General features: G+C 64.2%; 103 protein-coding genes and 1 riboswitch (1 of these 104 running past the window's edge). Of the genes, 38 read left to right on the forward strand and 65 right to left on the reverse strand.

Features of this window, described 5'->3' with window-relative positions; all coding sequences use genetic code 11:
* Positions 1-212, reverse strand: a 212-nt coding sequence (locus tag C7401_RS23710; RefSeq protein WP_258397203.1) for an isocitrate/isopropylmalate family dehydrogenase, incomplete at its 3' end; no start/stop codon positions are given.
* Positions 213-724: 512 nt separating this feature from the next.
* On the opposite strand from C7401_RS23710, the gene C7401_RS23715 reads away from it, so the two are divergent.
* Positions 725-1,288 (forward strand): YSC84-related protein, encoded by a 564-nt coding sequence (locus C7401_RS23715; RefSeq protein ID WP_112173859.1) that lies wholly within the window; start codon positions 725-727, stop codon positions 1,286-1,288.
* 84 nt (positions 1,289-1,372) lie between these two features.
* On the opposite strand, the gene C7401_RS23720 is transcribed toward C7401_RS23715, so the two are convergent.
* Positions 1,373-2,143, reverse strand: a complete 771-nt coding sequence (locus tag C7401_RS23720; RefSeq protein ID WP_112173860.1) for a DUF3047 domain-containing protein — start codon at positions 2,141-2,143, stop codon at positions 1,373-1,375.
* A gap of 267 nt (positions 2,144-2,410) precedes the next feature.
* The gene (locus C7401_RS23725; RefSeq protein ID WP_112173861.1) at positions 2,411-2,860 is read right to left on the reverse strand and encodes a winged helix-turn-helix transcriptional regulator; all 450 of its coding nucleotides are present in this window, start codon (positions 2,858-2,860) and stop codon (positions 2,411-2,413) included.
* A 175-nt stretch (positions 2,861-3,035) separates the two neighbouring features.
* Here C7401_RS23725 and C7401_RS46115 point away from each other — a divergent pair, with 175 nt between their 5' ends.
* Positions 3,036-3,311 (forward strand): NAD(P)-binding domain-containing protein, encoded by a 276-nt coding sequence (locus C7401_RS46115; RefSeq protein ID WP_373864455.1) that lies wholly within the window; start codon positions 3,036-3,038, stop codon positions 3,309-3,311.
* Here C7401_RS46115 and C7401_RS23735 read toward each other — a convergent pair.
* The gene (locus C7401_RS23735) at positions 3,255-3,995 is read right to left on the reverse strand and encodes a TetR/AcrR family transcriptional regulator (protein WP_112173862.1); all 741 of its coding nucleotides are present in this window, start codon (positions 3,993-3,995) and stop codon (positions 3,255-3,257) included. The two genes, C7401_RS46115 and C7401_RS23735, sit on opposite strands and share 57 nt — an antisense overlap.
* 181 nt (positions 3,996-4,176) lie before the next feature.
* Here C7401_RS23735 and C7401_RS23740 point away from each other — a divergent pair, with 181 nt between their 5' ends.
* A complete protein-coding gene (locus C7401_RS23740; protein ID WP_112173863.1) occupies positions 4,177-5,919 on the forward strand; it encodes a CocE/NonD family hydrolase in 1,743 nt (580 codons plus the stop codon).
* Between the two features lie 72 nt (positions 5,920-5,991).
* Here the strand turns inward: C7401_RS23740 and C7401_RS23745 are convergent, their stop codons facing one another.
* The 3 genes from C7401_RS23745 to C7401_RS23755 all read right to left on the reverse strand — a co-directional run bounded on the left by C7401_RS23745 (position 5,992) and on the right by C7401_RS23755 (position 10,044).
* Positions 5,992-6,561, reverse strand: coding sequence for a YdeI/OmpD-associated family protein (locus C7401_RS23745; protein ID WP_112173864.1), 570 nt, complete (start codon positions 6,559-6,561; stop codon positions 5,992-5,994).
* Between the two features lie 358 nt (positions 6,562-6,919).
* Positions 6,920-9,454 carry a penicillin acylase family protein gene (locus C7401_RS23750; RefSeq protein WP_112173865.1) on the reverse strand — a complete coding sequence of 845 codons (2,535 nt, stop codon included), beginning with the start codon at positions 9,452-9,454 and terminating at the stop codon, positions 6,920-6,922.
* Between the two features lie 401 nt (positions 9,455-9,855).
* Positions 9,856-10,044: a hypothetical protein gene (locus C7401_RS23755; protein ID WP_112174031.1), complete on the reverse strand. Its 189-nt coding sequence runs from the start codon at positions 10,042-10,044 to the stop codon at positions 9,856-9,858.
* Positions 10,045-10,382: 338 nt separating this feature from the next.
* Between C7401_RS23755 and C7401_RS23760 the strand changes: the two genes are divergently transcribed.
* The gene (locus C7401_RS23760; RefSeq protein WP_112173866.1) at positions 10,383-11,744 is read left to right on the forward strand and encodes an MFS transporter; all 1,362 of its coding nucleotides are present in this window, start codon (positions 10,383-10,385) and stop codon (positions 11,742-11,744) included.
* A 19-nt stretch (positions 11,745-11,763) separates the two neighbouring features.
* On the opposite strand, the gene C7401_RS23765 is transcribed toward C7401_RS23760, so the two are convergent.
* A complete protein-coding gene (locus C7401_RS23765; RefSeq protein ID WP_112173867.1) occupies positions 11,764-12,756 on the reverse strand; it encodes a LysR family transcriptional regulator in 993 nt (330 codons plus the stop codon).
* Positions 12,757-12,897: 141 nt separating this feature from the next.
* Between C7401_RS23765 and C7401_RS23770 the strand changes: the two genes are divergently transcribed.
* Positions 12,898-14,745: a sulfatase family protein gene (locus C7401_RS23770; RefSeq protein ID WP_112173868.1), complete on the forward strand. Its 1,848-nt coding sequence runs from the start codon at positions 12,898-12,900 to the stop codon at positions 14,743-14,745.
* Between the two features lie 28 nt (positions 14,746-14,773).
* Here the strand turns inward: C7401_RS23770 and C7401_RS23775 are convergent, their stop codons facing one another.
* Together C7401_RS23775 and C7401_RS23780 are read right to left on the reverse strand one after the other, a co-directional pair.
* Positions 14,774-15,430: a methionine ABC transporter permease gene (locus C7401_RS23775; RefSeq protein WP_112173869.1), complete on the reverse strand. Its 657-nt coding sequence runs from the start codon at positions 15,428-15,430 to the stop codon at positions 14,774-14,776.
* A gap of 20 nt (positions 15,431-15,450) precedes the next feature.
* Positions 15,451-16,266, reverse strand: coding sequence for a MetQ/NlpA family ABC transporter substrate-binding protein (locus C7401_RS23780; protein ID WP_112173870.1), 816 nt, complete (start codon positions 16,264-16,266; stop codon positions 15,451-15,453).
* A gap of 380 nt (positions 16,267-16,646) precedes the next feature.
* Between C7401_RS23780 and C7401_RS23785 the strand changes: the two genes are divergently transcribed.
* Complete coding sequence (locus C7401_RS23785) at positions 16,647-16,883, forward strand: hypothetical protein (protein ID WP_112173871.1); 237 nt, start codon at positions 16,647-16,649, stop codon at positions 16,881-16,883.
* Positions 16,884-16,921: 38 nt separating this feature from the next.
* On the opposite strand, the gene C7401_RS23790 is transcribed toward C7401_RS23785, so the two are convergent.
* Together C7401_RS23790 and C7401_RS23795 are read right to left on the reverse strand one after the other, a co-directional pair.
* On the reverse strand, positions 16,922-18,238 hold the full coding sequence (locus tag C7401_RS23790) for an MFS transporter (RefSeq protein WP_112173872.1): 1,317 nt from the start codon (positions 18,236-18,238) through the stop codon (positions 16,922-16,924).
* Positions 18,239-18,277: 39 nt separating this feature from the next.
* Positions 18,278-19,432: a M20 aminoacylase family protein gene (locus C7401_RS23795; RefSeq protein WP_258397204.1), complete on the reverse strand. Its 1,155-nt coding sequence runs from the start codon at positions 19,430-19,432 to the stop codon at positions 18,278-18,280.
* A gap of 165 nt (positions 19,433-19,597) precedes the next feature.
* On the opposite strand from C7401_RS23795, the gene C7401_RS23800 reads away from it, so the two are divergent.
* Positions 19,598-20,209, forward strand: coding sequence for a MarR family winged helix-turn-helix transcriptional regulator (locus C7401_RS23800; RefSeq protein WP_258397205.1), 612 nt, complete (start codon positions 19,598-19,600; stop codon positions 20,207-20,209).
* Between the two features lie 12 nt (positions 20,210-20,221).
* Here C7401_RS23800 and C7401_RS23805 read toward each other — a convergent pair whose 3' ends face one another.
* Positions 20,222-21,082 carry a LysR family transcriptional regulator gene (locus C7401_RS23805; RefSeq protein ID WP_112173874.1) on the reverse strand — a complete coding sequence of 287 codons (861 nt, stop codon included), beginning with the start codon at positions 21,080-21,082 and terminating at the stop codon, positions 20,222-20,224.
* Positions 21,083-21,212: 130 nt separating this feature from the next.
* Here C7401_RS23805 and C7401_RS23810 point away from each other — a divergent pair, with 130 nt between their 5' ends.
* Together C7401_RS23810 and C7401_RS23815 are read left to right on the forward strand one after the other, a co-directional pair.
* Positions 21,213-22,613 carry a DHA2 family efflux MFS transporter permease subunit gene (locus C7401_RS23810; RefSeq protein ID WP_112173875.1) on the forward strand — a complete coding sequence of 467 codons (1,401 nt, stop codon included), beginning with the start codon at positions 21,213-21,215 and terminating at the stop codon, positions 22,611-22,613.
* Between the two features lie 188 nt (positions 22,614-22,801).
* Positions 22,802-23,851 (forward strand): PDDEXK nuclease domain-containing protein, encoded by a 1,050-nt coding sequence (locus C7401_RS23815; RefSeq protein WP_112173876.1) that lies wholly within the window; start codon positions 22,802-22,804, stop codon positions 23,849-23,851.
* A gap of 136 nt (positions 23,852-23,987) precedes the next feature.
* On the opposite strand, the gene C7401_RS23820 is transcribed toward C7401_RS23815, so the two are convergent.
* The 3 genes from C7401_RS23820 to C7401_RS23830 all read right to left on the reverse strand — a co-directional run bounded on the left by C7401_RS23820 (position 23,988) and on the right by C7401_RS23830 (position 27,653).
* Entirely contained in the window at positions 23,988-24,926 is a 939-nt protein-coding gene (locus tag C7401_RS23820; RefSeq protein WP_112173877.1) for a LysR family transcriptional regulator, read from the reverse strand.
* A 348-nt stretch (positions 24,927-25,274) separates the two neighbouring features.
* Complete coding sequence (locus C7401_RS23825) at positions 25,275-26,663, reverse strand: MFS transporter (protein ID WP_112173878.1); 1,389 nt, start codon at positions 26,661-26,663, stop codon at positions 25,275-25,277.
* 573 nt (positions 26,664-27,236) lie between these two features.
* Positions 27,237-27,653, reverse strand: coding sequence for a GlcG/HbpS family heme-binding protein (locus C7401_RS23830; RefSeq protein ID WP_258397206.1), 417 nt, complete (start codon positions 27,651-27,653; stop codon positions 27,237-27,239).
* Positions 27,654-27,986: 333 nt separating this feature from the next.
* Positions 27,987-28,154: riboswitch (FMN riboswitch) on the forward strand.
* A 75-nt stretch (positions 28,155-28,229) separates the two neighbouring features.
* Between C7401_RS23830 and C7401_RS23835 the strand changes: the two genes are divergently transcribed.
* The 3 genes from C7401_RS23835 (at position 28,230) to C7401_RS23845 (ending at position 30,427) form a co-directional block, all read left to right on the forward strand.
* Positions 28,230-28,727, forward strand: coding sequence for a 6,7-dimethyl-8-ribityllumazine synthase (locus C7401_RS23835; RefSeq protein WP_112173880.1), 498 nt, complete (start codon positions 28,230-28,232; stop codon positions 28,725-28,727).
* A 326-nt stretch (positions 28,728-29,053) separates the two neighbouring features.
* Positions 29,054-29,452, forward strand: a complete 399-nt coding sequence (locus C7401_RS23840) for a DUF1488 family protein (RefSeq protein WP_112173881.1) — start codon at positions 29,054-29,056, stop codon at positions 29,450-29,452.
* 555 nt (positions 29,453-30,007) lie between these two features.
* A complete protein-coding gene (locus C7401_RS23845) occupies positions 30,008-30,427 on the forward strand; it encodes a hypothetical protein (RefSeq protein WP_112173882.1) in 420 nt (139 codons plus the stop codon).
* Positions 30,428-30,846: 419 nt separating this feature from the next.
* On the opposite strand, the gene C7401_RS23850 is transcribed toward C7401_RS23845, so the two are convergent.
* Positions 30,847-31,440 carry a cysteine hydrolase family protein gene (locus tag C7401_RS23850; protein WP_112173883.1) on the reverse strand — a complete coding sequence of 198 codons (594 nt, stop codon included), beginning with the start codon at positions 31,438-31,440 and terminating at the stop codon, positions 30,847-30,849.
* Positions 31,441-31,739: 299 nt separating this feature from the next.
* Between C7401_RS23850 and C7401_RS23855 the strand changes: the two genes are divergently transcribed.
* Positions 31,740-32,129 carry a DUF1488 family protein gene (locus tag C7401_RS23855; RefSeq protein WP_112173884.1) on the forward strand — a complete coding sequence of 130 codons (390 nt, stop codon included), beginning with the start codon at positions 31,740-31,742 and terminating at the stop codon, positions 32,127-32,129.
* Positions 32,130-32,152: 23 nt separating this feature from the next.
* Here the strand turns inward: C7401_RS23855 and C7401_RS23860 are convergent, their stop codons facing one another.
* Entirely contained in the window at positions 32,153-33,637 is a 1,485-nt protein-coding gene (locus C7401_RS23860) for a carbohydrate porin (RefSeq protein WP_112173885.1), read from the reverse strand.
* A gap of 97 nt (positions 33,638-33,734) precedes the next feature.
* Complete coding sequence (locus C7401_RS23865; RefSeq protein WP_112173886.1) at positions 33,735-34,007, reverse strand: hypothetical protein; 273 nt, start codon at positions 34,005-34,007, stop codon at positions 33,735-33,737.
* A 924-nt stretch (positions 34,008-34,931) separates the two neighbouring features.
* Between C7401_RS23865 and C7401_RS45060 the strand changes: the two genes are divergently transcribed.
* The 3 genes from C7401_RS45060 to C7401_RS23880 all read left to right on the forward strand — a co-directional run bounded on the left by C7401_RS45060 (position 34,932) and on the right by C7401_RS23880 (position 37,794).
* Complete coding sequence (locus C7401_RS45060) at positions 34,932-35,096, forward strand: hypothetical protein (protein ID WP_181565668.1); 165 nt, start codon at positions 34,932-34,934, stop codon at positions 35,094-35,096.
* 230 nt (positions 35,097-35,326) lie between these two features.
* Positions 35,327-36,673, forward strand: a complete 1,347-nt coding sequence (locus C7401_RS23875) for an ABC transporter ATP-binding protein (RefSeq protein WP_112173888.1) — start codon at positions 35,327-35,329, stop codon at positions 36,671-36,673.
* A 188-nt stretch (positions 36,674-36,861) separates the two neighbouring features.
* Complete coding sequence (locus C7401_RS23880; protein WP_112173889.1) at positions 36,862-37,794, forward strand: hypothetical protein; 933 nt, start codon at positions 36,862-36,864, stop codon at positions 37,792-37,794.
* 27 nt (positions 37,795-37,821) lie between these two features.
* Here the strand turns inward: C7401_RS23880 and C7401_RS23885 are convergent, their stop codons facing one another.
* The 7 genes from C7401_RS23885 to C7401_RS23915 all read right to left on the reverse strand — a co-directional run bounded on the left by C7401_RS23885 (position 37,822) and on the right by C7401_RS23915 (position 47,994).
* Complete coding sequence (locus tag C7401_RS23885) at positions 37,822-38,538, reverse strand: aspartate/glutamate racemase family protein (protein ID WP_112173890.1); 717 nt, start codon at positions 38,536-38,538, stop codon at positions 37,822-37,824.
* Between the two features lie 135 nt (positions 38,539-38,673).
* Positions 38,674-40,140, reverse strand: a complete 1,467-nt coding sequence (locus tag C7401_RS23890) for a M20 family metallopeptidase (RefSeq protein ID WP_112174033.1) — start codon at positions 40,138-40,140, stop codon at positions 38,674-38,676.
* 49 nt (positions 40,141-40,189) lie between these two features.
* On the reverse strand, positions 40,190-42,835 hold the full coding sequence (locus C7401_RS23895; RefSeq protein WP_146757982.1) for a LuxR C-terminal-related transcriptional regulator: 2,646 nt from the start codon (positions 42,833-42,835) through the stop codon (positions 40,190-40,192).
* Between the two features lie 49 nt (positions 42,836-42,884).
* On the reverse strand, positions 42,885-43,826 hold the full coding sequence (locus tag C7401_RS23900; protein ID WP_112173892.1) for a hypothetical protein: 942 nt from the start codon (positions 43,824-43,826) through the stop codon (positions 42,885-42,887).
* A gap of 152 nt (positions 43,827-43,978) precedes the next feature.
* Positions 43,979-45,088: an S-methyl thiohydantoin desulfurase family protein gene (locus C7401_RS23905; protein WP_112173893.1), complete on the reverse strand. Its 1,110-nt coding sequence runs from the start codon at positions 45,086-45,088 to the stop codon at positions 43,979-43,981.
* Positions 45,089-45,128: 40 nt separating this feature from the next.
* Positions 45,129-46,667 carry a hydantoinase/oxoprolinase N-terminal domain-containing protein gene (locus tag C7401_RS23910; protein WP_112173894.1) on the reverse strand — a complete coding sequence of 513 codons (1,539 nt, stop codon included), beginning with the start codon at positions 46,665-46,667 and terminating at the stop codon, positions 45,129-45,131.
* 61 nt (positions 46,668-46,728) lie between these two features.
* Positions 46,729-47,994, reverse strand: coding sequence for a cytosine permease (locus C7401_RS23915; protein ID WP_112173895.1), 1,266 nt, complete (start codon positions 47,992-47,994; stop codon positions 46,729-46,731).
* A 476-nt stretch (positions 47,995-48,470) separates the two neighbouring features.
* Here C7401_RS23915 and C7401_RS23920 point away from each other — a divergent pair, with 476 nt between their 5' ends.
* Positions 48,471-48,800, forward strand: a complete 330-nt coding sequence (locus tag C7401_RS23920; RefSeq protein ID WP_112173896.1) for a BON domain-containing protein — start codon at positions 48,471-48,473, stop codon at positions 48,798-48,800.
* A gap of 56 nt (positions 48,801-48,856) precedes the next feature.
* Here C7401_RS23920 and C7401_RS23925 read toward each other — a convergent pair whose 3' ends face one another.
* The 6 genes from C7401_RS23925 to C7401_RS23950 all read right to left on the reverse strand — a co-directional run bounded on the left by C7401_RS23925 (position 48,857) and on the right by C7401_RS23950 (position 55,851).
* Positions 48,857-49,648: an SDR family NAD(P)-dependent oxidoreductase gene (locus C7401_RS23925; RefSeq protein ID WP_112173897.1), complete on the reverse strand. Its 792-nt coding sequence runs from the start codon at positions 49,646-49,648 to the stop codon at positions 48,857-48,859.
* A gap of 77 nt (positions 49,649-49,725) precedes the next feature.
* Positions 49,726-50,583, reverse strand: a complete 858-nt coding sequence (locus C7401_RS23930; protein ID WP_112173898.1) for an SIS domain-containing protein — start codon at positions 50,581-50,583, stop codon at positions 49,726-49,728.
* 84 nt (positions 50,584-50,667) lie between these two features.
* Positions 50,668-51,678, reverse strand: a complete 1,011-nt coding sequence (locus C7401_RS23935; protein ID WP_112173899.1) for an ABC transporter permease — start codon at positions 51,676-51,678, stop codon at positions 50,668-50,670.
* A gap of 42 nt (positions 51,679-51,720) precedes the next feature.
* The gene (locus C7401_RS23940) at positions 51,721-53,277 is read right to left on the reverse strand and encodes a sugar ABC transporter ATP-binding protein (RefSeq protein WP_112173900.1); all 1,557 of its coding nucleotides are present in this window, start codon (positions 53,275-53,277) and stop codon (positions 51,721-51,723) included.
* Between the two features lie 96 nt (positions 53,278-53,373).
* Entirely contained in the window at positions 53,374-54,351 is a 978-nt protein-coding gene (locus tag C7401_RS23945; protein WP_112173901.1) for a sugar ABC transporter substrate-binding protein, read from the reverse strand.
* Between the two features lie 75 nt (positions 54,352-54,426).
* The gene (locus C7401_RS23950; RefSeq protein WP_112173902.1) at positions 54,427-55,851 is read right to left on the reverse strand and encodes an FAD-binding oxidoreductase; all 1,425 of its coding nucleotides are present in this window, start codon (positions 55,849-55,851) and stop codon (positions 54,427-54,429) included.
* A 210-nt stretch (positions 55,852-56,061) separates the two neighbouring features.
* Between C7401_RS23950 and C7401_RS23955 the strand changes: the two genes are divergently transcribed.
* The 8 genes from C7401_RS23955 (at position 56,062) to C7401_RS23990 (ending at position 63,610) form a co-directional block, all read left to right on the forward strand.
* Positions 56,062-56,706 carry a glucose-6-phosphate isomerase gene (locus C7401_RS23955; RefSeq protein ID WP_112174034.1) on the forward strand — a complete coding sequence of 215 codons (645 nt, stop codon included), beginning with the start codon at positions 56,062-56,064 and terminating at the stop codon, positions 56,704-56,706.
* Positions 56,703-57,671, forward strand: a complete 969-nt coding sequence (locus C7401_RS23960; protein WP_112173903.1) for a shikimate dehydrogenase family protein — start codon at positions 56,703-56,705, stop codon at positions 57,669-57,671. The genes C7401_RS23955 and C7401_RS23960 overlap by 4 nt, the downstream gene beginning before the upstream one ends.
* A 64-nt stretch (positions 57,672-57,735) precedes the next feature.
* Positions 57,736-58,509, forward strand: a complete 774-nt coding sequence (locus C7401_RS23965) for an SDR family NAD(P)-dependent oxidoreductase (RefSeq protein WP_112173904.1) — start codon at positions 57,736-57,738, stop codon at positions 58,507-58,509.
* A 2-nt stretch (positions 58,510-58,511) separates the two neighbouring features.
* Positions 58,512-59,426, forward strand: coding sequence for an MBL fold metallo-hydrolase (locus C7401_RS23970; protein ID WP_220092845.1), 915 nt, complete (start codon positions 58,512-58,514; stop codon positions 59,424-59,426).
* 62 nt (positions 59,427-59,488) lie between these two features.
* Positions 59,489-61,006 carry a xylulokinase gene (locus C7401_RS23975; protein WP_112173905.1) on the forward strand — a complete coding sequence of 506 codons (1,518 nt, stop codon included), beginning with the start codon at positions 59,489-59,491 and terminating at the stop codon, positions 61,004-61,006.
* Complete coding sequence (locus tag C7401_RS23980) at positions 61,003-61,674, forward strand: HAD family hydrolase (RefSeq protein ID WP_112173906.1); 672 nt, start codon at positions 61,003-61,005, stop codon at positions 61,672-61,674. Before C7401_RS23975 ends, C7401_RS23980 begins: the two co-directional genes overlap by 4 nt.
* Before the next feature lie 38 nt (positions 61,675-61,712).
* Complete coding sequence (locus C7401_RS23985; protein WP_112173907.1) at positions 61,713-62,819, forward strand: glycerol dehydrogenase; 1,107 nt, start codon at positions 61,713-61,715, stop codon at positions 62,817-62,819.
* A gap of 2 nt (positions 62,820-62,821) precedes the next feature.
* Positions 62,822-63,610: an SDR family NAD(P)-dependent oxidoreductase gene (locus C7401_RS23990; RefSeq protein ID WP_112173908.1), complete on the forward strand. Its 789-nt coding sequence runs from the start codon at positions 62,822-62,824 to the stop codon at positions 63,608-63,610.
* 43 nt (positions 63,611-63,653) lie between these two features.
* On the opposite strand, the gene C7401_RS23995 is transcribed toward C7401_RS23990, so the two are convergent.
* From C7401_RS23995 to C7401_RS24060, 14 genes are all read right to left on the reverse strand, one after another.
* Positions 63,654-63,926 carry a hypothetical protein gene (locus tag C7401_RS23995; RefSeq protein ID WP_258397207.1) on the reverse strand — a complete coding sequence of 91 codons (273 nt, stop codon included), beginning with the start codon at positions 63,924-63,926 and terminating at the stop codon, positions 63,654-63,656.
* A gap of 42 nt (positions 63,927-63,968) precedes the next feature.
* Positions 63,969-64,916, reverse strand: coding sequence for an ABC transporter substrate-binding protein (locus tag C7401_RS24000; protein ID WP_112173909.1), 948 nt, complete (start codon positions 64,914-64,916; stop codon positions 63,969-63,971).
* A gap of 92 nt (positions 64,917-65,008) precedes the next feature.
* Complete coding sequence (locus C7401_RS24005) at positions 65,009-66,028, reverse strand: ABC transporter permease subunit (RefSeq protein WP_112173910.1); 1,020 nt, start codon at positions 66,026-66,028, stop codon at positions 65,009-65,011.
* Positions 66,029-66,121: 93 nt separating this feature from the next.
* Positions 66,122-67,705 (reverse strand): sugar ABC transporter ATP-binding protein, encoded by a 1,584-nt coding sequence (locus C7401_RS24010; RefSeq protein ID WP_258397208.1) that lies wholly within the window; start codon positions 67,703-67,705, stop codon positions 66,122-66,124.
* Between the two features lie 401 nt (positions 67,706-68,106).
* Complete coding sequence (locus C7401_RS24015) at positions 68,107-68,934, reverse strand: ABC transporter permease (RefSeq protein ID WP_112173911.1); 828 nt, start codon at positions 68,932-68,934, stop codon at positions 68,107-68,109.
* Positions 68,931-70,256, reverse strand: coding sequence for an ABC transporter permease (locus C7401_RS24020; protein ID WP_112173912.1), 1,326 nt, complete (start codon positions 70,254-70,256; stop codon positions 68,931-68,933). The genes C7401_RS24015 and C7401_RS24020 overlap by 4 nt, the downstream gene beginning before the upstream one ends.
* Positions 70,257-70,269: 13 nt before the next feature.
* The gene (locus C7401_RS24025; RefSeq protein WP_112174037.1) at positions 70,270-71,313 is read right to left on the reverse strand and encodes an ABC transporter substrate-binding protein; all 1,044 of its coding nucleotides are present in this window, start codon (positions 71,311-71,313) and stop codon (positions 70,270-70,272) included.
* A 31-nt stretch (positions 71,314-71,344) separates the two neighbouring features.
* The gene (locus C7401_RS24030; protein ID WP_112173913.1) at positions 71,345-72,451 is read right to left on the reverse strand and encodes an ABC transporter ATP-binding protein; all 1,107 of its coding nucleotides are present in this window, start codon (positions 72,449-72,451) and stop codon (positions 71,345-71,347) included.
* 43 nt (positions 72,452-72,494) lie between these two features.
* A complete protein-coding gene (gene leuB / locus C7401_RS24035) occupies positions 72,495-73,559 on the reverse strand; it encodes a 3-isopropylmalate dehydrogenase (RefSeq protein WP_112173914.1) in 1,065 nt (354 codons plus the stop codon).
* A gap of 66 nt (positions 73,560-73,625) precedes the next feature.
* Positions 73,626-74,225: a 3-isopropylmalate dehydratase small subunit gene (leuD, locus tag C7401_RS24040; RefSeq protein ID WP_112173915.1), complete on the reverse strand. Its 600-nt coding sequence runs from the start codon at positions 74,223-74,225 to the stop codon at positions 73,626-73,628.
* Complete coding sequence (leuC, locus tag C7401_RS24045; RefSeq protein WP_258397209.1) at positions 74,203-75,642, reverse strand: 3-isopropylmalate dehydratase large subunit; 1,440 nt, start codon at positions 75,640-75,642, stop codon at positions 74,203-74,205. The genes leuD and leuC overlap by 23 nt, the downstream gene beginning before the upstream one ends.
* A gap of 144 nt (positions 75,643-75,786) precedes the next feature.
* Complete coding sequence (locus tag C7401_RS24050) at positions 75,787-76,749, reverse strand: LysR family transcriptional regulator (RefSeq protein ID WP_112173917.1); 963 nt, start codon at positions 76,747-76,749, stop codon at positions 75,787-75,789.
* A gap of 137 nt (positions 76,750-76,886) precedes the next feature.
* On the reverse strand, positions 76,887-78,074 hold the full coding sequence (locus C7401_RS24055) for a M20 aminoacylase family protein (RefSeq protein ID WP_112173918.1): 1,188 nt from the start codon (positions 78,072-78,074) through the stop codon (positions 76,887-76,889).
* Between the two features lie 11 nt (positions 78,075-78,085).
* Positions 78,086-79,432, reverse strand: a complete 1,347-nt coding sequence (locus C7401_RS24060) for a DUF3100 domain-containing protein (protein WP_112173919.1) — start codon at positions 79,430-79,432, stop codon at positions 78,086-78,088.
* A gap of 164 nt (positions 79,433-79,596) precedes the next feature.
* Here C7401_RS24060 and C7401_RS24065 point away from each other — a divergent pair, with 164 nt between their 5' ends.
* A complete protein-coding gene (locus C7401_RS24065) occupies positions 79,597-80,505 on the forward strand; it encodes a LysR family transcriptional regulator (protein ID WP_112173920.1) in 909 nt (302 codons plus the stop codon).
* Between the two features lie 164 nt (positions 80,506-80,669).
* Entirely contained in the window at positions 80,670-81,860 is a 1,191-nt protein-coding gene (locus C7401_RS24070) for a porin (protein WP_112173921.1), read from the forward strand.
* A gap of 55 nt (positions 81,861-81,915) precedes the next feature.
* On the opposite strand, the gene C7401_RS24075 is transcribed toward C7401_RS24070, so the two are convergent.
* The gene (locus C7401_RS24075) at positions 81,916-82,203 is read right to left on the reverse strand and encodes a DUF4148 domain-containing protein (RefSeq protein ID WP_112173922.1); all 288 of its coding nucleotides are present in this window, start codon (positions 82,201-82,203) and stop codon (positions 81,916-81,918) included.
* A gap of 399 nt (positions 82,204-82,602) precedes the next feature.
* Between C7401_RS24075 and C7401_RS24080 the strand changes: the two genes are divergently transcribed.
* The 4 genes from C7401_RS24080 to C7401_RS24090 all read left to right on the forward strand — a co-directional run bounded on the left by C7401_RS24080 (position 82,603) and on the right by C7401_RS24090 (position 88,062).
* Positions 82,603-85,029: a membrane-bound PQQ-dependent dehydrogenase, glucose/quinate/shikimate family gene (locus tag C7401_RS24080; protein ID WP_112173923.1), complete on the forward strand. Its 2,427-nt coding sequence runs from the start codon at positions 82,603-82,605 to the stop codon at positions 85,027-85,029.
* 242 nt (positions 85,030-85,271) lie between these two features.
* Positions 85,272-86,294 carry a porin gene (locus C7401_RS24085; protein WP_112173924.1) on the forward strand — a complete coding sequence of 341 codons (1,023 nt, stop codon included), beginning with the start codon at positions 85,272-85,274 and terminating at the stop codon, positions 86,292-86,294.
* A gap of 175 nt (positions 86,295-86,469) precedes the next feature.
* Entirely contained in the window at positions 86,470-86,637 is a 168-nt protein-coding gene (locus C7401_RS45065; RefSeq protein ID WP_165842042.1) for a hypothetical protein, read from the forward strand.
* Positions 86,638-86,823: 186 nt separating this feature from the next.
* Complete coding sequence (locus tag C7401_RS24090; RefSeq protein ID WP_112173925.1) at positions 86,824-88,062, forward strand: FAD-dependent oxidoreductase; 1,239 nt, start codon at positions 86,824-86,826, stop codon at positions 88,060-88,062.
* A 163-nt stretch (positions 88,063-88,225) separates the two neighbouring features.
* Here the strand turns inward: C7401_RS24090 and C7401_RS24095 are convergent, their stop codons facing one another.
* Positions 88,226-89,722: a M81 family metallopeptidase gene (locus C7401_RS24095; RefSeq protein ID WP_112173926.1), complete on the reverse strand. Its 1,497-nt coding sequence runs from the start codon at positions 89,720-89,722 to the stop codon at positions 88,226-88,228.
* A gap of 13 nt (positions 89,723-89,735) precedes the next feature.
* Entirely contained in the window at positions 89,736-90,515 is a 780-nt protein-coding gene (locus C7401_RS24100) for a polysaccharide deacetylase family protein (RefSeq protein WP_258397210.1), read from the reverse strand.
* A gap of 393 nt (positions 90,516-90,908) precedes the next feature.
* Here C7401_RS24100 and C7401_RS24105 point away from each other — a divergent pair, with 393 nt between their 5' ends.
* From C7401_RS24105 to C7401_RS24120, 4 genes are all read left to right on the forward strand, one after another.
* A complete protein-coding gene (locus tag C7401_RS24105; RefSeq protein WP_146757984.1) occupies positions 90,909-91,913 on the forward strand; it encodes an AraC family transcriptional regulator in 1,005 nt (334 codons plus the stop codon).
* A gap of 315 nt (positions 91,914-92,228) precedes the next feature.
* Entirely contained in the window at positions 92,229-93,629 is a 1,401-nt protein-coding gene (locus tag C7401_RS24110) for a M20/M25/M40 family metallo-hydrolase (protein ID WP_112173929.1), read from the forward strand.
* 55 nt (positions 93,630-93,684) lie between these two features.
* Positions 93,685-95,040, forward strand: a complete 1,356-nt coding sequence (locus C7401_RS24115) for an MFS transporter (RefSeq protein WP_165842044.1) — start codon at positions 93,685-93,687, stop codon at positions 95,038-95,040.
* A 68-nt stretch (positions 95,041-95,108) separates the two neighbouring features.
* Positions 95,109-96,212 (forward strand): porin, encoded by a 1,104-nt coding sequence (locus C7401_RS24120; RefSeq protein WP_112173931.1) that lies wholly within the window; start codon positions 95,109-95,111, stop codon positions 96,210-96,212.
* 234 nt (positions 96,213-96,446) lie between these two features.
* Here C7401_RS24120 and C7401_RS24125 read toward each other — a convergent pair whose 3' ends face one another.
* Positions 96,447-97,346, reverse strand: coding sequence for an AraC family transcriptional regulator (locus tag C7401_RS24125; RefSeq protein WP_112173932.1), 900 nt, complete (start codon positions 97,344-97,346; stop codon positions 96,447-96,449).
* 189 nt (positions 97,347-97,535) lie between these two features.
* Here C7401_RS24125 and C7401_RS24130 point away from each other — a divergent pair, with 189 nt between their 5' ends.
* Positions 97,536-98,489 carry an aldo/keto reductase gene (locus tag C7401_RS24130; protein WP_112173933.1) on the forward strand — a complete coding sequence of 318 codons (954 nt, stop codon included), beginning with the start codon at positions 97,536-97,538 and terminating at the stop codon, positions 98,487-98,489.
* A gap of 81 nt (positions 98,490-98,570) precedes the next feature.
* Here the strand turns inward: C7401_RS24130 and C7401_RS24135 are convergent, their stop codons facing one another.
* From C7401_RS24135 to C7401_RS24190, 12 genes are all read right to left on the reverse strand, one after another.
* Positions 98,571-99,743 carry a thiolase family protein gene (locus tag C7401_RS24135; protein ID WP_112173934.1) on the reverse strand — a complete coding sequence of 391 codons (1,173 nt, stop codon included), beginning with the start codon at positions 99,741-99,743 and terminating at the stop codon, positions 98,571-98,573.
* On the reverse strand, positions 99,743-100,153 hold the full coding sequence (locus C7401_RS24140) for a Zn-ribbon domain-containing OB-fold protein (protein ID WP_112173935.1): 411 nt from the start codon (positions 100,151-100,153) through the stop codon (positions 99,743-99,745). The genes C7401_RS24135 and C7401_RS24140 overlap by 1 nt, the downstream gene beginning before the upstream one ends.
* A gap of 24 nt (positions 100,154-100,177) precedes the next feature.
* Positions 100,178-101,305 carry an acyl-CoA dehydrogenase family protein gene (locus C7401_RS24145; protein ID WP_112173936.1) on the reverse strand — a complete coding sequence of 376 codons (1,128 nt, stop codon included), beginning with the start codon at positions 101,303-101,305 and terminating at the stop codon, positions 100,178-100,180.
* A 7-nt stretch (positions 101,306-101,312) separates the two neighbouring features.
* On the reverse strand, positions 101,313-102,506 hold the full coding sequence (locus C7401_RS24150) for an acyl-CoA dehydrogenase family protein (protein ID WP_112173937.1): 1,194 nt from the start codon (positions 102,504-102,506) through the stop codon (positions 101,313-101,315).
* A gap of 58 nt (positions 102,507-102,564) precedes the next feature.
* Positions 102,565-104,247, reverse strand: coding sequence for a cation/acetate symporter ActP (gene actP / locus C7401_RS24155; RefSeq protein WP_112173938.1), 1,683 nt, complete (start codon positions 104,245-104,247; stop codon positions 102,565-102,567).
* Positions 104,247-104,555 (reverse strand): DUF485 domain-containing protein, encoded by a 309-nt coding sequence (locus C7401_RS24160; RefSeq protein ID WP_112173939.1) that lies wholly within the window; start codon positions 104,553-104,555, stop codon positions 104,247-104,249. Before C7401_RS24160 ends, actP begins: the two co-directional genes overlap by 1 nt.
* A 115-nt stretch (positions 104,556-104,670) precedes the next feature.
* Positions 104,671-105,660, reverse strand: a complete 990-nt coding sequence (locus C7401_RS24165) for an acyl-CoA dehydrogenase family protein (RefSeq protein WP_112173940.1) — start codon at positions 105,658-105,660, stop codon at positions 104,671-104,673.
* A 12-nt stretch (positions 105,661-105,672) separates the two neighbouring features.
* Positions 105,673-106,830 carry an acyl-CoA dehydrogenase family protein gene (locus C7401_RS24170; RefSeq protein WP_112173941.1) on the reverse strand — a complete coding sequence of 386 codons (1,158 nt, stop codon included), beginning with the start codon at positions 106,828-106,830 and terminating at the stop codon, positions 105,673-105,675.
* Positions 106,831-106,832: 2 nt separating this feature from the next.
* Positions 106,833-107,630 (reverse strand): SDR family NAD(P)-dependent oxidoreductase, encoded by a 798-nt coding sequence (locus C7401_RS24175; protein ID WP_112173942.1) that lies wholly within the window; start codon positions 107,628-107,630, stop codon positions 106,833-106,835.
* Positions 107,615-108,406: an enoyl-CoA hydratase/isomerase family protein gene (locus C7401_RS24180; protein ID WP_112173943.1), complete on the reverse strand. Its 792-nt coding sequence runs from the start codon at positions 108,404-108,406 to the stop codon at positions 107,615-107,617. Before C7401_RS24180 ends, C7401_RS24175 begins: the two co-directional genes overlap by 16 nt.
* A 7-nt stretch (positions 108,407-108,413) precedes the next feature.
* Positions 108,414-108,878 carry a MaoC family dehydratase gene (locus C7401_RS24185; RefSeq protein ID WP_112173944.1) on the reverse strand — a complete coding sequence of 155 codons (465 nt, stop codon included), beginning with the start codon at positions 108,876-108,878 and terminating at the stop codon, positions 108,414-108,416.
* A 16-nt stretch (positions 108,879-108,894) separates the two neighbouring features.
* Positions 108,895-110,118, reverse strand: coding sequence for a CaiB/BaiF CoA transferase family protein (locus C7401_RS24190; RefSeq protein ID WP_112173945.1), 1,224 nt, complete (start codon positions 110,116-110,118; stop codon positions 108,895-108,897).
* A gap of 164 nt (positions 110,119-110,282) precedes the next feature.
* Between C7401_RS24190 and C7401_RS24195 the strand changes: the two genes are divergently transcribed.
* On the forward strand, positions 110,283-111,077 hold the full coding sequence (locus tag C7401_RS24195; RefSeq protein ID WP_112173946.1) for a crotonase/enoyl-CoA hydratase family protein: 795 nt from the start codon (positions 110,283-110,285) through the stop codon (positions 111,075-111,077).
* 41 nt (positions 111,078-111,118) lie between these two features.
* Complete coding sequence (locus C7401_RS24200) at positions 111,119-112,033, forward strand: LysR family transcriptional regulator (protein WP_224040996.1); 915 nt, start codon at positions 111,119-111,121, stop codon at positions 112,031-112,033.
* A 122-nt stretch (positions 112,034-112,155) separates the two neighbouring features.
* Here the strand turns inward: C7401_RS24200 and C7401_RS24205 are convergent, their stop codons facing one another.
* The 3 genes in view from C7401_RS24205 to C7401_RS24215 are tightly spaced (at most 51 nt apart) and all read right to left on the reverse strand, a layout consistent with a single transcriptional unit that may run on beyond the window.
* Positions 112,156-112,485, reverse strand: coding sequence for a BON domain-containing protein (locus tag C7401_RS24205; protein WP_112173948.1), 330 nt, complete (start codon positions 112,483-112,485; stop codon positions 112,156-112,158).
* Positions 112,486-112,536: 51 nt separating this feature from the next.
* Positions 112,537-113,373, reverse strand: coding sequence for an avidin/streptavidin family protein (locus C7401_RS24210; RefSeq protein ID WP_112173949.1), 837 nt, complete (start codon positions 113,371-113,373; stop codon positions 112,537-112,539).
* On the reverse strand, positions 113,370-114,740 hold the 3' portion of the coding sequence (locus C7401_RS24215) for an MFS transporter (RefSeq protein ID WP_112173950.1). It continues 51 nt past the right edge of the window; 1,371 of the gene's 1,422 nt are visible here — the last part of the coding sequence; its start codon lies beyond the right edge, outside the window — the gene reads right to left on this strand; its stop codon occupies positions 113,370-113,372. Before C7401_RS24215 ends, C7401_RS24210 begins: the two co-directional genes overlap by 4 nt.

The following is a 114,740-nucleotide window of genomic DNA, read 5'->3' on the forward strand; positions in this document are numbered from 1 at the left end:
ATGGCGTCCTTGTCGCGAATGGCGTCGAGGCCGTCGGCGGGCATCATCACGCCGTGCTGGCGGTAGTAGTCGGCGCCCCAGTCGAAATCCTCGAATTCGAAGGCGAATTGATCGCCGTGTTTGCCCAGCACTTCGAGCACCTGCTTGCCCGCGGGCACGACTTCCTTGCCGATGCCGTCGCCAGGGATCGTTGCGATGCGATAGGTCTTCATGTCTCCGTCCTCATATGTAGTCAGTGGATGGCACTTTACCCCTACCGGGAGTCCAGGAATCGGGCCGATATTCAAAGCATCTTTAACTTTGAGTCACAAGTGGCTCGCCCGCACGGACTGCCCGCTGCGCCGGTTCGCGACTGCACTCATTTCACGCCTTTGTCGAGATGAGTCAGCACGAAGCCGGACACCGTTTGTCCGGGCGGCATAAGCGTGTCGGGTGCTTCGACGATGGCCGATTGCGCCTTCTTGTGCCGTCTGCAACGTCGATCATATCGTTTGGTCTACGAACGATAGGCTCGGGAGAATGGCGTAGCCAACTCGCGTCAGGTCAGTGCATGCGTATCACCCGGAGCGGGGCGATGGCTAGCACCAGGTCGGCTATATCAGCATCCCCGTCACGGACGGTGACGCTGCAACGGATCGAGGATGTCGTAGCGGGGTAAATTGGTTATACACTGCAAATGCATCACGGCAGTGCTTGAATGCGCCCAATCCTTGGAGAACATATCATGCTCAAACGTCTGATGTTGATGCTCACGATCCTGCTGTTTTTGCCTGTTTCTGCTGCCTGGGCCGACGAATATTCGGACGCACTCAACCTGTTCAAGAACGCGGGAGAAAGCGGCAGTCTTCTACAGAGTGCCTACGCCTACGCTGTGTTTCCGAAGATCGGCAAGGGAGGGGTCGGTATCGGCGGCGCCCGTGGGAAGGGCCGCGTCTATGAGCAAGGGAAACATATCGGCGATGCGACGATGACTCAGCTCACTGTGGGTTTGCAACTAGGCGGTCAGGTGTACAGTGAACTCATCCTGTTCGAAGATGCACGCGCGCTCAAGGAATTCACCGGTGGCAACTTCGAATTCGGCGCGGATGCCAATGCGATCGCGATCACCGCGGCGGCGGGTGCACAGGCAGGCACGACGGGCACGTCTGCTAACGTCAGCGGTGGCAAGAAAGACGCCAAAACTGCTGGGTCCTATCGAAAAGGCATGGCCGTATTCACAGTGGCCAAGGGTGGGCTGATGTACGAGGCAAGCGTCGGCGGCCAGAAATTCTCTTACAAGCCACGGTGATTTTCGCCGAGCGTGAACGTGGACGCCGACACGGCCATGCCCATGGGCATCATGAAGCTGGACTCGCGTGGAGGCTCCTATGAATCATGGCCCAGGCAGAAAATGGATGTCTCCATACCACGCGCGTGTCGTCGTGCCGGTGTTGTCGGTGTCGGTCAGCAGGCCGTAGCCGATGATCCGTCCTGGCGGTTCGTGAAAGACTTTCTCATAGTCCTGCACGACGTTGCGACGGAGCGTTTGCCACTGGCCGGCATCGCCGGGCTGGCCGGACACGACGATCATCTGAACGCGGCCCGTGTGAGGGTTGGCAATCACACTGCCTGGCGCGGCCGAGGTTGACCAGATGTACATGAGCGTTGCGTAGGGCAGGTCCTGGCCGCCCAGGCGCCTTGCCATTGCCATGCTCGTGCGATCGAAAATCGAAAGTTTGCTCACGTCGCCATCAAATGTGAAGACCAGTCGCGCCGGTGCGTCTTCCTTCGAACCGACGCGATTGTCCGCGCCCTCTATGGGCTTTTCCGCTTTCCAGCGCCATGCCACGACGGGTGTCTGCGCGAGATCGATATTGCCTTCATGCATCAGCGCGGAAGCGGAACGATCGGCGTCTGCCTGAAGGACAGTTTTGTTGCCGTCGTGAACCAGGGTGTATTGGGTCATCGCCTTGCCGTGTACGACCGGCAGGTTCTTCCACCCTGCGGGCAGTGGTCCGCCCGGCTCGAGCGTGGAAAAGGCAATACCCGGTGTTTCGTCCTGCGCTGGCAGGGTAAGTGGCGACAGCAACAAAGCAACGCACGCAGCGATGCGGATTGGCCTGGCTGTTTGTTTCCACGCTCGCGTGATCGGGGTACGGTGCATGACGGGTCCCGGCTGTCTCCTGGCGTGCATTCATTGTAGCGGGTGTAGCTGACGACAGCCCGGCCCGGAAGCGGCGCGCCCGACGTTGTGCGACCGCGGAACCATGAACTTCCGTGGTCGACCCGAAGGAGCTGCCGGGGTTGGTGAAACATTAATGGTAGCTTCCAGGACCGTTTCGGACATCGGCCTCGCTATTCGCAGCACTTTGTAGCCGTTGGCGTGCGCATATCATTCGCGCGACGTGCCGGCGCGTCCTTGCCGTCATGCTCAGTTGCTATCAGGAAAGATACAGCCGCCGCTGCGGACCAGCGCCTTCACCTCTTCGCTCACCTGCATGGGGCTTCGACTTAGTCGAGCAAGGAACTCCTTGCTGCGCCGCACATACGACTTCGAGTCGTGCTTCGCGCTCCAAAGGACTATGTTAAGGACGATGGGAATGAGGTCCAGTCCCTTCTCGGTCAGAGTGTAGAAGTCCTTGCGCCTGTCGTCGGGGCTGGGCGCCCTCGAGAGAATTCCTTGCTCATCAAGAAAGGCAAGGCGGGAAGCAAGGACGTTGGTCGCAATTCCCTCTTCCGATTTCAGGAACTCGCCGTACGTCTTCTTGCCAGCAAAAACGATGTCCCGAATGATCAAGAGCGACCACCGGTCGCCGAAGATTTCCACGCCGTAGTTCACCGCGCAATGGGACCGAACGTCTTCTTTGCTCTTCGTATTCATGGCTACATCTTAACATCGCTTGTATGTTGCAAGTAAAATTCCGCCTTTTACTTGTATTTTGAAAGTAATGTGATTGGCATGGTTTGTACGTTAAGCGCGGTCATGGGGTCACGCCGGCACCCCATGAATGATCAACCTCATGTCAGCAAGCAAATTCGCAATGTAAATCGGGTTTATCGGTGCCGGGACTATCGCCCAAACCCTCGCCAGGCACGTCTTGGCGCACGATCATCAGGTTATAGTTAGCAATTCGCGAGGGCCTGAGTCGCTCGCCACCCTTGTGGCGGAGTTGGGTTCCGGCGCTGCCGCCGGAACGGCGATGAGCAGTGTGTGCACAGAAACGTGCAGTATTGCCAGGCGACGTCCTATGGCTTTTTGCCGATCGCTTCACCTGCTATGCCCCAGCCTTCTTTCGCGTGCGTCTTCGACGAACGGCTTCGACCGCCTGTGAAGGCTTGCCGGCGCGGTGCGCGTTGGCAAGCGCTTCAAGCCCCGCAATAACGAACTCTACGTAATCATCGACAATCGCCTCGTGATCGCTGCCTGCCGCGGGAAGTACGGCCGACTGTATTTTCCTGGGCGCAATCATCATTGCGATACAGGGCAATACGGTGAACAGCACTGCACGTTGAACGGCGGCATCGTTCGGCTTCAGACCCAGCACGTCGCTGACGATGCCGAGCATGAAGGCCGCTTTCGGCCGCACAGCCTGCTCGACGAACGCGGGAATGGCCGCCGACGGCGAGAGGACTTCGCGCAATATCAGCAAAAATCCCCATGGCCTTTTCGTGCTGGTCGATAGGCTCACGAGGCGCGTAAGCACGGTGCGAAGCCTGTCCTGCGGATCGCTGATTCCGTCTACAAGTGCGGCGAGTTCGTCCAGTCCCACGACCTGCCGGTGCGCTTCGATAAGGGCCGCTTCATAAAGCGCTTCCCGACTGCCGAAGTGGTAATTGACCGACGCCATAGGGGTGCCAGCCGTCTCACATATCGCCTTACTGGTGGATTCGGCAAATCCGCGTTCGGCGAAGATGCGTCCCGCGACATCGAGCAAATGCTGCCGCGTCGCGGCGCCGTCTGGCCGTGACGCCCGACCTTTTCGCGTGTCCGGGGTCCTGCCTGAATTCGTTGGCATGGTCAACGTACCTTACGGGAATTAGTTTGAATTTGAATTTGAATTCGGATATGCTCCATTCTACTTCATCATCGCCCGCTGCGTGGACAGACGGGCACGATGCAGTCGATTCCAGCTGTCACTTTTGGGCAGGCCTTGGCTATGACGGTGACGACCGGATCATTCTCGATGGAGCCGCACCATGTCACGAGCAGTCTCCGGGACGGAACCCGGCCAGCGTCAACTCAACGGGCCCCAGACAACGGGCCGCCACTACAGGAATCTTTCTCGTCCGGTGTTCGAGATGGGCTCGGAATTCGACGTGGTCGTGCGCATGCGCGATGGCGTTGAGCTGCGCGCGGACATCCGCAGGCCCGCAGCACCCGGCCGATACCCGGTGCTGGTTTCGGCATCGCCTTATCCGCGTCAGATCCAGAACCTCGGGGCGCCGCTGGGCTTTCTGGAAGCGGGCGCCAGCGACTTTTTCGTGCCGCGAGGCTACGTACACGTCATTGCAAACGTGCGCGGCACGGGTGGCTCTGGCGGAACGTTCGGGTTTTTCGACGCGCAGGAACGGCGAGACATGCACGATCTCGTCCAATGGGCCGGCGAGCAGTCGTGGTCCGACGGTAACGTCGGCATGGTGGGAATCAGCTACTTTGCGATGACCCAGCTGGAGGCGGCGGTGGAACAGCCCGCCCATCTAAAGGCCATCTTTCCTGTCGCGGCGAGTATCGACCTCTACGAAGCGGCCGTACACAACGGACTGGCGAGCACGAGTTTTCTGACGCCGTACCTGTCGATGATCGGTGCGACGTCGGCACACGTCAGCGACTTCTACCGCAATCGGTTCGTCGAAGTTTTGGGGCGCTTCCTGAAGACACCTGTCATTCACAAACGGTTCGAGACGATCAATGGCGAGGCGGCAATCGCGGCCCTGAAGGGCTTGCTCACACTGCATCACGATCCGCATCCCTGGGACGATCTATGGCGGGCTTGCGTTGTTGAACACCAGACGCGCGACGACTGGTGGGAGGAGCGCAGCCTGCTGCCGCTGCTGGAGCGCGTCCAGGTACCCGTTTATCTGGGCTGCGACTGGGACAATGTCCCCATGCATCTTCCATCGACGTTCAGGGCCTGGCACGCGCTCAGGAACAGCCCGGAAGTCCGCGTGGCGATGCTGGGCGAACATGGCCTCGCCTGGCCGTGGGAAAGCCTCCACGTTGAAGCGCTTGCGTGGTTCGACCACTGGCTGAAAAAGCGCGACACGGGCATTCTTGAAGGCGACCCGATCCGCTACTGGATGGCTGGCGCCGAAGAATGGCGGACGTCGGACACCTGGCCGCCGGCACGAACGGAACTGCGACGGTTTGCACTCTGCGCGGACGGCACGCTTGCGAGCGAGGAGGGCACACCGGGGGTGCGGCGACTGATCGCTTTCGGCCAGGGATTGAATCGTCAAGCTCCGAGTCCGGCCGATCCCGCATCAAGTCTGATCTGGACTAGCGCCCCGTTGGAACACGATGTCGACGTAACAGGCGATGCGGAGATCGAGCTTGATGCGAGCTGCACGGCGCCGGACACCGCGTGGATTGTACTTTTACAGGACGTCGATCCGTCGGGCAAGGCACAGAACGTGACGGCCGGATTTTTGCGCGCAAGCCTGCGTGAAATCGATGAGCAGCAAAGTCATGCGGGTTCTCCTGTGCTGCCCTGCAAGCGTTTTGAAGCTGTGCCGGTCGGTACGGTTGTCAGGTATCGGATTCCGCTCGTTGTCACGGCTCGCCGGTTTCGTGCCGGTCACCGTATCCAGCTTCTCATGACAAGCGACGACCAGAATCCCGACTTCCCGGCACCGCTCAATTTCCGGCATGCGAGCGTGGGTAGCAATACGGTTAACACGATTGAATCTTCGTCCTGCCTGTTGCTCTCCATTTGCGGCTGAGATTGGCCGCTCGCGGCTTCCCTTGAGCGCGCCATCGTGCGGCGATTCTCGTCGGCTTTCGAACTTCCTGCTCTAAGGATGAATGGTTTCGCCGCGATTGAGCATGCCGATGAACTCCTCGATCTTGCGCGCACGCGTTGCGGCCTTTTTGGCATTCTGTATCCGAAACAGGACGGCATAGCGGTTTCGGCCGTTCAGCGTCGCAAAGAACGCGCTGGCCTTGGGATTGGCATCCAGTGCGGCCTGAAGGTCGTCCGGCACGACTGAGTTGCTGGCGGACGTATAGGCAGCTTCCCAGCGGCCATCCTCTTTGGCTTTCTCGATTTCTCGCATGCCCGAAGGCAGCATTCTGCCTGCGGCGATCAGCGCTTCGGCCCGGTCTCTGTTGAGCCTGGACCAGAGACTTTTTGCAGAGCGTCGAGTGAAGCGTTGCAGCCAGCATTCGTCGCTTTCAGTCTGTTTTTGACCGTCGATCCAGCCATGACAAAGGGCACTTTCCAGCGCCTGTTCGTAAGTCAAGGTTGGCTGCCCGGCGCCCTTTTTGGCAAGGCGCAGCCATATCCCGGCCGAGGTGTCGCCGTTTTGCGTCAACCAGTTTTCCCATTCATTCTGGTCGAGGAATGTCAGACGAGGCTCAGTCATGGAGGATCCGAATGGTTGCATTTCGGCAGCGAGGTTTTTGCGTTCACGGAACCTTCGCAGATTAACCATTTGCGCAGATTTGGGAATAGCCAGTTTATCGGCACTTCAGTGCGTATCCGTCGCAGGGAAGATGACGGTCTTTCCTGGCGGCGCATCCTGTGACCGGTTTCCCAATACGGATTCAACCGGTGGATGCAACACGCTAGAAGCTGTGCAAGCCGTAGGGGGCGTTGCGACTGCCATCGACGACATGTCTCCGCTTTTATCGCGCAACTAACCGTCCTCGTCGCCCGCCTCCCGACAACGCCGGTTCCCGGCGTGTAACCCCGGCTGGCAACGTTTGTCGAGGCGCTTTGAGCTAGCGAGGTTTCTGAACGACCAAAGCGCCATTTAAAAGTGATGCCTGATGCGCACCCGCCCCGTTGAGCTTCAGCGTATGGACGGCGGGACCGGGCAGGAACGGCGCCGCATCGCCGTGCACCCACGTTTCATGTCCCGCGAGGAAATACGGCGACAGCGGGTTGCCCGACTGTCCGCCGGGCATCTCGAAGATGCCGTCCTGCTCATGCCCCGGCGACACCGCGAACCGCTCCGATGCACCGAACGCCGGTGACTGCACGCGCGGCATATTGATGTCGCCCGGCAGCGGATCGCTCGGCGTGCTGAGCCAACCGCGCACCCACGGTAGCCACGACGGCACCATCCGCGCGAACGGATGCGCGATCGCGGAGCGGTTGCGCTCGCCCCAGCGCGCATCTTCCAGCCTCGTGCCCTTCGGCAATTGCGCAATCGAGCGGTCGATCCGGTCCAGCACAAACGCGCGCCAGTCCGCGTAGCCCTCGGGTACCCACGCGTGCTGCTCGGCGAGTGTCTCCATGGTCGCCTCGTAACGCGAGTTCGCCGCGCGATAGCCGAGTTCGGGGGCGAACGCGCTCATCTCCTTGTCGAGCGCACCGAACCAGGCGTCGTACAGCGAGTAATAGAACGCGCGCAGCAGCCGGTAGCCGACCGCGCTCACATCCGCGCGGCCATTCCAGGTTTCGACAAGCCGGCGGAATGCCGCGCGTTCGGGATGGCCGTCGAGAGCGCTCGCGTCGAGCGCGTCGAGGGCAATGCGTCGCCAGGGTTCGATCCACAACGCCCGGTCGTCGGTCTGCGTCGCCAGCATGTCGCGCTCGGTCGCATGCGGCAACGCGAGCAGATCGTCGCGAATCTGCGTCGCACGTGCGCCGAGATCGGCGCCTGCGTCGCCGATGCGGGCCGCCTCGTCCGCTGGCAAGGTCCGGTTGTTCGCGCTCCAGATGCGGCCCGCTGGCGGATCGATGCGCGACGGATACGCTTCGGGCGGCAGATACCCCTGCCAGCCGCGATAGGTGTCGGAGCGCAACGGGAGGCTGGCGAGCGTCGTCGCATTTGCGCTATTCGCATCGGCAAAGCGCGGCAGGGGCCCGGCGAGCGTCCAGCCGATATGGCCTTGTGCATCGGCCGCCATGAAGTTCTGCGTTGGCACGCCGGAGGTCTGCGCGGTGCGCAACGCGTCGGCGACGTTCGACACGCTTTCGAGCTGCATGAGGTTCACATTGATCGCCTGTGGATCCTGCGCAACCCAATGCACCGCATACGCATGGGGGCCGGCAACGATCCGGGGGCCCCAGCGCGTTTGCACGACAGGAAGATCGACGCTCGCGCCGCCGTTCACGTCGATGCGCTCATGGATCACCTGCGCGCGCTGCCAGCCGCCGTCGGGCACGCCATAACGCAGCGGATCGGCCGGGTCGCGTACCAGTTCGACGAGATCGATGAACCGCCCGTAGCTGTTCGTGAACCCCCAGGCAATATGGCCGTTGCTGCCTGCCACGACGAGTGGCGTGCCTGGCAGGCTCACGCCGGTGATGCGCCGCGTGCCGCCATCCGGCGCGCGATAGATCAGCGATAACCGGTACCAGATATTCGGCAGCGACAGGCCAAGATGCATGTCGCTCGCGAGCAGCGCGCGCCCGTCCACGCCGTGCGCACCGTCGACCGCGAATCCATTGCTGCCGACCATCGAGTTGACGGCGGCCCCCGTGCCGATGAATTCGGGCACGCCGCTCGATAACGCGGTGGCCTCCGGGGCGATGTCCGCCGCGGACCGTGCTGCGGACAGCCACGGCGGCGGTGCGGGCAGGGTGGCGGGCGACGGCGCGACGGTGTGCATCCCGTCGAGCGGAGCGTCCCAGCGGCTCGTCGCGGGCAGCAGGAACGCGAGCAGATCCGCGGGCACTCGCTCGCGCAGCGCCGCGCGCGACAGCACGTGCGTCACCTGGCCGTACTGAAGGTCGAAGTACATGGCATAGACGGCGAGCAACGTGTCCTCAGCGCGCCACGGGACCGGTTGCGTTCGCAGCAGCCAGTATTCGAACGGCCGCGCGCGAAGCGAGCGCAGGCCGTCGTTGACACCCGCCGCATAGCGTTCGATCAGTTGCCGCTGGTCCGCGGGCAACGCGGCGAGCGTCGCCCGCGCGTGCTCACGAAAACGCCAGGGGCGGTCACGCCGGTCCAGTGGCAACGCAGCGGGCCCGATGAGCGCGGCCATCTCGCCGGCGGCGACCCGGCGCAGCAAATCCATCTGAAAGAAGCGGTCCTGTGCGTGAACGAATCCGGTCGCATACGCGACGTCGTCACGCGTGCTGCCTTGTACCGTCGGCACGCCGAGCGCGTCGCGCGCGATCGTCACCGTTGCGGATACCGGCGCGTCGCGCGTGCCGTCGAGCGGCGGCAGGCTGGCTCGCAGCGTCAACCCGGCTGCTGCCACCAACGCGGCCACCGCGATGACGACGACGCACAGCAGAATCAGCGGCCACGCGCGGCGCCGCTTTTGGGGGAAAGGGTCGAACGGATCGTCATGGATCATGGAGGCGGTCGTCCAAAGCCTGCTGCAACGGCAATCTGATCGCCGAAATGGCTGACGACGATAGCACGATCGTGTGTAGGGCAATATGTGCGGACGTTACCGGAGCCGAACGATGAGCATCGTCGCGCTCCGGAGGGGATGGGCTTTTTTCCCGCCAGTTGCGTGGAGAATATCGTGGATTGATGCCTTGACCCGTGTGATCCAGATAGCGTCACGTCATGGCGTCATGAACCGCCAGGGTGGACCTGAGACCGCTTTCAGCAGTTTTCGGCCACCGTGTTCCAGAAGCCCGGCTCGTCGCGGTAGGCGTTTTCCATCGCGATGCATTTCCGGTAAGCAGATGCAGAACGCCAGGCTCCGCCGGCGCCCGCTGTCACCGAGCGCCAGCAGCAAACTCCGTGTCAGTGTCTGGTCACGCTGACGGTCACGATTTCGTATCCGGGGTCGGCGTTCTCATTTGCCGCCTTTTCCGCTTCCTCATAGGAGAGAAAGGACTTGGCCCCTTCAATTGCCGGTGCCATGCCAATGTCGCCGTCCTCTGCACAGCAGAGGAACTGCTCACCGGTTTTCACCACGTAGACGGTCGTCATGTCTTCCTCCATGGTTTGCGCGGGAGTTTCCAGTCTAGCAGGCCGCATGCGGCGAGACAGCCATGCTTTGATCCTATGAAGTGCAGCAAAACACGCGCCTTGTCGTGATGTCGATGCTGAATGTCAAGCTGCGGAGAAGCTTGGGCTTCCCTATACGTATGCGACGTACGCGACCCGTCCGCGAATCGTCTTCCCGATCCAGCTATATAAAAAACCATATGGAAGATATGAATTTGTCATTTTACCTGGCATATCTCCCTGTCGTTTAATGGGCTCCGTCACATCGACCCATAACGCCGTGGCGCAACGCCCAAGGCGGAAAAAGACAGGAGACAACGATGACAATCTCACGCACCGTCGACGTGACGGCCTTCATCGATCGGCATCGCGTCTCGCGGTTTCAGTTGCTGATTGTCACCCTATGCTTCCTGATCGTTGCCATTGATGGCTTCGATACCGCCGCGATCGGCTTCATCGCCCCTGTGCTGCACACGCAGTGGCAACTGCAACCGTCGCAACTTGCGCCATTGTTCGGCGCGGGGCTTGCAGGCCTGATGGTCGGTGCGCTCGTGTTCGGCCCGTTTGGCGATCGGGTGGGGCGCAAGCGGCTCTTGCTCGTCTGCGTATGCGCATTCGGTTTGGCGAGTGTCATGTCGGCGTTCGCGCCGTCGATCGGCGTGCTGATCGCGCTGCGCTTTTTGACCGGTCTCGGCCTGGGTGGCGCGATGCCGAACGCGATCACGCTCACTTCGGAGTACTGCCCGTCGGCGCGCCGCTCCTTTCTCGTCACGACGATGTTCTGCGGCTTCACGATCGGCTCCGCGCTCGGTGGATTCGCGGCCGCCGCGCTCATCGAGCATTACGGCTGGCGCTCGGTGCTGTTCGTGGGCGGCATCGTACCGATCGCGATCGTGCCGCTGCTCGCGTGGCGGCTGCCGGAATCGGTGCGCTATCTCGCCGGTCGCGGTGGACATGGCGAGCGCATCGTGCGCACGCTCGCGCGCATCGCCCCCGATACCAACCTCGAAGGCGCGACGTTCACGGCGTCCGGCGCGAAATCGGGCGGTTCGCCGGTGGGTCGACTGTTCCGTCCCGAACTGCTGCGCGGCACGCTGCTCATGTGGCTGGCCTTCTTCATGAGTCTGCTCGTGATCTACCTGCTGTCGAGCTGGCTGCCCACGTTGCTGCGCACGACCGGCGCCTCGCTGCGCACGGCGGCGCTCGTCACGGCGATGTTCCAGGTTGGCGGCACGCTTGGCGCGATCGTGCTTGGCTGGCTCATGGACCGGCTCAACCCCTGCTATGTGCTCGGTGCTAGCTACGCAGCGGCCGGCGTGTTCACGGCCGCCATCGGCTCGCTCGCCGCTACGCCCTGGCTCGCGGCGCTCGCCGTCTTTCTCGCCGGTTTTTGCGTGTCGGGCTCGCAGGTCGGCGCCAATGCGCTCACCGCGGCGTTCTATCCGACCGACTGCCGCGCAACGGGCGTGAGCTGGGCCAACGGCGTGGGCCGCCTGGGCTCGGTGGTCGGCTCGGTCGCGGGCGGCGCGATGCTCTCGATGGGGCTGTCGTTGCCGTTGGTCTTCGCGATCGTTGGCGTGCCTGCGGTCGTTGCGGGCATGGCGATGATGGCTTTCGGACGCTGGCGCACGCAGGCCGCGCCCGTGGCGCCGCAAGACGAATGGGTGCTGAGCGGCGACTGAACGCGGCGCGCGAAACGTGTCATTTCGCCTGTGCTGCCGCCTGCAACGCGGCCAGCACCACGGACACCGCCGAGCTTTGCGGCTGCGCCGTCAACGCACCGATGCGCTGCACCGCCGTCGACACCTTCAGCGGCAGTTGCCGCAACTCGCCATTCAAATCGGTCTCGCCGCGCCGCAAGCGCGTGGAGACGAACAGGCACGGCACGCGTCGCGCCACCGCGCAGTTGGTCAGATGCGAGGTCGACTCCATCAACACGTGCGGTGAGGCGACGCCCGCCGTCGCGAACTCGACTTCGAGCGCGGTGCGCATGGGCGAGCCCATCGACGGCATGATCCACGGCCAGGCGGCCGCGTCGCGCCAGGTGACGCGAGTGTGCCGGTGCAACGGATGCTCCTTCGGCGCGACGACCAGAATCTCGTCGCTGTATAGCTCGGTGACGGTGAAGCCGGCGGTCAGCACGGCCGGTTCTAGCCGGCAAACGACCATGTCGAGTTCGCGCCGCTGTATCAGCGGCAGCAGGTAGTCGAGCGTGCTTTCCGAGTAGTTGATCTGCTGGGTGGGCGCGTGCGTGGCCAGATACTCGATCACACCAGGCAGCAGGCGTGTGGCGATGTACGGCAGCATGCCGATCTTCAGTGGCAGGCGCGTGCCGCGTTTCAAGGCATCGAACGCGGGCTGCACGGTGTGCAGGTCGGTGAGGATGCGCGCGACGCATTCGAGCATCGCCTCGCCATAGGCCGTGGGCGCGACCCGCCGCGAGGTGCGCTCGAACAGCGGCAGGCCTAGCGTGTCTTCCAGCTCGCGCAGCCATTTCGACAGCGCCGGCTGCGTGATGGACGCTTCTTCGGCCGTGCGCGCGAAGCTGCGATAGCGCCCGAGCCAGTCCAGCGTCTCCAGGTCACGGATGCGCAGCCGGCGCAACACGTGCGGCAAATGTTCGATACGGCCACGGTCGGCGCCGGGCGATGCCACGTCGGGAAGCAATACGGGCGGTCTTTTCGTGGCGGCCATCGTGCGCTCTCATTCATTACCACCGGGTTATGGATCAACACTCATCTTTCATCGAATCGTATCGCACATTGCGCCACAATGAATCGCACATCCGGGCCGAACGGGTGCGAACAGTAGATAAAAAATCGTGGAGACAATCGTATGAACGAGCAGAAGAAAGCGGATGCCCCGAAACCGTCCCGGCTTGCGAGCGACGGCAGGCGGCACTTCCTGAAAGTGGCGGGCGCGGGCGCGGCGATTGCGGCCACGGGTCTCGCGCGACCGGCAGAGGCTGCCGTGTCACAACCGGACAGCGCTTCGCAAGCACCGCAAAAAGGGCCGACGAGCGCGCCGGAAAGCGCCCCGCCTGGCTACAACATCCTGTTCATCCTCACCGACCAGGAGCGTTACTTCGACGCCTGGCCGTTTCCCGTGCCGGGGCGCGAAGCGTTGCGGCGCGACGGCATCACGTTCACTCGCCACCAGATCGCTTCCTGCGTGTGCTCGCCATCGCGCTCGACCATCTATACGGGCCAGCATACACAGCACACAGGCGTGCTGGACAACGCGGGCGTGCCCTGGCAAACCGATATGTCGACCGACATCCGCACGATCGGCCACATGATGCGCGACGCCGGCTACTACGCGGCGTACCTTGGCAAATGGCACCTGAGCGGCAGCCTGCACGAGACGAACAGTCCGTACAGCGCGCCGGTGGCCGACTACCATCAAAAGATCAAGGAATACGGGTTCGACGATTACTTCGGCGTGGGCGACCTGATCGGCGAGGTGCGTGGCGGCTACAACTACGACGGCATCACGACCGAGTCGGCCGTGAGCTGGATGCGCACGCGCGCCCCGCACCTGGCCCAGGAGGGCAAGCCGTGGTTTCTGGCCGTCAACCTCGTCAATCCGCACGACGTGATGTTCGTGAACACCGATCCGCCTGGATCGGAATTGCAGCGCGCGAATGCGATGATCCTCGGCAACGCGCCGCCGCCTTCAGACGCGCTCTACCAGCAGGGCTGGAGCCAGGTTCCGCTGGCGGCGTCGCGCCGCCAGCCGTATGACGAGCCCGGCCGCCCGCGCGCGCACGGCATGTACAACGATGCGCACGTGAACCTCGTCGGCCGTTTCCCGTTCACCGACGAGCGGGTCCGGATCTATCAGGATAACTACTTTAATTGCATCCGCGACTGCGACACCCATGTCGTGCGGCTCCTGGAGACGCTTCAGACGCTCGGGCTCGACGAGCGGACGATTGTCGTCATGTCGGCGGATCACGGCGATCATGTCGGCGCTCATCAGCTTGTCGACAAGGGCGCGACGACCTATGCGCCGCAGAACCACGTACCGCTCGTGATTCGCCATCCGGCCTATCCGGGCGGCAAGCGATGCGAGGCCTTGACCTCGCATATCGACATCACACCCACGCTGCTCGGGCTGACCGGGCTCGACGCGGCGCGCCAGCAGTCCATTGGCGGCGATGCGCTGAAAGGACACGACCTCACGGGCATGCTTGCGCGCCCGGAGCAGGCGCGCGTTGACTCGGTCCGCGAGACCGCGCTCTTTAACTACGCCATGCTGCTGTACTACGACAGCGAATGGATGCTCAAGGAGTTCAAGACGCTGCACGAGAAAGGCGTGCCCGAAGACGAGATCCGCCGCCGCGCGCTCGCGCAACAGCCTGACTTCCGCCTGCGCGGAACGATTCGCAGCGTGTTCGACGGGCGTTATCGCTTTAGCCGCTACTTCTCGCCGATGGCGTTCAATCGTCCCACGACGCTCGAAGCGTTGTTCGAGAAGAACGACGTCGAGGTCTATGACCTTGCGCGCGATCCCGGCGAGATGCATAACCTGGCTCTCGACAGAAAGCGCAACGGCGAATTGTTGCTCGCGCTGAACGACAAGCTGAACGAAACGATGGATCGCGAGGTCGGCGAAGATAGTCCCGACGTGATGCCGATCCGCAACGGCAAGGTGCAGTTGCAGATACGGGAGTCGATCTAGCCGGGGCTGGCGTCGTTTCGATCCGGCATCAGTGCCTGCGATCCAGCCGCCGGGTGAAAAACTCGCCCGCCAGCTGGATGACTGAAACGAGCGCGATCAGGATGAAGATCACGACGATCATCACCTGGGTTTCGTAGCGCTCGTAGCCATAGCGAATCGCCATGTCGCCAAGGCCGCCGCCGCCCACGGCGCCAGCCATCGCCGACATGTCGATCATCGCGATCGCGGTTACCGTCACGCCGCCGAGAATGCCGGGCAACGATTCGGGCAACAGCACGTGGCGTACGATCTGGAGGCGTTTGCAGCCCATCGCGCGCGCGGCCTCGATCAGCCCCGGCTCGACGCCGCTGAGATTGACCTGAACGACGCGTGCAAAGAACGGAATCAGGTTCGCGCTCAAGGGCACAACGGCGGCCCATGCGCCGAGCGTCGTCCCGACGATGAAGCGCGTGACGGGCAGCAGCGCGACCAGCAGGATGATGAAAGGGATCGCGCGAAACATGTTGATCGCGGTGGAGAGCGTCTTGTGCAGCAAGGGCCGCGGATACAGCCCGCCTGGCGCGCTCAGCGTGAGCACGATCGCGAGCAGCATGCCCGCGACGATCGCGATCACCATGGACGCGCCCACCATGAGCAGGGTCTGGAGCAGGGCCCGGACGTAGCGGTCAGCCAGGGTCGGCGACATAAGCTTTCACCTCGGAAGCATCAGAACGCGGGAATCACGGAACCGTTGAAGTGCGTCTGGATAAAGTGCCTGACTTCCTCGGACTGGTACGCCTTGACGAGCTTCGGTACCCACGGCGCGTTGCGGTCCTGCTCGCGCACGGCGATGATGTTCACGTACGGGTTGTGCTCTTTGCGCTCGACCGCGATGCCGTCGCGCGTGGCGTAAAGTCCCGCCTCGGACGCCACGTTGTTGACGATGGCGGCGGCATCGACGTCGGGCAGCGAGCGCGCCTGGACGAGCGGGTCGGCCTCGACGAAATTGAGTTTGCGCGGGTTGGCGCGCACGTCCTGAAGCGAAACCGTGCCCGTGTAGGGATCGACACCGTCGCGCAACGTGATGAGTTTGTGATCGCGCAGGATCACGAGCGCGCGCGTCTGGTTGCTCGGATCGGCAGGAATACTAACCGTTGCACCGGCAGGCAGTGCTTCGAGCGACTTGTACTTCTTCGAGTAGAAGCCGATGGGCGAAATATAGGTGTCGCCCACGGCCACGAGCTTGTACCCGCGCGACTTGACCTGATCGCGCAGATACGGGATGTGCTGGAAGGAATTGGCGTTCAGATCGCCATTGTTGAGCGCCTCATTCGGGCTCGCGGTGCCGCTGATCACGATGGCCTCCACGTCGAGCCCGTCTTTTTTCGCGACCTGCGTGACGACCTCCCAGATCTGTTCATCCACGCCGCCGGCCACGCCCACCTTGAGCGGCGTCGGCGTGCCGGCAGCGAAGGCGGGGCCGCTGGCAAACGGCAGCACGAGGGCGAGGGCGGTGAGAATGCGCAGGGTTGGTCGAATCATGAAGAGGTCTCCGGGATGAAAGGATGAGCTGACATGCCGGGCGATTATAGGAATGCGGAACCGCGCCGCACTACGAATGGATTGTCGAATGCTAATGACGCTTGGAGCACCGTGCATCTGAGTGAAGCGGGGATGCGGGCAGCGTGTGGGGCGGCTGGCAAGCAATAGGGCGGCAACCTGGGGCCGGGCAGCTTCTACGCAGCCGTCATGCGGCCAGAGGTCATGAGGTGCCGGACAGGATAGCGTACCGGAGCGTGAGGCAGGACATGCGCCCGCGCAGTCGCCGGACGGTGGCGGGCATAACCCGTGCGGGATGCGTGAATCGCCTGGAACGGAATCCAACGGAGTCCGGCGATCCACACTTCCACGGAGCCCTCACCATGAAAAAGCGGATCCTTTCCCTTGCCATCGCTGTGGCCATTCCAGCGTCCTTTGCTACCCCGGCGCACGCTGAGGGCTGCCTGAAAGGCGCGGCCGTTGGCGGCGTCGCGGGCCACGTCGCGGGCAAGCACGGCACGGCCGGCGCGGCCGCCGGGTGCGCAGTCGGACATCACGAAGCCGCAAAGAAGCAGAAGGCCGCGAGTGACGTGGCCGCAAGCAGGCCGGCGAGCCAATAGTCGCTCAGGGCCGGCTACGCACGATGCCTGAGGTTGCCTCAGGTCGCGAAGCCGGTCGCGGCGCGGCGCGCGGTTGACGGCAACGTCAGCACCCCGATCAGGCCGATGACCACGCTCACCTGCACGTAATAGATCGGTGCGAGATTGCTGCCGGTCACATGCACGAGCCACGTATTCACGAACGGCGCGAGGCCGCCGAAAATCAGCACGGCCAGGTTGTAAGTGACGGCGGCGCCGGTCGAACGCACGCTGACGGGGAACACCTCGGTCAGCACGATCGGCGTGGGGCCCCAGAAGAAGCTCATGAAGAACGACACGCCGATCTGCACCGTGAGCAACGCGCCGAACGTCGGTGCGTCGACGAGTTGTTTGAACAGCACGTACGAGGCGATGCTGTAGGCGACGATGGCCGGCAGCAGCACCGCCTTGCGGCCGATACGATCCGACAGGTAGCCCGCGAGCGGGCAGAACACGAGGATGACCAGCGTGCCGATGAAGGTGCTCAGGTTGACGTCGGAGGCCGACATGCCCAGTTGCTTCTTCGCGAAGATCGGCAGGAAAAACACGAACACGTAGGCCGACACGGTGCCGACCACCGACATGCCGAGCGTGCCGAGCATCGCGCGCGGATAGTCGCGGAATACGGTGCGCAGCGGCGTCTTCACGCGCTCCACCTTGCCGCTTCGCACTTCGTTCGCGTAGGCGAGGAATTCCGGCGATTCGTCGACGGTCGAGCGGATCAGCCAGCCGACCGGCCCGATCAGGATGCCGAGCAGGAACGGCAGACGCCAGCCCCACGATTCCAGCGCTTGCGGCGCGAGATTGACGGTCAGCAGATACGCGACCAGCGCACCGAGCGAAAACGCCAGCGCCTGCGAGCACATCTGGAAACTGCCGAAAAAGCCGCGCCGGTTCGCGGGGGCGAATTCGACCAGCATCGTCGTCGCGCCGCTGAATTCACCACCCACCGAGAAGCCCTGGATCAAGCGCGCGAGCACCATCAGGATCGGCGCGGCAATGCCGATCGCCGCGTGGGTCGGCAGGATGCCGATCATGCCGGTGCCGATCGACATCAGCACGATCGTGAGTGACAGCGCTTTCTTGCGGCCCACGCGGTCGCCATACAGGCCGAGCAGCACGCCCCCGAGCGGGCGCACCGCGAAGCCGACGCCGAATGTGGCGAGCGTCAGCAGCATCGACGCGAATTCGTTGCCGCCCGGAAAATACAGCTTCGCGATTATCACGGCGAAGAGGCCGTAAATCGCGAAGTCGAACCATTCGAATGCATTGCCGAGTACGGATGCGATTACGACTTTGCGCACCATCGCCGGCGACGGCGTCGGTTTGGCGTTCATGGCGGTCCCTTCTGATCGATTGCGTGGAATGGCGTCGGCTTAGCCGAGCCGTTGCCGAACGATTTCGATGAACACGGCCGCGCCGGTGGGGGCGGTGTCGTCGTCGAAATCGAATTCGGGGTGATGGCAGGTGAGCCCGTTGTGGCCGAGGAAAAAATACGAGCCCGGACGCTGCTGCAACATGAACGCGAAGTCTTCCGAGGCCATCAGCGGCGCGACGTCGACGACCACGTTGTCCGCGCCGAGCACGCGCTCGGCCGCGCGGCGCACCGTTTCGGTTTCGGCGGGCGTATTGAGCGTGGGCGGCGAAGTTTGAAGGTGCTCGAAGCTCACTTCGCAGCCATACATCATCGCCGCGCCTTCGCAGATCGCGCGCAGCCGCGCGAGCGACGTTTCCTGTGCCTTGACCGAGAGCGTGCGCACCGTGCCTTCGAGCACCGCGCTGTCGGGAATCACGTTGATCGCGGTGCCCGAGAGGAACTTGCAGATGCTGACCACCGCGGTATCGAGCGGATCGATGTTGCGGCTCACGATGCTCTGGATCGACTGCACGAGCGTGGTGCCGACGATCAGCGGATCGATCGACTTGTGCGGCATCGCCGCATGACTGCCGATGCCCTTGATGCTGATGCGAAAGAGGTCGCAGGCCGACAGGATCGCGCCATTGCGCACGCCGATCTTGCCGGCTGGCAACTGGTTGTTGTTATGCAGTGCGTAGATTTCGTCGCAGTGGAAGCGCTCGAACAGGCCGTCGTCGATCATCGCCGAGCCGCCGCGCAGCGTTTCCTCGGCCGGTTGAAAGATCAGATGAACGGTGCCGCGAAAGTCGCGATGCGCGGCAAGATATTTCGCCACGCCGAGCAGGATCGCCGTGTGGCCGTCGTGGCCGCAGCCGTGGAATACGTTGTCGTGGGTCGAGCGGTGCGCGGGCGTGCCTTTTTCGCTCATCGGCAGCGCGTCCATGTCGGCGCGCAGACCGATCGACGGACCCTCGCCACGCGTGCCGCGAATCGTGCCGACCACGCCTGTGCCGCCAACACCGGTCTGCAAGTCGATCGCCCAGTCGGCGAGCCGCTGCGCCACCAGACCGGCGGTGCGATGCTCGTGAAAACCCAGCTCCGGATGCTGGTGAATGTCCCTGCGCCACGCGCGCATGTGTTCGCCCAGGTCGTTCAGTTCGCTTTCCGTCTGCATGGCGCCAGTTCCTTTTGCCCGTTCTGCCAGGTGAGTGTGCGGTCCGTCCATGCGCTGCACGGCGGGCCGGTCAGATTCCAGTCCGGTTCCAAGAATAATTCAATAGTTGCATTATTCAACTAATGACATTCCCTGAGATCGCCGGACGCCCGGCGCGTGTGGGCTATGATGATGGATGACAGAGCGGCCGCGCGCGGCGCGCTTCCAACAAGTGAAGGTTTGGGAACAGGACGGCAGCACATGCGAGCAGGAACGCCACCGGCGGGGCATAAAGGGAAACCGGACGACCGCGGCCAGGACGAGGACCAGGCAAAACACGACGACGGCGGCGCCAACGGGGCAGCACTTTATCTGACCTTCAAGCTGGATCTGATCAAAAGCGAGATGATCAGCCGCGCGAACGCCGAGTACCGGCCCGCGTTCGGGCTCGACGTGCGCTCGCTGCGCGTGCTGAGGATGATTTGCGACGCGCCTGGGATCACCGCGAGCGTGCTGAAGGAGCAGACGCTAATCGAGAAGACGATGCTCTCGAAGCTGGTCGCGGACCTGATCGAGCGTAAGCTGGTGCGGCGCTCCATTCATCCCGACGACGCGCGCCATTTCCAGCTGTGGCCGACCGCGGCCGGCAAGCGGACGCGCGTTTCCAGCGACGAACTCGGCCAGTCGCTGGAAACGGAGATCCTGTCGATGCTGAGCGCCGAGGAGCGCAGCCAGTTGAACAGTATCGTCGACAAGCTGGTCGACGAGTTTCGCAAGGCGGCGAAGGGGCAGGCCTGAGCGGCCGCCGCGCTATTCGCCGATCCAGGACCCGCGCAGGTCACTGTCATGCAGCAATTGCAGCAGCGTTTGGGCCGGACGGCTGAGGCGTTTCGCGGCGAGCGCGATGAATTCGACATCCGGGAGCGTGGGCAGGCTCGACGCATTGACAGGCGGCGCAAGACCGCGCGCCGCGAGATACTGCGATCGCACCGTAATGCCGAGCCCGCCGCGCGCTGCCGCCACGCAGCCCGCATGACTGCTGCTCGTGCAGACCATCTGCCAGCGGAAATCGGTTTGGGCGAGGGCGTCGAGGACGACCGCGCGCGTCACGCTCGGTTCGGCGACAAGGACGAGCGGCAGCGGCTGCGTGAGGTCCACGACCGTGCCGGTGGGCGCGAGCCACTCGAGCCTGCTGGTGAACAGGACCGCACCGCGTTTGTCGCCGACCCGTCGTTTGCCGACCATGAGATCGATCGTCCCGGCATCCAGCAACTCATAGAGTTCGCCTGTCATGCCAATGTTGATTTCCAGTTCCACATCGGGATGCGCGTTGCGAAAGGCCGTCAACACCGTCGGCAGCGGACCGAGCGCAACGTCGTCCGACGAGCCCAGACGAACCCGACCCTTCAGGCGCGGCGCGCGAAACTGGGCCTGCGCGCGGTCGATCGCATGCAGGATCACGCTGGCGTGGGCGAGCATGGCCTCGCCGTCCGGCGTGATCGAAAGCGAATGCGTGTCGCGCACGAACAGCCGTCTGCCGATCGTCTGTTCGAGGCGGCGGATATGCTCGCTGACGCTCGACTGGGTCAGGCCGAGCTGACGCCCCGCCTCGGTGAAACTGTGGCAGGTCGCGACCGTGACGAACGTCCGGAGCCAGATGGGATTGAGCATCCGGGCATTGTTATCGGAAACGCCGATGACAGTCAACGTCGTCAGTGGGGTTCCCGATTTACGGCGATGACAATACGATGACGGCATTCCCCCAAAGTTTGTCCGCGCGCGCTGCGCGCCCGAAGTTTCAATGAGCAAGGATTCCAGTCACACCGCATTGCTGTGGATCGTCGCCGCCGGCTTTTTCATGCAGGCGCTCGACACGACGATCGTCAACACCGCGCTGCCGTCCATCGCGCATAGCCTTGGCGTGCGGCCACTCGAGATGCAACCGGTGATCGTCGCCTATACGCTGACGATGGCGATGCTCACGCCCGCATCGGGCTGGCTCGCAGACCGCTTCGGCACACGCCGTGTCTACTTCACCGCCATCCTGATCTTCGTGCTCGGCTCGCTGTGCTGCGCGAACGCCCATTCGCTGGGCCAGCTCGTCGTCGCGCGCGTGCTACAGGGCATTGGCGGATCGATGCTGTTGCCGATCGGGCGACTCGCCGTGCTGCGCGCCGTGAGCGGCGAGGCCTACGTCTCGGCGCTCGCGCTCATTTCCGTCTCCGGTCAGGTTGGCCCGATCGTTGGACCGACGCTTGGCGGCTGGTTTGTTCAGTCCTTCTCGTGGCATTGGATTTTCCTGATCAACGTGCCGATTGGCGCGATCGGACTGTTCGCAGTCCTGCGCTATCTGCCGCGCGCGACGGGGGTGAGGGCGCCTGCGTTCGACGTCGCCGGTGGCGCGCTCGTGTCGCTGTGCATGATCGCGTTTTCGCTGGCCGTGGAAGTGCCGGTCCAATCGCATCGCGCCGCGTGGTCCGCGGGGCTCTTCGTGCTCGGGCTCGCGAGCGCGCTCGCTTACGTGCCGTACGCCCGGCGGCGCCAGAATCCGCTCTTCAAGCTGGCGCTGTTCCGCGAGCCGAACTTCAGCGTCGGTCTGATCGGTAATCTGCTCTGCCGCATCGGCTCCAGCGCGGTGCCGTTCCTCGTCCCGCTGCTGATGCAGCTCGAACTCGGCTATACGCCGCTGCGATCCGGCATCATGATGCTGCCCGCCGCCGTTGCGGGCGCCCTTGCCAAGCGCTGGATCGCGCCGCTGATTCGACGCTTTGGCTACGACACCTTCCTGCTCGTGAATACGCTGATCGTGGGTGCATCGATCGTGGCATTCGCATTGATATCGCACGACACGCCCGTGATCGTCGAGATCGCGGTGCTGGCGATTTTCGGCGCGGCCAACTCGATGCAGTTCGCGGCGATGAACAGCGTCACGCTCAAGGGGCTTTCGCACGAGGATGCGGGCAGCGGCAACAGCTTGTTCTCGATGGTGCAGATGCTGGCGATGGGCCTCGGCGTGTCGGTTGGCGGCGCACTTGTCAGCGTGGTCGCCGATCAATGGGGATCGGTGGCGCTCGGCTTTCGCGTGAGCTTCGCCGTGGTTGGCGCGATCACGCTGGCGTCGGCGCTGATTTTCCGGCGCATCGAGGAAACGCCCGCCGCAGTCTCGACGCCGGTAAAAGCCGCGGCTGCGGGCGGGCGGTGATCGGACGGGCGACACGCCTGGACGGTAATGCGCTTTATTTTACATAATACTAATTAGCGCATTTTTATCGGGGTCGGGTGTTATAATTTTGCCACCCGAATTCCACGCCCAGGCTTGCGAGCCGCACGGCGCCAACCGGATAATCGAGCCTCGACGGTCCGACAACAGGTGCGCAACGCCTGCAATGCATGACAGATGACCTGAAAAACCTCGTCGCGAGCGACGACTACCGCCATTGGCTGCTCGAATTGAAGCAGCGCGTCGAGCGTGCCCGTCAGCGGGCGGCCGCGAGCGTGAACCGCGAACTGATCAAGCTGTACTGGCAGATCGGCAGCGATATTCTCCAGCGGCAGCAGACCCAGGGATGGGGAGCCGGCGTCGTCGACCAGCTCGCGCGCGACCTGAAAGCCGCGTTTCCGGACATGCGGGGTTTCTCGCCGCGCAACCTCAAATACATGCGCGCGCTCGCCCAGGCGTGGCCGGACCCGGAATTTGTGCAGCAGCCTGCTGCACAATTGCCCTGGTTCCACCTGTGCACCTTGCTCGACAAGGTCAAGAACCCCGTTCAACGCGACTGGTACGCCGCCAAGGCGCTGGAGCACGGCTGGTCGAGAGCCGTGCTCGTCGCGCAGGTCGAGACGGACGCCTGCGGCCGCGCGGGCAATGCCATCACGAATTTTGCCGAACGCCTGCCCCCGCCGCAATCCGACCTTGCCCGCGAGGCGCTGAAGGACCCGTACGTCTTCGATTTCCTCGTGTTGGCCGAAAACGCCCAGGAGCGCGATATCGAACGCGAATTGACCCGGCACATCACGCAATTTCTGCTCGAACTGGGCGCGGGGTTCGCGTTCGTGGGGCGCCAGTACCGGCTGGAGGTCGGCGGCGACGAATTCTTCATCGACCTGCTCTTCTATCACCTGAAGCTGCGCTGCTATGTGGTCGTCGAACTGAAAACGACGCCGTTCAAGCCCGAATACGCGGGCCAGTTGAACTTCTATCTTTCCGCCGTCGATGCGCAGGTCAAGGCGCCGGAAGACCAGCCGACCATCGGCCTGCTGCTGTGCAAGGAGAAAAACCGGCTCGTGGCTGAATATGCGTTGCGCGGTGTGGCCAAACCGATGGGCGTGGCCGAGTACCAGCTCATGCGCGAGGTGCCGCCTTCGCTGGAAACCGGCCTGCCGACGATCGACCAGATCGAGGCCGAACTGCGCCCGGATCTTCCGGATGCCGCGTCATAGGCCTTTGTCTTGCAGCCGTCCTGGCGTGCAAATGCGCTAAATCGCGCGCATTTGCTTGCCGAAAGCTCGCGCGAACAACCCCGTGCTCATGAATTAAAGCCTGGCGATCCTATCTATTTGGGCGCCGCGCCACGATTCAAAGCGCCAACGCGTCGCCGTAAGCCGAAAAGCGCAACTCCTTGCCCGACACGTGCGCCGCGATGAAGTCCAGAAACAGGCGGATTTTCGCGGGAATCATGGGCGTGTCGAGAATGGTGGCGTACATGCCGTCATCGAACGACGTGTTGCTCACCTGGTATTGCGGCATGAGCCGTACGAGCCGCCCGCTGGCGATATCGTGGTGCACGGTGTAATCCTCGAGCAGCGCAATGCCTTCGCCGAGCCGCGCAAATTCCAGCAATGCGACGCCGTTGTTGCTCACATGTCGCGGGTTGACGGCCACCTCTGCCACCGCCTCCTCCTGCTTGAAGCGCCAGATGTAATTGTCGCCTGGCAGCGTGTACGCAAGACACTCGTGCGTAGCGATCTGGTCAGGTGTTTCGGGTGGCGTACGCGCGGCCAGATAGCCGGGCGAAGCCACGAGATAACGCTCGCTCTTGAAGAGAATGCGCCGCTTGAGTCCGGCTTCCACCGGGGGCGCAATGCGAAAGTCGATGTCGATCTGCTGGCGGCGCAAATCGGCTTTCGATTCGCCAAGAATTAATTCAACGTGAATGTCCGGATACTGGCGGCGAAATTTCGTGATCAGCGGCGGCAGCACGCCAAGACCAAACATCATGCGCGAGTGCACGCGCAACATGCCCATGGGCGCGGCGCTGATGGCCGTGATGTTGCTCTGTGCCTCGCTGATGCTCCAGAGTATGCCCTCCAGATGCCTTGCGTATTCCTGCCCTGCTTCGGTCAGCACGACCTGACGCGTGGAGCGCAGCAGCAGCTTGACATTCAGTTCGTTCTCGAACTCGGTGATCATGCGGGAGACGGAGGTGGCCGAAACGCCAAACGTGCGTGCCGTCTCCGAAAAACTCTCCGTTCGTGAAATAGAGAGAAAAAACTCCATCGCACGAAGCCGGTCCATGATTCCTCCAGTTTTTGCAGTTCAGAACGCATCTTTTACGTTATGCCTGATAATAACATGGCGAATCTGGAATTCCTCGGCCATCAGGGGTTTGTATTATGTGTATTAATTCGTCATCCGAATCGTCTGTCTAGCCGGGATGCGGCTGGGTACCGCCGTGGCATCTCTCAAAACGTCGAGGCTGTTGAGTCGTTCCTCATTGCGTCGCGCGAGACGAAACGGGCACCAACGCGCGGTGCGCCGTGTGCCCGTTAGACCATACAGTCGATGCGTTGATGTGCCGCGCACGCATTGGCGCGGCTACATGAGGTTTCGCGCAGGCAGGATTTCGCCGTGGCGGCGCGGTGCTCAGTGATGCGAGGCCGCTGGCGTGCCCGCCACGAGTTCGTTGCGGCGCAGATGCGGCGCGTGACGGCCGACCACGAGCAACGCGCCGGCCGCGATCAGCGAAGGCACGGCGAGTGTGCCGAAAATGGCCGAGAATTCCCAGTTCAGGCTCAGCAGGAACGCGCCGCCGAACGTACCCGCCACGGCGCCGAGACGCCCGATCGCCAGCATCCATGCACAGCCCGTCACGCGGCTCGAGGTCGGATAGAACTGCGTGGCGAGCGTGGACATCGAAGACGCCGCGCCCGAAAGCGTGACGCCGGTGACGACGATCAGCAACGTGAGCCCCGCGTCGTGCGCCACATTGCGCCCGATGATAAAGACCACGAGCGCGGTGAGCGCGTAGAACAGCGCGATCACGCGCACCGGGCTCATGCGGTCCATCAGCCAGCCCGTGAGGAGAATGCCCACGCACGCACCGAGGTGGAAGTAAGCGGACGTGGCCGCGTATTGCGGCAGCGAGAAGCCCGAGCCCTTGAGCAGCGTCGGCATCCAGTTGTTGATGAGGTACAGCACCACGAGGCACATGAAGTACGCCAGCCACAGCATGGTCGTGCCCACCACGTATTTGCGCGAGAGAAGTTCGAGCACGGGCGAGCGCCTGGCCTGTTCGCGCGGCGCGTGCGCCTCGCTCACGAACACACAGCCGTCAAGGCGCGCCTTGGGCGCGAGACGACGCAGCGCGCGGGCGATGCGCTCCGCGGGCTTGCCGCGCGCCACCATGAATTTCACCGATTCCGGCAGGAAGGCGAGCAGCAGGCACGCGAGCACGAGCGGCGCGATGCCGCCCACGAGCAGCACGCTGCGCCAGCCGAACGCGGGAATCAGCCAACCCGAGAGCAGGCCGCCCACAGTGTTGCCGGCAGCGAACCCCACCAGCATGCCGTTGACCGCGAGGCCGCGAATGCGCGACGGCACGAATTCGGCCATCAGCGTCGCCGTGTTGGGAATCGCCGCGCCAAGGCCCACGCCGGTGAGAAAACGCATGATGGTGAGTGACTCCATCGACGTGGCGAAGGCCGCCGCCGTGCTCCACACGCCGAAGAACGCCACCGAGCCCACCAGCACGCTGCGGCGGCCGATACGGTCGGCGATCGGGCTCACCAGCAGCGCCCCCACGCCGATGCCGATGAGCGTGGCGCTCAAAACGGGGCCGAGCGAGGCGCGCGGCACATGCCAGTCCTGGGCGAGCGTGGGCGCGATGAGGCCCATTACGCCGGTATCGAGGCCATCGAGCGCGATGGTGAGAAAGCACAGCACGAACAGCATGCAGTGGAAGAGCGAAAAGCGCTGATCGTCGATGAAGGCCTGGACGTCAACGGTGCGTCCCATGTCGCGTGCAAGACTCATCGTGCGCCCTCCATCACGCAGCCCGCGCAACGCGCGACGCGCAACCGGGAAAGACACTGATTGCCGCTACTGATCCTCTTCATACCGTCTTGTCTCCATTGAGTCATATTCGCGCGCGTCGCTTCTCGAAGCGGGCAATGCACAGCCAGACTACGAGCGCTTTGGCCCGTTTTTGTTCCGCGTCGTGCTCGCCTTTTATCCGGCGGCGCATTTTGCGTTGTTTTTATCGATGTTGCCAGCCATCGATTCGCACACCGTTGCTCGTGCATCGATCCGGGTGATCGTGCTTTGAACGCCATGCGTTGCGGGAATCTCTCGCGGTACGATTATATGGAGGGCGTGCGGCGCCGATTTCTGCGAAATCAGAAGAGGTGTACTGCAAAATTCGACATATTCGCGTGCGTGGCAGGCGGATTTAAGGGAAAACCCGCTTGAATGGGGTTTAGGCGACGTGTCTTGAGTTACGGCAGCCCCACGCCGCATACCAGCCCCAAGAGCAATAATTCCCTTGCGACCCCAAGTGTCGTGTCGCCGGCTGACCCATAACGGCCATGCACGATAGCCGGCCCTCCTCTACTTGATCGTGTCGGCGGCAGCCTTGCACACGGCGGCATCCTGATCGCCCGTGCCGCCGCTACATCCCACCGCGCCGACCACCTTGCCCCCTTCTATGAGCGGAAACCCTCCGGGCGACGCCACCAGCCCGGCGTCCAGCGTGCCCACATACGCGTGTCCGCTTTCGTACTGGTTGTAAAAGACCCGGGTTTCCCGCCGAAATCGCGCTGACGTGCGCGCCTTGTTCTGCGAGACCTCGATCGAGGCGTACTGCGCGCCGTCCATCCGCTCGAACGCGAGCAGCTCGCCATGCGTGTCGACCACGGCGATATTCATTTTCCAGTCGTGTTTCTTCGCTTCGGACTCCGCAATCGCGAGCAATTTTTTCGCGGTGTCCAGGCTGATCGCGGTGCCATAGGGGATGTCGAACGGCATCTTCTCCGGTGTCCCGCCTGCCGAAGGCTGTGAGGCCGAAGTTTGCGCCGCCGCTGTCGTTGCAACGGCATTGGCCGCGACAAGGCAGGCTGCACACGTAATTCGAACGAGACTTTGCATCGCACCACCTCCCGCTGTGTTGGCCGCAGGCACGTGCATTGAGCCGTTGGCGGAACGCTTTGCACGATGGCCCGGCTGGTTCGAAACGTAGCGCGATGAGTGCCGGTGTGCAAGGACGATCCTTCGCCCGGCGCCTCGTGCCGATTTCCCCCTTGGGAATGTGGCTATGCACAAAATGACGTTTCGTGCTACCGTACAGCCCGTTCGTCAAGAACACGTTCTCGGGGCGGGGTGCAATTCCCCACCGGCGGTAATCGTCCTTAACCACGACGTAGCCCGCGAGCGCTCCGTTATCGCAGGCGGCAATCAGCGATGGCGCAGGTCAGCAGACCCGGTTGGATTCCGGGGCCGACGGTATAGTCCGGATGAAAGAGAACAGGTCGGCTTGCGGCTATTCGCGTCGTGCGAAGGCCGCGGCCGTCCTTCGCCCTGTTCACACAAAACAGGCTGAAGTCCATGAACATTTCCACCACCCTCGAATCGCAAGCCGTCGCAGCATCCTCCCATCGTCCGCGCATTGCTTTCATCCAGGCCTGCTGGCACCGTGACATCGTCGACCAGTGCAAGACCTCGTTTTTGCAGTCGATTCAGAAGTACGGCTACACCGCTGAAGACGTCGACCTGTACGAAGTGCCGGGCGCCTTCGAAATTCCGTTGCACGCGAAACGACTTGCGCAAAGCGGTCAATACGCTGGCATCGTGGCGGCTGGGCTCGTGGTCGACGGCGGTATCTATCGCCATGACTTCGTCGCGACGGCTGTCATCAACGCCCTCATGCAGGTCCAGCTCGAAACCGGTACGCCGGTGTTCTCGGCCGTGCTGACGCCGCATCACTTCCACGCCGGCGAAGAACACGTTGGCTTCTTCCGCGAGCACTTTGTCGTGAAGGGGGCTGAAGCCGCGCACGCCTGTGCCGACACCGTGAGCAAGCTCGCCGCCTTGCCCGTGCGATAAATCACGCGTTACGACGGTTGCGCACGCAACCACTGGCGACGGCGAATGGAAGATGCGGCGTCGCCTTGGCATCTCATGACATGAGTGTGCCGCTGTCGACGCTGAATGCCCAACGTTGCGGATGAAGCTTTACTGCCCTGCTCCGGTCATTTCAGCGGCGGCACACGATTTCAATAGTGATTTCGATTCAAGGTGCTGCTGCACGAAGAGGCGTTTGAGCACTGCGGCGCAAAGCCGTGAGTTGAAGCGCGGGCACTGCAATGTTCGTTTAGCCAGGTACATGGGTTGCTGATGCACAGGCGCCTGACCTCCTGGAGCGATGCCAAATGATCATTCGATTTCCCCGCACTCAAGCGTTCTACTGCGCCGGAGGCACGATCCGTTTCGACGCCGAAGTGGACGGCGCACAAGTCACATGCGAAATATCGCCTGAGGCTCTTGAAGAACACTTCCGTGCGCGCCCCGGACAAGCCGGCCTGTTGAGCGCCTTCGCAGCGCATCGCGACGAGATCGAGTCAATCGCAAGACACACGCTGCCCCATCGGTTGTCCGCCGGTCGCTGCCAACTCTTTCTACGCGATTTCATGTGCCGGACAACACACGCCGGCGCAATCATGAGTCTGCACCGGGACATGGCGAAAATCGCACGCCCCGTGGCATCTGAAACGAGTGCGACTCATTCAACCGCGAGCATTGCGGCGCTCGACGAACTCGAAGCGAGCTAACGCCCTGAACGGCGCGGCGTTGCCGGTTTCCACAGGCACGACGCGAGCAAGCCAACCCGTGCGTTCAATGCCGCGTGAACCCGGCAACCGCTTGCACCGAGGGTCATGCAGTTTGCCAATAGCGTTGTATAGGCCGGGCAATAGCGATGCAATGACGCCGAAGTAATGTTGACGCGCAGGGCTTCATGGCATGGCTGCGCGTTGCAACTCTTGCCGGGATAGATGGCGTTAATGCGGTAAGGTCGACTGTCGTGAACCTCACGCATCCGTGTTTCTTCCGATCGAGAAAATTGAACCTCAACAACGATTAGAACTTCTTACAATTTCGTCGACGAATCACGCTTGACCCACCGGTATACGCTGCTTACGATCGACCTGCGGACCTTGCTCTGCTGTTCTTCATCTAAAAGTTGAGTCGGTATGGCTGTTGCACTGTTCATGCTGGATTGTGCTGTTTAGCTGCGCAGCCTCGTTGTCAGACCGATGCCAGTGAGCCGTGCGGATTTTTGCGGCGCTGGTTGCAAAGCCCGGTTTGTTGGCATTAGGGGGCTCGTTATGTCTTACCGCCGCTGGACCTCTCCTTCCGAGACCGCGGAATGGCTCATCCTCGTCGGCGCGGCTTTCGCGGTGCTGGGCGGATGGATTCCCTGGATGGGCCACGCACCTTACTACTTCGTCGCCGGGGTTGCACTGATCGGCTCGGGCACCCTGATGCTCTGGAGCCGATCGGCAGGGCTCTGGTGGTACTTCCTCATGTTCGTCGCGGCCCTGATCTGGTCGGTCTTCAAAGTCGGGCTGAATGGCTGGAGTCTTTTGCAGCGACTCTTTGTGCTCGGCCTGCTCGGCATCGGAATCAGCATCACGTTCGTTACCAGCCAATCGGCAATCGGCCGGCCGCTGCGCGTTGCGGCGATCGTCATGGCGATCGTGTACGGCCTGGCGATAGGCAGCATGTTCTTGTCCGCCGTCTTCTGACCGGACCGGCAATAACCCGCAGAAGAACTTACGCGGCGCCCGTGCAATAACGACGCTCTTCAAGCTCGTCAGTTGATCGGTCGAATGACCGATCGAGTGTCAACATATGCCGATCGCCAAAGGCATTGATCAATTGGCGCACGGCATTCGACCGCAAGCTTCCGGGCAGCCTGTCATGCACCAGTCGTCCGCCGCCAAGCCGCGCTCGTTGCGCGCTGGCCGCTTGCCGTCGTGCGCAAGGGGCCATGTCGCTTCGCTCGCGCACTCGGTTGCGCATGCAATGAGGCATACGGCGGCCCGCTCGTGGCCGAGCGAGGTGAGAGTCGCCTCCAGGACGCTGCCGTCGATACACCGCGCAGCGTGGATTGGCTGATGCGACGGGTTCGTCGAAGCGTCCCCCGCAGCGGGCGAACTTCACCTCACGCGGACAACGCGTCGACCACATGCTGCGAGTGCAGGACCTGCGCGTGTGGCGCAATCACCTTGTCGAGCAAAAGATCGTGCAATTCGCTATCCGGATCGGCGCAACAATCACGCGCGACGACCAACCGGTAGTCGAGGTCAAACGCCTGACGCACCGTGGACAGCACGACGCCACCCGTCGTGATGCCCGCAAGCACCAGCGTTTCCACACCATTCGAGCCCAATAGCGTTTGCAGGTCCGTTCCGCTGAATGCGCCTATGCGCTGCTTGATCACGACCGGCTCATCGTGCAACGGCGCGACAGCGGGATGGATCGCCGTTTCCGGCTGGCCTCGCAAAAAGAGGCCGTTCTGCTTCACGAACGAAAAGAGCGCGTTACGCGGGCTGACCTCCGGATGGCCGGTGCGAAAGGCGACCATCACGTAGACGATGGGCATGCGGGCCGCGCGCGCCGCCGCGATCATGCGTGCGGTGCCGGCCAGCACGGCCTCGCGCTGCGCCTGCGCAACGTAGTTCTCCAGCAGCACGTTCTGGTAGTCCAGCACGAGCAACGCGGATTTCGCCGGATCGAGATGAAAAGGCTCGGACATGGTCATGTATCCATCAAAGTGGGCCGCCGCTGTCGCGTGAGAGCGCGGACTCGTTGTCGAATCGCGCTGATGACAGCGGACAGCGGGCGTTAGTTATGAAGATATTAACGGCGGCGCAAGTGTGCGGTAGCGCACAGTGTTGTGAGCAAACTGAAAGGCGAGCGCCCTATCACTTCGGTCAGCGAGGGCCTTCTGCGCAAAGCATGACAGTCTTCGAACTCCCCGATCAAGAATGCCACAACGGCTGCAAAGGGAGTCGGAACAGAAAAATCATGCTTCGCTCGTGAGGAAGATCAGTCATGTTCATTCACTTTTCCGACACGGCCGCGACATGCTCCCCCAAGGGATCCGTCGTCTTCGTCGCGATGGTCGACGCGACCGAGGTGAATTGCGAAGTCTCGCCCGAGGCGCTCGCGGACCATTTCGGCGCCAAACGCATGGACCCGCCGTGTCTGCTGGCCGCATTCGAAGCTCATCGGCGGGAAATCCTGGCAACGGCGGCGGCAATGCTTCCGCACCGGCTTTCGGGGCGGCGCTGCCTGCTGTTTTCACGGGACTTCTCGTCCACGCTCACGCCTGGACCGCACATCATGCTGGAGGCCCGATCGCCGGCTCATCCGGGGCCCGTCAGCCTCCCTTGCGAGCCGGCATCGCTGCGTGCGAACGCGCGTTCAAGAGCGTCGCCGTAAGCCCGTAGCAACAGGAAGCGCACTTAGAACTGGATCGTCGTGCGCACCCCCAGAACCGCCTCGTCGCCAATGCGGCGTGACGGATTCTGCGGATCGGGAATCCCGCCGGCGGGCCGGAAAAAGTACTGAAAATCCGCCTGCCATTGCCACCAAGGCGCGACCTGGTACTGGTAGGTCGCCTCCAGAACGGTCTCGGCGCTGCGCGACGGATAGCCCGGCGTGGCAACCGCCTGGGCGCTCGCATAGTCCTGCGCGTGCGAGCCGATGTGCGCGTAACCTACGGCCAGGCCCGCTACGTCGTTGTCGCGCCCCTTGAACGGTGCCTTGAGCGTCACGCCCGCGTTGATCCCGAGGTCCACCAGGTTACGGTCGCCGGGTGCGCCCATCACGCGCGCGAACACGCCTACCGACTGCGGGCTGTCCGCGGCCGGGCGCCATACCATCTGGTCAGCCACGGCGTAGATGCTGTAGTTGCCCCGATGTGTGATCGGGCCGCCCACGCCCGTCATGCCCGTTGCGGGATCGGCGAAGCGGTTGCTGTTGTACCAGAAGCCGAGCTTGTAGGTGCCGGGCAGACCATTTGATTTGGCATCCGAATTATTGGCCGGCGGCTGGTTGATGGCATACTGAATTTCGCCGATAACCAGCGTGCCATTGCCCAGATTGAAATTCGTGCCGCTCGCGTTGAGCTTTTGCGGGTCGCCCTCACCAGGCGCGGGGTTGCCGTCGAATACGCCGCCTAGCACGGTAATCGCGTCGGTGGGCGTGGCGCGCACGCGCACGCCAAGCGACGAAAGCGGATAAGCCGGGCCGCCCGCGGGCAGATCGACGGAGGGCAAGGCCGACCAGCCGAACGTCGCGTTCATGAACACGTTCGCGTACTGGCTGATCATGAATTCCTGATCGAGGCTCTGCTGCCCGACCTTCACGTCGACCTTGCCGCCGGGCAGCGTCTGCTGGTACCACAGCTCCCACAAGCGGGTCGAGGCGTCGGCTTCGATGCCGCTCGCGCTTTGCAGCGTTTGCAGGTTGCGCGTGCTCAGGCTCGTGCCGTGAATCTGAAAACCGGAGACGTTGAAAATGCCGCCCGGCAGGCCGAACGCCTTCTGCGTGTCCATGCCCAGGCTGAACTCCGTGAGCCCCTGGTAAGCGCCGCCGCGCTGCGTGCCCCCGCTCAGGTTGCCCATGTACTCGCTGGTTTCCTGCAAGCCGAACGTGACGCCATACTGACCGAGCCAGGGGCGCAGGCCGCCCATGTCGCCAAAGAGGTTCGAGCGCTCCCAGAGGCCGGTGGGTGCGGCGCTCGCCTGATCGGCAGCCGGTGCTTGCTGCGCCGCTTCACCGGATGGCGCAGCCGGTTGAGCGGGTGCGCTTTCGCCGCCGGTCTGAGCGCTGGCCTGGGCGCCGGTTTGCGCATAGGCGGCGGGCACGACGCCCAGCGAGAGAACGGCGCTCAACGTAATCGAGCCGCCGGAACCGGGCAGCCTGCTCTTGAGGATCTTTTTCATAGTATTTGTGGGGCTGGGGTAAGTTGCGGGCGGGTCCGCTTTCTACGCAGAGCGTGCCTGCGAAGCTTGATGAAACTGTGTCCGGCGCGCAGGTTTTCTACGCGAAGCGCACGGGCGGCCGTAAGGGGCGCTCCAGTTGCGAGGCGCACGCGCACAGCAGCGAAACCAGCGCGGCCGCGGCTACGGTCGCACCGAGAAGTGCGTAACCGGTGGGCGTGAGCGGATGCCCCGCGTGAACGGTGCGCAGCGCACCGCGTGCCGCCAGGTGCGCGGTTCGATGGACGAAGTGCAGTGAGCGGCGGCGCGCACCGGCAGTCGTTGCCTCGTGCACACGCAGTTGAAAAACAAGAAAGAGAAAGGCGAACATCATCCCTCCGCGTTGGCCGCTCTGAGGGCGGACGAAATGCGAAAGCGCAGCCATGCCTGCAAGCCAGCTTGCAAATGGACACATGGCAATCGAATAGAGGGAGCGTGCTGCTGAGAGACCGGCCGCAAGAACAAGGACCGTCAATAACGAAGCGCGCTAACCCGGCGTAAGCGAGTTAGCGGCGAAGGAGTGAACCTGTGGCGGCTATCTCGCGGTTGTGCTGCCGGCGCTGGCCGGCATCGGACTTCCACTACCTGAACATGCGTCCACGGACGACTCCTTTGCTGTGACGGGGCGGATTGTATTGGGCACGCGGACAGAAACGCAAGTAAAAAAAGCATAAACGCGATGCGGGTCAGCAACAGCCCCGTATGCCGCGATTTCTTTCAATCGCGTTTCCCCAAGCCTTCAGAAGCGAATCTCTGCTCTGCTTAGCAATTCTGGTTGACTTTCCGATTTTTCCGCGACTAGAATTCGCCCGTCTTCTCAAAGGGGCCGATGCCTTGGACAGTAGCTGTAGTCGATCTTCAAACGTTCTCGCTGCCTGACCGGCAGGACACACGCTCCCCTTCCCGAGCCGCCGTCCTGCCAGCAGGCAGACGGTGCGCGCCGTAGCCGTATCCTTCGTGCACCCCGAACCATAACGCCATGCCGACGCGGGCTTCGCACGCGCTCGTTCTGGCAATACCTTGCGAGTGCTTGCGCTCGCGGACGACGTGCGTCCGCACCCCGCCAACGCCGGGTGTGGGCGCGCGCCCGGCACGAACAGGAGTCCCCATGCCCGACAGTGACAGTTGCCCTCCCCGCTTGCCTTCAGGCTTGCCCGAGGAAAGCACGTAGGCCCGCGCAGCCGCGCTGAACGCACGGCCGCCGAACGTCTGCGGGCTCTCCATTCGCCCGAACCCACCAGACGTCCGGAGAAACATCATGATTTTCGGTCTGCTTTTGTCGCACCTGCCTCACGTCAATGAAGCGCGCCCGCACTACGAGGCGCTGCTCTCGCTCGAACCGGGCCGCCGCCGTTCAGTGAAAAGCGGGTTGAAAAACCCGCTGAAAAGCCTGTGGCGGCGGATCAAGTCGCGGATTTCTTAAGTTCTGCAAAACTCCGGTCACGAAGAGTCGCCATCGTTGAAAAAGCGTTGGTGCTCCCTGAGCGTGGCCGCGAGTTGACCATTCCCTTTCACATGTTTTTCGATTCGCCTTGTTCGTCACGCTTTCAACCGCACGCCATGGTGTGCGCGGTACGCGTATGCCGAGTCCCGCCCGTGCCTCGCTTCACGCTGAATGAAGACTGAATGGAAACTGAATTGAGACTGAATCCCATGCAAAACCCCAACACGTTCAACGCCGCGCTCAACCCCGACCTGCTCCAGCCGCCTTCGCGCGCCCGCCCCGAAGTGCTCAGCGTCCAGCACGTGTGCCGCGGTTTCAACAAGAACCAGGGCGAGCAGCTCGTGCTCGACGATGTGAACGTCACGTTGCGCGAAGGCGAGATCGTCGGCTTGCTGGGCCGCTCGGGCTCCGGCAAGTCCACGCTCCTGCGCATCATCGCGGGCCTGATTGCGCCCACCAGCGGCGACGTGAGCTACCTGGGCCGCCCGCTGCGCGGCCCGGCCGAAGGCGTCGCGATGGTGTTTCAGACTTTCGCGCTCTTTCCCTGGCTGACTGTTCTGCAAAATGTCGAGGCCGGTCTGGAGGCGATCGGCGTCGGTCCGCAGCAGCGGCGAGCGCGGGCGCTGGCGGCCATCGACCTGATCGGTCTGGACGGCTTCGAAAACGCCTACCCGCGCGAGCTTTCCGGCGGCATGCGCCAGCGTGTGGGCTTCGCGCGCGCGCTCGTGGTCGACCCCACGCTCATGCTCATGGACGAGCCCTTCTCCGCGCTCGACGTGCTCACGGCCGAAACGTTGCGCACGGACCTGCTCGACCTCTGGACGCAAGGCCGCCTGCCCATCAAGTCGGTGCTGATCGTCACGCACAATATCGAGGAGGCGGTTTTCATGTGCGACCGCATTCTCGTGCTCTCGTCGAATCCGGGCCGCGTGGTCGCCGAAATCCCGGTGCCGTTCAAGCATCCGCGCAATCGCCTCGACCCGGTGTTCCGTGCGCTCGTGGACGACATCTACGCCAAGATGACCGCGCGCCAGCCGGGCGCGGCGGCCAAGCCCGAACTGGAGCCGGGCAGCCGGCTGCCGGGCGTGTCGATCAACCTGATGGCCGGCCTGATCGAGACACTGGCCGCCGAGCCGTACAACGGCCGCGCGGACATGCCGGATATCGCGCGCACGCTGCAACTGGAAGTCGACGACCTGTTCCCGGTTGCCGAAATGCTTCAGCACCTGGGCTTCGCGGAAGTCAGCGAGGGCGACGTGGTCCTCACGCACGCAGGCAAGACCTTCGCGGAATTCAGCACCCAGGAGCGCAAGCTGATGTTTTCCGAGCATTTGCTGCGCCATGCGCCGCTCGCCGCGCGCATCAAGACGGTGCTCGACGAGCGGCCCAACCATCGCGCGCCGCGCGTACGGTTCGAGCAGGAACTCGAGGATCTGCTTTCGGACGACGCCGCCACGCAAACGCTCGACTCCGTGATCGCATGGGGCCGTTATGCCGAGATCTTTTCGTATAACGACAAAACGGGAATCTTCAGTTTCGCGGACGTGGAGTCCTGAGTGCGCCGATCATGGTGGCGGCCGTGCTGGCCGTCACCGCGCGGAATGCCATCCCCGAATCGGGCACCGACGGCGATTACCGCTGTACAAGCCACGCCGCCGCCTGCAAGAATGCGGAAGCAACAGGAGTGCCGGAACCCCATCCGCCTCTGTTGCGCCGCAACCAGAACCCATGCAGGAGGCGGACCATGAGCAGGCTTTTCGAAGCCCTGGCGGGCAGTCTATGCGCGCGAGCGTGGCGCGCCGTCGTGATGACGGCGCTGTTCTGTTTCCTGGGCCAGAGCGCCTTCGCGCAAACGGACGACCGGGCAGCGAGCCTGCGCGAGAAGTATCAGAGCCTCACGCAGCAACTCGCGCATAACCCGTTTCAGCGGCCGCTGTACCTCGAATCGCAGGAGTTGCCGTCGGCGCTCAAGGGCGACATTTACGGCGTGGTCAGCTTTCCCTTCGCGGTGGTCAGCCGCTCGCTCAGCGACCCGGTTCAAGGCCCGGCCAACTGGTGCGACGTGTTGATCCTGCACCTGAACATCAAGTACTGCCATGCATCGGCCGGGCCGAACGGTACGGTTCTCGCCGTGAATATCGGCAAGAAAACCGAGGAATCGCTTTCCTCGTCGTACCGCGTGCAATTCAACTATCACCAGGCGGCGAGCACGGCCGATTATTTTCGCGTGGAGCTTTCCGCCGCCACGGGTCCGCTGAGCACGAAGGACTATCAGATCGTGCTGGAGGCGATACCCGTGGGCGAGAACCGCACCTTTATCCATCTCACCTACGCCTATGGTTACGGCACGGCGGGACGCCTGGCAATGAAGGGCTATCTGGCGACGATCGGCAGCAACAAGGTCGGCTTTTCCTCGACGCAGGATACGTCGACGGGCGAGACGCAATACATCGGCGGCGTGCGGGGGCTGGTGGAGCGCAACACCATGCGCTATTACCTCGCCATCGAGGCTTATCTCGGCGCGCTTGCCAGCCCGTCCAACGCTCGCCTCGACAAACGCCTCGCCGACTGGTTCGACGCGACCGAGCAGTATCCGCGGCAATTGCACGAAGTCAGCCGCGCCGATTACCTGCAAATGAAACACAACGAGTATCAGCGGCAGCAGACCGCGCAGTAGTTCATGCGGCGGCCCGCGAGGCGGGCGTCAATGCGGGTTCAGCGGGGGCATGTAGGTCGTGCGGCTTGGCCGCAGGCCCATGCGATGCGCGCTTTCGAGCCACGTGATCGCGGCCGCGGTGGGATCGACCACGGGCACATGGACATGGGTCGCTTCCAGCAGCGCCGCTTGCAGGTCTTGCGCCACCCCGAGCATGCCCGTGCAGCCGAGCACGATGACGTCGGCTTCATTGCGTGTGACGACCGCATCCTTGGCCTGCTCCAGCAGTGCGGCGAGGAGCTTGCGGCGATCCGTGAGCTGCTGGACCGGAATGTTGACGACCCTGGGCGGGGCGATCCGGCTCTCGATGCCATAGCTGCGTGAAAGCGCGCGCAGCATCGGCAAGACCTCCGGCAGCACCGTGATGAAGGCAATGCGCTCGCCAAGACCGAGCGCCGTCAACACCGCCGGCTCGAAACCGCCCACGACCAGCATATCGGCGATCTCGCGCGCGGCCGGCACCGCCGGATCGGCAAAGCAAGTGACGAAGATGGCGTCGACCTTGTCGGCGGCGGCCTGCTTGACCTGGGCGAGAATGCCGGGGCCGTTCATCACGTCGTCGTACTCCGACTCGATGCTGGTGCTGCCGCTGTGAAGGCTCACCGCATCGATCGTGGTGGTGGGCAGCGCCCAATGCCTCGCTTCGTTGAGCACCTCGGGAATCAGCGCGTCGCCGCGAATGGGCAAAATGATGCGAATCTTCATAGGTCACCTTCCTGTCGTGGAATGAAAACGAAATGGCCGGCCTCCTCGCATGAATGAATATATTTCGTATAACGAAATAAAGGCAAAGAAGATTACCGGTTCGATCACCGTGCAGCCGGCCCTACCTGTACAACACTACGCTTGACACACCCTCTCATCGATCGCAAATGCGCGAGCGATGACTTCCGACACCACCGCCGTCAACTTCCTCGCATACGGCACATGCAGGAACTCGTTGGGCCCGTGCGCGTTCGACTGCGGCCCGAGCACGCCGCACACCATGAATTGCGCCTTGGGAAAGCCCGTTTGCAGCAGATTCATCAGCGGTATCGTGCCCCCCTGCCCCATACAGGCCGCATCGGCGCCAAAATGCGCGCGCGACGCCGCGTTCAACGCGGTTTCAAGCCAGCCGCTGGTTTCGGGGGCATTCCATCCGTTCGCCATGCCCGCGACCGGCCTGAACGTCACCTTCGCGTTGTAGGGCGGGTCCAGTTCGAGCAGTGTCTTGAGCGAGCCGACAGCCTGCGCGGCGTCGACGAGCGGCGGCAAACGCAGCGAAAGCCTGAAGGCCGTGCGCGGGCGCAATACGTTGCCCGCATCGGCAAGCGCGGGCAGCCCCTCGGCTCCCGTCACCGCGAGCGACGGCCGCCAGGTCGAATCGAGCAAGGCCTCTTGCGGGTCCGCCGTGGTCGGCAACACCTTGCGGCCGTCCTGGCCGCACGCCCAGGGCAAGGTCTTCCAGACTGCGTCGCCAAGAATGTGCGCGGCGGCTTGCGCCTCGCGCAGTCGCGCAGGCGGGATCGGGCAATGAAACCGCGCGGGCAGCAGGCGCCCCGTCGATGCGTCCTCCAGCCGCTCGAACAGTTGGCGCATCACGCGAAAACTCGATGCGGCAATCCCGCCGTACGCGCCCGAGTGAATCCCTTCGTCCAGCACCTCGACTTCGAGGTCGCCCATCACGGCGCCGCGCAACGACGTGGTGAGCCACAGTTGATCGTAATTGCCCGCGCCGGAGTCGAGACATACCACGAGACCCACCTGGCCCAGCCGGGCGCGCAACGCCTCGACATAGGGCAGCAAGTCGTAGCTTCCCGACTCTTCGCACGTTTCTATCAGTCCCACGCAGCGGGGGCGCTCCACGCCCTGCGCGTCGAGCGCGGCAAGCGCCGTCACGCTTGCGTAGATCGCATAGCCATCGTCGGCGCCGCCACGTCCGTAGAGCCGCCCGTCGATCAGCTTTGGCGTCCACGGCCCGAGATCGCGACGCCAGCCGTCGAACTCGGGCTGCTTGTCGAGATGCCCGTAAAGCAGCACGGTTTCCGCGCTGCCCGAGCGGGTGGCCGGCGCGTCGAACCAGATCAGCGGCGTGCGGCCCGGCAGGCGCACCACCTCCACTTTCAGGCCTTTGACAGGCTGACGTTCGGCCCATTGCACGGCGTCGGCCACCACGCGTTCGAGATAGCCGTTGCGCGCCCATTGCGGGTCGAACGCGGGACTCTTCGCGGGCACGCCGATATAGTCGATGAGCGCAGGAACGATTTCGTCGTCCCAGCGTTGCGCGATGTAATCGCGCAACGCCGTTGCGTCGATCTTGCGCGGCATTTCGTTGATTGCGACATCCTCAGCCATCTCGTCTCCTCAGTGGCGTCCTTCAGGTGGCGTGCGTGGCGACCTGCAAAGCCTCGATCGCAGCCGCACGCGTATTGACATTGAGCTTCGAAAACATCGTCTTCAGATGCTGCTTGACCGTCTCGGGCGAGACCCCCAGCGCGCGGCTGATCTCCTTGGTCGTCTGCCCCTGCGCGAGCCAGTACATCACGTCGCGTTCGCGCGGCGTGAGGCGCTCGTCGCGGTCGATGCGCGAACGCAGTGCGTCGAGGTAGTGCGCCTGAATGCGCGCGCGCAGCGCGTGCTGCGCGGCGGTTTCGTCCGCTAACGCGCGGTTCACGAACGTCAGGTCCGGACAGTCCTCGATAAACGGCTGGCTCATGCCGCCCTCGGCCGCAATCGAAACCGCCGCCGTCCATGCCTCGAAAGCCGCGTGATCGGCGCCGGCGGCCTTCATGGCGCATGCGCGCAACAACCGCGCCACCACGATGCCGGGCCGCTCCTCCATTTGCTCCGCGAGCGCATGCAGCCGGTCGGCCGCCGCGCGCGCGACATCGATGCGCCCCTGCGCGAGCGCGCTGCGGATCGTTGCGCGCCCAATCATTTCGACGTCGTCCCACGGCAGCGCCCGCGGCTCGCACGCCGTGTTCCAGAGCGCCGCGAGATCGATGCGGGCTTCGAGCGCGCGCATCGCTTCGTGTTGCCCGGCGTCGGCGAGCCAGGCGAGCCGCAAGCATGCCGACTGCACGCCGAGGTGCGGCAGCGTCTCCAGCGCGGCGAGCCGGTCCGCCGCATCGAGACGCGCGAGAGCCGCTTGCGCTTCGCCCTGCGCGAAATGGCAGCGCGCGCGTTCGACGTAGAGCGCACAGATGACTTCGAGCACCAGCCCGGCCGAATTTGCCGGGATGCCGTCGAGAATGCGCGCCGCAACCTCGACCTGTCCCGTGAGATACGCGATGCGCGCGCGCATCGCCGCGACGCGATGAGAAAACGAATCCTGCCCGAAGCGCGCGACGGCAAGATGCGGATCGCTCACTTCAGTGAGGATGCGCTGCGCCTCATCCAGATGCCCCGACCCCATGCATTCGCGCGCACGATTGAGGCGCACCCACGCGAGGTTGTAATCGTGCTCGGGGCTGCGATACATCGTTTCGATCCTGGCGATGTAGCGCGCGGCGTCCGAGAGCGGCCCATAGCGGTGGATGAACATCACCTGGAGCGGAATCAGGATGCCGAGCAGGCGCCAGTCTTCGCAAAAGCGCGTCATCGCCAGCCGGGTCACGCGGTCGAGATCGGCCCACGGGGACATCACCAGTTCGTGCTCGGCGCGATGGACCAGCACCATCGACTCGACGAGCGCGAGATCGAGTTGCAGGTCGGTGTCGCCCGCAAGCCGGGCAGAGGGCGAACCGGGCAAACCGGGCGGCGGCTCGCGCAATTCGGCCTGCAAGCGTTCGAGATCCCAGCACGCCTCGCTCGCGTTGTTTTCCACGAGCAGGATGCCGATATGCAGCAGCCGCAGGCGCGGATGGCGATGCCGCACGTCGGCGGGCAAACGCGAAAGCAGCAGGCGTGCGCGCCCGACGCCCGCGTCGGCCATGAGGCGCGCGCCACCGCGCGCTTCGAGCAGGCGCGCCGCCGCCTCGGGTTGCTGGGCCGCCACGGCGTGATCGACGGCGGCGAGCAGGTCGTGGCGCGCGGCATAGGCCGCCGAGGCGCGCATGTGGCGCGCGTTGACCACCGCGTCGCCGTCCTGAAGCGCGCGCCGCAGCAGGTGATCTCGCAGCCAGGGCACCACATGGATGGAAAGCGGCGACGTTCCCGCCCGGATCATCGGCGAAAGCGCGGCAAGCCGCGTAATGTGGTGCCCGCTGTCGGCCCGCTCGCGCACGGCGTCGGCAATGTCGGCGCGCACCTCGGCGAGCATGGCCGTCTCGATGAGGAAGGCGCGATCGGCAGGTTCGAGCCGCTCGACAACCTGGGTCGCGAGCCAGGCGTCGCCTTCCACCTGCGCGCCGCCGCCCTGCACATCCTGACGCCGCGCGAACTGCATCGCGACCGGCCAGCCCTCGCAGTTGGCCAGCCAGGCGGCAAGCGGCGCACCGCATCCCGCTTGCCGGTGAAAGCGCGCGGCTTCATCGGCGCTGAAGCACAGCAGCGCGGGATCGAGCACGCGCCAGTGACCTCCCAGCCAGCGTTGCGACTGGAAGGCGTCGGGTGCCCGGCGTCCCGCGAGATACAGCGTCAGCCCTTCCGGCAGTGTTTGCGCCAGGGCCGTCAACTGCTCGTCGGCATCGGTTCCCGCGAGATGTTCGTCGTTGTCGATGAAAAGCGCGATCTCGCCCGCGCGCGCGCGCGCCGCCTCCAGCAACGCGTCGAGCTTCGCCGGCGCGCGCGCTCCGATCAGGCCGGCGTGGCGCAGCGCCTCGCCCAGCAGCGCGCGCAAGTCCCCGGCCTTTCGATCGCCTTCCTGGCAGTTGAGCCACACCGTGACGACGCCAGACTCGCGCAACTGTCCGGCTCGTTGCGCGCACAACGTTGTCTTGCCGAATCCGGCAGGCGCCCGCACGACGATCACGCGCGCGCCGGCGGGCGCCGCTTCGCTCAATTGCCGCAGCAGACGCTCGCGCGCCAGCGCATCGTCGATGCGGACGTCGGGTTCGAAACGGGTGGACGGGTCCGGACGCATGCGGCGCTCCACAATCACTCTCCTGCGGCGTAATCAAGGGCGGCGAGGATCAGAAGTTCTTCACGAGCGAGAAGTTCACGCTCACGCTGCGCGGCACGCCCTGATGGTGATAGTCCACGTCGAGCGTGCCGGAAATGAAGCAGCTTTGCGCGGCGAAGCCGAGGTAGGTAAACGTCGGACCAATCATCCCTTCCGTCGCGCGTTGATAATCCGATCCGCCAATATTGTAGATATTGTAAACATGGTGTATGCCCGCCAACAGGTTGGGAATGAACTGATAACCGGCGGCGATATCGAACAGCGAAAGCGAAAGCCCGCCACGCATGCGCACGCCGTCGCCGGAGGGCAATTGCGTGAGGTTGTAGTTATGAAAGAGATACACGCCGGCAATGGGCGCCACCGTGGCGTGCCAGCGGCCATAGCCGAAATAGTTGTTCACGCTCGCGCTGATCGACCACTGGTTCGCGCCCGCGCCAAATCCGCTCGTCTTGTTCGATCCATTCGGCGCGTTGAAGATCAGCATGGGGCTGATCCACCAGCTGCGAAATGCGTCGGTTCCGAACGAGTTGTCCGCCGACTCGACCACGTGATAGTAGTATTCCAGGCCCAGCTCCGGCGTGGACACCCCGAATGCGGCGTCGTCCGAACCTTTTGCCGTGGTCTGCACGCCCGAATAGAAGCCCAGCCACGTTTCGAACTGGTCGCGCGTCGTTCCCGTGAAACCTCTTTTCGAAAAGTACGCGAACTCGGTAAACATCTTGCCCGTGTTGATGTTCGGTGCGCTATGCGAGTAGGTGGGAAACAGCAGCACGCCGAACGTGCCGGGAATACCCGGCTGCGAGAAGCCGATGAAGTTGCCCGCGCACGCGGCGCCCGACCAGGCCGCGGCCGTGCAGGCAAGCGCGCCGAGCGCCGCCAGGCTCGCGCGTGCTCGTGTGTACCTGACTTTCGATGCGGCGCGCGCACGCAGTGCGCAAGGACGCCGGGCCAAGCTTCCAGTTTGACGACCAGTTGCTGCCATACAGATCTCCTCACACAGGTTCCCGTGGTCCGCGCGAAGCTCGCGCGGCCACCGTGGGCACCCTTGCCGCCGCTTAGGGTTCTTTATGCTGCGCAGGGCACGGGCGCTTGTTCACACCTCTCTCACGCTTCGGTGAGCGCGGCCTCTTGCGCCGCGCTGGCGAGCGTCTCGAGCGCAACGTAGTCGGTGTCGTAGCCGAAGTAGCGCGGCCCCGCGAGATCGAGACCGGCGGGCGTGCGCCACGACGGGTGGCTCGGCAAGCCCATGAGCGTCACGCGCAGCCCGTAGCGCATCGCTTCGCTCGTGATCGGCTCGGCCGTTTCGGTGTCGAGCGTGCAAATGAGGTCGGGCGTCATGCAGGCAATGCGGCCGTCCACGCGAGCGAGCAGGAACTCGTTCTGGAGTTCGAGTTGCGCCGTGCGGCCCGCGAACCGGTCGAGGCCCGCGATCGTGACGACGCCGCGCTGCCAGCCGCCTTCAAGGCGACGCACGATGTCGGTCACCTTGCCCTCGAAGAGGCGCACGCCGCCGAGCGCGCCGAGCAGTGCGCCCACCGCGTCGGCGCCGTCGCGCCGCGCGTCGAGCACCACCTGGCCCGCGCGTTGCAACGCGCGCAGCGAACCGCGAATCACGGCGCGTTTGGCTTGCGCGCCGGTCATCGGATAGAGCGCGCAGGCACACGCGCCGCCCATTTCGACGAGAATCGAGCGCGTGGTGCGCTCCGCGAAATGGTTGTTGCCGGTCTGGATCAGCACGACATTCGACCGGTCGTCGACGACGGCCATCGGCGTCGCGCCAATGCCCTGCATCGTGCAGGTCGACATCTGGAGTTCGGGAAACGCGCGGCCCATCGTGTCGCCGTCGATCAGCGGAATGCCGACACGGCTTGCCACCGAAAACGGGATCGTCGAATTGAAGCCGCCCGCCTCCATGCACAAGGTGGCGTCGGCCTTGCGCCCGAGGTGCTTTTCCAACGCGTGCAGCGCGAGGATGAGCGGCTCGACGCTCGGCAGTTTTTCCGTCATCACCACCGGCGCGCCCGCGCCGGCCACAGGCACGACGAGCGCGTCGTCGTCGAGCGTCATCACGTCGATCAGGTCAACCGGGCCCGATTCGCGCATCAGGCGCTGGCCGAGCAGTTTCCCGAGATACGGATCGCCGCCGCCGCCCGTTCCGTAAATGGCGCTTCCAAGGGCAATGGCCTCAAGCTGGTCGGCGTCTATTTTCCACATAATTCGTTCTCCATATTGATGCGTGCTTTTTTTAAAGTGCTCACAAACGCAGGTCGCCTACCATCTTCACGCGAATGCGCGTGGCCTTGCCGGGCAGATAGGCAAGCGGTGTTTCTTCCACGTTCAGCGTATCGATGCTCTCCGGCACGCCGCCTTCCTCGATGACCTTCTTGCGGCAGCGCGCCTGCGCGTCGGCAATCGCGTCTTCGCGGCCCATCTCCTCCAGCCGGTAGACGTGATCGATTTCGCAGCCGATCTGGGCGATCGCCGCGCCCACCGCGTTTGCCACGTTGAACGAAGGCGGGCGCAGCGTCGGCAGCCCGTCCACGTCGCCGTCCAGCAACACGCTGCCGCCGCCGACCAGCAGCACCGGCACGGGTGTGTCGGAAATGCGCATGCGGTCCACGGCGGCGGCGACCATCTCGTGCATGCGCTGCGTGCAGGCGCGAACGTCCTCTGCGCCGAGATGCGCCACGCGTTGCCTGTCGCCGAACCCGGCAATGCCCGCGGCCACGGCGATGTCGCTCGCGGTCAGCGTATCGCCGCCGAACACGAGCGCCTTCTCGTAGAGTTGATAGCCGACGCTGCGCGGACCGATCGCACACGCCGAGGTGTCGACGAGCGAGCCTCCGCCCAGCCCGATGCAGTGCACGTCGGGCATGCGGAAGTTGGTGCGCACGCCGCCCAGTTCCACCGCCACGCCGGCCATGCGTGGAAAGCCCTTTTGCAGCATGCCCACGTCGGAAGTCGTGCCGCCGATATCGACCACGATGGCGTCCGATTGACCGGAGAGGAACGCCGCGCCGCGCATCGAATTGGTCGGGCCCGAGGCGACGGTGAGAATCGGATAGTCGGCGATGCGCTCGGCGGCGATCAGCGTGCCGTCGTTCTGCGTGAGAAAGAACGGCGCGCTCACGCCCGTTGCGCGCAGCGCGTCGCTGAACGCGCGGCTGATGCGGCCGCCGAGATCCACGAGCGCCGCGTTCAGGATCGTCGCGTTCTCGCGTTCGAGCAGCCCGAGGTTGCCAAGCGACGACGACAACGTGATATGCGCGTGCGGCAGGCGCTCACGCACGAGCTGCGCCGCTCGCTCCTCCTGGCCCGGTGCGAGCGGCGAGAACACGCCGGAAATCGCGATGTGATCGATGTTCGCCTGCGCGCATTCCTCGGCAAAGCGCCGGATCGAGGCGACGTCGAGAGGCGAAATTTCCCGGCCGTCGAACTCATGACCGCCCGCCGTCAGGCGCACGAGCGGATTGAGCGTTTCGACCAGATCGGCGGGCCAGCCGGAAAACGGCGGGATATCCGCGCTCGACGGCAGGCACAGCCGCAGCACGCCGACGCGCGATAGCTCGCGCCGCTCGATCACGGCGTTGGTGAAATGGGTCGTGCCGATCATCACGGCGCCGAGCGCCGAAGGCGCGACATCGGCTTCGCGCAAGACGCGCGAGAGCGCGTCGAGCACCCCGCTCGTCACGTCGCGCGTGGTGGCGGTCTTGATGCCGAGAACGACTTCACGCCCGCGCAGCAGCACCGCGTCGGTGTTGGTGCCGCCTACGTCGATTCCTGCTCGGTACATATGTTCCTCGTTTTGTTGGGTGAAGTGCGGGTTGAGTCGGCGGCCGAAGGCCGCCGCAAATTCAGCTCTGCGATTGCGTATTCACGGGCAGGCGTCGCGCCACGAGACGGCGCAGCACGGCATAAGCCACGATCGACAGCAACAGCGAATCCAGCGCGGGAATCGTCGTCACGCTCATCTGCTGCGCCTGCATCCAGGCGGCGATGCCCGTGGCGAGCCCCCAGGCGCCGAGCGCCTCGACGCGCCAGCCCGGCGTGGCCTCGGTGAGCTTGCCGGCGCCGAGATAGAAGTTCGCGAGATATACGCCGGCGATAGGCGGCACGGCCACGGAGAGCACGATGAGGAACGGCACCATCTTGTCGCCCACGCCGAGCACGCCGAGCAGCGTGCCGATCACACCGGCGGCGAGCGCCAGTCCCCAGCGCGGACGCTTCGGCGCGACGGTCACGAGCACGAGCGACGCGGCGTAGAGGTTGTAGGCGTTCGTGACCCACGCCGAAAGCAGGATGATGAGCAGACACGGCAGGCCCATGCCCAGCAGCTTCATGATTTCGACGAGATCGGCCGCGCCGGTCACGATGCTCGGAATGCCGGAAAGATTGAGCACGAGCGGAAAGCCCACGCCGTACGCAATGCACACGCCGAGCGCGCCTTGCAAGGGCGTGCGGGCAAACCGGCACACGTCCGGTGCGAGCACGGCGCCCACGATCAGGCCGCCCACGACGAAGGAAATGCCGGAGCCGACCGAAAGGCTGTCGGCGCCCGCGAAGTCCAGCGCGTTCGCGGCGTGCGGCATATGCAGCGCGAACCAGAAGGTGGCGAAAAGCAGGCCCAGCTTGAGCGGCGTCGTGACGAGCGAGAGCAGGTCCAGCGCGCGAAAGCCCACTGCGGCCGTTGCCGTCATCAGCGCGCAGCCAATCAGCGCCCACGCGGTGACGGGAATGTGCGGCAACAGCGCAGCGGCGCTTGGCTGCATCGCGCGGCCGAACAGCATCGCGATCACGGCGAACCACCCGAACATCGAAATGGCGAGGACCGCGTTGGCGAGCGCGCCGCCGCGCGTGCCGAACGCCTGGACGATGAGCATGTAGCTCGACAGACGCGAGCGCGCGCCGGCCACGGCCGCGAGCGAAGCCACGGCGGCCAGCAACAGGCCGCCGCACCAGCTCGCCGTGATGGCGTGCCGCGTGCCGAGCGAATGCGCGAGCTGCGCGCCCATCGCGAACGCCGGCAACGTAATCACGACGCCCATCAGGATCAGTGCGATGCGAACGCCGCCGACGGTTTCTTCCGCCGAAACGGGACTTGCCGAGGAATCGAGAGTCACGGGGTGTCTCCATGAGCTGCACGCGTGGCGTGCGCTGGGCTTTTAAGGGGCTGTACCGCTTGGGATGCGCTCGTTCCTGCACATCTGCGTCGATCTTAAGCATCGACGCGAGCGGACAATAATGACGATTGGGGGGGGTAAGGGGAGAAAAATGGGGGATTGGGCGAGCAGGATGCGACCCCGCCGCGTGACGGTGAGCGCCGGTGAGTTTCTGTGTGCATCGATCGTTGCGCGCGCCACGATCGGCCGAAGTGAATCGCGCTTGACGATTTCCCGACTTGTCTGCCTATACTATTGGCGACTTTTCGGTGAGCGCGCTGCGACCTGACGCCAGCGACGCCGGGCAATTTCTGATCGAGCGGAATAGCTCATTCCGATTTTATTATGGATACCTGATTAATATGACGTGAACGATTTTCCGCAAGCCACACGCTGTCCGATGTTCCAATCAACGTAATGACAAAGGAGAATAACCCGTGAATCAAGCCATGATCCGAGCCTGCCTCGTGGCGCTCGCCATTGGAGGGGCGAGCGGCGCCTGGGCGCAAGGCGTACCGCTCTCCCCCGACTCCGCCTCCGCGCTGGTGGCGTCGAACAAGGCCGACAAGAAGCTCGCGGAGGACGTGAGAAGCGCCGTATCCGGCGCGAGCGTGGACACTTCGCGCGTGAAGATTGTCGTGCGGCACGGCGCCGTGACCCTGCGTGGCTCGGTGCCGGATCGCGATCAGATCCAGGCGGCTTCGGAAGCGGCGGCGCAGGTGGAAGGTGTCGCCAGCGTCAAGAACAAGCTCAAGAGCCGGCAGTAGCGCGCGGGTTCCACGCGCCGGGGCCGGCGCGTGGCGCGGGCGGCGCGTCCCGAACCTCAAACCGTCTTCAGCATCCCGCCATCGACGAAATACGTCGAGCCGACGCTATAGCTCGCCCGCTCCGAACACAGAAACACGATGAAATCCGCAAGCTCCGCGGGCGTGGCGAACCGGCGGATGGGCGCGTGCTCGTTGGCGACCTGTTGCAGATGCCCTTCCCAGTCGCCGCCCGTGTCCGCCGTCAACTGCTTCGCGGTCTTCACCCAGTCGGGCGTCAGCACGAGCCCCGGATTGATGGTGTTGACGCGGATATTGTCCTTGATGACCTCGTTGGCGAGATTCTTCGAGAACATCATCAGCGCGGCCTTGGTCACGTTGTAGATCGGCTCGTAACCGAGCGGCTGCACCGCGCAAATCGACGCGTTGTGCAGGATCGCGCCGCCGCCGCGCTCGCGCATGGTCGGCACGAAGGCGCGCGCGAGGCGCACGGCCGCCATGACGTGCAGCTCCCAGTACGCCTGCCACTTCTCGTCGGGCGCGTCCATGATCGTTTCGTTGCTGCCGGTGCCCGCGTTGTTGAAGAGGATGTCCGCGCCGCCGAACGCGTCCTTCGTGGCGTCGACGAGTTGTGCGACGCCTGCCGCGCTCGCCACATCGCACGCCACCGCGAGCGCGTGCACGCCGTGACGGGCCGCGAGGTCCGCGGCGGCCGCTTCCAGGCGTTCCTGCTGCCGCGCCGCGAGCACGAGTTGCACGCCTTCTCCGGCCAGCGCATCGGCCACGGCGAGGCCGATGCCCACGCTCGCGCCCGTCACCACGGCCACCTTGCCGCGCAGTTTCAGATCCATCGAATGTCTCCTGTATCGGGCAGTCCGTGCCGCCGCATGAGTCTTCTTATGACTTGCCGAACCGCGCGCGCGAGCGTTCAGATCACGCCCGAGGAGCGCATGTCGGCGAGATGGCGCTTCATGTCCTGGACGTCGAGCGCATGCGCCTCGCCCTTCTTCAATGCCACGCTGGTCGACAGGATGTCCACGATCACGAGCGCGGCGAGCCGCGAGGTCGTCGGCGTGTACACGTCGGTGTTCTCCAGCGTTTCGGCCACCACGGCCACGTCGCAGTAGCGCGTGAGCGGCCCGTGCGAGCCCGTGATCACCACCACGCTCGCGCCGCGCTCCTTCGCCGTGCGCGCCACTTCGATGAGCGAGCGCGTCGAGCCCGTGTTCGAGATCGCCACCACGGCGTCGCCGGGCTTGAGCATCGAGGCCGCGATGAACTGCTGGTGCGAATCCTGGTGCGCGATGCAGGGCACGCCAAAGAGCGGAAACTTCTGCTGCGCGTCGAGCGCCACGATGCCCGAGGCGCCAAAGCCGAAGAACTCGATGCGCTGCGCCACCGCGAGCAGGTCCACCGCGCGCCCGATCGCCTCGAAGTCGAGTTTCTTGCGCGCCCAGTCCAGGCTCGTGATGGTGTAGTCGAAGATCTTGGTGGCCACCGTCTCGGGCGTGTCGGCGCCCGAGAGCACCGAGTGCGTGGCGGGCGCCCCGAGCGCGAGGCTCTGCACCGCGCGGATCTTGAACTCCTTGAAGCCGCTGCAACCGATGGTCGCGCAAAAGCGCAGCACCGTGGGCTCGCTCACCTGCGCAAGCCGCGCGAGCTCGGACAGGCTCAGGTCCGCGATCGTGTGCACGTTGGCGAGAATGTAATCGGCGACTTGCCGGCTCCCGCGCCGCAGGTTCGGCCGGGCGCGGTCAATCACTTCAAGAATGTTGTAATCGGGCACGCGTAATTTCCTTCGTCGACAGGCTGGCGCAACGCCATGGCCGCATGGCGGCCCCCTGCGGCCGTCATGCGGTTACGACGCAGTTTAGCGGAAGAGCCAGCGGCGCCAGAAATTCGGCCCCTGCTGCATGAGGACCGCCGCGACGATGATCGCGCCCATCACGACCTGCTGGTGATAGCCCGGCACGCTCGCGAGATTCATGATGTTGCCGATCACGCCGAGAATCAGCACGCCCATGAGCGTATTGAGCACGCCGCCCTTGCCGCCCGCGAGGCTCGCGCCGCCGATCACCACGGCGGCGATCACGGTGAGCTCGTCTCCCACGCCCACGGTCGGCGCGCCCACGCTCGCGCGCGAGGTGGAGATGATGCCCGCCATGGCCGCCAGCACGCCCGAGCACACGTAGGTGCCGAGCACGTGGCGCGCCACCGGCACGCCCGAAAGCCGCACCGCTTCTTCGTTCGAGCCGATCGCGCGCACCACGCGCCCGGCGCGCATGCGCCCGAGCGCAACGCCGCCCAGCACGAACACGATCAGCATCACGAGCGTCGGGCCGGGAATGCCCAGGTAGCTGTGGCGGCCGAAGTCGAGCAGCGCCTGGCCCGCGTCGTCGACGAGAATGGGCGAGCCGTTCGAGACGATCATGGCAAGGCCGCGCGCGACCGTCATCATGGCGAGCGTGACGACGAACGGCGTGAGGCGGCAGAACGCCACGAGCACGCCCGAGACGAGCCCGCACAGGCCGCCGGTCACGAGCGTGGCGGCCAGCGCGAAGGCAAGGCCATGCTCGGGAATGAGCAGCGCCGAGAGCACGCTGCCGAGCGCGGCGACCGAGCCCACCGAAAGATCGATGCCGCCCGTGAGCACGACCAGCAGCATGCCGACCGACATGATGCCGACGCCCGCCACCTGGCGCGAGATGTTCGAGAGATTGGCGACGGAGAAGAAGTCGTCCGAGATGAACGAGGCGGCCACGATCAGCACGACGAGGATCGCGACCGTGTTGAACTTGCGCGCGGCTTGCCAGCCGTGCTTGAGCGACGCGATGCCGGAGCGGCGCTCGCGCGGGTCGGAGGTGACGGCGCTGGGGTTCATGATGGGTGTCTCCAGACTGTGTGAGCTTGATGAGCGTTGGGGTCAAACATGCGTGAGCGAGGCGCGCTCGCGCGGCGGCGCGCCATCTGCATTGCCATGCGGGCTGCCGTGGGTTTCGCCCGGATCGCGGCGCAGCGAGAGCGAGAGAATCGCTTCTTCGCTGTAGCCGTCGGGTTGCAGTTCGCCGCGGATGCGGCCGTCGCCCATCACGAGAATGCGGTCGCACAGGCCGATCAGCTCCTGATGCTCCGACGAGATCACGAGCACGGCCTTGCCGCGCTCGGCAAGCTGGTTGATGAGCGTGTAGATCTCGACTTTCGCGCCGACGTCCACGCCGCGCGTGGGTTCGTCGAGCATGATGAGATCGCCGTCGGCATGGAACCACTTCGCGAGCACGACTTTCTGCTGGTTGCCGCCCGAGAGCGTCGAGACGTCGGCGTCCATCGAGCGCGCCTTGATGCGCAGTGCGTCCATGAGCTGCGCGACGCTCTCGCGCTCGCGCCCGAAGGCGAGAAAGCCGCCCGGCGCGCTCACCGACTTGAGCGCCGCCAGCGTCGCATTGATGCGGATCGGCATCTTGAGCACCGCGCCCTGACCCTTGCGGTCCTCGGGCACGAAGCCAATGCCCGCGCGCACCGCCGCGCGCGGCGAGCGGGCGTTCAGGCGACGGCCCTTGAGCTCGACCTCGCCCGCGTCGGCCCGGTCCGCGCCGAAAATCAGCCGCGCGACCTCGGTGCGCCCCGAGCCGATCAGGCCGCCCAGCCCCACCACCTCGCCCGCGCGCACTTCGAACGACACGCCGCGCACCGCGTCGCCGCGCGCGAGATCGCTCACCTTGAGCACGACCTCGCCGCGCGTGGCGTGCCGCTCGGGAAACAGCACCGAGAGCGGACGGCCCACCATCTTGCGGATCAGCTCGTCGCGCGTGAGATCGGCGGGCTTGACGGTGTCCACGCGCTTGCCGTCCTTGAGCACGGTGATGCGGTCGGCGATCGCGAACACTTCTTCGAGCCGGTGCGAGATATAGACGATGCCCACGCCCCGCGCGCGCAGCGCCCGCACGATCTCCAGCAGGCGTTCGGCGTCCGAGGGCGCGAGCGCGGCGGTCGGCTCGTCGAGCACGAGCAGCTTGAGCTCGCCGGACAGCGCCTTGGCGATCTCGATCACCTGGCACTGCGCGGCCGACAGCGTGCCGACGAGCGCCGCCGGATCGATCTCGAACCCGAGGCTCTCGATCAGCGCGCGCGCTTTTTCGCGCAGGGTGCGCCAGTCGATCACGCGCGGCAACGCGCCGAGAAACACGTTCTCGGCCACCGAAAGATCGGGGGCGAGCGCCGTTTCCTGATGAATCACGGCGATGCCCTCGGCGAGCGCGGCGTGGGGATTGCGCAGCACCATCTCGCGCCCCGCCACGCGTATGGCGCCGGCGTCGGGCTGATGGCCGCCGCCGATCACGCGCATGAGGGTCGACTTGCCCGCGCCGTTTTCGCCGACGAGCGCATGCACCTCGCCGCTCATCACGTCGAAGTCGATGTTCTCGATCGCGTGAATGCCGCCGAAGCGCTTGTCGATGCCCGTGAGCGCGATGAACGGAATCATGTAACTCTCTCCAGTCGAACCGGCGCGCCGCCTTGTGCGCGGCGCGCCTTCGTCGTCAACAGCAAAAACGTTTCGTATGCCTTATAAACGGCGGCTTCAGAAGATCGCCTTCGGGTTGTAGAACTTGTCGACATTGCCCCTGGAAATCGCCGCCGACGGCGTGTACGACACCTTCGGCACGTTCACGGCCTCGCCCTTCGCGGCCTTCACGCCGATGTCCACGGCCGTGCGCGCCACCAGCGCCGGGTCGTTGAGCGCGGTCACGCCGTACTTGCCCTGCTTGATGAGCGCGAGCGCTTCCTTCTGGCCGTCGGCGGCCGCCACGAGCGTGATGCCCTGGCGGTTCGCGCTTTCGATCGCGCGGCGCGCGCCGAGCACCATGCTGTCGTTCTCGCCGAGCACCATGTTGATGTCCTTGTTGGCCACGAGCAGGTCTTCCATCGCCTTCAGGCCGCCTTCGTCGGACCAGTTGCCCCAGCCCTGGCCGACGATCTGCACGTTGGACTTGCCGGTCTTTTCGAGCTGCGCCTCGATGATCCCTTCGAGCACGCCGTCGCGGCGCTCCTTGCCCACCGGGTTGCCCTTCTCGCCCGAAATGAGCGCGATCTTCAGCGGCTTGTCGCCCATGTTGTCGACCACCCAGCGGCCCACCAGCGCGCCGTTCTGGCGATTGGACGACTGCACCAGCGTGAGGTAGTTGGCCTTCGGGTTGAGCGTGCTGTCGATCACCACGACCTTCACGCCCGCCGCGCTCGCGGCGTTCACCGCGCCCACCAGCGCCTCGGGGTCGGCCGGATCGATCACGAGCACTTTCACGCCGCGCGTGACGAGGTCCTCCACGTCGGCGATCTGCTTTTGCATCTTGCCCTGCGCGTCGGCCACGATCACGTCGGCGCCGAGCTCGCTTGCGCGCGCCTTCGCCGATTCCATCGCGGCCGCGAAGTACGGCGCGTTGAGCACCTTCATCGAAACGCCGACCTTGAGCTTGTCCGCGGCGAACGCGGGTGCGGCGGCCACCATGCCGGCCGCGGCAAGCGCGGCGGCGCACATCAGCTTCTGCATGAGACGCGACATGTCTCCTCCTTATATAGGTGTGTCACGCGGTAAAACGGCACGCTGCGCGCGGTGCGCATCGGTGTGGCGTCAGGTTCATGACGCGAGCAACTTGCCGGGATTCAGGATGCCGAGCGGATCGAGCGCGGCCTTCACGGCGCGCATGGCGGCGAGTTCGGCCGGGCTGCGCGAGAGCGCGAGCACGTCGAGCTTCTTGGTGCCGATGCCATGCTCCGCAGACACCGAGCCGCCCATCTCGCCCGTCACGCCGTACACGGTGCGCTTGACTTCGGCGGCGGCGCTCGCGGGCCAGTCCGGCTGCTGCACGACGATGTGCAGATTGCCGTCGCCCAGATGCCCGTAAATGAGGATCGTGGCGTCGGGCCACTGCGCGCGCAGGCGCTCGTCGCAGCGGCGCGCGGCCTCGCCCACATCGGCAATCGAAAAGCTCACGTCGAACGAGACGCGCCCCGGGATCAGGCGGTCGTACTCGCCGGGCGCGTCGCGAATCGCCCAGAACGCGGCGGCGTGCGTTTCATTGGCCGCGAGCGCGGCGTCTTCGAGCGTGCCCGCTTCGAGCATGTCGGCGAGGAACGTTTCGAACGCGGCGTTCTGGCTTTCCGGCTCGGCGCCGCTGCTTTCGAGCAGCACATAGAACGCGTGACGCCCGGCAAGCGGCGCGCGCAGTTCGGGCAGGCGCGAGAGCACGAAGTCGTAATAGCCCGGCCACATCACTTCGAAGGCGGAAACACCGGCGGGCAAGCGCTCCTGCGCGAGCCGCAGCAGCGTCGTGACGCTCGCGTAGTCGGGCACGCCGCACCATGCGGTGGAAACGGCGCGGGGCTTCGGGCGCAGCCGCAGCACGGCGCGCGTGATGACGCCGAGCGTGCCTTCGCTGCCGATCAGCAGATTGCGCAGGTCGTAGCCCGTGTTGTTCTTGATCATCTTGCGCAGGCCGCCCACCACGCTGCCGTCCGCGAGCACGGCCTCCACGTCGAGCGCCTGCTCGCGCATCATGCCGTAGCGGATCACGCGGTTGCCGCCCGCGTTGGTCGCGAGATTGCCGCCGATGGTGGCGCTGCCGCGCGCGCCCAGGTCGAGGGGGAACATGAAACCCGCGGCGTCGGCGGCTTCCTGCACGGTTTGCAGCGGCACGCCCGCCTGCACCGTCATGGTCGCGCTCACCGGATCGATCTCCTCGATCGCATTCATCAACTCGAGGCTCAACGCCACCTCGCCGCCCAGCAGGCACGCGCCGCCCGCTAGGCCGCTCAAGCCGCCCTGGGTCACCACCGGCTGAGCGTGCGCATGGCAGATGCGCAGCGCCGTGGCCGCCTGTTCGGTCGTGCGCGGACGCACGAGCGCAATGGGCTCGGCGCACGGCATGCGGCTCGAATCGGCGTGGCTGCGGCCCGCGAACTCCGCCGGCAGGCTCACCACAGCCGCGCCAAGCGCCTCGCGCAAGGCTTCCACCACGGGTGCGCCTGCTGCGGCGCTCGCCCGATGAGCACTTTCCTGCATGCTTGCCTCCTGCTTTTTTTCGTGTCGCCTCACCAGCCGTGAAGCGTGGGTTATTCGAATGGAAACGATAGTAACACTACCATTAGTGAAGTGAAAATAACGATATTCCTCGGTATAAACCCGCATAGTCGTTTGTTTCGCAAACTATATCATCACAAACGCTAACGTTTAGAAAGCTACACGAACCCAACTTCGAGGGAGATGAAAGCGATGCAATGGCCCGAACCGCGTTCGTTCGACGTGGATCTGGCGACCGGCCTGATGGCCGGCACCGGTTCGCATTACCAGAAACGCCTGGGCGATCTCGCCGGGCTTTACGCCGACGCGCGCGCCTTCGAGGCGCTCGCGGCCTCGCGCGGCGACGAAGTCGTCTATGAAGTCACCGATCACCGGCCCAACGCGAACCCGGGCGACCTCATCACGGGCGTGACCCGCATGGGCGCGGGCAAGGTGGGCGACGAGTTCTTCATGACGCGCGGCCACATTCACGCGAACGTGGACCGGCCGGAGCTGTACTTCGGCTTGAAGGGCCACGGGCTGATGCTGATGGAAGCGCCCGACGGCGAAACGCGCACCGTCGAGATCCGCGCGAACACGGTGTGCTATGTGCCGCCGCGCTGGATTCACCGCTCCGTGAACCTGGGCGAAAGCGACTTCGTGATGCTGTTCTGCTACCCCGCCGACTCGGGCCAGGACTACGCGATCATCGAGCGCTCGAACGGCATGCGCACGCGCATCGTCGACGACGGCCAGGGCGGCTGGAAGCGCGCCTCCAATCCCGCCTGGCGCGCGCGCACGCATGCCGAGATCGACGCGCTGCTCGCGTCCCACACTGAAATGGAGCAGGCACGATGAGCTACGCCGCCGCCACGAAACCGACCTTCTACTTCATCGGCGTGACCACCGCGCAAAGCTCGATCATGCGCGTGTTCCCCGCGTGGGCGCGCCATCTCGGGCTCGGCGACGTCGAGATGAAAGGCATCGACTTCGCGCCGCACGCAAGCGCCGAGGCGTATCGCGAAGCGGTGGCGTTCATTCGCCGCGACCCGCTCTCGCTCGGCGCGCTCGTCACCACGCACAAGATCGATCTGTACGCCGCGTGCCAGGATCTCTTCGACGAGATCGACCCGCATGCACGCATCATGGGCGAAACGAGCTGCCTCTCGAAACGCGACGGCAAGTTCGTGTGCCACGCGAAAGATCCGATCACGTCCGGCTTCTCGCTCGACGGCTTCCTGCCGCCCGGGCATTTCGCGCGCACGGGCGCCGAAGTGTTTTCGATGGGCGCGGGCGGCTCGACCATCGCGCTCACCTGGCATCTGATGCAGCAAAGCCGAGGCGCGAACCGGCCCTCGCGCGTGATCGTCTCGAACCGTTCGGGCGCGCGTCTGGAGGAAATCGAGCGCATCCACCGCGAGCTCGATCTGGGCGTGCCGTGCGAGTACGTGATTGCGCCGCGCCCGGAGGACAACGACGCCGTGCTCGCGCGCCTGCAACCCGGCGCGCTCGTGATCAACGCCACCGGCCTTGGCAAGGACGCGCCGGGTTCGCCGCTCACCGACGCCGCGCGCTTTCCCGAACGCGCCATCGCCTGGGACCTGAACTATCGTGGCAACCTCGTGTTCCTCGATCAGGCGCGCGCGCAGCAGGACGCGCGGCAGTTGCAGGTCGAGGACGGCTGGACCTATTTCATTTACGGCTGGACGCGGGTGATAGCCGAGGTGTTTCATATCGACATTCCGACGCACGGCCCGGCTTTCGATGACATCTGCCGGATCGCCGCGGCAGCGGGCAAGCCGCAAGCGACGCAGCCGGCGTAAGCGCAGCCGCCAGCCGCATGAACGCGCGCTGGCGCACTCATTCACTCCATTCGAAGGACCGACGATGTATCTCGACAAATTCCGCCTGGACGGCAAGCTCGCCGTGGTGACGGGGGCCGCGCGCGGGATCGGCTATGCGATCGCCGATGCGCTCACGCAGGCAGGCGCCCGCGTGGTGCTCACGGACATGGATCAGGGCGCGCTCGACGAAGCCGTGAGCAAGCTCGCGGCAACGGGCGCGCAGGTCGAAGGCGAACGGCTCGACGTGACCGACGTGGCTGCCGTGCAGCGCGTGCACGACGCCGTGATCGCGCGCCACGGCCGCGTGGACGTGCTCGTGAACAACGCGGGCATCGCCATCTCGAACCATCCCGCCGAAACCATGACCGACGAGGTGTGGGGCCGCGTGATCGACGTGAATCTGAACGGCGTGTTCCGCTGCTGCCGCGCGTTCGGCAAGAGCATGCTGGCGCACGGCGGCGGCAGCATCGTGAACGTGGGCTCGATGTCGGGCTTCATCGTGAACCGGCCGCAGGAGCAGGCGAACTACAACGCGTCGAAGGCGGGCGTGCATCACCTCACGCGCTCGCTCGCCGCCGAATGGGGCGCGCGCGGCGTGCGCGTGAACGCCGTGGCGCCCACCTATATCGACACGGAAATGAACAAGTACGTGTACGAAGACGAGGAGATGTATCGCCACTGGGTGGGCGGCACGCCGATGAACCGGCTGGGCCGCGTGGACGAAGTGGCCTCGGTCGTGCTGTTTCTCGCCAGCGAAGCCGCGAGCCTGATGACCGGCTCGATCGTGCTCGCCGACGGCGGCTACGTGTGCTGGTAAGCATGAGCGCCGCGCGTCTTTCCATCGACGTCGAGACCTTCGAGATGCCGCTCGCGGCGCGTCTGGCCGCGCCGCCGGCGCATGCGCCCGTCGCCGCCGCCGACGTCGCGCTCTACTGGCTCGGCCAGGCGGGCTTCGTGATCGAGGGCGCGGGCTTGCGCGTCCTGATCGACCCGTATCTTTCCGATTCGCTCGCGCGCAAGTATCGCGGCGCGCGCTATGCGCACGAGCGCATGATGGCCGCGCCGATCGCACCCGAGGATCTGGAGCACGTGGACCTCGTGCTGTGCACGCATCGTCACACCGACCACATGGACCCCGACACGCTGCAACCGCTCGCGCGGCGCTTTCCGGGGCTGCGTTTCGTGGTGCCCGCGGCCACGCTCGACGAAGCGGTGAAGCGCTGCGGCGTGGAGGCCTCGCGCCTGATCGCCGTGAACGCGGGCGAGCGCGTGCAGCCGCTCGCCGACGTGCCGGAACTCAGCGTCGCGCCCCTCGCCTCGGCGCACGAAACGCTCGACATCGACGCGCAGGGGCGGCACCCGTGGCTCGGCTACGTGGTCGAGATTGCCGGGGTGCGCATTTATCATTCGGGCGACTGCGTGCCCTACCCTGGCCTCACCGCGAACGTGGCCGCGCTCGCGCCGCATGTCGCGCTGCTGCCCGTGAACGGGCGCGACGCCGAGCGCAGCGGCAACGGCGTGCCGGGCAACTTCACGCTCGACGAAGCGGTGACGCTCGCGAAAGGCTCGGGCGTACGCGTGATGATCGCGCATCATCATGGTCTCTTCGACTTCAACACGATCGCGCCGGGCGAGATCGACGCGCGCATTGTCGAGGAGCGCGGCGCGCTGGCGCTCTACCGCGCGCGCACGCAATGCGCGTGGCGCGTGCGGACTCAAGCGGGCAGCGCCTGAAAGAAGCCACTGCGCGAGGCAACTGAACAAGGATATTCCCCACGACGATGGGACAAGCAAACATGGAGACAACCTATCTGGCGATCGACGTGGGCACCGGCAGCGTGCGCGCCGCGCTCGTCGATGCGAGCGGCACGATCCGCCGCCTTGCCGCGCGCGAGCACGAGCAGATCGTGCCACGCTATGGCTGGTCCGAGCAACGGCCGCTCGACTGGTGGGCGGGCGCGGTGCACGCGATCCGCGAGGTGCTGGCGGCCGAGCCGGGCGCGGCGCAGCACATCGCCGCGATCTGCGCCTGCGGACAGATGCACGCCACCGTGCTCGTCGACGCCGACGGCGAACTCACGCGCGAGACCGCGCCGCTCTGGAACGACAAGCGCGCCGCCGGGCAGGTCGAAGCGTTTCGCGCGCGCCACGGCAGCGGCCCCGACGCGCACGCCTGGCTCGCGCGCACCGCGAATCCGGCCACGCCCGCATGGCCCGGCTTCAAGCTCCAGTGGATTCGCGAGTACGAGCGCGACGCCTACGAGCGCGCCACGACCGTATTCATGCCGAAGGACTACGTGAACTTCCGGCTCACCGGCGAGCGCGCGTGCGACTGGAGCGACGCCTCGATGACCTTCCTGATGGACCCGCAAACGCGCGGGTGGTCGCCGGTCATGCTCGATGCGCTCGGTCTGGACGCGCGCAAGCTGCCGCCCATCCGCGCGCCGCACGAGTTGCTCGGCGCGGTCACGAAGGCGGCCGCGCAGGCTACCGGTCTGCGCGAAGGCACGCCCGTGCTGGTGGGCGCGGCCGACTATCCAGCCTCGGTGCTGGGCTCGGGCGTGCATGAGAGCGGCCTCGCCTCGGACATCACGGGCACCTCGTCGATCATCACCGTGATTGCCGACACGCCCATGCTGCACCCGGAGGTCTCGAACGTCGCGACCTGCGAGGGCTTGTGGGGCCGCTTCACGCTGCTCGACTCGGGCGGCGACGCCATGCGCTGGGCGCGCCGCGCGTTCCACGAAAACGCCCTCTCGTACGAGGACGTCGCGCGCAAGGCCGCCGAAGCGCCGGTGGGCGCCGAGGGCCTTTTCTTCCTGCCGTACCTCACCGGCGAGCGGCTGGGCGCGCAGCCGAACTCGCGCGCGCAGTTCTTCGGCATCGCGGCGCGCCACGGCCTCGCGCACCTGCACCGCGCGGTGCTCGAAGGCGTGGCCTTCGGCGTGCGCCGCCACATGGCGATGATCCAGCCCGCGGGCGTGGCGATCGAGCGGCTGGTGGCGGCGAGCGGCGGCGCGAAGGCCGCGTTGTGGCTCGACATCAAGGCCAGCATGTACCGCACGCCGGTGCTCGTGCCCGCCGAGGTCGAATGCGGCGTGATGGGTTGCGCGCTGCTCGCGGCCACCGCCACCGGCCAGTTCGCGACGCTCGGCGACGCCGTGCGCCGTTTCGTGCGCTTCGCGCGCGAGGTGCAGCCCGACCCGCGCGCCGCCGACACCTACGACCGCATGATGCCGATCTTCGAGCGCCTCTATACGCACTCGCAGCAGTTCTACGACGACCTCGACCGACTCGCGGGAGACCACGCATGAACACACCGCCCCGCGCCGTGCTCTGGGACATGGACGGCACCCTCGCGCTCAGCGAACCGCTGCACATGCAAACGTTGATCGCGGTGCTCGCGCACTACGGCATTCAGGCGGGCGACGAGCTGCATCCGCTGACGTTCGGCCGCAGCGGGCTCGACGTGTACCGCCTCTGCCGCGAACGCTTCGGCATCGAAGCGGATTACGCGGCGTGGTCGGCGCTGCGCGCCGCGCGCTATGTGGCCGAAGCGCCGACACTCGAAGCGCGCCCCGGCGCACTCGAAATCTGGCGCGCCGCGCACGCGGCCGGGTTGCGCCAGGCCGTCGTTTCCAACGCGGGCCGCGTGCTGCTCGAAGCCAATCTGAAAGCGCTCGGGCTGCAAGCGCCCGAGCGCGTTTCGGTGAGCGTCAACGACGTGCGGCACGGCAAGCCCGACCCCGAAGCCTACCTGCGCGCCGCGTATCTGCTGGACGTCGCGCCCGCCGAGGCCATCGCCATCGAAGACAGCCCAACGGGCGCGCGCGCCGCGCTCGCCGCGGGCATGCGCGTGCTCGGCTGGCCCGATGCGCAAGCCCCCGAGGCCAACATGCATTTTCCGCAAGGCACGCAGATCGTGCACCACGCACGCGACATCGCCGCCGCGCTCGGGCTGCCGGGCGTGATGGTTTCTTGACCCGCATCCGTTTCCGCACATATTTCGCAGACCCAATCATGTTGAGAACCAGCATATTCCCCTCGCGCTACGTCCAGGGCGCCGGTGCGCTCGCCACGCTCGACGCCGAACTCGCACGTCTTGGTTCGCACGCCGCGTGTCTTGTCGATCGCAACGTCGCGGCGCTGCTCGAACCGGTGCGCGCGCGCGCCGAGCGCGTCACCTTGCAGGTGCGTGAAGTCGACGCCGCCTGCACCGAGCGCTCGGTTGCCGAAACCGCCGAGTGGATTCGCGCGAGCGGCGCGGACGTGGTCGTCTCGTTCGGCGGCGGCAAGGTGATCGACACGGGCCGCGCGGCCGCCGACGACCTGCGGCTGCCGTTCGCCTGCGTGCCGACCATCGCGGCCTCGGATGCGCCGTGCAGCGCGCTCGCGGTGATCTACGACGAAGCGGGCCGCGTGGTGCGCGACCGCTTCGTGCGCAGCAACCCGAACCTCGTGCTGCTCGACACCGCCGTGATCGTGCGCGCCCCGGCGCGCTTTTTCATTGCGGGCATCGGCGACGCGCTCGCGACGTACTACGAGGCCGAGGCCTGCCGGCGCGCTTATGCCCGCAACCTGTGCGGCGGGCGTGGCACGGCGCTCGCCTTCGAAGCCGCGCGGCTGTGCCGCGACCTGCTGTTCGCGCACGCGCCGCAAGCGGTCGAAGACTGCCGGGCGCAACTCGTCACACCCGACTTCGACGCAACGCTCGAAGCGACGGTGCTGCTCTCCGGCATTGGCTTCGAATCGGGCGGCGTGGCGGCGGCGCACGCGATCCATCATGGCCTGGCCGACCTGCCTTCGTCGCACAGCCTGCTGCACGGCGAAAAGGTGGCGATCGGCGTACTCGCCTCGCTGTTTCTCTCGACCGTGCCCGACGAAGAGCGTCGGCGCGTGTTCCGCTTTTGCCGCGCGGTCGGCTTGCCCACGCGGCTCGCCCAGGTCAACGTCGACGCCGACGACCACCACGCGCTCGAAACCGTGGCGGCGCGCGCCTGCCGCGCGGGCGAAATCATTCACAACGAACCGTATCCCGTCGAGCCCGCCATGGTGGTCGCCGCCCTCAAGGCGATGGACCGCTACGCCGCGCGTCTCGACACACTCATCCAGCAAGGAGCTGCCTGAACATGACACAAACCGCCCTGCAAAAAAACGCTGCGGAAAACCAGGAAATCCACGCCTTCCGGCCCGGCCTCTTCAGCGGCAAGACCGTGCTCGTCTCGGGGGCGACGAGCGGTATCGGCCTGGCGATCGCCGAGGGCTTCGCCTCGCTCGGCGCGCGCGTGATCGCCACGGGCAGCTCGCCCGCCAAGCTCGAAGCGCTGCGCGCCGACGCCACGCTCTCGCACATCCGTTTCGAACGTGTCGACGTGCGCAACGTCGATGACATCAACCGCTTTTGCAGCGATCTCGAATCGTTGGATATCCTCATTAATGCGGCCGGTGTGGCGCGCCCGATGGACGAGTACCGCGACGACGTGTTTCGCGAGGTGATCGACGTGAACCTCACGGCGGCCATGCGCTTTTCGATGGCGGCGCGGCCGCTGCTCGAACGCACGAAGGGCGTGGTCGTGAATGTCGCCTCGATGCTCAGCTATCTCGCCGACGTGGAAGTGCCCGCCTATTGCGCGAGCAAGACCGGCATCCTGGGCCTCACGCGCGCGCTGGCGCACGCGTTCGGGGTGGCGGGCGTGCGCGTGAACGCGATTGCGCCGGGCTACCATCGCACGGACATGACACGCGCGCTCTGGGAAACGCCCGCGTCGGCGGAAAAGATCGCGGCGCGCGCGGCGCTCAAGCGCTGGGGGGAAGCCGAGGATCTGGTGGGCGCCGCTGTCTTTCTCGCGTCGCCCGCGGCGGCGTTCGTGACCGGCGTCACGTTGCCGGTGGATGGGGGGTATGTGAGCGGCAGCTAAGCGCAAGTGGGGGGCCCGGTTCACGGGCCCCTGGCTTTTGCCTTCAGTTTTTGTCTTTAGCGTGTGCCTTCAATCCGCATGCCTGCGGCGAAGCGCCGCTTTCCTCTGCCGCGATTTTCGCCAGTCGTATCGCGCTGTCAAAGCTGCATGCCGTGGCGGTCTGCCGTCGGTCGACGGTCACGACCCAGGTGTGGAAGCTGTATCGCCATTTGATGCGGCGCTCCTCCAGCAAGGCCGACAACCACCGCCAGACAGACGCATCGTCTGCATTCGCGGCGGCCGCGGCCCGGTTTCGTTCGCGTTGCATCGTATCCATCGGTCGAGCTTGTAGCGTAGCGCGCGACGCGCAAGCCGCCGCTCAGTGCGACGACCAGCCCTGGTAGCTCGCCACGTTCTCGCGCGTGACCAGCGTGGAAGGCATCAGCACGACCGGATTGGCCGGCTTGTGCCCGTTCATGATGCCGTAGCCGAGCGTCACCGCCTGCTGCGCCATCGCCCACGGGTCCTGGCTCGCCGACGCGGCGATCGAGCTGTCCGCGCTCTTGAGCGCCGCCTCGACATCGGGCGCGCCATCCACCGAAGCGAGGACGATGCCCTTGCGGCGCAACTGCTTCGCTGCAAGGTCGCTGCCGAGCGCCTGCGGGTCGTTGGTCGCGAACACGGCGTCGATCTTCTGGAACCGCGTGAGGTAGCCCTGCATGGCGTTCATGCCGCCGTCGCGCGAGCCTTTCGCGTTCTGGTCGTCGGAGAGCACCTTGATGTCGGGATGCTTCGCGAACGCGGACCGGCAGCCTTCCACGCGGTCCAGCACCGCCGAGACGGGCGGCCCGTTTTCGATGATCACGTTGCCCTTGCCGTTGAGCCGGCTCGCGAGATAGCCGCACGAGAGAGCGCCCGCCTGCACGTTGTTCGTCTGCACTGTTGCATCGGCGCCCGCTGCCGCGACATCCACGGCCACCACGACGATGCCCGCCGCCTTCGCCTTGCGCACGGCGGGCTCGATCGCCCTCGGATCGACGGCATTCAAGACGATCATGTCGACGTGCGAGGCAATGAAGTTGTCGATCTCCGTGAACTGCTTGTTCAGGTCGTAGTCCGCGCCCAGCGTCGTCACGCGGACATTGGGATTGATCTCTTTGGCCTTCGCCTGGGCGCCTTTGATGAGCGTGATGTAGTAAGGATTGCCAAGATCGTTCACGGTGATGCCGATCGAGCGAAGCGGCTTGCCCTCGGCATGGGCGCCCGTGCTGGCCGTGGCCGCCAGGCCAATGGCAACGCCGGCGGCAATCAGGGTCTTCCTGAGCATGAATACGTCTCCTCGTTGAATGGGACAGCGGGTGTTGAAGCGAGCGCGGCGTGCGCTCGTGTGGGTATTTGTTTGCGTACTGATCCAGATAGTCAGGTGCGCGCGGAGCCCTGCTGGCGCAGGCGGTCGAGCGCCACCGCGCCGATGATCACGAGCCCTTTGATGATGTACTGCCACACATCCGAGATCCCCATGAGCACGAGACCGTTCGTGAGCACCGCGATGATGAGCGCGCCCACCAGCGTGCCGACGATCGAACCCACGCCGCCCACGAAACTGGTGCCGCCAAGGATCACGGCGGCGATGGCATCGAGTTCGTACGACTGGCCGAGTTGCAGACCGTTGGCCGCGTAGAGGCGCGCGGCCGACATGACGGCGGCAAGCCCCGCCAGCAGGCCGGAAACCGTGTAGACGAAAATCTGGATCGAGCGCACCTTGATGCCGGCCAGCCGCGCCGCCTCGGCATTGCCGCCCACCGAGTAGATATGCAGGCCGAGCACGGTGCGCCTGAGCACGAACCACGAAACCGCGATCACGATGGCCGCGATCACGACGAGCCAGGGCACGCCCGCAATGGAATCGTTGCCGATGAACGCGAACGGTAATTGCGGATTGAACACGGTGGTGTCGTGCCCCAGCACGCGCGCGACGCCGCGCACCGCGGTCAGCGAACCGAGCGTGACGATGAACGGCGGCAGGCGCAGCAGCGCGATCAGACCGCCGTTCGCCACACCCAGCACGCCGCCCAGCAGCAAGGCGGCGGGAATCGCGGCCCACGCCCAGCCGGGCGCGTTCGACACGAGCATGGCCACCACCGCCGCGGCGGCCAGCACCGAGCCCACCGAAAGATCGATGCCGCCGGTGAGCACGACGAAGGTCATGCCCGCCGCGAGCACGACATTGATCGACGCCTGTTGCGCCACGATCGACAGATTCTGCACCGTGAGGAATTCGCCGTTGCCAAGGCCAAAGCCGATGCACAGCAGCACGAGCACGGGCAGCATGCCGGCCGTGCGGGCGAGCGAGCGCAGGCGCGTTCGGCGGCGGTTCGGCGTGCCGCCGTTCGCGGGTTGCGCGCCGGGACCGTCCGGGTTCAGGGTGAGTTGGGTCATGTCGTCTCCGTGTTGTCGTTGTCGGGGCGGTGAAGCAATGGCGTCGCGCCGGGGATGCTCCGGCGGGGAAGGATGCGGGTGACGAGGTGAACGTCAGGCGGCCGCGCGAGCGGGCGAGCGATCGGCGGCATCCGCGCTCGACCCCGTGGCGAGTTCGATGATGGCTTCCTGGCTGATCGCGCCCTCGCCTGCCAGCTCGCCGGCAATCGTGCCCTCGCGCATCACGAGCACGCGGTCGGACACGCCGATCACCTCGGGCAATTCGCTCGAAATCACGAGAATCGCCACGCCCGAGCGCGCGAGCTGGTCGATGATCCGGTAGATCTCCGACTTCGCGCCGATGTCGACGCCGCGCGTGGGCTCGTCGAGAATTAGCACGCGCGGACGGATCTCCAGCAGCCGCGAAAGCAGCACCTTCTGCTGGTTGCCGCCCGAGAGCGAGCCCACGTTGGCCGAGGCTCGCGCCACGCGGATCGCGAGCGCATCCACCGCCGCGCCCGTGCGGCCCGCCGCCTTGCGGCGATCGAGGACACCCGCGCGCGCGTCGCGCCCCGCGATCATCACGTTGATGTTGTCGTGCACGCTCATGTCGAGAAAGAGGCCGTCGCCCTTGCGGTCTTCGGTGAGGTAGACCACACCGGCGCGGATCGCATCGCGCGGCGAACGCGGCTGGAGCGGCTTGCCTCCCGCCACCTCGACCGTGCCCGCCGAACGTTTGCGCGCGCCGTAGACAAGCCGCGCCAGCTCGGTGCGGCCCGCCCCAACGAGCCCGGCCAGCCCAAGCACCTCGCCCTCGTGCAGCACGAAACTGCAACCGTGCACGCGCACGCCGTCCGCGAGATCACGCACCGCGAGCGCCACCGGCGCGTCGCCCGCAAAGCGATGCGCCTTGCGATAGAAGCCCGAAAGATCGCGGCCCACCATCATCTTCACGAGCCGCGCTTCGGACAACTCGGCGCGCTCCAGTGTGCCGACGTAGCTGCCGTCGCGCAGCACCGAAACGCGGTCGGAGAGCGCATAGATCTCGGCCATGCGGTGGCTGATGTAGATGATCGCCATGCCCGCTTCGCGCAGGCGCTGGATCAGCGCGAAAAGCCGGTCCGTTTCGCGCGTGGAGAGCGGCGTGGTGGGCTCGTCCATCACGAGAATGCGCGCGTTGGCGAGCATGGCGCGCGCGATCTCCACGAGTTGTCGCTCGGCGATCGTGAGGTCGCCCACGCGGGTGGCGGGGCCGAAGCGCGCCCCCAGACGCGCGAGCACGTCGGCGCAGGCACGTTCCATCGCCGCGCGGTCCGCAAGCCAGCGGCAGCCGCGCTTGCGAAGCTCCCGCCCCGCGTGAATGTTCTCGGCCACGCTGAGGTTGGGCGCGAGACTCAGCTCCTGATAGATCACGGCGATGCCGAGATCGCGCGCGGCCTGCGGTCCGTGGATCGCCACGGGCTTGCCTTCGAGCAGGATCTGCGCGCCCGCGTCGGCCTGATAGGCGCCGCTCAGGATCTTCATGAGCGTCGATTTGCCCGCGCCGTTTTCGCCCATGAGCGCGTGAACTTCGCCGCGCCGCACGTCGAGGCGGACGTCGCGCAGCGCGCGCATGCCGGAAAACGTCTTGCCGATATTGCGCATCTCGAGCAGCGGGGGCGGCGCATCGCAGGGGCTGCGCGGGTGGGTTTCAGCCATGACTAATCTCAGTGAGCGGGAACGTGTACGGCTAGTGTTGCTATCGATATCTTTTGTCTTGATCGACGAATAAGGCTAATAACGTTATTTTTAATAATGTTACGTGTAGCGTTACAAGCATTTGAATTAGGGTTTCCCCGCTGATGCCTGCAACTGGCGGAATTCGAACTTGTGCGTTACTAACGGGCGCGGCGTCGTGCGCTCGCGCGGGTTGCGAACGATAAGGGCTTGCGGGGAACGCGGTTGACGCAGCGCCGGGCATGACCGGCTACTGGACGAGGTGGGCGTGGTGTCGCGAGGTGCGGGTGAAGCGGCTGTGGGCGGTATCGACGGTCAGCCATCGTTCGCCGAAGACCACGGGCAAACGACGGCTGCGCAGATCGAAAAATGCGACTGTGGCGTCAGCGGGCGGCGGCGCCTTTGCGGCGCAGCCATTCGCCCAGCACCAGCAGCGAGGTCGAGAACAGCACGAGGATCGTGGCCAACGCAACGATCGTCGGCGTGATGCTGTCGCGAATGCCGCTGAACATCTGCCGTGGAATCGTGGCCTGGTCCGGGCCCGCGAGAAACAGTGTGATGACGACTTCGTCGAACGAGGTGGCGAAGGCGAACAATGCACCCGAGAGCACGCCGGGCAGGATCAGCGGCAGCGTCACGCGGAAGAACGTTTCCACGCGGCCTGCGCCGAGGCTCAGGCTCGCGTTGACGAGCGACCGGTTGAAGCCCTTGAGCACCGCGCCGACCGTGGTCACCGCGAACGGCGCGCCCAGCAGCGCATGTGCGATGACGAGCCCGACGAAGGTTCCCGCCAGGTGCAGCTTCATGTAGAACAGATACATGCCGACCGCGACCACGACCAGCGGTGCAACGAGGGGCGAAAGCATCACCGCGGTCAGCAGCCGCTTGCCCGGAAAGCTCGCACGGTCGAGGCCGAGTGCGCAAAGCGTGCCGAGTACGGTGGCGAGCACCGTGGCGCTCGGCGCAACGATAAAGCTGTTGCGGATCGCACGCCACCAGATGTCGGAGGTGAACAGCACGCGATACCAGTGGAGCGACCAGTGCGACACCGGGTAGACGAGGAACGAGTCCGCCGAAAACGACAGCGGCACCAGCGCGACAATGGGCAGCGCGAGATACGCAAGCAGTCCGTAGCAAAGCACGCGCAGCGCGACGTACCAGACTTTCTCGGGCAAGCCGACCGATGGCTCGAAAGCGGGCATGAGTCTCATGACGTCGCCGCCTCCCCGAACAGGTGCCGGCGCCCGGCCATGAGCATCCGGTAGACGACGAACAGCAACGCGGTCGCGATCAGCAGCAGCGCGCTCAACGCGGCGGCAAGCCCCCAGTTGATCGACGTGTTGGTGAACCAGGCGATGTAATAGCTGAGCATCTGGTCCCCCGCGCCGCCGAGCAGCGCGGGCGCGATGTAGTAACCGAGCGCGCTGACGAACACGAGCAGCGCACCGGCTGCGACGCCGGGCGCGGTGAGCGGCGCATACACGCGCCAGAACGCGCCGAACGGATGGCTGCCGAGCGAAACGGCGGCGCGCTGGTAAGTTAGCGGAATGCCGCGCATCACCGCGAGCAGCGGCAAGACCATGAACGGAATGAGGATGTGCACCATCGAAATGACAACGCCCGTGCGGTTGTAGATGAGGTCGAGCGGCGTGTCGACGATGTGCATCGCGAGCGCCAGCCGGTTGATCACGCCTTCGCGCGGCAGCACGACCATCCAGGCCGCGATGCGCACGAGAATCGACGTCCAGAACGGAATCAGCACCGCCATCAGCATGAGTCGCTGGCGCGCCGCCGGCAGCCTGCTCAGCCAGTAGGTGAGCGGAAAGCCGAATACGACAACCAGCGCCGTCACGACCGCGCTGATCCCGAACGTGCGCCCGAGTATCGGCAGAAAGACGCGCCGATCGGGCGGCAGCATGGCGATACGTCCTTCGGCATCCTGATGACTGTCGATGGCGCGCAGCGCGTAGGCAGCCGTCAGCGGACGCACCGCGCGCGCAATGGCGCGCCATGCCGGCGCCTCGCCCCAGTGGGGATCGTACTGGATCAGATCCGCTTTCACGGCGGCAGGGTCGCGGGGCGCGGCGGGCTGGCCCGCGCCTTCGGCGAGATGATCCAGATGGCGACGCGCGCGCAACAGCAACAGTCGCATGCCGGGCGCGTCACGATTGAGCCGCTCTGTCGCGTCGCCCAGCGTGCCGGCATCGTCGGCCGCGACGATATCGGCCGCCAACGCGCCGAACGCCGCGGCAGGCGGCGCCGACGCGCCGTCCCAGTTCGCCAGCGCGCGAGCCGTGCCCGGAAACGCCACCGCCACCGACGGGTCCCACGCGGCCCGCGTCAGCAGGCTGGCAATCGGCACGACGAAAAAGACCAGCATGAACAACGCGAGCGGCGCGATCAGCAACAGCGCCCCGCCCACGTCGCCACGCGAGCGCGCCACCTTCGCGGCGCGCGGCCGGGCGGCTGCGGGCGGGCGCGCCGCCCCGTTGACCACCGTTCCCAACTCTGTAGCGCCCGACGGATTCGACATGGCAGCCATCCGTTCAGCGCGCGGCCCAGGCGGCGAAGCGCTGGTCGAGATCATCGCCGTGTTCGTCCCAGAACTCACGGTCGTTCACGACGCCGACCTTCGCATGCTCCGGCGTATTCGGCAGATTCTTGAGCTGCGCCGGTGACATCTTCGCGAGTGTCTGGGCATTGGCCGGTCCGCCCGGCTGCTTCGAGAGAAACGCAGCCTGTTGATCGGCGCCGATCGAATAGTTGATGAACTTCAGCGCGTCGTCCTTCATCGCCGAGCCTTTCGGGATGACCCAGTAGTCGTAGTCGGAGATCGCGCCGTTCCAGACGAGGTCGAGCGGCTGCCCCGCCTTTTGCGCCGTGATGATGCGTCCGCTAAAGACAGTCGACATGGCGACGTCGCCCGAAACGAGGAACTGCGCCGGTTGCGCGCCCGCATCCCACCACTGGATGCTGGGGCGCAACGCGTCGAGCTTGCGGAATGCGCGGTCGACGCCTTCCGGCGTGGCGAGCACCTTGTAGACGTCGGCAGGCTTCACGCCGTCGGCCATCAGCGCAAATTCGAGGTTGCCGCGAGCAGTCTTGCGCATGCCGCGCTTGCCCGGAAATTTCTGCGTATTCCAGAAGTCCGCCCAACTGGTCGGCGTGCCCTGGAGCAGCTTCGAGTTGTACGCGAACGTATTGGCCCACGCGAATATGCCCACGCCGCAGCGCGTCTTTGCCGCCGCGTTGAGCTGAGCGCCTTGCGGGACCTTCGACCAGTCGATGTGCTCGTACAGGCCGCTGTCGCAGCCGCGGCCGACGTCGGTCGATTCGACTTCGACGACATCCCAGCTAACTTGCTGACCATCCACCATCGCCTTGACCTTCGCCTGTTCACCCGAATACGAGGACGCCGTCACGTCGATGCCGGTTGCGGCCTGAAACGGCGCGATGAACGCGCTCTGCTGCGCCTCGGCCAGCGTGCCGCCGTAGTTGACGACGGCGAGCGGCCGCGCGAAGGCGCCGCAGGAAAGCGATTGAAGGGCAACGGCAACCGCCACGGCACCGATCCATTGAGTATTACGCATGATGTCCACCCCGATTAGATTGAAAAAAGCGTTATGCGAAGATCCGCACGTGTCGTTCGGCGAAACGCAGCACGACTGCGTCGCCGTTCCCTATGCCGCCCAGGCCCGCGTCGTCGAGCGGCACCTTGACGAACCCCGAATCCTGCCCGGCCAGCGAGAAGCGGAACCGGACGTGGTCGCCGAAATACAGCATCCCTTCCGATCGCGTCCGCATCGTGTTGGCCACTGCGGCTCCACCCTCCGCGCCCGCCTCGTCGCCCAGCGCGATCCGCTCGGGACGCACGCAGGCGCGCACCGTGTCGCCCACGCGCGGCGCGCCGATCACCCGCCCCACGAGCACTTCGCCGCCCGGCAGACCGACTTCGCCCCGTTCGCCGTCGAGCGCCAGCAGGCGGCCGACAAAGACGTTGTTGTCCCCGACAAAGTTCGCGACGACACCGTTGCCCGGTGTTTCGTACAACGCATCGACACGGTCGATCTGCTGGATCTTCCCGGCGTCGAACACCGCCACGCGATCGGACATCGTGAGCGCTTCGCTCTGGTCGTGCGTGACATACACGAACGTCAGCCCGAGCGTGGCGTGCAGATCCTTCAGTTCGATCTGCATGTGCTCGCGCAGCCGCTTGTCGAGCGCGCCCAACGGTTCGTCCATCAACACGAGACGCGGGTTGAACACCAGCGCCCGAGCGAGCGCGATACGCTGTTGCTGCCCGCCCGACAGGCTTGCCGGCAGACGCGAGGCGTACTGGCTCATCTGCACCATGTCCAGCGCCCGCCCCACGGCGGTCTGCTTTTCTGCCGCCCCCATCCTGCGTACCGTGAGCGGATACGCGACGTTTTGCGCGACCGTCATGTGCGGAAAGAGCGCGTAGTTCTGGAACACCATGCCGATGTTGCGCTTGTGGGGCGGCGTGACATTCAGCAGCGTGTCGCCCAGCCAGATTTCGCCTTCGGTCGGCGATTCGAAACCCGCGAGCATCATCAGACAGGTCGTTTTTCCGGACCCCGACGGCCCCAGCAGCGACAGAAATTCGCCTTCGTAAATGTCGAGGTCGAGCCCGTCGACCACCCGGTTGATGCCGTCGTAGCTCTTGCCTACGCCACGGAATCGCACCAGCGGTTTGCGTTCCTTGTTCATGCCGGCCTCCTTTCTCCCGTTTTCCACGACACGCATGCGCGCCTCAGGACATGGCGGCGACAACGAGATCGCCCATTTGCGCGGTGCCGACCCGCTTCGTTCCCGGCTCGACGATGTCCGCCGTGCGATAGCCGGACGCCAGCACGCGCCGCACGGCCCGCTCGATACGCGTGGCGGCCGCGTCAGCGTCGAAGCTCATGCGCAGCATCATGGCCGCGGAGAGGATCGAGGCCAGCGGATTCGCGATGTCCTTCCCGGCGATATCGGGCGCGCACCCGTGCACGGGCTCGTAAAGCCCCTTCGTGCCCTCGCCGATCGACGCCGACGGCAACATGCCAATCGAGCCCGTGAGCATCGACGCCTCGTCGGAGAGGATGTCGCCGAACAGATTGCCGGTCACGATCACGTCGAAATGCCGCGGGGCGCGCAGCAACGACATCGCCGCGGCATCGATATAGAGGTGTTCGAGTGCGACGTCGGGATAGCCGGTGGCGACCTCGTCCATCACCTCGCGCCACAACTCCATCGACTCCAGCACATTCGCCTTGTCGACCGAGCACACGCGCGACTGGCGCTTGCGCGCGGTGCGAAACGCGACGTGCGCAATGCGCCGGATCTCCGCTTCGTCGTAGCGCATCGTGTTCACCCCCACGCGCAAGCCGTTCTCCACCGCCACGCCGCGCGGGCTGCCGAAGTACAGGTCGCCCGTGAGTTCCCGCAGGATCAACAGGTCCAGCCCGTCGATATGCGCCGACTTCAGCGGCGAGGCGCCGAGCAACTCGGGGTACGCGACCACGGGCCGGAAATTCGCGAACAACTGCAACTCCTGGCGCAACGCGAGCAACGCGTCGCCGGGACGCAGTCCGCGCGGCAAGGTTTCATACTCGAAGCCGCCCTCGGCGCCGAACAGGATCGCGTCGGCTTCGACCGCGAGTTGCCGTGTCGCTTGCGGCAGCGGGTGGCCGGTGCTGTCGTAGGCGCAGCCGCCGATCAGCGCGTGCTCGAATTCGAGCGGCATGCCTTCGTTCTGGAGCACGCCCAGCACCTTGAGCGCCTGGGCCGTCACTTCCGGGCCGATTCCGTCTCCGGGGAGCACTGCGATTTTCATTCGTATTCCTATGTTAATTTCAGTCTGGTGAATCGGGGTCGTGCGGACTTGCTGTCCGAATTCCGGCTAGGTCAGGCCGAGACTGTGGCGGCGTTCGAAGTCGTCGATCTTCTCGCGCAGGCGCAACGTGACATCGATCTCGTCGAGACCGCCTGCAAGCGCTTCTTTTGAAAATGCGTCGATCTCGAACGCGATCGTCGTGCCATCGGGCGCGACCACCCGTTGCGCGGGCAGATCGACCTTGACGCGCGCGCCCGGCCGTTCGGCCAGCCATGCGTTCACGTGCGCGACAAAGGCGGCATCGGCGCGAATCGGCAGGACGCCGTTCTTCAGGCAGTTGCTGAAGAAGATGTCGCCGAACGTCGTCCCGACGATGGCGCGAATGCCGAAGTCGAGCAAGGTGTGCACCGCCTGTTCGCGCGACGAGCCGCAGCCGAAATTCGGACCGGTGACGAGGATCTGCGCATGCGCGTAGCCCGCGCGGTTCAGCACGCATTCCGGGCGTACGGCGCCGGATTGCGGATCGAACCGTTGGTCGTGGAAGAAGTAGCGCCCGTAATCGGTCCGTCGCGCATGCATGAAGCGCGCCGGAAGGATCTGGTCGGTATCGATGTCGGCGGCGGGCAGCGGCACCGCGACGGCGTCAAGCGTGGTCAACGGTTGCATCGCGCAGCAGCTCCCGATAGTCGACGATATATCCCGTCACGGCGGCGCCTGCCGCCATGCCGGGGCTCATCAGATGCGTGCGGACCCCACGCCCCTGGCGTCCGACGAAATTGCGGTTGGTCGTGGAGGCGATGCGCTCGCCGGCGCGGCCTTCGTCGCCGTTGATCGCCAGGCACATCGAACAGCCGGGCTCGCGCCACTGCGCGCCGGCCGCCACGAAAATCCGGTCGAGACCTTCGGCCACCGCCGCGTTCTGCACCGCGCGCGAACCCGGCACGATCAGCGTGGGAACGCGCACGCGCCGCCCGCCCAGCACGGCCGCCGCGGCGCGCAGGTCTTCCAGGCGGCCATTGGTGCAGGAGCCGATGAACACGCGATCGATGGCGATGCCCTCGATCGGCTGCGCGGGGCGCAAGTCCATATAGTCGAGCGCGGCGAGCGCGCGTTCCTGCTGCGCGGCGTCGCCGATGTCCGCCGGATCGAGGATCGCGCCCGCGATCGAGGTCGATTGCGACGGATTCGTGCCCCAGGTGACCATGGGCGCGACCCGTGCCGCGTCGAGCGACACCTCTCGCGCGAATGGCGCGCCGGGGTCGGTGCGCAATGCGCGCCAGCCGGCGACGGCCGCCTCCCACGCGGCGCCCTTCGGCGCGAACGCGCGGCCGTGCAGCCAGGCCAACGTCGTGTCGTCGGGGGCGATGAGACCCGCGCGCGCGCCCGCCTCGATCGACAGGTTGCACAGCGTCATGCGCGCTTCGACGGAGAGCGCGTCGATGGTCTCGCCCGCGTACTCGACCACGTGCCCCACCCCGCCCGCCACGCCGATCTGCGCAATCATGGCGAGCGCCAGATCCTTGGCGGTGACGTCGGCGGCAAGGCGCCCCGTGAACGATGCGCGCATGGTCGCCGGACGGCGCTGCCACAGCGTCTGCGTCGCGAGCACATGCGCGACTTCCGATGCCCCGATGCCAAAGCCGAATGCCCCGAGCGCGCCATGCGTCGACGTATGGCTGTCGCCGCACACGACCGTCATGCCCGGCAGCGTCAGCCCCTGCTCGGGGCCGCTCACGTGCACGATGCCGTGACGCGGATCGTCGAGCGCGAACATCGGCACGCCCTGCTCACGTGTGAAGTGAATCAGCCGCTCGACCAGTTCGCGCCGTTCGGCATCGACGACGTCGGCAATCGTGCGGCCGCGCGAGGACGCGTAATGGTCGGCCATCGCGAACGTCGCCTCCGGCCGCCGCACGCGCAGCCCCTTGCGCGCGAGACTGTCGAACGTGTCGCGCGGCAGGTCGTCGCCGACGTAATGCCGGTCGATATAGATGAGGGTATGGCCGTCGTCGCGCGCGTGGACGACATGCCGTTCCCACAGCTTGTCGAACAGCGTGCGCGCAGATGTCGAGGGAGAAGTCACACAGGCTCCGTGAGGGACCGCCGGGCGGTCGGTATCGATGGAGCTCAGTCTGCGGGCGTCAAAATTGCCTCTGAAGACGTATTTCGGAACGCATGATGCGTCAACCGCGATGGCAGACATTGCCGCGCCGCAGCAGCGGCGCGGTTACGCCGTGAGGAATTCGACGAGCAGTCGCGTTGCGATAGGGAGTTCTTCGGCCTGGCGGATGCAAAGCTTGTGGAGGCGGCTGGCCCACGGCTCGTCGAGTGGAATTTCCGCGATGTGCATCGCGCCGGCGCGCCCCGTGACGAAATAGTCCGGCACGATACCGATGCCGAGTTCCGCCTGCGCCATGCGGCAGACGGCGTCGAAACCGGCCACCCGGATGCGCGAGCGCAGTACCCGCCCCGCCTCGCTCGCGAGGCGCTCCACGAGCACCTGGATCGAGCTGTACGGCTCCTGCATGATGAGCGTGTGGTCGAGCAGTTCTTCGAAGCGCAGGTTCCTGCGCCCGACGAGCGGATGGTTGGCGGGCGCGACGACCACGAGCCGGTCCACGTAGCAGGGCATCACGTCGAGGTCGTCGACTGGCTGATCGCCCCAGAAAATGCCGAGGTCGGCCGCGCCTTCGCGTACCGCGTGAACGACGCCGGTACTCGTATCGGGCCGCAGTTCGACGGTGATGCTCGGGTAATCCCGCATGAAGCGCCCCAGCGCATCGGGGAAAAAGCCGAACAGCGCCGACTCGTTCGCGGACGCCCGGATGTGCCCGCGCGCGCCCTTTGTCTCCGCCGAGAAGTCGGCCATCTCGCTTTCGAGCCGCGTCAGATCGCGCAGGATGCGGCGGGAATGACTGAGCAGCGCTTCTCCGGCGCTGGTCAGCGTCACGCCACGCCGATGCCGTTCGAGCAGCGGCACGCGCAGCGCGAGTTCGAGATCCGCAAGCCGCTTGCTGACCGCCGACGGCGCCATGTGCTCGCGCTCGGCCGCCTTCGCGATGCTCGCCTCTTCCACGACGGCGATGAAGAGGCGCAGCGTGACGAGGTCGAGACGCGAGACGAGCTGGCTACGGAATGGCGACGCGGGGCCGCTCTCCGGGCCGTCGTTTTCAGGCCGGTTCTTCTGCATGTTCTTGGCGACGTCAGGGGGACGGGATTCCCTGCGTACGAGAATCCGGCATGACGGCTATGCGATCCCCCGCACGTCGCGACAGTTGCCAAGCGCAGCATTGTATGCGGCCAATATTCCGCTGGCCAAACCCGACGTCAACCCAGGAACCGCTCGACGAGCTTCACGAAATAGCTCGCTCCCACCGGCAGCAGCGCGTCGTTGAAGTCGTAGCTCGCATTGTGCAAAAGGCACGGCCCGGCGCCGTGTCCGGGTGAGCGATGATCGCCGCTGCCGTTGCCGAGAAATGCGTAGCAGCCGGGCCGCGCATTGAGCATGAACGAGAAGTCCTCCGCCGCCATCGTCGGGTCCACCGCTGCGTTCACGTGGTCCTCGCCGACCAGTTCGCGCATCACCTCGACGGCCAGCGCCGTCTGCGCGGGATCGTTGATCGTCGCCGGATACTGGCGTTCGAAATCGACCTCGCATTCGCACTCGAACGCGGACGCGACCGACGCCGCGATCGTGTGCATGCGCCGCTCGATCAGCGCGAGCGTCTCCTCCGAGAACGTGCGTACGGTGCCGCCGAGCCACGCGTCGGTGGGCACGACGTTCAACGCCTCGCCCGCGTGGATCTGCGTGACGGACAGCACGGCGCCCTCGACCGGGTTGCGGTTGCGCGTGACGATGCCCTGCAAGGCCGTGAGCAGGTGCGCGGCGGCGAGCACCGGGTCGCGGCCCAGGTGCGGCATCGCGGCATGACACCCGGCGCCGCGCAGCCTGATCTTGAACAGGCTTGTCGACGCCATCAGCGCGCCGGGCCGCACGGCGAAGTCGCCGGCCGCGATGCCGGGCCAGTTGTGCAGCCCGAATACCGCGTCGCACGGAAAGCGCTCGAACAACCCGTCTTCGATCATCGCGCGCGCGCCGCCGCCGGCCTCCTCGGCCGGCTGGAAGATCACGTGAACCGTGCCGTCGAAGCGGCCGTGCTCCGCGAGATGGCGCGCGGCGCCGAGCAGCATCGCCGTGTGACCGTCATGGCCGCACGCGTGCATCACGCCGGCCGCCGTCGAACGGTGCGCGAACGTATTCGCCTCCTGCACCGGCAGCGCGTCCATATCCGCGCGCAGGCCGATCGCACGCGAACTCGCGCCGCGCGTCAACGTGCCGACGACGCCCGTGCGCCCCACATTGGGCGTGACAGCGAAGCCCCATTGTTCAAGCCGTGCGGCGACCAGCGCGGCGGTGCGGAACACGTCGTAGCCCAGTTCCGGGTGCGCATGGATATCGCGGCGAATGGCCTGCAATTCGTCGGCATTCGCCGCGATGGATTCGATCAGTTTCATGGACAAGCGCTTCAGACGTGAAAGAGCTGCGCGACGAGCGCCGCGCCGATAAACGAGCCGGCATTGGCGACGAACGAGACGAGCACGATGCGCCAGCCGAGCCGGCGGAACGCCGGAATATCCTTCGCGATCGACAGGCCCGCGAAGGCGAGCATCGGCGTCGTCACGTTGAGAAAGTCGTTGTGCGCGCCGAACGCCGCGATTTGCGGCGCCCAGGGGCACCACGGCGAGGTCAGGAGCATGGCGACCACGGACACCCAGCAAACGGCGGGAATCTTGTTGCCGGTCATGCGCGCCACCGCATCGCCGATGATCGTCGCGCCGACCGTGATCGCCATGCCCGGCAGGCCGACGAGCGGCGTCGTGCCGTGCGCGATCCAGTCGCAGGCGAGCGTCATCGCGGCGGTCACGACCCACACGAGCAACCGCGTGCTGTAGCCGAGCGCGGGCGCCTCGGTCTGCACGTCGCCGAGCGCCGGGCTCGCTGTCGCGGCCGCGTCCGTCGAGGCCTTCGTCGTCCGGCCGATCAGCGGCTCAAGCACGCGATAGCCCAGCACCGCGAGCGGCAGCGAGATGAACAGCGTGAAATACGTGCCGATCGTCGTCGTGATCAGATTGCTGGCGGCGGCGAACGCGAGCACCGATTTCGCGGTCTCCGGGTCCTGCTGCGCCGCAATCGCGCCCGAGGCCGCAGCCATCATGCTGCCGGAGCCTACGCCCGAACCCATCGCCAGCGCGAGCGGGTCGAAAATGTGGAGGCTCGCGACAAAGCCCGCGAACACGGCAATGAACACCGCACCGAACACGGTGCCGGTCAGATATTCGGCGAGCACGCCACGCCCTTCAGGGGACGCCATCCCGTACTTCTCGCCGATGATCGCGAGACTCGGCTCCCGGCCCACGGAGAACGTCGCGCCGATCGCCTCGCGCTTGATGCCGAGCAGCAGCGCGAGCGGCAAGCCGAGCAGGATCGTGCCGACGAAATGGCCGAACTCCTGGAAGGCAAGCGCCCAGCCGGCTGCCGCGAGCTTGGGCAACGCGCTGCCGACCATCAGCCCGAGCTTCGCGACGAACAAGAGGAGCGCCGGTTGCAGGATCGCGGCCGCGAGAAACTGATTCGACGTGTCGAGCCGCGCGGCGCTTTTCCAGCGCGCGCTGAAGAGGCCGAGCGCGGCGCCCAGCAGCAGTGCCCAGATCATCGGCAGCAACACGACCTTGCCGGGCCCGATCGTGAACGTGAACGACCCGATGCCCTGCGCGATCAGCAGGATCCCCGCCGCGTACAGCATGACCTTCGCGATGCCCGCGCCACCGGCGCCTCCGGCCACTTCGCGCCCGATCCCCATTGTTTGCTCCATCCCAGTCTCCCGTTGCATCCGGCCCCGTTTTGGCCCGGTATCGTTCATCGCCCTCGCGCCTGTGCGGCAAGGGCGGGCGGTCATCTTCGACTGGCCGGACCGTATAATCAATCCACTCCATTATTAAAAGTGTTCACTTTTTTAGAACACTCACGCGATTCATCATGGGCAACACGCTGACCGACAGCCGGATCGTCTACTTTTATGAAGCGGTGCGCTGCGGCACGATCCGCGCGGCGGCCGACTGGCTCGACGTCGCGCCGTCCGCGGTCAGCCGCCAGATCGCGCTGCTGGAAAAGGAGCTCGATGCGACGCTTGTCGAGCGGCACGCGCGCGGCGTCACGCCCACCGAGGCCGGGCGCTACGTGATCGAGTACTTCCGCGAGCAGCTTGCGCATCGCGACGACCTGCTCTCCCACCTGCAAGAGCTGCGCGGCCTCAAAACGGGCCGTGTCGACGTCGTACTTGGCGAGGGCTTCGTCTCCGACATGCTCTCCGGGCCGATGCAGCAGTTCTGCCGCCAGTTCCCGGGCATCCGCGTGAACCTCGAAGTGGGCGGCACGAACGACGTGATCCGCAAGATCGTCAACGACGAAGGCGAAATCGGCCTGGTCTACAATCCGCCCGCCGAACCGAAGCTCGTCTCGCGCGCGTCGAAGCAGCAGCCGATGATGGCGATCGTCGGTCCCGGCTTCGAGCGCGAGCGCTACCCCGTGCTCTCCGTGCAGCAGCTCGCGACGTTTCCGCTCGCGGCCGCCCATCCGTCGTACGGCATCCGGCAAATGCTCGAAGCGGTCGAGTATGCGGAGCATGTCCGACTGGTTCCGAGCGTGACGACGAATTCGTTCGCGATCCTCAAGGAATTCGTGAAGGCCGGGCTTGGCGTTGCGGTCATGCCCGCGTTCGCGGCGGCCACGGAGCTGCGGGCGAAGGAAGTCTTCGCGGTGAGGATCGCGCATCCGATCCTGGAGAACGCGGAGGCGCATCTCGTCACCCGCGTCGGGCGCAGGCTCTCGGTCGCCGCGAACAAGATGCTGCAAATGATGAGCGGACAGTTGCAGGCGTTTCGCTAGCGCCGTTGGCGGCGGCTGCGGTCGCCCGCGCTCAAAACTAACCATTCAGTTAAAATTTCGCGCCGGTAACGGACCGCGGTGGCGTGCTCATTATTCGGGCCGAATCACGCTCGCCTGGGCGCGTGATGCCACGTCGCGTCCGTCATCGCGAATAATGAAACTGGATGAAAATGACTTTGGATTTCAAACATCCCCTTGGGCTTGGGGCGGCTTTGATTGGCGCGGCGTTTTCGGCCCAATCCGCATTTTCTCAAGAAAGCGTGATGCTTTACGGAAATGTCGATGAGGCAATCACGTGGTCGAGCAATCAGAAAGGCAGTTCGAATATTTATATGCGGCAAGGCAATCTCTATGCCTCCAAATTCGGACTCAAGGGAACGGAGGCGCTAAGCTCGACCTTGAGCGCGGCATTCGACTTGCAGGAGGGCTTCGATCCCGGAACCGGCGCCCAGCAAACGGCCGGGCTGGCTTTTAACCGCTACGCCTTTGTCGGCTTGCAGGACACCCGATGGGGCACGCTGACGCTGGGTCGGCAGTACACGCCGTATTACATGCTCGTCGGCACGCTCGGGCCCGTAAGCTGGCTAAGCGGGGCAACCGGGGCGCATCCGGGCGACATCGACGGTTTCGACACGGATATTCGCGCGAACAACTCCGTGGTTTATACGTCGCCGGCCTTCCACGGTTTGCGCGCGAGCGCGCAATATGGCTTCGGCGGGGTCGCGGGCAGCCTGCAACGCGGCAGTCTTTTCAGTGCGGCCCTGCGCTACGACGGCGGTCCGCTTTCGGTCGCCGCCGGATATCTGAGCATGGATAACACCGACTACGCAGGCGGCTTCGATCCCAATGCCAGCGCGCAATTCCCGCACTCGGAGCTGAACAATGGCTATCTATCCGCGCGCCGGGTCCAGCAGGTTGCGGCCGCGATGAACTATACGGCAGGCAGGCTCGTGCTTGGCCTGAACTATTCGAATGTGATCTACCGGCCGGACAGCCACTCGCTTTTCAACGACGCCGCGGTGTTCAACACCTATGGCGCGCTGGCAAGCTATAGAGTCAGCGTGCCGCTGGAAGTGTCGGCCGGGTACAGCTACACGCGGGCTTCGTCTGCGAACGGAATCAACGATGCCGCACGCTACCATCAGGTTTCGTTGAAGGAGATGTACCACCTCTCCAAACGGACCACGCTGTACGCGCTCCAGGCCTATCAGCATGCCTCCGGCTACACGCTCGGCGCCGGGGGAAGCGGCGACATCATTGCGGCGAGACCGATTGTTGGGGACTCGCAAAACACCACGCCGTCGTCGACGCCCAATCAGTTCGTGGCGATGTGCGGGCTGGCGATCGCCTTCTGACTGCCCCCGCAAGGCGGGCGGCTCATGCGTGCGTTGCAGGTTCGGCGGGGCATGCTCAGGTCGCGGGCTGCCTGCGCAGGCAATCCGCGCGATAGTCGTTGTCGAGCTGCTTTTGCGCCGCGTTCAGATCGGCCGGGTAGATCGCATCGTCGGAGCCGGGGCGGTAGCCTCGGTCCTCCAGTTCCCCCAGTTCGCCCATCAACTGCGCGTGCGTGACGGTGCCCGCGACCCGCTGAAACGGATAGGAATGGCACTGCTGCTGCGTAAGCCGAGGAGCAGCGAAAGCCGAAAGACTCCAGAACATCGCGGCGAAAGCAATGACGGTACGTGAATGCGATCTCATGTTTCTATCCAGTAAGCAATAAGGATTCGGATGATTTCCTCTGAATGCTTCACCTTACTGAGTCGCATGTAATGAATAGCTGTCCGGAAAATGAAAATAGATTTAATTTTTCCGGGCATGCTTGCCGCATTGTAAAAAACGGGTCGTGACCGTGCCGGATCTGCCGCCGCCCGGAACTGACGCACACCCACGCACACCCACGCAAACCGGTGCAAGTTTGCGGGCAGAGTTTTGGATTTGATCTTAAAATGTACTATCTGGTTAATTTTAGAACTTTACCCGCCTGCACGAACAGGCGGCGCTTCGCCGCAGGCGCAGCGGAAAAAGCGCGCGAGGCGTACGCACTGCGCCCTCCTCCCGCCTTCGAAGCCAACCCGGCGTAACAACGAAAAGACACGCATGTCCAAGCAATCCAACACGGAACCCCTCTCTGTCTTGACCCGGACGGGTCTCACCCTGGCAGGACTGGTCGGCCTGCTTCTGGGGCTTTACTTCACCATCGGCGGCGGCATGCTGATCGCGCGCGGCGGTAGCTGGTACTACCTGCTGGCGGGCCTCGCGCTCTGCACGACCGGCGTGCAACTCGCGCGGCGCCGCTCCAGTGCGTTCGTGATCTACCTCGTGATGTTGATCGCCACGGCGCTGTGGGCCGTGTGGGAAGCCGGCTTCGACTTCTGGCCGCTCAACACGCGCATCTTCATGTTCTCGATGATCGGCATGCTGCTCGCGCCGTTCTGGCCCGTGCTGCGCCGCGGCGAAGGCAAAGCGCCCGCGCGCGGCGCGGCGTGGGCTCTGGCCGCCGTGCTGTTGGTCTGCAACGCCGCGTTTATCTACGGCATGTTCGTGCCGCACGGCAAGTTCGGCACCGAAACGCCCACGGCCGCGGCCGGCAACGCCGGCACCGAAGACTGGACCGCCTACGGCCACTCGGCCGGCGGCGACCGTTTCGCGGGCGCCACGCAGATCAATCGCGACACCGTGAAGAACCTCCAGGTCGCATGGACCTTCCACACCGGCGACACGCCGATGAGCCCGGACGGCGGCGGCTCGGAAGACCAGGAAACGCCGCTGCAAGTCGGCAAGACGCTGTTCCTGTGCTCGCCGCACAACACGGTGATCGCCGTGGACGCCGCAACCGGCACCGAGAAGTGGCGCCACGCGTTTGCGACCCACACCACGGTGTGGGTGCGCTGCCGCGGCCTGGCGTACTTCGACGCGACCAAGCCGCTCGTGCAGCCCACAGCGACGGGTTCGACGCCGGTTTCGCCGATCGCCCCCGCTGGCGACCCTGCTGCCTGCCGCCGCCGTATCTTCATGAACACGATCGATGCGAAGCTCGTTGCACTCGACGCCGACACCGGCAAGCTGTGCGACGATTTCGGCGATCACGGCATCATCGACCTGAAGGCGGGACTGGGCAAGGCGAAAAGCCCGCTGTACCAGCTCACCTCGGCGCCGACCGTCGCGGGCACGACCGTGGTCACGGGCGGGCGGGTTGCCGACAACGTCACGCTCGACATGCCCGGCGGCGTGATCCGCGGCTTCGACGTGATGACCGGCAAGATGAAGTGGGCGTTCGATCCGGGCAATCCGGACGACCATGCGGCGCCGGAGCAAGGCAAGACCTTCACGCGCTCGACGCCGAACGTCTGGGCGCCGATGACCTACGACGCGACGTCGAACACGGTCTACATGCCGGTGGGCAATGCGGCCATCGACCTGTGGGGCGTGAAGCGTACCGCGCTCGACGAGACATACGGCGCATCGATCCTCGCGCTCGACGCCACCACGGGCGCCGAGAAGTGGCATTTCCAGACCGTTCACCACGACCTCTGGGACTATGACGTCCCGATGCAACCGACGCTCATCGACTTACCGACGCAGGACGGCAAGCGGGTGCCGGCCCTGATCGTCGGCACGAAGATGGGCCAGTTGTTCGTGCTCGACCGCCTCACCGGCAAGCCGCTCACGCAGGTCGTCGAGCATCCGGTCAAGCCCGCGACGATTCCGAACGAACCGTATGCGAAGACGCAGCCGCTCTCCGTGGGCATGCCGCAGATCGGCGCCGATGTGCTCAAGGATTCGGACATGTGGGGCGTGACGCCGATCGACCAGTTGATGTGCCGCGTGATTTTCCGGGGCATGCGCTACGACGGCCTCTTCACCGCGCCGGACACCGACCGCTCGCTGAGCTTCCCGGGCTCGCTCGGCGGCATGAACTGGGGCGGGCTTTCGTATGACCCGAACTCGGACATGATCTATGTGAACGACATGCGCCTCGGTCTCTGGGTCCACCTCGAAAAGGCAAAGAACCGTGGCGGCGCGTCGGACGGCAACGAAGCGGTGAATGCGGGCATGGGCGCCGTGCCGCTCGGCGGCACGCCGTACTCGGTGCTCAAGGACCGCTTCTTCTCTCCGCTCGGCATTCCCTGCCAGAAGCCGCCGTTCGGCAGCCTCACGGCCGTCGACCTGAAAACGCGCAGCATCGCATGGCAAGTGCCGCTCGGCACGGTGAAGGACACGCGCCTCTATGGCGTGCAGATGCACATGCCCACGCCGATCGGCATGCCGACCATCGGCGGCTCGCTCACGACGGCCGGCGGTCTCGTGTTCTTCGCGGCAACGCAGGATTACTACCTGCGCGCGTTCGACAGCTCGACGGGCAAGGAAGTGTGGAAGGCGCGTCTGCCGGTGGGTAGCCAGGGCACGCCGATGAGCTACACCATCGACGGCAAGCAGTACATCGTCATTTCGGCGGGCGGCGCGCGCCAGTCGCCGGATCGCGGCGATTACGTGATTGCCTACGCGTTGCCCGGCCACCCGTAAGCGTCGCATTCGCACGTTCCCTCGGGGGAGGCATACGGGTGACCGGTATGCCTCCCCCGCTCTTTTTTCCGGGGCTTCTCGCAGCCTTGCGAATCGCAACGGCGCGATCGCAGGGTTTGCCTGCGCGCTCGTCTCCTCCATTCCGAATGAGTCGTTCCTCCCTCGTATACCGCGCGTTGCAATGCGCTCGCCCATGTCACGACCCCGTATCCGGCCGCAGGACAGATCGACCCGCGAGGACCATGGGTCTTGTCCTGCGCGTGGGCTTTGCCGCGACGGCAATCGCTGCTTACACCGCACCCGCCCATGCACAAAGCGCCGTGACGCTCTACGGCTCACTCGACACGAGCATCGAACTGACGAATCCTGGCGCGGGTTATGTTGCGCGCATGGATTCCGGCGCCTATCGCGGTTCGCGAATGGGCTTGCGCGGCGCCGAGGATATCGGCAACGGCGTCAAGATTCTGTTCGACCTTGAAAATGGCTTCGGCTCAACGGATGGCACCTATGCGGTCGCGAACACGATGTTCAACCGTCAGGCGTGGATCGGCGTGGGCACGGCCTACGGCACGCTCCGCATGGGCCGTCAGTACTCCCCAATATACATTCCATTCAAAGGGCAACTCGACGCCTTCGGCGCCGGCACCATCGCCTCAGGTCTGAACAATCTCTCGAAGATCACGCCCTACGAAAGCAACGCACTCACTTACCTGTCGCCCGAAGTGCACGGCTTTTCCACCAGCATCATGGTCTCGCTGCGCGATGCACAGGACGGCGACGGCAACGGGCTGGCAGGCCACATCGAAACATTCGCGTGGCACAACGGCCCGCTGCGCCTCTCGTACGCGCATCAGCAAACCCACGGTAGCGGCGCGTTGCGCGCGAACCTCGGAGGGATCTCGTACGCGTGGGGACCGGTTACCGGATTCCTTTCCTGGTTCAACGGCGACGGCGGAACGCCGCGCTACCACAACGCCGGCGTGTCCGCGTCAGCCCGCTACGCTGTGAGCGCGCGCCTTCGAGCGTCGCTCGGCTACACCTGGCTGCGCGACCAGTCGGGAGGTGACAACGACGCCGACCAGTTTAGTGCCGCTTGCGAGTACGATCTCTCGAAGCGTGTCCTGCTCTATGCGAGCGCAGGTTGGCTGCGCAATCGTGGTCAAGCCGAATTCACACTCAGAGGCGTGAACGTCACCGGGCTCACACCGTCCTGGCCGGGGGCTTCCGTGAGAGGCGTCCAGTTCGGGATGATCGACCGCTTTTAGCCGGCCTTCTGCTTTGCGGCATAAGGTCACGCCTGCGCGCGGTTTCGAAGCCATTGCACCTGCTGCACAGGCCGCTCAGGCAACAGAGGTCGTCGCGACGCCGCCAGGGGATTGCGCTCCCGTTGTTTGCACCTGTACCCTGACCTTGTCCAGGCCAACGAAAAGGAGAAGGACCATGATCAAGTCCAAGCTACGCCGAGTGCTCACCAGGGAACGGCGAACGACGATGGACAGCAGACGCCTCGATCGCGAAGCGTCCGCACAGCGTCAACAGGGGCAGCCGGAGGAGAGCGAGCCGCGCTCGGAAGTCCCGCGCTTCGGTGAGCGAGCGTCGCGCCACTGAGCGCCGACCGTCCCCGTTCACGCCCCCCACACAGCGTGACGCCAGACCGAACATTCCCATACCCGCCGACTCATGCGCGGCGCATAATTCCCGGAAACGAACGCGCTGCCACGCCAGCGCGCTCCATCCAACGTCAGTTTGCTGACGTTGGCGCTCGCCTCGCGGCGAGGGCTTGGAGGTTTCCCCATGACACCGTGCAGCTACGACGTCCTGATCGTGGGCGGCGGCCTTGGCGGCGCCGCGCTCGGCCGTGCACTGGCAAGTGCCGGAGTGCGCACGCTCATTGTCGAGCGCGAAACGACGTTCAGGGACCGCGTGCGTGGCGAAGGCATCTTTCCGTGGGGCGTGGTCGAGGCCCGTACGCTCGGGATCGAGCGTCTGCTGCTCGATGACGGCGCGCACGCGGTGCCCTTCTGGAAGCGCTACGCCGGAGCGGACCCAGGCGATTGCCGGGATTTTGCCGCCACCACGCCCGCGCGTACCGTGTGTCTGGACTTTTATCATCCGGCGATGCAGCGCACCCTGCTGGACGCGGCGCAAGCGTCGGGGGCGATTGTCCTGCGCGGCGCCGAGGTCGTGAGCATCGAGCCCGGGGAGATGCCGGGCAAGGCACCCGTTGCCGAGATCCAGACGGCCGCGGGGAAGCAGCGGGTGAAGGTGCGGCTCGTGGTCGGCGCTGACGGGCGCAGGTCGATGGTGCGCCGAACCGCGGGCTTTTCCTTGAATCAGGATGCCGGACGACTCATGGTGGCCGGGGTCCTGTACGAGGGACTGGATGCGCCTGAAGACGCAATTCACCACTTCCAGCGCCCGGCATTGGGCCAGACTGCACTGATCTATCCGATCGGCGGCCAGCGGTTTCGCACGTATTTTGTCTCATGGATAGGACAGCGCACGCATCCCATCAGTGGCAATGCGCACATCGGCGAACTCGTGGACGCGTGTGTCGAGACTGGCGTGCCGCGCGACTGGTTCGAGCATGCGCGTGCGATTGGACCGCTGGCGGCCTATCCGGGTGCCGATAGCTGGGTCGATCATCCCTGCGACGCGGGCGTGGTCCTGATCGGGGATGCGGCGGGGGCAAGCGACCCGTCGTGGGGAAGCGGGCTGGCATTGACGCTGCGCGACGTCAGGGTGCTGCGTGACCGTTTGCTTGCGAACGACGACTGGGAGGCCGCGGCACACGCGTATGCGTTCGAGCATGACCGGTATTACGGTGCGCTGCATCGTGTGCACGATTGGCTCACCCAGTTGCTCTATGAACGAGGCAAGATCGCTGACGAGCGCCGCGCCAGAATCCTGCCGTGTTTCGCGATGGAGCCCGATCGCGTGCCGGATCTGCGGGGGCTCGGGCCGGAGGCGCCGTCGGATGAAGCGGCGCGCAGGCGGTTTTTTGTCGAGGATGGTTTTTTGCCTGCCGGTTGACGGTGGCGCGCGCGGGAGTGGCTATCACGCGCAACTTGCAGCGCACGCGTGCCATCCTTGACTCCGCTTTACCCCGCTCGAAGATCGCCGCCGCCGAGGCATAACTCGCGATATGGCCGCCGGGTTCTCCGCCAGCCTTGTTCGCTTATTACCCGTGTGTGCCTCAAGGTCGGCGACGGATCGTCTCCGGCAGCTTTTGCCACGGCAGATCGCCGGGATCCACCGCCATCGCGCCGCGCGCCTTGGCGGTCAAAATATCCGTGCGCTCGTTTTCGACAAGCGGCGCGAAGTCGGCGCGAAAGTGGTTGCTGCTCTTGACCACCATGATCTTCATCTGCTCCGGATGCACGCCGACAAAACGGAAAAGCTCCCGGTCCTGCGCGCCGATTTTCGCGCTCGCGACGACGACCAGCACGCCGTCGATTTCGATGCAAGCGGAAGGCCCCAGCTCGGCGAGGAACCCGGTCATCTTGGGCCCCTTGTAGGTCACCCGGCCGTCGCTCACGGCCTTGACCGTGAACTCGCCTTCCACTGGCGGATCGCTGGGCCCATCCCACAGCATCGACGGCTGGCCCAGGCGCCCGCGAAAACGCGCGCCGACGCCAGCCGCGATGGCTTGAGCCGCGAACGCCGGATCGTTCATGACAGCCACCGCGACGCGCTGCGGGAACACCGCCCCCGCGCGCGCTTCGAGCAGCGCGTGCAGCATGCCCGTTGTGGAACCCGTGCCGCCAATGCCGGGGTTGTCCTGCGTGTCGGCGATCACCACCGGCTTGTCGGTTGCCTCGCTGCGCTGGATGGCTTCCTTCACGGCGTCTTGCGCCGAATACACGTTTAGCCGCCATTGCGTGGGCTCGCTCGCCATCGCCTCCAGTTGCGCAACGGCCTCTTGCGCCCTTTCGCCGATACTCCAGATCATCGGCGCGCATTCCGCGAAATCCGAGGACGGAAAGCCCATGCAAAAGTTCGACAAGGTGCCGAGCTCGACGTCGATTTGCGCCAGCCGGTCGTAAATCGCTTTCGGCTTGCCGAAGGTCGTATTCTGCGAGTTCACCGGAATCAGAAACGGCAACCTCGCGTAGTGAATCGTTTCGCGACGGCCATGCAGGAGCCGGCGGCGCAACGCCTCGGCCGCCAGTGCGCCGGTTTCCACATAGTCGATATGCGGGTAAGTGCGAAACGAAAGCAGCGCGTCGGCGCATGCGAGCATTTGATGCGTGACGTTCGCGTGCAGATCGAGGCTCGCGACGATCGGGATGTCGTCTCCAGCGAGCGCGCGCACACGGGCCAGCAGTTCGCCTTCCGCATCGTCGACACCCTCTGCCATCGCGGCGCCGTGCAGGTCCAGGTAGATTGCTTCGAACTGCTTGCTTTTCACATCTGCGCAGATTTCCGCGCAGATCTTTTCAAACGCCTCGGCGGTGACGTATGACGACGGCACCGCGCCGCACCAGAGGCTCGGCACGGCTTCCCACCCCTGTTCGCGTGCGAAGCGTAAAAAGCCCATGCCCGGCACCGGTACCTTGTCGAGCATGGCGAGCATCGGCTCGCCGCGCACGGCCGGCGGAAAAATCTCACCGGCCTCGAAGGCGGACCAGGGGGCGAGATCCGGCGCGAACGTATTGGTTTCGTGCTTGAAACCTGCAATCAACACTTTCATGAAATGACTCCGGTTACGCGTGTGCGTGCTGCAAGGCATAGTTGACGACTTCGTCGTGCCGCGCGAACCACACGCCGCCGGGCAGACTCTTCGCATACTTGATCAGTTCGTCGAGTATCCAGATGCGCGACCGGTTCGTGATGACGTGCGGATGCATCGTCAGTTCGAACAGGCCGCCTTCTTCGTATGCCGCGTCCAGTTCGCGCTTGAAGATGTCGAATACACCGGTCGGTGGCGTATAAGGTCGCAGCCCCTGGAAGCGATGCATCAGGAAATACACGGCGTCGTCGCGAACCCAGTCGAACGGAATTTCCGCCACGCCCGAGGGCACACCGTTCAAATCGAGTTCATAGCAGTCGTCGTCGGCGCCTAGCGAGGAGTCGTAGACAAAACCGAGGTCGCGCAAAAGCTGAAGCGTATTCTCCGAAAAGTCGCCCGAAGGCGAACGAAATCCCGTCGGGCGTTGGCCGGTCACCGCCTCCAGCGTGTCGAGCGAGCGCGAAAGAAGATCGCGCTCGTCTTCGAGCGCCAGCTTCGAATTGAGTTCATGAATCCAGCCATGCACGCCGATTTCGTGTCCGGCATCCACGATGCGCCGCTGCTCGTCCGGATACAGCAGCGCAGTGACCGCAGGCACGTAGAAACTCGCACGCACGTCGTGCTTTTCCAGCAGCGCAAGCAAACGAGGCACGCCCACGCGATGACCATATTGCCCCCACGCAAGACGATTGATGGACACCCCGCCGTCGCGCAACTCGTTCGTTTCGTGGTCCGAATCAAACGACAGCGCCACGGCGAGTTTCGCGCCGCCCTGCCACGTTTTCGGGCGGAGTCTGCGCCCCGCGCGAACGCGGTTAACGCGTCTGCGCCATTCGGATTCGGGCCATTGCCAGGGTTGTATCGTGCTCTCTTCGGTCATCGGGGACTCTCATCGTGCGCTTGTGCGCAACTCAAGGTTAAGGAAACGCCGCGCGCGCAATGGCTGCGGGTAAACACTGAATCGAAGCGGGTTGGCGCGTGGCATGCATGCAAATGCCGGCCGGCCAAGGGAGTCAGGCCTGCCATCGGCGCGTCACGTCGACGACTGTAAAAGAGCCGTTTATTTTCCAGTTGACAATTTGGGACACCGGCTTTTCTAATAAAGACACGATCTGCAAAGCAGTTCGCGGAGCATGGAGGCGGCATAGTGAAAAGAGTCGTGAGAAGCGGGACGTTGTTTGGCTATCTGAAGGCGGCATGCGAAGTCGGCATCGACGGCGAAGCCATGCTCAGCCGCGTGGGCTTGAGCAAAGATTTCGCCGACCACCCGGACAGCCTCATTCCGCTGGACGCTTTTGTCCGGCTGCTCGATCTCTCCGCCACCGAGTCGGGCCGCAACGATTTCGGTTCACGCGTAGCGGTTGCGCGCGGCGTTCCCGACTACGGGCTCGTCAGCCTGCTGCTGCGTGAAGAAGAGACACTAGGCGACGCGCTGCGCACGCATGCCGCGCATTTGCACCATCATTGCGACGGCATGTACGTCGGCCTGGATACACGCTTCGGCAATCCATTTCTCTCGTTTCGGATTTTTTCCGATTACCCGACGACGCAGGTGATGGAATTCGCCGCTTGCGGACTGGTCCAGCTCATTCGCTGGCTTGTCGGTTCCGACTGGAACCCCGCAGCGGTTTGCCATGAACATTCGCGTCAAACTCACGCCATCACGCAAAGCGCCTTCTTTCGCTGCGAAACGCGCTACGACCAGGTCATCAGCGGCATCCTGCTGGGGCGCGATGCGTTGAGCCTGAAAGTCACGGCGTCTCCGGCCGTGCTCCGGCGACAGGCCAAAACGCTGATCGAGCAAACGCTCATGAGCGCGCCCGATCATTTCGAGGTGCGCGTCGCCCAGATCATGAGCCAGCAGTTGCACGATTCGAATTGCAACGCCGACACGCTGGCCGAAATTCTGGGCATGAACCGCCGCACGCTGCACCGGCGGCTCGCGAGCCAGGGGCTGTCCTATTCGGCGCTGTTGCAGCAGGTGCGAAGCGATGCCGCCAAGCGAATGATCGAGCTGAATTCGATACCTCTGGCCGAGGTCGCGGAAGCGGTCGGGTTCGGCAGTTTGAGCTCGTTTTCCAGATGGTTCCAGAGCAGTTTCGGTTGCAGCGCTTCGGAGTGGAAGCGCAAGCATCGCCTCGCGGTTCAATAGCGTATTGCCGCGCGCGACAGGTCCCTCTTCCTTCGCGTTGAGCTGAAATTCCGTGAGGCGCTGTCTGTTTTGCACAGCGCCCACGTCGACGTCTTCCCCTTCCGCCCGTTCGACTTCATCAGGGTTTTTCCCCGGAGCGCATGTCCCATTCTGGAAAATGCGTGTCCCGTGATGTCAATTACAAAGAAATTGACGCACTTACATTGATATCCACTTCGAGCACTTCGGGACAGCGGCGATCCATCTCCGATGATTTCGCCCTTTTTCCCGCATTGCCGCGCGTGGAACTCAAAGACAGTGGAATCAAGGGAAAACATGGAAGTCTTGCATGCAGAAGGAAACGACCCGCTGGATGCGGTGTTGCGGTATATCGACGAGCAGAAGCAGCCGTTCATCACGCGCCTGATGGACTACGCATCGCATCCGAGCATCAGTGCTCAGGGTGTCGGTATCGACGAAGTGGCCGCGCTGCTGCGCGATGCGTTCCTCGCGATCGGTTTGGAGGCTGAAATTCTGCCCACCGACGGCAATCCCGTCGTGCTCGCGAAATGGAATGGAATACCGGGCGGCCCCACCGTGCTGCTGTACGGCCATTACGACGTGCAGCCGCCCGACCCGCTCGACGCCTGGGTCACACCGCCGTTCGCGCCGACCATTCGCGACGAGCGCATTTTCGCGCGAGGCATCGGCGACAACAAAGGGCAGCATTTCGCCCAGATCCTCGCGTTAGAGTCGCATTTGAAGGTTCACGGCACACTGCCTTGCAACGTCATTTTCATGCTCGACGGCGAAGAGGAAGTGGGTAGCCCCAATTTGCTGCCGTTTGCGCTCAAGCATCGCGAGCGCCTGAAAGCCGATCTCGTCATCACCGCCGATGGATCGCTGCATCCTTCGGGCACGCCTGTCGTGCAGTTCGGCGTACGCGGCCTGCTGACTTTCGAGCTTCACGCGCGCGGGGCGAAACACGACGTCCATTCCGGGAATTTCGGCGGCATCGTCGTAAATCCGGTGTGGACCCTCGTGCATCTGCTGTCGACCATGAAGAGCCCGGCCGGCGAGATCACCATAGACGGCCTCCTCGACCACGTCGATCCGCCGACCGCGCAAGAACTTGCGGCCATCGAGCGATTGCCGATCGACATCGAGGGCGTGCTCGCCGGACTAGGCTTGACGCGACTCGACCAACCGCTGGCGCGCGGATACTTCGAGCGCCTGATGTTCCACCCCACCCTGACGATCAACGGCTTTCATGGCGGATACGGCGGTCGCGGCATGAAGACGATCATTCCCGGCTCGGCCTTCGTGAAATGCGACATGCGCCTGGTGGAATCGCAGACACCCGACGAAGTCTTCGATCTGATCGTCGCGCACGTGGCGCGTCACGCGCCCGAAGTCGAAGTGGTTCGCTTGAACAGCATGACGCCCTCCAAAACGCCGATTACGTCGGCCTACACGAAGAACATCGTCAACGCGATCGAAAGGGCGCAAGGCACGACGCCCTTTCTGTATCCGCTGGTTGGCGGCAGTTTGCCGGACTATGTATTCACGAAAGCGCTACGGCTGCCCGCGTTTCTCATCCCCTATGCGAATGCGGACCAGGCGAATCACGCACCGAATGAAAACATGCGCATCGACTGCTTCATCAACGGAATCAGGACAGGCGCCGCGCTGCTTTCGTACCTGTTCGAGGGCGAAGCGAAAACCTTATCCGCCTGAGCGCCGGCGACGACCCCGATTTCCCGCACCGAACCCCATCTTTCGAAGGCAAAACATGAGTGATTATGAGCATGGCCCGCGCTCCGGCGTACCGGCGTGGCGCACCATCGTGGCCACGGGATTGCTGGCCTTATCGTTCGCTTTCTCGTACATGGACCGGCAAATCCTGCCTTTATTGTTCGAGTCGGTCCGCCACGCCTTCTCGATGAGCGATACGCAGATCGGCATGCTTCAGGGCCTCGCCTTCAGCTCGTTTTACGCCTTCGCGGGCATTCCGCTCGGCTGGCTGGTGGATCGCTACCACCGCGTGAGGATCGCCGCGGCCTGCGTCGCCGTCTGGGGCATGGCGACGGCCGCGTGCGGGCTGAGCGGCAGCTTCGGACAGTTTTTCGTCGCGCGCACGGGCACGGCGATGGGCGAAGCGGGCTGCTCGCCCGCAGCGTACTCGATACTCTCCGACATGCTATCGGGCCGCGCGCTGTTGAGAGCCACCTCGGTCTATAACACCGGGCCTTACGTCGGCGGCGGCATGGCGCTCATCCTCGGCAGCGTCGCGCTACGGCACTTCACCGATACCGGCGGCATCGCCTTGCCGATGGCCGGGCATTTCGCACCGTGGCAAGCGGTATTTATCGTGCTGGGCCTGCCCGGCCTGATCTTGTCCGCCCTGCTCTTGCTGATACGCGAACCTAAGCGCCGCGAGGTCGGCGGCCACGAAAACGACATCTCCACGCGTGCCACGTTGAAGATGCTCTCCGGCTCTTCGCAACTGGTGTTCTATTACGCGGGATGGGTGTTCATTTCGTCGGGCCTGTTCGTGCTGTTGACGTGGTTCCCGAGCGTGATGATCCGCGAAGGTTTCGGCACGGCGTCGACCATCGGCCGGCCGCTCGGCGTGATGTTCCTCGTGGTCGGCTTGAGTGGATGCTTCCTTTCGCAACTGCTGCTGCGCAACCTGAACAACCGGGATCTGCTCAGCCCGCTGCTGCGCCGCCTTTCGATCGTCCTGGCAATGCAGATTCCATTGATCGCCGCCTTCATGCACGTCGATACGCCGACCGCAGCGTACTGGTTTTACGCCTGCGAGGTCGCGGTGTTCTCCGTCGCCACGACGTTCATGGTGACGCCCATCCAGCTCGTGGTGCCCAACCGCATGCGTGGGCGCGCCACCGGCGTGTTCCTGATGTCCAACTACATGATCGGCGCCAGCCTCGGGCCGGCGGCGGTTGGCGCGCTCAGCGACAGGATGGCGGGCGATCCGCATGGCCTGCTTACCGCGTTCGTGACCGTGCTTGGCGTGTCCTGCGTCGGCGCGGTGATCCTGATGTACCTGTCTTCCACCCGGCGTCTCGGTGCGAAAGAGCCCTGCCCGGCCCACGCGGACGCGGACGCCGTGGCGAAGCAGTCCTGAGTGCCCGGCCCCGTCAACGCGAAAAACGCAATCTACAAGAACAAGTCAATCGTGCTCATTCATAGACCATGAAAAAAATTTCCACCATTTCGATAGCACTACTATTCATATCGATGATGCCCACCCTCGCGTCGGCACAGAGCAGCGTCACGCTCTACGGCATCGTCGACGCCGGCATCGAATACGTCACGAACGCCCAGAAAACGCACCACTCCGTCGTGCAGTCAGGCTCGGGCGAGGTCTATGGCAGTCTGATCGGATTGAGCGGGTCCGAAGACCTGGGCGGTGGCGTGAAGGCCATTTTCAAGCTGGAAGCGGGTCTCAATCCGAATACGGGCGCGTCCTTGCAAGGCGGCCGGCTGTTCGGGCGATCGGCGTGGGTGGGTTTGGCGAACGACAACAACAAGATCATCTTCGGCCGGGTCTATACGCCGCTCTACGACGTCCTGCTTTATCTCGACCCGCTATTGGGATCGAACGTGAGCTTGCTTACGCAGGACGGCGGCTTCACTTCGCGCGTCGACAACGGCGTTCGCTATACGCGTACCGACGGCCCGTTTCACGAAAACGTGGTGTACAGCTTCGGGCACGATGCGGTCGACGCACCGCTCGGAACGACGGCAGGCGCAGCGGGAAATTCGAAGGAGATTTCGGCGTCCATCGACTACACGACCAGGACCGCGATGGTCGCGCTCGTCTACGACGACATTCACGGCCCGCTCGTCGCCAATCAGTACGAGCTAGGGCTCTTCGTACCCGCCCTCTCGATCACCGCCCCGACGACGGGTGAACGCGCGCAGCGGATTGCGGCCGCCGGGCGATATACGTTCAAGGACACGTCGCTGTTTGTGGGCTACCGTCATTTGCGCACGATCGTGGGTGGTCAGGTGCAGAACTCGAATCTCTATTGGACCGGCGCCACCGAACGCCTAAGCGCCGCGTGGTTCGTCGCGCTCGGCGTGTACCACCAGCAGGTCACCGGCATCGACGCGAGACCAACTTCGGTGGCCTTTCAAACCCAATACCTGCTTAGCAAAGGAACGGCGTTGTACGGGAACATCGGCAAGGTCTGGAACACGGCCGCGAGCAACATGGGAATCGATACCCAAACGCAGACACTGCTCGGCGCGGGGCAACTTGGCGCCAGCATCGGGATTTACCACATGTTTTGACGCTCAAGCATGTCGGGCGTCCAGGGGGGGCCTCAGGATACGCCAGGCCAAAGCGGTCATACTGCACGCCATTTTTTGTCGAGGGCATTCGGCCGGCCGCCAGGGCTTACGGCCGAACAGCTCGCCCCTGGTCAGCGCCTCGCAGGCGAAGGTAGCTCCGTGCAGGACGTTGCGAACATCGTATTGATTACTTTTGTTGCTATCACAACGCTCGACGGGCCGAATCGCCCAGACTCAAGCGACCCCTGCCACGCCCGCCGACGCGCGCAATCGGGCGATGTCACGCGCCGGCGGTTCTCCAAAGTGGCGGCGATATTCGCGACTGAACTGCGACGGGCTCTCGTAGCCCACGCGCAGCGCAGCAGTCGTGACGTCGATGGCCTGGACCAGCATCAGGCTGCGCGCGTCCTGTAGCCTGAGCTGCTTCTGGAATTGCAGCGGCGTCATCGCCGTCACGGCGCGAAAATGCTCGTGCAGGCTCGACGGACTCATGCCGACTTCCGAGGCAAGCTGCTCGATGCTGAATCGTTCCCGAAAATTCTTCCCGATCCATGCGATGGCGCGGCCGACCAGCGCCACCCGCCCCTGGCTGAAGGTGATGTGGCGCATCCTGGCGCCGTCCGGGCCGGCGAGCAGGCGATAGAGAATTTCCTGCTCCGCAAGTGGCCCGAGCACGGGCAGCGCTGCCGGATCGTCGAGCAGGCGCAGCAGGCGTAGCACCGCGTCGAGCAGAGCGGCGCCCGCGTCGGACACGGTCTTGCCGATAGGCGGGGACGGCGTTCCCGGCGGCGGCGGCACGCGCAACGCCAACTCTCCCAGCATGACCGGATCGAAATCGAAGTACAGGCAGAGATAGGGTTTGTCAGGCGTCGCCTCGACCACATGGCCCATCGCCGGCAGGTCGTAGGTGACGACTCCATAGCGCCCCGGTGCATATCTGAACACGCGCTCGCCCAGCGTAACCTCCTTGTGCCCTTGCGCGACGAGGCACAGTTGCGGCCTGTAAACACTCGGCATCGGCATCGTTACCGTGGAGGATTGAACAAGCGTCACGCGTTCGATGGGGGTGGCGTGAAAGCCATCGCCCGTGACGTGTCGGCCAATCAGGGCCGCGAGTTCGGTCAGTGTTTTCATAGATTGCACCATTGCACGCGCGCGGCAGGACCGCAAGCGCGGCAGGACAGCCATGCAAACCGAGGCTTCTGGAGGATTGGGCAGTGATTTCGGTGCATCAGGCTAACGGTTCGGCGTCGCCGCACATCACAGTGCTAGCGGTGCCACGGGTCGCAGCGAACCTGGCCGCGCAACAATTATGGAGCAAACATGACCATCGATAATCTGAAGACTCCCACAGTCGCACTAGGCACCTGGGCCTGGGGCGACAGCGGCGAGACTGGCAACGGCTACTTTGGCAGCCACCTGACGCAGGCTGGCCTGGAAGCGATCGCCGACAAGGCACATGCGGCCGGGTTCACCTTGTGGGACACCGCCCGGGTGTACGGCATGGGCCGCTCCGAAACCGTACTCGGCGAGGTGCTCAAGCGCTACGCCCGCAGCGACTACCAGCTCTCGACGAAGTTCACCCCGCAGATCGCGGGAACCAGCGATGATCCGGTGGCGGACATGCTGGAGCAGAGTCTGGCCAACCTCGGCACCGACTATATCGATCTCTACTGGATTCACAATCCAGCCGATGTGCCGCGGTGGACCCCGCACCTGATTCCGTTGCTGAAGAGCGGGAAGATCAAACATGTCGGCGTCTCGAATCACAACCTGAGCGAAATCCAGCTCGCCGACCAGATCCTTGGCGAAGCCGGGTTCCGGGTCGAAGCCGTCCAGAACCACTATAGCCTCCTCTACCGCAGCTCCGAGCAAGCCGGGATCCTGGACTACTGCCGCAACCAGGGCATCCCGTTCTTCGCCTACATGGTGCTCGAACAGGGCGCCTTGACCGGCAAGTACCGTCCGGAGAACCCGCTGCCGGAAGGCAGCAACCGGGCGGAAAGCTACAACAGTATCCTGCCTCGACTGAAGGCGCTGACGGACAAGCTCGCCTCGATCGGCCAGCGCCAGGGCGCCGCAGCTCCCGATGTCGCGGCAGCGTGGGCCATCGCCAAGGGCACGACACCGATCATCGGCGTCACCAGGCCCCGCTATGTCGAGAGCCTGGTGCGAGCCGGCAGCATCACGCTCACCAGCGGCGACATCGCAGAGCTGGAAGCGCTCGCCGACGCTGCTAACGTGAACACCCGCGGCTGGTGGGAACACGCAATGTGAAAGCGCACCGATCGATGAATTCGTAACGTTCGTGGATGCGTAAAAGAAAAGGCGCGGAATGGGTATCCGCGCCTTTTTCCCTTACACCGTTGCAGCCGAACCCAGCAGCGCCGTGCTCTGGCTCGATAGCGTGCCGCCATTGCCCTGCACGATCGCAACATCGATCCCGGCCTGCTGCCGCGCGCCCGCCTGAGCGCGAATTTGCTCCACAGCCTCGATGATCAGGAAGATGCCATACATGCCGGGGTGCGTGAACGACAGGCCACCACCGTTCGTGTTGACCGCCAGCCGTCCGCCCGGAGCGATTGCCCCGTCGCTGACGAAGCGGCCGCCCTCACCCTTGGGACAAAACCCGAGGTCTTCGAGGAACAGGATCGTGTTGATGGTGAATGCGTCGTAGAGCATCGCCAGATCCACATCCTTCGGGCCCAGGCCCGCCATCTCGTAGGCACGTGCGGCCGATACCGAGGCCGAGGTGACCGTGAGATCTTCCATGCAGGAAATCTGGCGATGCCAGACTTCCGTGGCATTGCCGAGCACGTAGACCGGCTTTTGCGGACCGGCTTCGGCTTCCGGGGCCCGGCGCAGCACAAAGGCACCGGCCCCGTCCGTCAGCAGGCAGCAGTCACGCACGGTCAACGGGTCGCTGACCATGCGGGCATTGAGCACCTGCTCGATCGTCAGATCGTCGCGGCTATAAGCCAGCGGGTTCAGTTTCGCCCACTTGCGCGCTGCGACCGCAACTTCTGCCAGATGCTCGCGCGTCGTGCCGTATTGATACATGTGCCGCTTCGCCGCCAGCGCGTAGGAACTGATCGGAAACATCGGCTCATACGGATTTTCGAACGGCTGCGGATCGAGCGACTTGCGCATCTCCACGCCCTTGGCGCGGTTCATCGTGCTCGTCTTCTGCGTCGAGCCATAGCACACCAGCACGTTGTTGCAGGTGCCGTCCATTAGCGCCTGAACGGCAGGCCAAAGATGCGCAACGAAACTCGAACCGCCGATCATGGTCGAGTTCAGATAACCGGGGCGGATTCCCAGATATTCAGCGACCGGCATCCCCCACATCGATGCCGAGACGCTGGCCGTGGCCAATCCGTCAATGTCCGACATCTTGAGCCCCGCATCGGCAACCGCCTTGTGCGCCGCTGCGCTCAGGATTTCGAGTTCGGTGAAACCGGCCGCCGAGCCGAGGCCGGCCATGCCGATACCGGCGATGGCGGTCTTGCCGCGAAACTGTGAAACCGACATTACTTTGCCTCCCCGGTCGTGGAATCGACAGGACGGAACATCACGAGCGCTTCGCCCTTGATCTCACCGATAAATGCCTGAACCTGATCGCCGCATTCGATCGCATCCAGATCGGCGTCGACAATGCGGCTCATCAGTCGCGGTCCTTCCACCAGATCGATGAGCGACAGGTTCTGGTCACCGCCTGCTTCGGCAGGACGGCGCATGGTCGTCGTCGAATAGACGGTACCCGCACCCGAAGGCGTCTTCCATTCGAGTTCGAGGTTGCCGCAGCTCGGGCATGCAACGCGCGGCGGAAACACGAATTTCTCGCACGCTGTGCAGCACTGGATCTGCCAGTTGGAGGCCGCTACGCGATCCCGATACTGTTTGTCCGGGCCACCCACCACAACTTTCTCTTCTGTTTTCATTATCGTTCACCAGGTTCACGAGAATTATTCTTCCATCGCGTCCGCATAGGCCTGCGCATGGTAATCGTGATCGCCGAAGATCGGATCACACATGGTGAGGAAACGGAAATAATCGCTGACTTCCAGCTCGTCCGTCATGCCGATGCCGCCATGCAGTTGCACTGCCTGCTGCCCCACGAATCGTGCCGCCTCGATCATCGCGAGTTTTGCCGTCGCGATCATGCGCTCGCGCTTGCTGGCGTCCGGTTCCGAGAGACCTTGAATGCCGATGTAAATCGCAGACCCGGCCAGTTCCTTCTGGATCAGCATATCGGCGACGCGGTGCTGAAGCGCCTGGAAGGCAGCCAGCGGCTTGCCGAACTGCTGCCGCACACGCAGATAGTCGGTCGTGATCTCGATCAGGCGTTCCATCGCACCGAGCGCCTGAGCACAGAGTGCGATGATCCCGTGGTTGATGCACACACGCAGCGCCTCATCGCCCGCACCCTGCGTGTGGATCAGCGCGTCGGCGCTGACCCTGACGTTGTTGAACGTCACGTCTGCCGCGCGTTGATCGTCGATCGTCGGATAGACCACGAGGTCCAAACCCTGGCTCTCACGCGGAACGAGGAAAAGGCGGATATCGCCGTTTTCGGAACCCAGCCGGGCACTCACGATATAGGCATCGGCGACCTGTGCGTGCCATACAACCGTTTTCTCTCCATGAATGACATAACCCTCTTCGGCGGGAAGCGCAACCGTGGCCACCGAATCCAGTTCGTAGCGCGAGCCGGATTCAGAATAGGCCGGTACCACGATCGAGTCACCGCAGGCAATTCCGGGCAGCCATTTCGCTTTCTGCTCCTGCGTGCCGTATGCCGACAGAATAGCGGCAGCCACTGTGACCGGAATGACCGGCTCATGGACGAGGCCTCGGCCAAGTTCACGATTGACCACAAGATAGCTTTCGACACCCTGATCGAAACCGTCGTACTGCGCTTCGATCGTGAGACCCGCGACGCCCATGGACGCCAGATTCGACCACACATCGCGGTCAAATCCAATGCCGTTGCGAGCGCTCTTGCGCCTGTGCGCGAACGTATATTCGTGATCAACGAAACGGCGCAGGCTGTCCGCCAGCATCCGCTGCTCTTCGCTGTATGAGAAGTCCATATTTACCTCAAAATCCGATGATCATCTTGTTGATGATATTTTTCTGGACCTCAGTCGAACCCCCATAAATCGAGGTCTTGCGCATATCCAGATAGGTGGCGGTGCCTCCAGCCGCCCACTGCGGACCCGCAACCGGAATCGTCGCGCCCTTCTTGAGCCACGCCTGATCGAATGGCCGGCTGTGTGGACCCGCTACCTCCTGTTGCAGCATCGCAATGTCCTGCTGCAACTCCGAGCCGCGAATCTTGATGATCGATGCCTCGGGACCGGGCTGGCCTTCCGATTGCGTCGCCACGCGCAACACCATCATTTCGAGCACAGCGAGATCGCGCTCCACCTTCGCGATCTTGTCGCGCATACGCGGATTGTCGATCATGCGCCGGCCGCGTCCATCCTTCGACTCCGCCGCATAGCGCTTGAGATGACGCAGCTCGCGATGGCAGTGACCAATGCCCGCAATTGCCGTGCGTTCGTGACCGAGCAGATATTTCGCGTACGTCCAGCCCTTGTTCTCCTCACCCACAAGATTTTCGACTGGCACCTCGACGTTCTCGAACCAAGTCTCGTTGACTTCATAGCCGTGGTCGAGCGTGTTAATCGGACGCACAGTGATCCCCGGCGTCGTCATCGGGATCAGCAACATAGAGATCCCTTCTTGCGGCTTGGCTTCGGCATTCGTGCGGACCAGACAGAAAATCCAGTCCGCGTGGTGTCCCATCGTGGTCCATGTCTTCTGACCATTCACGATGTATTTGTCGCCCACACGAACGGCTTTTGTTTTCAGCGACGCCAGGTCCGAACCGGCACCCGGCTCCGAATAACCCTGGCACCAGAAGTCGTCGACAGCAGGAATGCGCGGCAGAAAACGGGCCTTCATTTCCTCGCTCGCATATTTCATCAGCACCGGGCCTATCATGGTCAGGCCGAAGGGCAGTTGACGCGGGGCGCCGGCGCTGTAAATCTCGATCTCGAACAACATGCGCTGGACATGATTCCAGCCGGTACCGCCCCACTCCTTGGGCCACGATGGCGCGCCCCAACCGTGCGCGGTCAGGATCCGATGCCAGCGCACGTAATCCGACTTCTCGATGCGCTGGTGCGACATCACTTTCGTGCGAATATCCTCAGGAAGGTTATCGCGCACGAATACCCGGACCTCCTCCCGGAAGGCCATCTCCTCTTCGGTGTAGTGCAAATCCATGTCATACCTCTAGATACAGAACAGGGGGACCGCCAAGGTTCCCCGTTGTCGAAATCACTCAGTGCTCCACTGCTTCGCTCACGGTCAGACCCGTATGCGCCTGAAGATTCTGTGCATCGAACGCATCGCGCTCCTTCACTGCGCGTGCCGACTTGTCCGTCACCGAGAAGAACCAGATCGCCAGGAACGCGACAGGAACCGAGATCAGTGCCGGGTTATTCAGCGAGCACAGCGGCTTGGCGTTATGCAGCACCGCAACCCAGATTGGCGCCGAGAACAGCGTCACGACAAGTGCCGAGATCAGGCCGAGCAGACCACCGACGACTGCGCCGCGTGTCGTCGTACCCCGCCAGAAAATCGACATGATGAAGACCGGCAAATTTGCCGAGCCTGCAATCGCGGCCACAACGTTCACAAGGAATGCGACGTTGGTATTCTCGAAGGGAATGCCCAGACCGATGGCAATCAGGCCGAATACAACCGTCGCCGTGCGGCTGATCTTCATTTCCTTCCTGTCGTCCGCGTGACCCCGTGCAATCCAGGATGCGTACAGATCATGCGAGATGCTGGACGCACCCGAGATCACCAGACCGGAAACCACCGCGAGAATCGTCGCGAACGTGACGGCAGCAATAAAGCCGAAGAACAGATTGCCGCCAACTGCACGCGAGAGACTGACCGCCACCATGTTCGGACCGCCCACCAGATCCTTGAGCAGGCTGAAATGGCCGTCGGCACCGACCTTGAAGTATTCGGGATGCTCGAACAGGATCGAGATCGCGCCTACGCCCACGATCAGAACGAGTACATAGAAGTACGAGATCAGACTCGTGGCGACGAAAACCGACTTGCGGGATTCACTGGCATTGGACACCGTGAACAGACGCATCAGCAGATGGGGAAAGCCGCCCACGCCGACAATTCCGCCAATGCCGAAGGAGAGCGCATTCCACGGATCCTTGAAGATGTGGCCGCTGCCCATGATGCCCGTGTGCGCAGGGTGCACGTCATTCGCCGCCTTGAACATCGCATCGGGATGAAAGCCGAAATGTGCCAGCGAGAGGAGCGCCATGATCGTGACACCCAGCAGCAGCAGCGTCGCCTTGATCATTTGCACCCAGGTCGTGGCCTTCATGCCGCCAAAGTACACGTAGATCACCATCAGGCTGCCGACGATCACTTCCGCCAGCCAGTAATGCAGGCCGAACAGCAGTTCAATCAGTTTGCCGGCCCCCACCATCTGCACCACGAGGTAGAGAATCACCGCCGTGATCGACGTGAAGGCCATCATGACGCGAATCGGACCCTGTTCGAGGCGATAGGCCACGACGTCGACCACCGTGAACTTGCCGAGATTGCGCACCGGCTCCGAGAGCAGGAACATGACGATGGGCCAGCCAAGGAGGAAGCCCACCGTGAACATGAAACCATCATAGCCGGTGAGGAACACGACGCTGGTTAGGCCCAGGAACGAAGCGGCTGACATGAAGTCGCCGCTGATGGCCAGACCGTTCTGAAAGCCGGTGAGACCACCGCCCGCCGAGTAGAAGTCCTTTTTCGTATGCGTGCGTTTTGCAGCCCACCGGGTGATGACGAGCGTGCTCAGCACGAACAGAATGAACATGCCAATGGCGGCAAAACTCGTATCCGTTTTCGCAGCGGTTGCCGCGTCCTGCGCGTGAGCAGAAGTCGCTGCGATCAGGGCACCGAGTGCCGGAAGCAACCGGAGATATGCGTTCATCAGATTGCTCCCCGGGCCTGATCGACGACAGCCTGCATGCGCTTGTCGTATATATTGGCGGCACGCACCGTATAAGCGTATGCGGTGAGCACCACGAGGACGATCAGCAGCAGACCGACGAGGATCCCGATGCTGATGGAGGAGCCTTCCCAGAGCGGGGTTCCCATGGCCCTGGGTGAGAAACCCATGATTGCCATGACGATGTAAAAGCAGACAAGGTTGACTGCCAGAAGTGCGCACCGGAAATTACGACGCGACCTTACGATCCGCATATATTCCGGGTTGGCGAGGATGGCCTTTTCAATCACGACTCAGTCTCCATGGTTATTGTTGTTACTCGTCACCGTCAGGCCGGCTAACGACTCCGGCCCGAAATCCAATACTAAAATTAGCGTGGACTTCGTTTAAGGCACCATCGCCGGCTTACCGTTTAAGGATATCGGTGATCGCGATATTCTCGAATTCAAGACTTGCCCGACCGATAATCTCGTACCAGTAAGATTCGGATCCGTGTGCGAGACGCCACGCATGCAATCTGCGTGTATAAAGTTGAAGATCGTATTCTTCGGTGATACCGATCGCGCCATGGACCGAATGCGAGATTGCAGCCACGGTTTTCACCGCCTCACTGGCTCTGCCCTTGGCCACTGCCGCCGGGAAGGTAGACGGCGTGCGTGCGCCCTCGCTGAAAGCACGAATGGTGGCCATGCGGGCAGCAGCCACATGTTCGGCCATCTCCGCGAGTTGATGCTGGATCGACTGAAACTTGCCAATCGGCTTGCCAAATTGTGAACGGTCGTTGCCATATTGCAGCGTGAGTTCAAAACAGCGTGTCATTGCACCCACGATCTGCGCGGCGTGCAGTGCTGCACCCCATGCCTGGACATTTCCGCGTATGAAGTTGTCCTTGACGATGCTTGCTGCCTCGCCTGTCACGGACGCCTCCCAGCACAGATCTGCCGTGCCGTCGTGATGGATACCGATCAGCGAACGCTGCGCGCGCGCTGCATCCAGCACGAGATAGGCGTCTTCTGTTTCGGCCACGACATAATCCGCAATCCCGCCAAACGGCACACGCGGCGCGACCATCGCGCCCATCTTGTTGCGGTCCAGCGATGGCGCGAGCGTGACGATGCCCCCTGGAATGGCATCGCGCGGCAGGAGGGTACGCAGCACGATTGCCTGGCCGATCGGAAGCGGCGTGGCATAGGCACCGAGCATGACCAGGATCGGAAAGATGCCCGCAAGGTCGAGATCCGCACCGCCGTCATCCTCACTCGCCATCAGGTCAAGGAATCCCGCGTCTGCCACTGCGTTCCATAGTTCCGTGTAAGCACCATCGCCCTCAATCTGGCGAACGACCTGCGGTGTGCACTTATCCTGGAGAATGGATTCGAATGCTTCGTTAAACATGACAATAATTCCTTAACGCAAGCCAAGACCGCGTGCGATCATGCCACGCAGGATTTCGCGGGTGCCGCCACGCAGTGAGTACGTCGGACAGACCTGGCTGATGTACTGGCTGGCGCGCACCAGCTCCGCATCGATCTGCGCACCCGGATCGAGGCCCAGCGCGTCTTCAACGATGGATGCGATTTCCTGCTCGAATGTGGTGCCGAGATCCTTGACCAGGGCCGATTCGACGAGCGGGCTCTCGCCAGCGACCAGCAGCGACGTGACTGAAATCGAAAGTTCACGAAGCGCGCTCAGGTGCGCGAACAGACGACCAATTGTCTTGTTGTGCCGGGCGTCGCGGGTATCACGCAGATGCTGAACCCACCGATCGAGAAGCACGATGCTCGAATAGATGCGCTCGGGCCCCGAACGCTCGAATGCGAGTTCGGCGTTGACCTGCATCCAGCCTGCACCCTCCGCACCGATCAGGGCATCCGTACCTAACTGTACGTCGTCGAAGAACACCTCCGAGAAGTGCGCGTCGCCAGCGAGATCGACGATCGGTCGTACCGTGACGCCGGGCGCCTTCAGATCGACGATGACCTGCGACAGACCGTTGTGCCGGTCTTCCGGCGTACCCGAGGTGCGAACCAGTGCGATCATGTACTGGCAATGATGCGCGTTGGTCGTCCAGATCTTGCGACCCGAGAGCGACCATCCGCCTTCGGCCAGCGGCGTCGCCCTCGACCGGATACTGGCAAGATCCGATCCCGAATTCGGTTCGCTCATTCCGATGCAGAAGAACGCTTCGCCCTGGCAGATCTTCGGGAGATAAAATGCGCGCTGTGAATCGGTGCCGAACTTGTTGATGAGCGGCCCGCTTTGCCGGTCCGCGATCCAGTGCGCCGCGACCGGCGCACCCGAGGTCAGCAGTTCCTCCACAAGCACAAAGCGCGAGAAGGCGTCCATTTGCGCCCCGCCCCACTCCTTGGGCAATGTCACGCCTACCCATCCACGGGCTGCCAGTTTGCGACTGAACCGGGCATCGAAGCCCATCCAGGAACGGGAACGCTGATCTGCCGAGGCCGGCGGCAGTTCAGCGCGAAGGAATTGCTGCACTTCGGAGCGAAATACCTGAGCATGCTCGGGCAATGTGGCTGGCGTCAAACGGTCGAGGATCGTCGTCATACTTACACCGAAATCGCAGAACCGCCGTTGACCGACAGATGCTGGCCCGTCATGTACGAAGCCGCATCGCTGAGCAGAAAGCAGACCGGACGCGCCACTTCAGTCGGCTCGGAGAAGCGGCCAAGCGGAATCTTTGCCATGTACTGGTCGCGGAATTTTTCGCCACGGATGACTTCGGTCATCGGCGTTTCGACGACACCGAAACCCACGGTATTCGCACGAATGTTGTACCGGGCCCATTCACGTGCGGCACACATGGTCATGCCGAACACACCTGCCTTGGCGGTGCCGTAGTTGATCTGGCCAACGGTACCGTTGCGGCCGGCGTCCGACGAGACGTTGACGATCGAGCCTGCGATCTTTTCACCGGCCTTCGAACGCGCGATCAGGTGACGTCCCAGTGCTTGCAGGAAGTGAAACGAACCTGTGAGGTGAACGTCGATCACCTGCTGCCATTGCTCGATCGTCATCTTGTCGATCATGGCCGTACGCGTGATGCCCGCGTTGTTGACGAGACCATTGACGCCACCGAATTCAGCCACACCGGCTTCGATTGCAGCGGCAGCGGTTGCCGGATCCGTGACAGAACCCGCGACGCTCACACAGCGGTCGCCGAGTTCGGCCTTCAGCGTGTTGAGCCCTTCCGCGTTCATATCAACGGCGACAACCCGGCCACCGAGTCTGGCGATTTCGACAGCGAGCGCGCGGCCAATCCCCTGACCTGCGCCCGTGACGATAACCTGCTTGTTTTCAAGCGAAAAATTCTGGTCCACTTCCTGTCTCCCTACTTCTCGTTCCATTGATACAGCGGCGGTTCTTTTTCGATGAAGCGACGGGCTGCCTCCTTGAGGAAGGCCGACTCGCGACACATCGCCTGTGCCATCGCCTCCTGCCTGTAGACGCTGCCTCGATCCGACTCGAAGGCCCGGTTCATCACCGATTTCATGATCCCGATCGCACCGTGCGGCGCGTTCTCGAAACGCTGTGCAAATTCGATTGCGTCTTCGAGCACCGGGCCCTCGTCGACCACGCGCTGGATGAGCCCCATGCCAAGCGCGAGCTTCGCGTCCAGCACCTTCGCGGAGAATGCGAGCATCTTTGCATTGGCCAGCCCCACCGCGCGAGGCAGCAGATACATGCCGCCCAGGTCCGGCGTATAACCGATTCTCGCGAACACCGCGCAGTATTTCGCATCCGGGGCCGAAAACACGAAATCGCATGCCAGGGCGAATGACAGACCGGCACCGAAGGCCGAGCCTTCGACTGCCGCAATAACCGGTTTTTCGAGGTCCACCAGTTCGTCGAACCAGCGGTGCATGTCGAGAATGCGTGTGCGCCCTTCGAACACGTCATTGGCCGATGCGGCTTCGGTAATGCCCTTGATGTCGCCGCCCGCGCAGAAATGACCACCGGCTCCTGTGAGGACAACGCTGGAAATCGAATCGTCGTCACGAATGTCGGGCAGCAGTGTCGCGAATTCAGCGCGCATTTGCGCATTGAGTGCATTGCGTGCTTCCGGCCGGTTCATGGTCAGAACGGCAACCGACCCGTGTCTCGTGAGTTCAAGTGCGGCCATTGTGTCCTCAGTAGCTCATCTGCATGATCCAGTCGCCAACGATCGCCGGCTTGTCCGCACCCGGCTCGCCCACGCTCACCTTCCAGTAGACGCGACATACGCGGTCCTTCACGTCCTCCACCCTGGCGATCTGATAACCGCCGACCATCTTCGTGTTAACCGGCACGGGCTTGATGAAGCGGATCTTGTCAAAGCCATAGTTGAGCGACATCTCGCGGCCCGGATACTCGAAGAGCTCGTTGTACCAACTCGTGATCAGCGAGAGCGAGAGCAGACCATGGGCGATCGTCGAACCGTAAGGTGATTCTTTCGCCGCGCGTTCTTCGTCAACGTGAATCCATTGATGGTCCCCTGTCACGCCGGCGAACGCGTCGATCATCGATTGATCGATCGTGATGGGCGCACCGAAAACCGGATCCTGTCCAACGAAGGCTTTCAGGTCGTCGATGGAGGCGAATGCTTTCTTGCTCATACACGCTCCGTAGTGTTCAAATGGCGCCGCTGGCGCGCAGTTCTTCGATCCGGGCGGCATCGAGTCCGAGCAGATCGTTGAGCACGGCCTCCGTGTGCTCGCCGAGCAATGGCGCCGACTTCACATATTGAAGCGGGGTTTCGGACATGCGAATCGGATTGGCGACAGACGGCGCGTCAACACCGATCGAGTGCGGCAGGCTCATCTGAAGACCGCGATGCTGGATCTGCGGGTCCTCAAATACCTGCTTGATGTTGTTGATCGGGCCGCACGGCACGTTCGCTGCTTCGAGCGCCGTGACCCACTCCGTCATCGTGCGCTTGAGCATTTCGGGCACGATTTCGGGAATCAGCAGGGTGCGGTTCCGGTTGCGATTGCCGGGCGTCGAATAGCGGTCATCCGTCGCCAGATCGTCTCGGCCCAATACCTTGCAGAACGACTGATACTGGCTGTCGTTGCCGACCGCAACGATGATGTCCCCTTCCTTGCAGCGGAATACCTGATAGGGAACCATGTTCGAGTGAGCGTTGCCCATGCGATTCGGTACGTTGCCGCTCAGGAAGTAGTTGATCGACTGGTACGAAGTGATCGAGACGATGCTGTCGAGCAGGGACATGTCGATGTGCTGCCCGACGCCGCTGACATTGCGATATTCGAGTGCGGCGAGGATGGCGACCGTGGCGTACATGCCGGTAAAGAGGTCGCTGACGGCCAGACCGCTCTTCATCGGTTCGTCATAGGGCGTGCCATTGGGCAACCCCGTGATCGACATGAGACCGCCCATTCCCTGGAATACGAAGTCATAGCCCGGCAACGCCGCGTAAGGCCCGTCCTGACCGAAGCCCGTAACCGAGCAGTAAACGAGTCGCGGATTCAGATCCTTGAGCGACTCGTAATCCAGACCGTAGCGCTTGAGATCGCCGACCTTGTAGTTTTCGACGACAACGTCAACCGATTTCACCATCTCACGGATCAGCGCCTGCCCTTCGGGCTTCGACATGTCGACCGTGATCGACTTCTTGCCGCGATTCGCCGCCAGGAAGTACGAAGAGTCCGTCGTTTCTTTTCCTTCGGCATCCTTAAGAAATGGAGGCCCCCATGCGCGCGTATCGTCGCCAACCCTGGGGCGTTCGACCTTGATGATTTCCGCACCCATATCGCCCAGATTCTGCGTGGCCCACGGGCCCGCAAGGATACGCGTGAGGTCAAGAACCTTGATGTGCCCAAGGGCAGATTTCATATTCCGTTGTCTCCGATATGTCGGTCTTGAATCCAGTCTATGGCGTCGTAAGGTTGATCGTCCAATATTAATTTCCGTGAATTTGATACGCTTTGCGTATCGCCACTGCCGTGACTTATGCTCAATACCGGTCACGTCATCTCCACCATGGGACAAACCCTTAAATGAGCAATTTTCTGTCGTATACCCAAGAAAATCATGTAGTTACCCTGACCATGCTCGATGCGGAGCGACGTAATCCGCTAACCGGCAATAGCGTGGTCGATGAATTCCTATCCGCAATTACCCGCATTCAAAACGATACGAGTGTGCGCGCTGTGATCATTACGGGTGCGGATCCGGCGTTTTCGACCGGGGGCGACATCAAGACGATGCAAAAGCAGGCCGACCCCGAGGTGAACGTGGCCACGATCCGCGAGGACTATCGCACCGGCATCCAGCGCCTGCCGCTCGCACTGTTCAACCTCGATGTGCCCGTGATCGCTGCCGTCAATGGTCCTGCCATTGGTGCGGGACTGGATCTGGCCTGTATGTGCGATATCCGCATTGCGTCGGAAAAGGCGAAATTTGCCGAGAGTTTCGTCAAACTCGGCATAATCCCTGGTGATGGCGGTGCGTGGCTGCTTCCGCGTGTCATCGGTCTGGCCCGTGCATCGGAAATGACGTTCACCGCCGAGATCATCGACGCTCAGCGAGCGCTCGAATATGGCCTGGTCTCCCGCGTCGTTGCCCATGACCAATTAATGAGCGCCGCTCGCGAGCTGGCCGAGCGTATCGCGGTGCATCCCCCGTATGCGATGCGAATGACCAAGAAGCTCATACGCGAAGGCATCCACGGACGCCTTGATTCGGTTCTGGAACTCAGTGCCGTGTTCCAGGCCGTCGCGCACAAGACCGATGAGCACCGTGAGGCCGTGAGCGCGTTCCTGGAAAAGCGCCCGCCGAACTTCAACAAGTGAGATGAACACGGCTGGCACGGAACTACGAGAACAAGGCGGATATGCAATCACCGAATGATCCAATGCTCGATCTGCGGCGAGTAAGGCAATTTGTAACGCTTGCGGAGACATTGAATTTCCGTCGTGCCGCCGAACGTCTGAACATGGCGCAGCCCCCGCTTTCCGTTTCCATCCAGAAACTCGAAGCGGATATCGGGCTGCGCCTTTTCGAACGCGGCGGTGCCGGTGGCGTATCGCTCACGGCAAGCGGAAAAGCCGCATTGGCGGACGCACGCAAACTGCTCTTCCACAATTCGCAGATGCTGATCGCCGCCCGTGCAGCAAAAGAGGGAACCGGGGGTGCACTGGTCATCGGATTCGTGGGTTCAACGATGCAGGGCCTGCTGCAAAAGAGCCTGCGAATCTTCCGGGCCGAATATCCGAATGTTGAACTCGTGCTAAAGGAATCGATCTCGACACGTATCGTCGAGAACGTGGAAAGTGGCGAATTCGACATTGGCTTGATCCGCACGCCGCTGCTGATCTCGACGCAACTGAGGGTCGTGCCGCTCATCACGGAACCGTTTATGGCCGCGCTGCCAGCGGGTAACAGCCTGAGCCAGAAGGCTGAACTGTTGATGAGCGATCTGGCGTCCGAGCCGTTTGTGTTCTATTCCAGGGAACAGGCGGCGGGTCTACAGGCCATGGCCATGCTGGCGTGTCATCGGGCCGGGTTCAGTCCGAAGATCAATCAGGAAGCCACGCAGATCCAGACGGTTTTATCTCTTGTCGAAAGTGGTCTGGGCGTTGCGCTGGTGCCTTCGACAATGCGCAATTACATCATCGATCGGGTTGTCTATCGCGCCATTGCCGATATTTCAGACGCCGCAGAAATTGGCTTGAGTCTCGCCTTGCCCGAGATGGCAAATCCTGTGGCGCAGAAGTTCTGCGAAGTCGCAAGATCTGTCTTTCTCTGAGCAACAGGCTGCGGCTGCAATCCAGAACGCGAGAACGAGCCGTTCCGGATTGAATGGCTAGCCGGCGGACGCAAATTCCGCGAGGCGAGGTTCGACTTTCCATCGTTATCGCGGCAAAAACATCAATGTGCCGGGCGCAGTTTGTTGCGCACTGCCGTCACGCCGCTTGCCTCGGCCGCCGCGGAAGACGCCGCTTCGACCGCTGCGGCATCGGCCACTCTGCCGCTCAGCGTCACGACGCCGTCGCGAGCGCGTACCTTCACCTTGCTGGTGTCGATACCTGCCGCGCCGAGCGCCGCATGCACGTCCGCCACCATCTGCTTGTTGCGCGCCGTGGCCGCGATGATCTCAGATGCCGACTCTGGCGTGAGCGGCGAGCCGCCCTGCGCTGTGGCTACGCCCGCAGCAAACATAAGGACGGCGGCGACGGTCAAGCTTCGCATCCGGTTCATTTCTATTCTCCTCGTATTGTGCTTATCGCTATTGAATGGCCGATGATGCTTTCATGACGTCATGACTTCGTTGCGCGCTGCGCCGCTCGATAGCTCGATGAACGCAACTTCGAGCATGTCGTGCGCGACCGAAACGCCCGCATAGCGGTTGCCGTGCGCAACGGCTCGCGCGGTGAAGCGCTCCAGCGTCACGCGCCTCGCGTGGCGGTCGACGAAGCCGCCCAACCCAATCGCCCGCGTGCGTCCGTCGTGCGGCCGGTCGAGCGCAGCCAGCGCTACGCTCTGTAGCGCGCATTCCGGCGAAGGGTCGGTAAAGCCCAACAGCATGAGCTGCGTGCCGTCACGCGTCTTGAGCGTTCCACTGACGCTGCCGAACTCGTCGTACGTGTATTCCATGGATTCGATCCAGCCGTTCTGCACACCACGCATCCCCACCGCCGAGCGTGACGAAAGCCGGGGCACGGCAGCGCGCACAGCAGGAACAGGCACACTCACGCGTTCGAATGTCAACGTCTCGGCGTACACGCCCGCCTCGGCCAGTTCGATCGCATCGAATGGGCCGGACGCCACGAGTCCGTGCAAGACCTGAAAGCGCGCGCCTCCATAGAGAACGCCTGTCATGATCGAAACCCAATGCCAGCCCGGGTCGATCACGTCGCTGTCGAGCGGACGCCAGCGCACCGAGATCGCGAACGGCCGGTTGCCGTCGTGCGCCTCGCCAATCCAGCCTGAAGCGGGATAGGTTCCCGTCGCGCCTGTTTCCGAACGGTACGTGCCGCTCACGTGCCCGTTCGCCTCGTGCTGCGCGATCTCAAGCAGCGATCCATACGGGTTGCGCCACGTCCCGAGTACGGGCGCGTTCTGATCTGGCTGAGCGTTGGGCGTCATGCGAGCTCCTTGCCTTCCGTCTCTGGCAGCATCAACGCGAGCAGCACTGTGACGACGAGAAAGAGATTGATGAAGGTGGTCGTCATGTTGAAAGACGATCCTCGCGCCACAAGAAAGCCGATGAAAGTCGGCGCGGCAAAGTTGGCGAGCCGCTGTGCGAGGATGGCCCAGCTATAACCGATCGTGCGTAGCCTCGTCGTGTACATCTCGGCTACCCACGTATCCCAGACACCCCACGCACCAAGGCTGAAGAACGCGAGTGCGAAGTTGCTGATGTACAGCGCACCCAGCGTTTGTGCATTCGCGAAGACATAGCCTGCGACGGCCGAAAGCGCCACGTACACGATCATCACCTTCTTGCGGCCGCAGCGCCCGGTGAGGAACGACGCGCTGACGTAGCCCGGTATCATGCACAAGGCCGAGAGCGCGATAAAGCCATAGCTTTGCGGCAGACTCAGTCCGCGCTGCTGGAGCAGCGTGGGCAGCCATGTCTGCAACCCCCAGTAACCCCATGCGAACGTGAAGTTGATACACACCTGCAAGATCGTTATCAAGAAGGTACGCCCCGCGAAGAGGTCGCGCCAGACGCTGCTCACAACGGCCTCCACGTGCAGCGTGTGGTGAGGTGCGATGTGCGTCGCGCCGCGGCTCAGACGCGCGATCGCCGCGCGCGCCTCTTCCTGCCGGCCCGCGGCGGCAAGCCAGTAGGGGGACTCCGGCACCCAGCGCGCGACCACGAGCGCCCAGCAAGCCGCCACCGAACTCACGCCAATGACCCACCGCCAGCCGAATGGCATCAGCCAGATCGTCGCGCATACGGCGAGGATCATGCCAATGGGCCAGCCCGCGGCGAGGTAGACCGTGAACGGGCCGCGCTTGCGCACGGGCAGTAGCTCCTCGAAATACGGGAACGTCACGACGAGCATGCCCGCCGCAACGACGCCCGAGACGAGCCGCAGGGCGTAAAGCGTGGCGTAGTTGGGTGAGAACGCGCTCGCGGTCGAGACGACGCCATACATCACGAGGCTCCAGATGATCGAGCGCTTGCGCCCGAGGCGCTCCGAAAGCGGTCCCCAGAAAATAGACCCGATGCCCATGCCAACGAAGATCGCGCCAATCAGGTTCCCGATCGCAACGGGCCCGAGATTGAAGTCGTGCGAGATAAGCGGTGAACTGTAGACGATGATCATCATCTCCCACGCCTCGATCACGAACACGAAGAAGAGCGCCAGGCAGCTCTTCAAATGCTCGCGCGTGAGCGGCAATGTTTCGAACACCTTGCCGACCGGAATCGCCGTGGGCGAAGACGGCAACGCGCGATGGCGCTCGCTCTCACCGAACCCAGGCACGTCCGCCGTGATGCCCGC

The sequence above is a fragment of the Paraburkholderia unamae genome (assembly GCF_003268775.1).
GTDB lineage: Bacteria > Pseudomonadota > Gammaproteobacteria > Burkholderiales > Burkholderiaceae > Paraburkholderia > Paraburkholderia unamae.

Excerpts from the sequence above, each read along its gene's own strand:
- C7401_RS23715 (WP_112173859.1), top strand. The coding sequence starts at position 725 with ATGCTCAAACGTCTGATGTTGATGCTCACGATCCTGCTGTTTTTGCCT.
- C7401_RS23720 (WP_112173860.1), bottom strand. The coding sequence starts at position 2,143 with ATGCACCGTACCCCGATCACGCGAGCGTGGAAACAAACAGCCAGGCCA.
- C7401_RS23725 (WP_112173861.1), bottom strand. The coding sequence starts at position 2,860 with ATGAATACGAAGAGCAAAGAAGACGTTCGGTCCCATTGCGCGGTGAAC.
- C7401_RS23735 (WP_112173862.1), bottom strand. The coding sequence starts at position 3,995 with ATGCCAACGAATTCAGGCAGGACCCCGGACACGCGAAAAGGTCGGGCG.
- C7401_RS23740 (WP_112173863.1), top strand. The coding sequence starts at position 4,177 with ATGTCACGAGCAGTCTCCGGGACGGAACCCGGCCAGCGTCAACTCAAC.
- C7401_RS23745 (WP_112173864.1), bottom strand. The coding sequence starts at position 6,561 with ATGACTGAGCCTCGTCTGACATTCCTCGACCAGAATGAATGGGAAAAC.
- C7401_RS23750 (WP_112173865.1), bottom strand. The coding sequence starts at position 9,454 with ATGATCCATGACGATCCGTTCGACCCTTTCCCCCAAAAGCGGCGCCGC.
- C7401_RS23755 (WP_112174031.1), bottom strand. The coding sequence starts at position 10,044 with ATGACGACCGTCTACGTGGTGAAAACCGGTGAGCAGTTCCTCTGCTGT.
- C7401_RS23760 (WP_112173866.1), top strand. The coding sequence starts at position 10,383 with ATGACAATCTCACGCACCGTCGACGTGACGGCCTTCATCGATCGGCAT.
- C7401_RS23765 (WP_112173867.1), bottom strand. The coding sequence starts at position 12,756 with ATGGCCGCCACGAAAAGACCGCCCGTATTGCTTCCCGACGTGGCATCG.
- C7401_RS23770 (WP_112173868.1), top strand. The coding sequence starts at position 12,898 with ATGAACGAGCAGAAGAAAGCGGATGCCCCGAAACCGTCCCGGCTTGCG.
- C7401_RS23775 (WP_112173869.1), bottom strand. The coding sequence starts at position 15,430 with ATGTCGCCGACCCTGGCTGACCGCTACGTCCGGGCCCTGCTCCAGACC.
- C7401_RS23780 (WP_112173870.1), bottom strand. The coding sequence starts at position 16,266 with ATGATTCGACCAACCCTGCGCATTCTCACCGCCCTCGCCCTCGTGCTG.
- C7401_RS23785 (WP_112173871.1), top strand. The coding sequence starts at position 16,647 with ATGAAAAAGCGGATCCTTTCCCTTGCCATCGCTGTGGCCATTCCAGCG.
- C7401_RS23790 (WP_112173872.1), bottom strand. The coding sequence starts at position 18,238 with ATGAACGCCAAACCGACGCCGTCGCCGGCGATGGTGCGCAAAGTCGTA.
- C7401_RS23795 (WP_258397204.1), bottom strand. The coding sequence starts at position 19,432 with ATGCAGACGGAAAGCGAACTGAACGACCTGGGCGAACACATGCGCGCG.
- C7401_RS23800 (WP_258397205.1), top strand. The coding sequence starts at position 19,598 with ATGATGATGGATGACAGAGCGGCCGCGCGCGGCGCGCTTCCAACAAGT.
- C7401_RS23805 (WP_112173874.1), bottom strand. The coding sequence starts at position 21,082 with ATGCTCAATCCCATCTGGCTCCGGACGTTCGTCACGGTCGCGACCTGC.
- C7401_RS23810 (WP_112173875.1), top strand. The coding sequence starts at position 21,213 with ATGAGCAAGGATTCCAGTCACACCGCATTGCTGTGGATCGTCGCCGCC.
- C7401_RS23815 (WP_112173876.1), top strand. The coding sequence starts at position 22,802 with ATGACAGATGACCTGAAAAACCTCGTCGCGAGCGACGACTACCGCCAT.
- C7401_RS23820 (WP_112173877.1), bottom strand. The coding sequence starts at position 24,926 with ATGGACCGGCTTCGTGCGATGGAGTTTTTTCTCTCTATTTCACGAACG.
- C7401_RS23825 (WP_112173878.1), bottom strand. The coding sequence starts at position 26,663 with ATGAGTCTTGCACGCGACATGGGACGCACCGTTGACGTCCAGGCCTTC.
- C7401_RS23830 (WP_258397206.1), bottom strand. The coding sequence starts at position 27,653 with ATGCCGTTCGACATCCCCTATGGCACCGCGATCAGCCTGGACACCGCG.
- C7401_RS23835 (WP_112173880.1), top strand. The coding sequence starts at position 28,230 with ATGAACATTTCCACCACCCTCGAATCGCAAGCCGTCGCAGCATCCTCC.
- C7401_RS23840 (WP_112173881.1), top strand. The coding sequence starts at position 29,054 with ATGATCATTCGATTTCCCCGCACTCAAGCGTTCTACTGCGCCGGAGGC.
- C7401_RS23845 (WP_112173882.1), top strand. The coding sequence starts at position 30,008 with ATGTCTTACCGCCGCTGGACCTCTCCTTCCGAGACCGCGGAATGGCTC.
- C7401_RS23850 (WP_112173883.1), bottom strand. The coding sequence starts at position 31,440 with ATGTCCGAGCCTTTTCATCTCGATCCGGCGAAATCCGCGTTGCTCGTG.
- C7401_RS23855 (WP_112173884.1), top strand. The coding sequence starts at position 31,740 with ATGTTCATTCACTTTTCCGACACGGCCGCGACATGCTCCCCCAAGGGA.
- C7401_RS23860 (WP_112173885.1), bottom strand. The coding sequence starts at position 33,637 with ATGAAAAAGATCCTCAAGAGCAGGCTGCCCGGTTCCGGCGGCTCGATT.
- C7401_RS23865 (WP_112173886.1), bottom strand. The coding sequence starts at position 34,007 with ATGATGTTCGCCTTTCTCTTTCTTGTTTTTCAACTGCGTGTGCACGAG.
- C7401_RS45060 (WP_181565668.1), top strand. The coding sequence starts at position 34,932 with ATGATTTTCGGTCTGCTTTTGTCGCACCTGCCTCACGTCAATGAAGCG.
- C7401_RS23875 (WP_112173888.1), top strand. The coding sequence starts at position 35,327 with ATGCAAAACCCCAACACGTTCAACGCCGCGCTCAACCCCGACCTGCTC.
- C7401_RS23880 (WP_112173889.1), top strand. The coding sequence starts at position 36,862 with ATGAGCAGGCTTTTCGAAGCCCTGGCGGGCAGTCTATGCGCGCGAGCG.
- C7401_RS23885 (WP_112173890.1), bottom strand. The coding sequence starts at position 38,538 with ATGAAGATTCGCATCATTTTGCCCATTCGCGGCGACGCGCTGATTCCC.
- C7401_RS23890 (WP_112174033.1), bottom strand. The coding sequence starts at position 40,140 with ATGCCGCGCAAGATCGACGCAACGGCGTTGCGCGATTACATCGCGCAA.
- C7401_RS23895 (WP_146757982.1), bottom strand. The coding sequence starts at position 42,835 with ATGCGTCCGGACCCGTCCACCCGTTTCGAACCCGACGTCCGCATCGAC.
- C7401_RS23905 (WP_112173893.1), bottom strand. The coding sequence starts at position 45,088 with ATGTGGAAAATAGACGCCGACCAGCTTGAGGCCATTGCCCTTGGAAGC.
- C7401_RS23910 (WP_112173894.1), bottom strand. The coding sequence starts at position 46,667 with ATGTACCGAGCAGGAATCGACGTAGGCGGCACCAACACCGACGCGGTG.
- C7401_RS23925 (WP_112173897.1), bottom strand. The coding sequence starts at position 49,648 with ATGGATCTGAAACTGCGCGGCAAGGTGGCCGTGGTGACGGGCGCGAGC.
- C7401_RS23935 (WP_112173899.1), bottom strand. The coding sequence starts at position 51,678 with ATGAACCCCAGCGCCGTCACCTCCGACCCGCGCGAGCGCCGCTCCGGC.
- C7401_RS23940 (WP_112173900.1), bottom strand. The coding sequence starts at position 53,277 with ATGATTCCGTTCATCGCGCTCACGGGCATCGACAAGCGCTTCGGCGGC.
- C7401_RS23945 (WP_112173901.1), bottom strand. The coding sequence starts at position 54,351 with ATGTCGCGTCTCATGCAGAAGCTGATGTGCGCCGCCGCGCTTGCCGCG.
- C7401_RS23950 (WP_112173902.1), bottom strand. The coding sequence starts at position 55,851 with ATGCAGGAAAGTGCTCATCGGGCGAGCGCCGCAGCAGGCGCACCCGTG.
- C7401_RS23955 (WP_112174034.1), top strand. The coding sequence starts at position 56,062 with ATGCAATGGCCCGAACCGCGTTCGTTCGACGTGGATCTGGCGACCGGC.
- C7401_RS23960 (WP_112173903.1), top strand. The coding sequence starts at position 56,703 with ATGAGCTACGCCGCCGCCACGAAACCGACCTTCTACTTCATCGGCGTG.
- C7401_RS23965 (WP_112173904.1), top strand. The coding sequence starts at position 57,736 with ATGTATCTCGACAAATTCCGCCTGGACGGCAAGCTCGCCGTGGTGACG.
- C7401_RS23970 (WP_220092845.1), top strand. The coding sequence starts at position 58,512 with ATGAGCGCCGCGCGTCTTTCCATCGACGTCGAGACCTTCGAGATGCCG.
- C7401_RS23975 (WP_112173905.1), top strand. The coding sequence starts at position 59,489 with ATGGAGACAACCTATCTGGCGATCGACGTGGGCACCGGCAGCGTGCGC.
- C7401_RS23980 (WP_112173906.1), top strand. The coding sequence starts at position 61,003 with ATGAACACACCGCCCCGCGCCGTGCTCTGGGACATGGACGGCACCCTC.
- C7401_RS23985 (WP_112173907.1), top strand. The coding sequence starts at position 61,713 with ATGTTGAGAACCAGCATATTCCCCTCGCGCTACGTCCAGGGCGCCGGT.
- C7401_RS23990 (WP_112173908.1), top strand. The coding sequence starts at position 62,822 with ATGACACAAACCGCCCTGCAAAAAAACGCTGCGGAAAACCAGGAAATC.
- C7401_RS23995 (WP_258397207.1), bottom strand. The coding sequence starts at position 63,926 with ATGGATACGATGCAACGCGAACGAAACCGGGCCGCGGCCGCCGCGAAT.
- C7401_RS24000 (WP_112173909.1), bottom strand. The coding sequence starts at position 64,916 with ATGCTCAGGAAGACCCTGATTGCCGCCGGCGTTGCCATTGGCCTGGCG.
- C7401_RS24005 (WP_112173910.1), bottom strand. The coding sequence starts at position 66,028 with ATGACCCAACTCACCCTGAACCCGGACGGTCCCGGCGCGCAACCCGCG.
- C7401_RS24010 (WP_258397208.1), bottom strand. The coding sequence starts at position 67,705 with ATGGCTGAAACCCACCCGCGCAGCCCCTGCGATGCGCCGCCCCCGCTG.
- C7401_RS24015 (WP_112173911.1), bottom strand. The coding sequence starts at position 68,934 with ATGAGACTCATGCCCGCTTTCGAGCCATCGGTCGGCTTGCCCGAGAAA.
- C7401_RS24020 (WP_112173912.1), bottom strand. The coding sequence starts at position 70,256 with ATGTCGAATCCGTCGGGCGCTACAGAGTTGGGAACGGTGGTCAACGGG.
- C7401_RS24025 (WP_112174037.1), bottom strand. The coding sequence starts at position 71,313 with ATGCGTAATACTCAATGGATCGGTGCCGTGGCGGTTGCCGTTGCCCTT.
- C7401_RS24030 (WP_112173913.1), bottom strand. The coding sequence starts at position 72,451 with ATGAACAAGGAACGCAAACCGCTGGTGCGATTCCGTGGCGTAGGCAAG.
- leuB (WP_112173914.1), bottom strand. The coding sequence starts at position 73,559 with ATGAAAATCGCAGTGCTCCCCGGAGACGGAATCGGCCCGGAAGTGACG.
- leuD (WP_112173915.1), bottom strand. The coding sequence starts at position 74,225 with ATGCAACCGTTGACCACGCTTGACGCCGTCGCGGTGCCGCTGCCCGCC.
- C7401_RS24050 (WP_112173917.1), bottom strand. The coding sequence starts at position 76,749 with ATGCAGAAGAACCGGCCTGAAAACGACGGCCCGGAGAGCGGCCCCGCG.
- C7401_RS24055 (WP_112173918.1), bottom strand. The coding sequence starts at position 78,074 with ATGAAACTGATCGAATCCATCGCGGCGAATGCCGACGAATTGCAGGCC.
- C7401_RS24060 (WP_112173919.1), bottom strand. The coding sequence starts at position 79,432 with ATGGAGCAAACAATGGGGATCGGGCGCGAAGTGGCCGGAGGCGCCGGT.
- C7401_RS24065 (WP_112173920.1), top strand. The coding sequence starts at position 79,597 with ATGGGCAACACGCTGACCGACAGCCGGATCGTCTACTTTTATGAAGCG.
- C7401_RS24070 (WP_112173921.1), top strand. The coding sequence starts at position 80,670 with ATGAAAATGACTTTGGATTTCAAACATCCCCTTGGGCTTGGGGCGGCT.
- C7401_RS24075 (WP_112173922.1), bottom strand. The coding sequence starts at position 82,203 with ATGAGATCGCATTCACGTACCGTCATTGCTTTCGCCGCGATGTTCTGG.
- C7401_RS24080 (WP_112173923.1), top strand. The coding sequence starts at position 82,603 with ATGTCCAAGCAATCCAACACGGAACCCCTCTCTGTCTTGACCCGGACG.
- C7401_RS24085 (WP_112173924.1), top strand. The coding sequence starts at position 85,272 with ATGGGTCTTGTCCTGCGCGTGGGCTTTGCCGCGACGGCAATCGCTGCT.
- C7401_RS45065 (WP_165842042.1), top strand. The coding sequence starts at position 86,470 with ATGATCAAGTCCAAGCTACGCCGAGTGCTCACCAGGGAACGGCGAACG.
- C7401_RS24090 (WP_112173925.1), top strand. The coding sequence starts at position 86,824 with ATGACACCGTGCAGCTACGACGTCCTGATCGTGGGCGGCGGCCTTGGC.
- C7401_RS24095 (WP_112173926.1), bottom strand. The coding sequence starts at position 89,722 with ATGAAAGTGTTGATTGCAGGTTTCAAGCACGAAACCAATACGTTCGCG.
- C7401_RS24110 (WP_112173929.1), top strand. The coding sequence starts at position 92,229 with ATGGAAGTCTTGCATGCAGAAGGAAACGACCCGCTGGATGCGGTGTTG.
- C7401_RS24115 (WP_165842044.1), top strand. The coding sequence starts at position 93,685 with ATGAGTGATTATGAGCATGGCCCGCGCTCCGGCGTACCGGCGTGGCGC.
- C7401_RS24120 (WP_112173931.1), top strand. The coding sequence starts at position 95,109 with ATGAAAAAAATTTCCACCATTTCGATAGCACTACTATTCATATCGATG.
- C7401_RS24125 (WP_112173932.1), bottom strand. The coding sequence starts at position 97,346 with ATGAAAACACTGACCGAACTCGCGGCCCTGATTGGCCGACACGTCACG.
- C7401_RS24130 (WP_112173933.1), top strand. The coding sequence starts at position 97,536 with ATGACCATCGATAATCTGAAGACTCCCACAGTCGCACTAGGCACCTGG.
- C7401_RS24135 (WP_112173934.1), bottom strand. The coding sequence starts at position 99,743 with ATGTCGGTTTCACAGTTTCGCGGCAAGACCGCCATCGCCGGTATCGGC.
- C7401_RS24140 (WP_112173935.1), bottom strand. The coding sequence starts at position 100,153 with ATGAAAACAGAAGAGAAAGTTGTGGTGGGTGGCCCGGACAAACAGTAT.
- C7401_RS24145 (WP_112173936.1), bottom strand. The coding sequence starts at position 101,305 with ATGGACTTCTCATACAGCGAAGAGCAGCGGATGCTGGCGGACAGCCTG.
- C7401_RS24150 (WP_112173937.1), bottom strand. The coding sequence starts at position 102,506 with ATGGATTTGCACTACACCGAAGAGGAGATGGCCTTCCGGGAGGAGGTC.
- actP (WP_112173938.1), bottom strand. The coding sequence starts at position 104,247 with ATGAACGCATATCTCCGGTTGCTTCCGGCACTCGGTGCCCTGATCGCA.
- C7401_RS24165 (WP_112173940.1), bottom strand. The coding sequence starts at position 105,660 with ATGTTTAACGAAGCATTCGAATCCATTCTCCAGGATAAGTGCACACCG.
- C7401_RS24170 (WP_112173941.1), bottom strand. The coding sequence starts at position 106,830 with ATGACGACGATCCTCGACCGTTTGACGCCAGCCACATTGCCCGAGCAT.
- C7401_RS24175 (WP_112173942.1), bottom strand. The coding sequence starts at position 107,630 with ATGGAACGAGAAGTAGGGAGACAGGAAGTGGACCAGAATTTTTCGCTT.
- C7401_RS24180 (WP_112173943.1), bottom strand. The coding sequence starts at position 108,406 with ATGGCCGCACTTGAACTCACGAGACACGGGTCGGTTGCCGTTCTGACC.
- C7401_RS24185 (WP_112173944.1), bottom strand. The coding sequence starts at position 108,878 with ATGAGCAAGAAAGCATTCGCCTCCATCGACGACCTGAAAGCCTTCGTT.
- C7401_RS24190 (WP_112173945.1), bottom strand. The coding sequence starts at position 110,118 with ATGAAATCTGCCCTTGGGCACATCAAGGTTCTTGACCTCACGCGTATC.
- C7401_RS24195 (WP_112173946.1), top strand. The coding sequence starts at position 110,283 with ATGAGCAATTTTCTGTCGTATACCCAAGAAAATCATGTAGTTACCCTG.
- C7401_RS24200 (WP_224040996.1), top strand. The coding sequence starts at position 111,119 with ATGCAATCACCGAATGATCCAATGCTCGATCTGCGGCGAGTAAGGCAA.
- C7401_RS24205 (WP_112173948.1), bottom strand. The coding sequence starts at position 112,485 with ATGAACCGGATGCGAAGCTTGACCGTCGCCGCCGTCCTTATGTTTGCT.
- C7401_RS24210 (WP_112173949.1), bottom strand. The coding sequence starts at position 113,373 with ATGACGCCCAACGCTCAGCCAGATCAGAACGCGCCCGTACTCGGGACG.